This is a genomic window from Ihubacter massiliensis, assembly GCF_024125305.1.
Taxonomy (GTDB): domain Bacteria; phylum Bacillota; class Clostridia; order Peptostreptococcales; family Anaerovoracaceae; genus Hominibacterium; species Hominibacterium faecale.
Window position 1 is genome coordinate 2,587,662 of the sequence record NZ_JAMXVH010000001.1, and the last position, 115,343, is coordinate 2,703,004.

Consider the following 115,343-nt stretch of genomic DNA (forward strand, 5'->3'; position numbering starts at 1 on the left):
ACACTTCCTCATGACCACGGCAGCCACACTTTAGAACTGCTGGAACATAAGCCCACACTGGACACCTTTGAAAAAGTCTCTAATACTTTTCAACTAATCAGTGATACAACTCGGTTAAAGATCTTATGGCTTCTGTGTCACAGTGAAGAATGCGTAATCAACATTGCAGCCGCCATAGACATGAGTTCTCCGGCTGTTTCACACCATCTGCGAGTTTTGAAGCAGGCCGGGCTGCTGACGGTTCGCCGTGAAGGCAAGGAAGCTTATTATACGCTGGCAGATACGGAAGAAGCGGATCTCGTTCACAAAATCGTTGACAGTGTCTTTGATATGAACTGCAAACGATAAAAAAATTTAACCATTAATTAAACAATTGCTTAATCATTTAATTTTAGGAGGAATCAACCATGAAAAAGTCATTTAAATTATCTGAACTGGACTGTGCAAACTGCGCCGCAAAGATGGAAGCTGCCATCAACAAGCTGGACTCCGTGGACAGCGCGACCATCAATTTTATGTCGCAGAGATTAATACTGGAAGCTGACGACGATAAGTTCAACGAAGCCGTTGATCTGGCCCAAAAGGCCATTACGAAAGTGGAGCGCGGCTGCAAAATCGTCCGCTAGATTGATCGGCACGACACATATCTGCAATCGAAAGGGGTAATTCTATATGAAACGCAAGCAGAAGATACAGTTGGGACGGGCAGCCGTCTCGGGCATACTATTAGTTATGGGAGCGCTGCTGCCCCTCCCTGAACTGGCAGCTTTTATCATCCTCATAGCCTCGTATCTAATCGCCGGCTATGATACGCTACTGACCGCTATTCGCAATATTTGCCACGGTCAGGTATTCGACGAAAACTTTCTCATGGCCATCGCGACCATCGGTGCCATCGGGTTAAAGGACTATAAAGAGGCTGTTTTCGTTATGCTTTTTTATCTGGTGGGGACCATATTTGAAGAATATGCGGTTAACAAGTCCCGCGGTTCCATCAGTGAACTCATGGATATCCGTCCCGATTACGCAAACTTGCTGAAGGACGGCCATGAAGAGAAGGTTGACCCTTATGAGGTCGCCATCGGAGATATTATCCTGGTAAAACCCGGCGAGCGAGTGCCTTTAGACGGAGTCGTTCTGGAAGGTCATTCTTCTCTGGACACTTCTGCTCTGACCGGCGAATCACTGCCCCAGGATGTGACAGCTGAACAGCCCATTACCAGCGGCTGCATTAATCTGACCGGCATTCTTAAAATAAAAGTCAGCAGCGAATTTGACCAATCTACTGTCGCCAAAATTCTGGATATGGTGGAAAACGCCGGCAGTAAGAAAGCAAAAGTAGAAAAATTTATAACCAAATTTGCCCGTTATTACACGCCGATCGTGGTCATTGCAGCGGCTCTGATGGCTGTCATTCCGCCGCTTGCCATTCCCGGCCAGACTTTCAGCGATTGGATATCCAGGGCGCTGATCTTCTTGGTTATCTCCTGTCCGTGCGCATTGGTCATTTCCGTGCCCCTTGCCTTCTTCGGCGGCGTGGGCGGCGCTTCGCGCTGCGGAATTCTGGTCAAAGGGAGCAATTATCTGGAGGCCCTTGCCAGCGTAGATACGGTAATCTTTGATAAAACTGGCACACTCACTACGGGTACCTTTTCCGTAACCGACGTGCATAGTTTGAAGCTTGACCGGGATCAATTCCTGGAGCTGGCCGCTTATGCGGAGAGTTACTCCGACCATCCGATTTCTCTGTCCATCAAAGAGGCCTTCGGAAAACCAATCGATAAAAGCCGGGTATCCGACGCTGAAGAAATCTCCGGCAAGGGAGTTAAATCGATTATCGATGGCAAAGCAATCTATGCGGGCAACAGTAAGCTGATGCGCTCTTTAGGTATCGATGAGTTCCCAGAAACGGAAAGCGCTACTCTGGTACACTTGGCGGACGAAAAGGAATATTTGGGCTACATCTCCATCTCTGACACCATCAAAAAGGATGCAGCTGCTGCTATACAGGGCCTGAAGGATGCCGGTGTGCGTTCTGCGGTTATGCTGACCGGTGACCGGCTGGCGGTTGCCCAAAAAGTTGCAGACACGATTAATCTGGATGCTTTTCATGCAGAACTTTTGCCTGGAGATAAGGTCGAATTGGCAGAAGAGATCATTGAGACAAAAAAAGCAAAGGGAAATGTGATTTTTGTCGGAGACGGGATCAACGATGCACCGGTTCTGGCTCGTGCGGATATTGGAGTAGCTATGGGTGGACTCGGTTCGGAGGCAGCAATTGAAGCCGCTGATATAGTAATTATGGATGATCAGCCTTCAAAACTCTCCGTCGTTATAAAAATTGCTAGAAAAACCCTGACCATTGCTAAGCAAAACGTAGTTTTCGCATTAGCGGTCAAGGCTCTCGTTCTAGTGCTGGGAGCTTTGGGGCTAGCTTCCATGTGGGCTGCCGTGTTTGCGGATGTAGGAGTGGCTGTAATCGCGATCCTTAATTCCATGCGAGCGCTGCGGACAAAAAATTTATAAAGCTGGCAGGTTTCTTTATTCAAGCCTCTTTGAAGGAATACTCCGGCGACACCTGGCAAAGTCAGCATTTTCCACGTCATAAAAATTGGGCTGCCCCATGAAGTAAATCATTTTTCTTCATGGAGCCGCCCTTTTATGCTAAAGGATTAGCTTTAGCTCATCCTTTTATTTTCACGTTATACGTTGCTTCTGACATTGGTGGCTTCTCCTAAGCGAGTAATGGTCAAAGCCAGGTCACTAAACGTAAATCCATCCTGCGCAACTACAACTTCCACTGTGGAAGGGGCTGCATCCACCAGGAACGGTACATTAAAGGACAAGGTCGCAGCTTCATTGGTCGAAGCAAAGGTGTGACGTGTAATTGCACCGCTTACAGGGGCTCCGTTTAAATAAAGCTGTGCAGTAACAGTTGCCGGAATAGCAGTTCCTGGATTGACTGCTGCAGTGCTGTGGAAAGCTGCCTGATAAACGCCGTTCTGGTGAATTTCCACCTGTGCAGATCCTGCCTGGTGAGTGATTGCTGATCCGGAGATCAGCGGCGTTTCACTGAAGGTCAATGGTGCTCCAGCAGTTGATGTCTGATTAGTCGTATCTATCGTCGCCAGCACTTCAGGTATCCCGGCGCCTCCCGGTTCTCCGCGGGGAATGATAAAATCAAAGATGGCATCATTCTCATTTCCGGTATTGATTACTTCAGCAGCCGTACCCGGATCTCCAGTTATTACATTTCCAATACGGATGGTTGCGGCAGGACCTGGTTCTCCCGTATCGCCCTGTGGTCCGGTGGCTCCTACTGCGCCCGCAGGACCCGTGGCTCCGGTTGGGCCTGTTGGGCCTGTTGGACCAGTTGCTCCAGTGGCGCCTAATTGTCCTGGCTGTCCCTGAGGGCCCTGTGGACCTTCCGGTCCCTCCGGACCCTGTTCACCTCTTGGACCTTGATCTCCTCTTTGGCCCTGAATACCTTGCAGGCCCGTGGCTCCAGTGGCTCCTGTCTGGCCTGTCGGACCGGTTGGGCCCGTGGCTCCTGTGTGGCCTCTTGGAATGATGAACTCGAGAACATGGTCCGGCGATCCGGCTACGTCAACGACTTGCGCATCTGTTCCAGGCTCACCGGTAGTTGTGTTCTGTATTTGAATGGTTTCTGCTGTTCCAGGAGTTCCATCATCTCCCCTGGGACCAGTCGGACCGGTCGGGCCTGTTGGACCGGTCGGGCCTGTGGCTCCTCTTGCTCCTGTGGGCCCTGTTGCTCCACTCGGACCGCTCGGGCCTGTTGGACCGGTCGGGCCTGCATTACCAGTTACTCCCTGCAGCCCAGTCGGCCCCTGCGGACCGGTTGCACCGCTCGGGCCTGTTGGACCGGTCGGGCCTGCATTACCAGTTACTCCCTGCAGCCCAGTCGGCCCCTGCGGACCGGTTGCACCGCTCGGGCCTGTTGGACCGGTCGGGCCTGCATTACCAGTTGCTCCCTGCAGCCCAGTCGGCCCCTGCGGACCGGTTGCACCGCTCGGGCCAGTTGCACCAGTCGGGCCTGCATTACCAGTTGCTCCCTGCAGCCCAGTCGGCCCCTGCGGACCGGTTGCGCCTGTGGCTCCAGTCACTCCAGCAAACCCCTGGGGCCCGGTTGCCCCGGTAGCTCCTGCAGGGCCAGCTGGTCCCTGCGGACCGGTTGCTCCATTTGGACCTGTTGCACCGGTCGGGCCTGGTCTTCCTTCTGGTCCCTGCGGACCCACTGGTCCCTGCGGGCCGGTCGGCCCTTGTATAACTCCGGTGTTTTTCCATCTGCAGGTATCCGGATCCCACACATATAGCTCACCATTTACAATATACGCATCACCTATGCAGCCTACTGGATGAGCAGCAACCAATTCTTCATACGAATTGTAATGTCCTAAAATAGTAATGCCTGCCCCTGCAGGGCCGGTTGGTCCCGTTGGGCCGGTCGGTCCTGTACAGCATACCGGAGGTTTTGGAGGCGTCGGTGGACATCCGCACCCGCAGTCTCCGCTCTGGCCGCATCCACAGCCGCAGTTTCCCCCCGACTGCCCGCCGCAGCCGCACTGGCTGTCAGTCGAATTATTACAGTCGCAGGAATTTCCTAGGTTTGCTCCATGGGCTTGATTTACAAACCCGGTAAAATTTGTTTTATAACTCATTAAAAGTCTCCCCTTTAATTGCTTTTAATTTGTTTTCAAAATAGATTCGATTGTAGCTTACCGCATCCGAATCCGGTTTGAAAACAGCAGCTTGTTCATTGCAGCGACTTGCCATTTCCCATTGCCCCATTTTGTCATAGCAGACAGCCAATTGCAGATTAGGAATATAGCCGTAGCACTCAGGCTGTACAAATCCTCCCGATCTCAGATCCGGCTCTCTTGTACGCGCTGTCTCAAACCAAAATGCCGCTTGTTTCAGCTGGTTTCGATCTAAAAAATATTCCCCCAGCTGACAGCAGATTTCTGCCCGAGGTTCATCCAGCTCCAAACTTTTCAATAAAGCTCTCAAGGCAAGGATTTCCTTATCAATTTTCAGATAACAGTCCGACAGCAATTTGCAAGCTTCTAATTTATTTTCGATCCACCCTCCGTCTTCCTCTATAAATTCTTTCAAGACCAGGACCGTTTCTTCATACCTCTTATGAAAATACAATTCCTGCCCATAGTAAAATTTTTGACGCGGTGGAAGCGTTATCCCTGATTGTCTTTTCTTCTCAAGGATTCGAAGATTCCGATCCGGATCACCCGGCTTCATCTTCTTATGAGTCACAGAAGCCTCTCTATAAAGGATTTTTCCAGTTGGCGTTATCGCCTCGTGTACTTCTCCTTCCCAGAAAAAGCGGCCGCAGTTCTTAATCAGCCGTTCCCGGTTATAAGTGAAGGTTGGGCAGCCGGTTATATCGAAAGCCGCATGATAGGGCAGCATGACGATATCTTCACTTCCGTCCATTTCTTCCTTTAATTCAAGAAATTTCTTTTGATCCTCTTGTAAAATTACATCGTCGGCATCCAGCCACATGCAGTAATCCATGCTAGCTTTCGAAAAGGAATAGTTCCTCGCATCTGCAAAATCATCTTTCCAGGTATACTCATAAAGTTTATCTGTAAACCGAAGAGCAATGCTTTTCGTTCTGTCAGCAGAACCGGTATCGACGATTATGATTTCATCAACCAGCTCTTTGGCAGACAGTAAACATCGTTCCAAAACATCCTCTTCATTTTTTACGATCATGCACAGACTTATCGTTACCATGCCGCACCTCCGCCTTTCTTCCATGACTTCTCTTTATGGTATGCGGCAGTGGTGAAAAAGGCTACATGGGCCAGGTGCGGGGGAAAAATGATTTTCATCCTGCGGAAAACATTTAAGTTAAGTTGTTGAATGGGCCTTAATACGATATAATGAAGAAAATGGCCCTTGCGAAAATCGCACTGGCAGCAACTGAGAGATTGTAGAGGAGGTTATTATGACTGACTACAAAGAATTGTTTGAACCAGCACAGATCGGGACATGCAAAATCAAGAACAAAACATCCATGGCGCCCATGGGGCCTGTTGGCTACGCCGATGCCTTCGGCGGATTCAACCAGCGGCTTCAGGACTATTATGTGGAACGGGCAAAGTACGGCGTTGGACTGATCTTTACGGGGATCTGCAGCGTGGACACCAATATCGAAGGGCTTCCTTCCATGGGTCTTCCCTGCCCGACCACCCAGCCGCTGGCATTCATTCACAGCACCTATCAGATGAACGAGCGGGTACACGCCTATGGTACGAAAATCTTTCTTCAGTTGACCGGCGGCCTGGGCAGGAGCGCGCTTCCCGGATTTGTATCCAAGCAAATCGCCCCTTCTGAGCAGGGAAACCGGTTTGATCCCAATGCGATCCATCGGGAAATGACCAAGGAAGAAATCATGAATTTGATCCAAAAATTCATCGCTTCCGCGGTTGTTGCAAAAAAAGCCGGATTTGACGGCGTGGAGATTCACGCGGTCCACGAAGGATACCTGCTGGATCAATTTGCCATTGAAATTTTCAACCACCGTGACGACGAATTCGGCGGCAGTCTGGAAAACAGATTGCGGGTTTCCACAGAAATCGTTAAGGGCATCAAGAAATTCTGCGGACCGGATTTCCCTGTCAGCCTGCGTTACAGTCTCAAAAGCTGTATGAAGGCTCTCCGCCAGGGCGGACTGCCTGGGGAAGAGTATGAAGAAGCGGGCAAGGACATTGAGGAAGGAATCGCAGCAGCCAAAATTCTGGTGGATGCCGGTTATGACGCGCTCAATGTGGATGCGGGAACCTACGACTCCTGGTATTGGAACCACCCGCCTATGTATTTTGAGGACGGCTGTTACCGTGAGTTCGGAGAGATACTGAAAAAAGAAGTGGACGTTCCCATTATACTGGCTGGTAAAATGGAGGATCCCAAGATGGCGTTAGAAGCCCTTGGAACCTGCTGCGATATTGTCAGCTACGGCAGACAGCTCTTGACCGATGCTGAATATATTGAAAAACTGCGGACCGGAAGGCTGGACGAAGTAAGACCGTGTCTGGGCTGTCACGAGGGCTGTTTGGGCCGGATCGGCAATGCTCCTGTAAGCTGCGCGGTAAACCCGGCCTGCGGCCGTGAAACCATCTACGGCATCGTGCCTGCGGCTAAGAAAAAACGTGTGCTGGTCATCGGCGGCGGCGTGGCCGGTCTGGAAGCAGCCAGAGTTGCGGCGGAATCGGGACATGAGGTCATCCTCTGCGAAAAATCCGACGCTTTGGGCGGTAACCTGATCCCCGGCGGCGTACCCCATTTCAAGCGAAACGATCACAAATTAATCCAATATTACAAACGTCAGCTGGAGCTGTTGGGCGTAGACGTTCATTATCAGACAGAAGTAACCCCAGAGTCCGTATCTCAATACAAGCCGGATGTTTTGGTGGCGGCAACAGGCTCTCATGCGAAAACCATCACCCTGCCCGGATCGGGAAAACCGGTGAACGCGGAAGATATCCTGCTGGAGAAGTCGTCGTGCGGCAGCAAGGTCCTGGTAGTAGGCGGCGGCCTGGTAGGATGCGAAACCGCTCTTTGGTTGGCTCAGCAGGGCAAGGAAGTGAACGTGGTCGAAGTGCTGCCGGAGATTTTAGGCGGACATGGAGCGCTGCCCCATATGAACGAATTCATGCTCCGCGATCTGCTGAAATATCATAAGATCGGAATCCACACCAATGCCAAAGTCCTGGATACAAACGCAGATACGGCGACCATCCAGGAAGGAGATCAGAGCTATGAGCTCCCAGCGGAAACAATCGTCCTTTCTGTGGGCTATGAATCCAATGACAAGCTTTACGATGAACTGAAGGATCTGGATATCCCTGTATATAATGTAGGGGATTCCAGCAAAGTACATAATATCATGTATTCCATCTGGAACGCTTACGAGGTTGCCCGCAATCTTTAATAGTTGGCTGTGCATCTGAGGATCAGCAATGGAGTTACAAAGTTAATTTTGCCCCTGGCAGTACCTCTCCCGCAATAAGGGAAGTAGCGAACCCAGGGGTGTTTTTTTAGAAAGGAACCTACACAATGTCAAAATCGCAATATTGGTTGATGGGGGATTCTATAGGCGTCGAGCGCAATTCCTCTATGATGAAAAAGCCCCAACGAAAAGACTTGATGAGTTGATTACATATTGTAGATGCCTTAAAAGGACGACGGAAAGTGGCTCTACGTCTTGGGTCACTTGCAGATGCACAAGCATGTTATACGTTACGCCCTGATGCTGTTAAAAAGATTTGCCACGGCACTTTGCAGTTAACTGATTTAGAGGAAAAACACTTTACCCTCGACGTTAAGCAAAAAGGCGTTGATATGAAAATCGGTATCGATATAGCTTCTCTTGCCTATAAAAAACAGGTGGATAAAATTGTTTTAATATCTGGTGATAGCGATTTTGTCCCTGCTGCTAAACTCGCACGAAGAGAAGGGATAGATTTCGTATTGGATCCAATGTGGGTTGATATAAAGCCAGAGTTATTTGAACACATAGACGGATTACGCACTTTTGCACCAAATCCACTAAAAACAAAGAAAAGGTGAGCAGGAACAATGAGAGAGGAAAAACATATGGTATTTAAAAGTTTGTATTAGCGCTGATTCCAAAGGAAAATGGTTTGCCCTATATTACTTTGCACGGTTTCCGGCACCCTTATGTCAAGGCTACGACAAAAATTTCAGCTTATTTAATAAAGTCCACCTTCACTAAATGATGGTGGACTTTATTTGGATTTTTATATAATTTACCTACCAAACAAGTCGGAATGTGTTCCAGTGCGTGAAGCTGTTAAAACCAGTTTGTCTTGCTTTATTGCATAAATGAGCAGCCAATCCGGTAAAATATGACACTCACGGAATCCTGTATAGTTTCCAGTTAGGGAATGATCACGGTACTTCTCTGCAAGTAACTTTTCTTCTAAAAGTGTTTGGATTACATCTTCCAGCAGATTCATATCATATCCTCTCTTTTTTACTCGCTTATAATCTTTCCGAAATTGTCCGGTTGTTTTTAATTGTAACATCATTCATCGCCCATTTCTGTGTCAAGCTCTGTAAACAGCTCACGGGCAGAGGAATAGGTTTTTGTGGAAACATTACCATTCATAATATCTCTTGCTTCCTGCATGGCGGCCTCTGTCTCGGCATTATACCGGGGCTGCTTCATTTCAAAAGGCAATCCGCCTTCCATGATAGATTTGCGTAAAAAGATATTAATTGCATCAGTAACCGTTATACCAAAACTGGCAAAAAGTTTTTCCGCTCCGGCTTTTGTTTCTGGATCAATACGAATGTTGATATTAGCCGTCTTAGCCATTATGCTCACCTCCTTAAAGCCTTGCTTATATCTTATAGTATATCTTCTTGTATCAACAATATCAATACATTGTAAAACATTTTTATATAATAAATTTTTGTGATAAATTGTCGAATCTTGTCGTCACCACCTCCGTCACACGCATACATCTTCCCTTGCCTATATGCAGACAGACACCGTGGAAATCAAATTGCAGACGATTTATCCAGTTTTACGTCAAATTTACGTCAAGGCTCTAACAAATAGAAAAGACCGTTGATCTCTCAACGGTCCATTTTTGGTCGAGGCAGCAGGATTCGAACCTGTGGCCTTTGCGTCCCGAACGCAACGCTCTACCAAGCTGAGCTATGCCTCGCCCTGCCTTATCTATTATACACGTTTGAGAAAAAAATGAAAGAGTTTTTTTCAAACATCTTCAACTTTTTTTCTTATTCCTGTTCCTTCAGCTTTTCCGCTATTTGTTTATACACAGTTCGCGCATCATCCACATGGGGATTATAGTGTTCTTCCGTTCTCTGAGCATGCATGGAGATGCAGACGTATTCCCATCCGTCGATCTTTGCGATGGATGCCAGGCAGAGCTGGGCCTGCGTCGTATTTCCCAGCTTGCCGCCGAAAACACCGGCCCGGTCATTTCCAAAACGGCGGACAGCCGCGTTGCGAATGGTCCGCGTCTCATCGCACTTATTGGTCGGCTTGATCTCATAGGTATAGCTGGTAAAGATTTGGCGGAAGTGTTCATTTTTCAAAGCATACCTTGTCAGCCTCATCCAGTCGCGGGCCGTGGTATAGCAGGCCGGATTGTCCAGCCCGATGCAGTTGCCGAAGGTGGTGTTTTTCATTCCCAGCTCAGAGGCCTTTTCGTTCATCATCTTCACAAATGCAGCTTCGGAACCGGCCGTATGCCGCGCCAGGGTCAGGCAGCACTCCGCTCCCGAGTTGAACAGCATGCCGTAGAGCAAGTCCTCCACTGTAAGCCGCTCGCCGTCCTCAAACCCTGCCACCGCGATCCCGGAACCGTTCAAATAGGTATAGATGTCATGGGGTATTTTTAAGCGTTCATCAAAGTCCTCCGTATGCTCAATGACCACCAGGGCCGTCATCATTTTGGCCAAAGAAGCGGGGCGGGTCTTTTCATCGGCCGCTTTTTTAAAGAGGACCTTGTTGTGGGTCAGATCCATAACAATCATCTGATCGCTGAAAACATCCGCTTCGATGGATTTGAGAGGAGTCCTTTCCGCAGGTTGAGACTGAGTGGAATCAGAAGCGCCGCCCTTTCCCACAAGGGTCCGTATGATAAACCATCCGTTGATCACCAGCACCACGGCCATCAGGCAGCTGATCACAGCCAGCACCTTTTTTCTCCTTGCCCGCTTCCGTTTATCCAAATCCGTTCTCATGGCTCAATTCCTCCTGATTCAACCGATCAAATCCGGTCGATGGTTTCCATCTGACCGTTGCCCAATTTATCCCAGGGTTCCGCGATATCCTTTCCCCGCAAGTTATTGCTGACAGCCCGCAGCACACCGCTGTGGGCCACCAGAATTAAATCTCTGTTTTGATCCTCTTTCAGGATTTTGATCAACGTTTTCACCACCCGATATTGGAGATCAAAAAAGTTCTCGCTGCCATTGCCCATTTTATAGGTCATGAGATCCCTGCCCCGCCTTTGGTATTCCTCAGGGTACTCCTGCTTGATCTGGCTGATGAATTTCCCGTCCCAAGGACCCAGGTTCATTTCCCGAAGGCCCGGCTCCATAATCAGCTTCTTTTCTCCGATATGCTGTGCAATGATCTGCGCGCTTTCCGATGCCCGCAGCAAATCGCTGGCATAAATCCGATCCGTCTGGAGCGGGATGGATGCCAGCTTTTCCGCAGCAGCAGCTGCCTGCTGCCTGCCTTCCCCGCTCAAAGGAACATCGGTCTGACCTAAGAAGATCTTCTCTTTATGCTGGCGGATCTGCCCGTGCCGGATGAGGAAAAACCGCCTGCCCGCAGCCAGCGCTGTCAGGCTTTCCGACCGGCATCCCCGGGAAAGATATGCCTTGATCTCCTCATAGGCCTGGGGCGTGTCCATATCCATGACCACGCCCTCATCATCGACTTCAATCCGCTTCATCTTTTCCGGATCCCGGTCCGTGATGGCCTTCAGCCCATTTGTTCCATCGTGGCAGATAATTTCCTCCCGATAGGTAATGGGGACCAGCAGCGGGTGGCCCTTCTTGCCCCGATAGCAGGGAACGCAGAACCGATCCTCCTCAAACTGGCCTATAAGCCCTTCCAAAACAGCGCCGGTCATCAGAGGACAATCCACCGGCATGATGAAAAAACCATCCAGGTCAGAAGGCATTGCCGCCGCCCCCGCCTGGATGGAAGTGAACATCCCCTTCTCAAAATCCGGGTTAAAAGCCTCGCGGGCGCCCTGCCGGCGGATGATCGGCACCAAAGCCTCTTTCTTATACCCGGTCACCACCACGATATCTTTGATTCCGACAGACTTTGACACCTTTAGAACCCTTTCAATCACTAATTCATCGCCTAATGACAATAAAGGTTTAAACTTGCCCATTCTTGACGAAAAACCTGCTGCCAAAATCAAGGCGCCAAACCGTTTATCAGTCATTGTTCGCCCTTACCTGAATCATTTCCGCAGCAATACTGATGGCGATCTCCTCTGGAGTCTCCGCCTGGATCGAAAGGCCGATGGGCGCATGGACTCTGGCGATATCGTCCTCCGAATAACCTTCCTTACGAAGCATGTCAAAGAGCATGGAGTTCTTCTTTCTGCTGCCGATCATGCCAACGTAAGCGCTCTTCTGCTTCAGCGCATCCTTCAAAACATCGTAATCGCCCATATGTCCCCGGGTAACGATGATAATATAGCTGTCCTCGTCCGTCTCGATGTCTTCGAAGGCATGCTTGAAATCCTGGATTACCTTCACATCGGCCGCCTGGGGGAAACGCTCCCGGTTGGCGTATTCTTCCCGGTCATCGATGGCCACCGTTTTAAAGTTGATGTAGCGCAGCACCGGTTCCAGCGCCAGCCCAACGTGTCCGGCTCCGAAAATATAGGCGGTGGTTTCCAAATGAAACTCTTCCACAAACTCCTCCGGATGGGAAGCATCGATATATTCGATCAGCACGTCCGCATCGCCGCCGCAGCCCATATCCAGAGCATCCCTCTCCTCCGTGTTCAGCTTGAAATGGTGAAGCTTGCTCTTCTCCCTGGTCTTGAAGGTCTCTTTGCACAGCTTTTCCGTCTCCGCTTCCAGTCTGCCGCCGCCCACGGTTCCAGCAGTTGTTCCGTCCTGCTTCATCAGCAGCCAGGCACCCTTTTTCCTGGGCGTGGAGCCATGTGTGTCCACCACTTTGGCAATTACAAAATCCTCGCCCTTTTCCAATAAATCTCTTGCAAAATATATGATCTTGTCCGACATGTTGTCCTCCTTACGTTCGTTTCTCAATTATGTCCCCAGTTTATCACAGGGCTTTTCCTTTTTCAACGCTCAGTTCCCAGGAACGGGCATCGGCCTCCAATGCACTGCTCATTGCGGGGCGAAAACATACAGGCAATCGCGTCGCCGCTGCCCTCCATCTCCACATTCAGATGACGTCTTGTAAATTCAATGGCAGAAAGGATGCTCAAAAAAGAATCCCTTTTACAGCACCTGGGGCCGTCATAAGCTGCGATATTTTCCAGGGCCAGGGCTGTGAGTCTTTGTGATAAGGACCATGCTTTATCGCTTAAAGGGGTCGCTTCTGTTACAATACTGGCGTAAATGCCGCAGCTTACCGCAGCGCCGCAGCATCCCCAAAGGCCGCAAAAGCCTCCCGGTACCTGGCTCCCTCTTTTAATCATTTCTTCCAAACAGCTTTTCAGGTCGATTTTGCCGCCGGCATTGCGATAGGCGGCTAAGAGGGATGCTCCCACCAGAATGTGGTGCTCTGGCCCATGCATGTAGATATATGGGTCCTCCATGATCGCCTGAGCAATTTGAATGGGTTTTTTCGACTCTGTTTTCAGGCATGTGCTAAGAATGGTCTCCAGGCCCTTTTCCTGGTGACAGCTGTCGCAGACAAAATGTCCCTCTTCACACTGGGCGTTGCTCCAAAAAACATTGCCGCAGATGGCGCAGGTCATCTCTTTCTGGTCTTTCAGATAGCGGAGCGGTTTCCCGCAGATCAAGCAGTTTTCCGTATTCATGTCCTTTTCCTCCTTATCGCGTTATAATCCGCCGAAGAGCCATGCCACCAGGTCAAAACGGATAATGATCAGCACCACCAGGCCGGTCAGCGGCAGCACCCGCAGTTTCTGATCCTTTGATCTGGGCATCATCACATACAGAGCCGCCGCCATGACCAGCGCCGCCATATCTTTGAAATCGTAGGTGTAAAAAACCGGATAACCTTCTGTAATCAGATAGCCGATGGGGATTGCCGCGCAAAGCGCCGGAGGCCACCCCTTTTTGCCCGCATACCAGACCGTATACCCGGCCAGCGCCGAACAGCCGGCAAAGACTGCCCAGCGAATCACCTGCTCTGCCGGCAGCACGCCGAACAAGATTGCCGTATAGATGTAGTAGCTGATGAGCAGCCCTGCAAAAAACAACAAAGTATGTATGGCCGCCGCATTGGCTGTTCTGCTGTAATAGGCGATGACGCACCCGGCGAACACCCAGAAGGGCAGTTCGGACAACAGCTGTCCGGCCGTCTCCATCAAATCATGGACAGGCGTTCCGTCTCCGGGAACCGTATCCAGATACTTGGAAAGGACCCCTGCCAGACAGCCGGCCGCAAAGACAAAAATGCAGAATAGGATTCGTTTCGTCTTACCGCTCATTAACTTTCCACGCTCCCTTCCTGACGCCCCGGTCGCCGACCCGGCTGATCCGCTTGAGCACGCTGCCGCAGCCGCAGGGCTGGGTCAAAAAGCTGCTCCAATCGCCGGTTCGATAACGGATGAAGGGCATTCCCTTCCTGGTGAGGGTGGTAAAAACCACTTCGCCTTCTTCCCCATCTGGCACCACTTGTCCGGTCACAGGGTCAATGATCTCCAGATACAAATCCGATTCTCGAATGTGGCAGCCGCAAAGCTGCGGGCAGCTGACTGCGCATCCCAGACCCATTTCCGTCATCCCATAATGTTCAAAGATGCGGCATCCCCAGGCCTTTTCAATGATTCTCCGGCTCTCCGGGGATACATATTCCGCAGACAGGAGTACTGTTCCCATGGGGATCCTGCGGCCCCCGGCTTTTTCTGCCAGCGCGGCAAGCTGAGTCGGCAGGGCCACCGCGCAGGTCACCTGCTCCTGCTCCATCATCGCCAATATGAGATTATCGTCCGAGCCATCCGGAAGTCCGTAGGGGATCACCCGCACATGAAACCGCTCCAGCCCTTTTTTCAGCAGATCGCCGATTGATCCCGGCCTGCGGCAGGGCATCAGGATCATCACCGTATCGGAGGAATCCACCATCAGCTGCATGCCATTATGAAAAAAATCGGTGGTCAGCTCCTGATCTTCCTCAGTAAAATAAATCCGCTTTGGCCGCCCCGTTGTTCCGCTGGTGTCCATGGTAACGATTCTGCTGATCTGGCTTTGCGCCACGCAAACCATATCCATGCCCCGCTCATACACATCCGCAGGCGAAGTGAAAGGAAGGCGCCGGAAGTCCTCCCAGGTTTCTACGGTAACCCCGCGATACAGTTCACCATAAAAAGGGCTGTTCTTCGCAGCCCAATTGATGGTTTCTTTTATTTTTTCCAGCTGATAGTTCTCTATGGCATCCCTCGTGAGAGTATTTACCCCCAATTTGCGGGCTGTCCAAATATCCAAATACCGCTCCACTAGTCCCACTCCAACAGTTCTTCCACCTTCTGGAACGTGGCTTCCAGCATCATCGGGCATTTTTCCACTTTATTCAGAGGATTGTCCTCCATTAGATCGTGACAGTCCGTAAAGCCGAAGGCATCCTCAAACCATTCCGTCAGCTCTGCTGTCAGGCCCTGGCTGGCTTCTTTGGGATCAGCCAGATACAGCAGGCAGATTGCCGCGGACAAAATACCGCAGACTCTGCCGGACCACATGCCGTCGCACAGACCGGCCATGGCCGCCACCAGATCCTGGTTTTCCTTCTCCATCCTGCGCAGACCCATTTCCATAATCATCTGACTGCAGCAATACCCCTTTAATTTCAGATCCAAAATCTCCTGATTCATCCTCTTTCCTCCCCAACTTTCTTATTTTGCCGGTTTTTCCGCTACCAGCATGAAGTATCCGATCCCCTTCTTCCCTTTTGCGCAGGTGACGCAATTATCCAGCGATCCCTCCTGCAGGATCGTTTCCGCCACGTATGTATCCAAATCATCCGAGCGGTCCTCAAAAGCGACTACTTGATATCCCACTTCCTCCAGATATGCGATCATGGGCTCTTTGATAAAGGCCCCTTCAAAGCGGAAGTCCACAAAACGCATCTGTCCTTCGCCGCAGTCCTCCTCTTTATGGGGAATCTTTGCCTGGCGCTCGGCTTCGATCTTGATGGCCTGTACCTGCTTGGGATCGGGATTCTTCATATATAGATCGCTGATAAACAGCTTTCCTCCCTTTTTAAGAACGCAGTAGGCTTCATGGAGCGCTTCATCCGGCAGGTTGATCAGGGACAATGTGCATTCCATCATCACGCAGTCAAAAGAATAGGATGGGAATTCGTCCAAGAACTCTCCGTCGCCCATGCGCAGATCCAGTTTGCCGTTTCGCTCTTTTCCTTCGCTGATCTTTGCCAGATTAAGATCGATCCCCGTCACCTGGTACCCGTATTTGTCCTGCAGGTACTCGGCCGCTGTTCCGTCTCCGCAGCCCACATCCAGCACCTTGGCTCCTTTGTCAAGCTGGCAAAGCTCCATAGCCTTGTCCGTAATCTCAAATTTACCTGGTCTTACTAAACTCATTTTCTTCTCCTTAAAACTAAGATTTTCGATAAATACTGTTATATCCGCAGAAAGGCACCAGCCGGTTGTCCGCGGAAAGCACCTGCACCCGGCACCGCTTCAATCGCTCTGCATCCAGGTTGGTGCTGTCCTGGAAGGCCATGCCGGTCACCGTAAAGGTGTTCTGCTTATAATAGGTAAGGAACTGATCCAAATCCATGATCTCTTCCTCCTGCTCCGCCTGACAGCAGGGTTCCTCTCCGGCCGCGGCCGTATCGGCCGGATCGCAGCAGGAGCAGCAGTCTACCTCGCTTGTTTCCTGCTCCTGGGGCAAGTCCCATTTGTTGAGCACAAAGTCCCGGTCCTTTTTTATGATTTCCAGAGGATCCGGCTCGCAGCAGCAGGAGTCCTGCTGTGTATCGCAGCAGCTGATGCCCGCCTCTTTTTCCTTTTTGCTGACCATACATGTTATACCGTCTTTTTCCTTTAAATAAGTACTGTAAAAGCAGCACAGGGTATGGCCGGTGGCGATGGGACAGAAATCCTCATAATGAAAGCCCGGACACTGGTTTTCAATTTCATGGAGCACATCGAACATGGTCACCCGGTTTTCATGGTCCGGGTCGGGATGCCTGCCGAAAAAGCTCACCGGTTGGAAATGGATCCCTTTGACAACGGCTATGTTCTCCAGCAGAAACTCCATCATTGCCCCGATGTTGTCCAAGTTGACGTTTCTGGCGACCGTCGGTACCAGCGTCACCGGCAGACCGGCTTTCCTGCAGTTTTCGATGGCTTGTTTCTTTTCTTTAAATAAAGGCTCTCCCCGCATCTGCATGTAAATCTCATCGGTGGTTCCATCAAACTGCATGAAAATCACCGATGCTCCCGCCTCTTTGAGCGCCGCGGCATACCCGGCCTCGCGGGCGATTCGCCTGCCGTTGCTGTTAATCTGTATGTATTCAAATCCTTTGGACCTGGCCATGCGGATGATCTGGGGCAGATCGTCGCGGACAGTGGGCTCCCCTCCTGACAGCTGAATGTTGAAAGGCCGTTCTTCCCCCAGCTCCACCAGCAGATCGAATTTTGCTTCCAGTTCTTTTAAGCTGGGATCGCCCGGTTCCTCCGAATCCATTTCCGCCCTTGCAAAGCAGAAGGGACAATGCTGATTGCACCGCTTGGTAATATCGATCAGCACGCAGCAGGCGGTCTGCAAATGGTTTTCGCAGGTGCCGCAGTGAAGGGGGCATTCATCCTGCCCGCTGCCCTTGGTCATCGCCGTTTTGGGCGGAATATTGACAACCGGATTTTTGATCCAATCCAGATAATCATCTGTGCGGTTTGAAACCAGTGCGCGAAATTCGCCATGTTCTTCACATGTTTTTTCAAAGAATACTTTGCCCTCCCGCTCTGTATAAAAAGCTTTGATCGGCTTTTCACAGACTGGGCATATGCTTTGAACTTCCGATAATCGTTTCATGTTTCTTCTCCTGTTCCTACTCTCCCCCAAACCGGTTGGGGGGACAAAGTATCTGTTTTTCATTCTATTATAAATTCCCAAAATGGGCAAGGGGCGACCGAAAATGTTTTGCAGGACCGGGCCGTAAGGCCGCCGGGGAGGTTCGCCGCCGGATCGAAAAGAGGCCGTTTTTACGGCAAATTGTAACAAATTTTTTACAAATTTAAGACAATTCAAATAATAGCTACTTAGTACTGGGCTTGACCGCAAGATTGTACTGAAATCAGGGTTTCCGCGGTTGACAGGCCCCTGAACGAACTGATAAAATGAAAACCGTAGTAACAATTCAATACACAATCCGATTTCCGAGCTCCTACGGCTTTTGAAAAAATGCTATGGAGGCGGAAACGTTGGGTTTATGTGGAAACATATGAGCCTCCCGCGTTTGGAAAGGTTCGTGTACCATTTCGAAACGCACGAAAAGGCCTTTGTTATTGGATGTGAAACGTTAAAGTATGTTCAATTGAAAAATTAATTGGAGGCAAATTATTATGAAATTGAGAAAAATGACGTTAAACATCAATGGTGCCGATCGAATGTTCATCTGTGATCCTGAAAAGGATACTCTGGCTGATGTTGTCAGACGTTTAGGGCTCACAGGTACAAAAGTTGGCTGCGGATCCGGCGTATGCGGTTCTTGTACCGTAATGCTGGACGGCAAACTAGTTCGTTCCTGTACGAAAAAGATCGCTAAGGTCGAAGAGTACAGCGAAGTAGTAACGATTGAAGGAATTGGAGCTCCCAGATATCTCCATCCGATTCAGGTAGCATTTATGCATGCCGGAGCCGTACAATGCGGATTCTGTACTCCAGGATTCATTGTATCGGCCTACGCGCTGCTTCAGGCTAACCCTGATCCGACCAGAGAAGAGGTAAGAGACTGGTTCCAGAAAAACAGAAACATCTGCCGCTGCACAGGCTATAAGCAGATCGTAGATGCTGTCATGAACGCTGCAAAGGTTATGAGAGGCGAATGCGCTCTGGAAGACATTATGGTAAAACTTCCGGAGAACAAAGAATATTACGGCCAGCCGCTGGTTCGTCCCGCTGCTCTGGCAAAGGTATGCGGACTTGCTGATTACGGCGACGACATTGAACTGAAGATGCCGGAGAACACGCTGCATGCCGTACTGGTACAGCCGAAAGTCGCCTTCCACGCAAAACTGAAAGCTATACATAAAGAAGAAGCAGAAAAAATGCCCGGCGTTTACAAGGTTGTTACAGCGGCCGATATCAAAGGCCCCAACAGACTTGGATTCATGCCGTTCACACCGAGAACTCTGGCTACCGGCCAGTCCCACCCAATCCTTGTTGAAGACAAGATCTTTAACTACGGTGATGTTGTAGCTCTGGTTGTAGCCGATACAAAGGCTCATGCCCAGGAAGCGGCAAAGAAAGTTACCATCGATTGGGAACAGCTGCCTGAATACAAGACTTATCTGGAAGCAGCTATGCCGGATGCCATGAGAATACATGACGATCATCCCAACGTATGGTCCGAACAGCCCAACGTTAAGGGCGCAGGACACGATACGCCGGAACTGATCGACGAGGCGCCTTATGTAGTAGAAGGTTCCTTCTATTCATCCAGAGAGCCCCATATGCCGATCGAAGGCGATACAGTACAGGCTTACTGGGGCGATGACGGCCTGCTGACCGTTCATTGCAAAGCGATGCAGATTTACTCCAACATCGGTGATATCGCAGAGGCGACCGGCCTTCCTGCAGAGAAGATCAGAGTCATCGAAAACCCGACAGGCGCTACCTTCGGCTGGGGTATCGCGGCAGCTACATATGCGATGGCAGCGATTGCCTGCATGGCATGCGACGATATGCCGGTAGCATTATCCATTACTTATCCTGAGTTCATGGCTCTGTCCGGAAAGCGCGCTCCGTCCTACACCAACGGAAGATTGGCCTGCGACAAGGACGGCAAGATCGTCGGAGCAGAATGGGATTGCGGTATGGACCACGGTTCCTACAACGAACTGGGCGACGACTTGATCACAAGACCGGCCAAGTTCATGTTCTTCCCATACAACATTCCCAACTGTCTGGGACTGACAAGAGTTGCCTGCACCAACCACAACTACGGAACTGCGTACAGAGGCTACGGATCACCACAGGCATACACAGCATCCGAGGCGCTGGTTGATATGATGGCTAAGAAGATTGGCATGGATCCGTTCGAATTCAGATATAAGAACATCGCAAGACCTGGAGATACCAACATCAACCAGTATCCTTTCCGTGAATACCCGATGGAAAAGATGATGGATATCTTAAAACCGATTTATGAGGAAGTAAAAGAAAGAGTTGCCAAAGAATCTACTCCTGAAAAGAAGAGAGGCGTAGGTATCGCATGGGGCGGATACAACGTAACAGAAGGTATCTTCGACCAGTGTACCGTTGCTCTGGAATTACTGCCCAACGGCAAATTTGCCAAATACGACACCTGGCAGGATCAGGGACAGGGCGGCGATGTAGGCGCTCTGGTTACCACTTTGGAAGCTCTCAAGCCTCTGGGTGTAACCCCTGACGACATCGTGCTGATTCAGAATGACTCCAAATTCTGTCCTGACTCCGGTGCTACCGCATCATCAAGACAGCATTACATGAACAGTAAAGCCGTTGTCATGGCTGCTGATGAACTGATGAACGCTATGAGAAAGCCGGACGGCACTTACAGAACCTATGATGAAATGGTTGCGGAAGGCATTCCGACCAAATATGAAACGCAGTACCAGAATCCGGAAGATATGACGCTGAAATATCTGGATCCGAATACAGGCGTAGGAAATCCGACTCCTGCCTTTACCTATGCTCTGCATATGGCAGAAGTTGAAGTTGACACCAAGACAGGCAAGGCTACTTGTATCGGTTACTGGTGTGTAGACGACGTTGGCGTTATCGGAAACATTGCTGCGGTTAACGGTCAGGCTTACGGCGGATTGTCCCACTGCATAGGCTTCGCTCTGACGGAAAATTATGAAGATGTCAAGAAGCACAGCAACATCGCCGGCGCAGGGATCCCGACTATCAAGGATATCCCGGACAACTTCAACCTGATCCATCACTGTACGCCGAGAAATACCAACCCGTTTGGTTCCTCCGGCGCATCCGAAGCATTCCAGTCCGCTGGACACATGGCTGTTATAAACGCCATCGACAATGCTTGCGGCGTAAGAATTTACGAAATCCCGGCTTACCCGGAAAAGATCAAGGAAGGTCTCGACAAGATCGCCAAGGGCGAAGAGGTTCTGCCTCCTAAGAAATACTTCCTGGGCTCGGATTTCTACGAAGAAATGGAATACATCAAGAACAATCCGATGGTTGACCTGTTCGAAGACATGTTCCCAGAGGATAAGAAGGAAGATTACGAGTCCATCACCAATATTCCAGACTAAACCACTTGATAAAAACAGCAAAACAATGATACAATCTTATCGGCTTAGGGGTAACCTTAAGCCGATACTTGTATGGAGAGATGATACTTATGAAGAGATATCTTAAAAACTTTGAAGACTGTATGGAAAAAGAAATTCCTTATTGCGTGGGCGACTGCCCCTTTGATATGGATATTCTAAATTTTATAGAAAAAACACGGCGGGGCGCTTTTAAAGCTGCCTTTAAGGTCTATCGCAACGCCACCGGCTTTCCCCGGATCGCCAATGCTCTTTGCGATGAACCCTGTAAAAAAGCCTGCCCGCGGAAAGACTGCGGGGGCGCCATTGAGCTGTCGCTTCTGGAAAAGGCAGCCATAGAATTTGCAAAAGACACCTCGGCTACCGACTATAACATCCCGATGAAAAAAGAGCGGGTCGCCATCGTCGGCGCCGGACTTGCGGGAATGGCAGCGCTTCTTCGCCTTTCTACGAAGAAGTATACGCTGGAGGTCTTTGAAAAGAGCGGCCGCATTGGCGGTCATCTGCACAATACCATGGATCCGAAAATTTTCATGAAGGATTTCAACGAGCAACTGGCTCATCAGGACTATGACATACATTTCAACACAGAGATCCAGGATCTTAGTGATCTGAAGGACGGAAACTTCGACGCTGTTTTTATCGCCACTGGAAAAAACGGCCCAGATTTTGGACTATTGAATGCCCGCAGTGCTTCCGGCGACCCCTTCTGTATGGAGCAGGGCGGAACCGGATATTTTGCAGGCGGCGAATTGATCGGCGATTCTCCCCTCCACGCTCTGTCCGGCGGCCTGGCTATGGGAACGGTCATTGACAATTACCTAAAAACCGGCAGCCTGTACTACCCCAGGGAAAGTAAGCGGACCCGCATGTGCCAGGGGCTGGTTCAAATTGAAGGCACATCGGAGGCTGTGGCTGCAGCCGATGGTCATTATACAAAGGAAGAGGCCATGGAGGAAGCAGCGCGCTGCGTGGAATGTCAGTGCCGGGCCTGCAAAGACCACTGCGATCTGTTGGAATTTTCCAGTAAGGGGCCGGTTCGTGTCAAGGATGAAATCATTGCCACCACTCTGGAGGGGAAGAGCGAACTGAAGGCCACTCCCGCCAGGAGGCTCATGTCCATGTGCAATCAATGTGGAATCTGTAAAGAAATCTGTCCGGAGGATATCGATCTGGACGGCCTTTTCCTGGCCGGGCGGCAGAAAATGCACAATCAGGGAAAAATGCCCTGGCCTTACCACGATTTCTGGCTTCGGGATATGGCGCAGGCTGACAGCGAAGAATCCAGTCTGGTCCGTCCACCCAAAGGCAGCAGCAAATGCGGGTATGCCCTATTCCCCGGTTGTCAGCTGGGCGCGTCGGAGCCGGAGCTGATCGTTAAAATTTACGATTCTCTGCTCAACCAGCATCCGGATACGGCCATGTTCCTCCGCTGCTGCGGAGTTCCCCAGCTTTGGGCCGGCGACCGGGCCAAATTCGACCTGGGCCTTGAGGAAATCAGAGACCAGTGGCGAAGTCTGGGAGAGCCGACCATGATTATGGGCTGTATGACCTGCCTGAAGCATTTTAAAGAATATCTTCCGGAAATACCGGTCATTTCTCTGTTTGAGATTTTGCAGGAATGGGAGATCAGCGGCGGCTGCTGCGAACAAACCTTTTGCGTCTTTGATCCCTGCTCCGCCCGCGGCGAAGCAGATGTCCGCCAGTCTGTACGGGATCTGGCCCAAGACATCGGCGTAACGCTGGAGCCTTTGCCGGACAACAATCAATACTACACTTGCTGCGGCTATGGCGGCCACGGAGCCATCGCCAATCCGGAGTATGCGGATTTTGTAGCCAAAAAGCGAATTGCTGAAAGCAAGACGCCTTACATCACCTATTGTATCAACTGCCGGGATATTTTCCTCAAGCAGGGCAAACCGGCCCATCATATTCTGGAGCTGCTCTTTGGCGAAGGCGACGGTCAGCAGCATCTGCCGACGGTGACCGAGCGTCAGGAAAACAGAAGGGTCCTCAAAAAGACACTTTTGGAATTTTTCTGGGAGGAAGAAATGGAAATCAAACAAACCGAGTACCCGATTACGGTGGAGATGTCCGAGGAAGTGAAGGCCAAACTGGATCAGGAACGGATCCTGGAAGAGCAGGTCCTCCACACCATCGATTTCTGCCAGCGTCATAACCGGACCATTTTCAACGAAGAAACCGGTACCTTGTCCGGCTACTGCGTGATCGGCTATATGACCTATTGGGTGGAGTACAAAGTGCTCAATGAGGCGGACGGCCGGTTCGAGCTGGTCAACGCGTACGCGCACAGAACAAAGATAGAATTGGAGGCGGTCTGGAATGGCATCAAACAAGACACTGATCTGCAATAAATGCAAATGCGGCCTTGCGGAAATCGATACCCAGTTTACTTATCTGGATAAAAAGTTCCGTCACAAGGTGCTGCGGTGCCCTCAGTGCGGCCAGGTCTTTATTCCTGAAGATTTGGCCAAGGGCAAAATGGCACAGCTGGAAAAGTCTTTGGAAGAAAAATAAAGCGGTTCCCTCACAAACGTTATACGTGCTTCACGCTCATCTTCACAAGGTGAAGTCTTTCGAAGTATTGGAAATGCCAAGTATTCGATATTTTCTATACGATAGCAAAAGCTGCCTCGTCCGATTGACCGGATCCGCCAGGCAGCTTTTTAATGCACTCAAAAAACAAATTTTGTTTGACAAAAGCAGTGCTTTGTTATTATAATAGTTAGGTACCTAATTAAATGGATTGTAAGTCGAAACAAGAAACGAGGGATTATTTTTGAAACCAAATGATAAGGAAATTATCGAGCTCTTTTTTTATGTGGCAAAACTAAGCAAACATATTACTGACAATGACCATCGTTACTATATTGGACAATGGCGCTGCATGCTGCTTTTAGATTATATTGGAACAATCAATCAAAAGAAGCTGTCGGATGCTTTAAAAATCCGACCCGCTTCCTTAAGTGAACTGCTCTCCAAATTGGAAAAAAAAGGGTATATCGCCCGAATACCCTCTCAGGAAGATAAACGGAGCTTTCTCATTTCATTGACTGAATCCGGTAACAAACAAATAGCGTACTATCGCAAAAAACGAGAAGAGTCGCTAAACAGCATGTTAACGGTTCTGTCTGAGGAAGAAAAAAATCAATTTTATAAAATTCTGCTGAAATTGCAAGACTATTATAACCGAGGGAATGGTCATGAGTAATCATACAATCCTTACAAACAAAAAACGCACGCTGATTTTTGTGGATATTTTAATAACATGCATTGCCTCTTCTATGCTTGCTACGGCCCTAACAACCGCCCTTCCTCCGATTATGGCCGACTTTCACATCAGTGTAACTACAGGCCAGTGGCTGACAAGCGGATACTCCTTGGCTATGGGAATTATGATGCCTTTGACAGCCTTTCTGATTACCAGATTTCCGACGAAAAGACTGTATTTACTGGGGATACTATTCTTTATTGCCGGTTTGACTTGTTGTGTGATTGCCCGCTGGTTTCCTATTATGATGTTGGGGAGGGTCCTCCAAGCCTGCGGAAACGGGATACTTCTGTCTATGTCACAGGTAATCCTTCTGACCATTTATCCGCCGGAGAAAAGGGGTACTATCATGGGCTTATATGGCCTGTCGATCGGTGCCGCACCAGTAATTTCACCTACGTTGGCGGGAATTTTAGTTGATTCTTTCGGATGGAGAATGATCTTTTACATCTCAATCGGTATTATGCTGATCTCTCTGATTTTTGCAATCGGCGTTTTTGATAATGTTCTTGCTACTATGAAGCGAAAATTTGATGGATTCTCCTTTGTTCTCAGCGCTTTGGCTTTTGGAGGCATTACTCTGGGGATTGGCAATATAGGCAGCCGCAGCCCTACAGCCGCGCAAACCTACATGCCGCTGGTCATTGGGATCATTTCCGCAGCCTTTTTTGTTTACCGGCAGCTTCATATAAAAGAGCCTTTTTTAGAGCTGAGGATTTTAAAACAGAAACAATATGCCTTAAGTGTATTGGGAAGTATGTTGCTCTATCTGGTAATGATGGGATCATCGATTATTATTCCCCTTTATGTGCAGTCGATTATGGGTTATTCCGTGACGACCTCCGGCCTAGTAACTCTGCCCGGTTCTCTAGTAATGGCTGCGATCAGTCCTTTTGCCGGCATCATTTATGACCGGATCGGCATGAAAAAGTTATTTGTGGCAGGAGCGTTTTGTATGCTGCTCAGCAATATTGGGATGTTCTTTATTACAAAGGAAATGTCTATTTGGATCGCATCTTTTTATAATATGATGCGATGCGCCGCAATCGGCTGTTTGATGATGCCTCTGGTTACTTGGGGGATCAGCGGTATTCAGCCGGAGCTGACAGCCCACGGGACAGCATTAGTAAACTCTTTGCGGACAATTTCCGGAGCCATCGGAACTGCTGTTTTTGTAGGAATAATGACCATGGTAACCAATCATTCGATCGATCGCTATGGAGAAAATGCCGCTATACATGGACTAAATATGACCTTTTTGGCAATGTCTGCGGCAACTCTTATTTTAGTTTTCATCGCTGCATTTTTAGTAAAAGGAGGCAGAGCCCACACGGAAATCATCTCATAAATGGGATCGATTCGTGTATAATGGATGAACTATCCGTCATAATGCGTCCAATCTTGTCAATATAAAATTTTACAGTAAACAGACAAACGGATTGGCATGCGCATATTGTCTGTATTATAATACAGACAATATTTCAGGGGAGCTTGTATAAGCAGGCTGAGAGGAAGTAATCGAACTTCGACCCTTCAAACCTGATTTGGGTAATGCCAACGTAGGAAGAAGCAAGATTATGTTTTCATTACGGAGAATACCAAAGTCAGGATTCTCCGTTAGAGTGGCTGGATATTGCCCGTATGCACGCAGAGGACGGCGTTGATTTTCTGACCATTCACTGCGGCATCAACAAAGAAACCGCGCATAAATTCAAACGCAATAAGAGGCTGACCAATATCGTGTCCCGAGGCGGCTCCATCATCTTTGCCTGGATGGAAATGACCGGCAAGGAGAATCCCTTTTATGAACGTTTTGATGAGCTTTTGGGCATTTGCAGGGAGTACGACATCACCCTGAGTCTGGGAGATGCCTGCAGACCCGGCTGCCTGGCAGACGGTGCCGATGCCAGCCAGATCGAGGAACTGATTGCCTTGGGCGAGCTGACCCTGCGTGACTGGGAAAAGGATGTGCAGAGATGTCCGAGGAAGTGAAGGCCAAGGGCAAAATTGCACAGCTGGAAAAGTCTTTGGAAGAAAAATAAGGCAGCGGGGCTGGGGCCCGCGCCTTTCACAAAATGGATCAAAACAAGGCACACCGCGCATGCGATGTGCCCTTTTTATGAATTTAACCTTTTTTCAAACGTTTTATCCCCTTTCCTGCTTCCACCTGTAAAATAGACAGCAGCGACAATCCAACGACTGCCAGCCACTGATCCCCGGTCAGCAGTGTGAGTTTGAAGGCATTTTGCAATACCGGAACAAAGAGAATCGCCAGCATAAAGGCCAAGGATACAGCGAAAGAAACGACCAGCCATGGATTGAGGCCTTCCGCCCTTACCCAGATAGGCTCGGTATTGGAACGCTGATTAAAGGCCCTCAGCATCTGAGAAAAGGCCAGCACGCAGAACGCCATTGTCTGGCCGGCCGTATGGCCGCCGCTATTTGCGCCGATCCAATAAGCAATCAGCGTCATCCCGGCCACAAAGATTCCCTGAATCACCACTCTGCGTACCAGATCCTTTTCAAACAATGTACCCGATTTCACCGGCTGGTGCTCCATGATATGTTTGCTGGCCGGATCCACGCCCAGAGCTAGAGCCGGAAGGGTCGCCGTAGCCAGATTTACCCAAAGGATATGGAGAGCCAGCAGCGGCGAATTCCAGTTGAACACGGTTGCTATGAAAAGCGCCAGAATCTCTGCGATATTTCCTACCAGCAAAAATTGAATGACCTTCTGGATATTCCGATATACGCGTCGTCCCTCCTTGATGGCATAAGCGATGGTAGTAAAGCTGTCGTCCAGAAGGATCATGTCCGATGCGTCCTTCGCCGCGTCGGTACCGGTCATTCCCATGGCTACGCCTATATCGGCCGCTTTCAGAGCCGGAGAATCGTTGACTCCATCGCCAGTCATAGCAGCAATTTCCCCGTTACGCTTCAGGGATTGGATGATACGCAGTTTATCTGCAGGTGATACACGGGCAAAGACGGAGGTGTTTTTTACTGCCTCATCCAGATCTTTATCTGTCATGGAATTGAGCTCTTCTCCGGAGAGAACCAGATCTCCGCTCCGGTAAATATCCAGCTCCCTGGCAATGGCCATGGCCGTCACCTTATGGTCACCGGTGATCATAATTGTTCGGATTCCCGCGCTGCGGCAGGTACGAACGGATTCCCTGACTTCCTGTCTCGGCGGGTCGATCATTCCTACGGCTCCCAGAAAGATCATATCAAATTCCAAGTCTTGGTCATCCTGCTCCGGGACATCATCAAGGGGCTTCTTGGCAAATCCCAGAACCCGTAGAGCTTTCTCCGACATGGATAAACAGAGTCCAGATACCTTTCTTCGATCCTCCTGGGTCATGGGGCGAACGCCCTGATCCGTCATGATGTGCGTACACAGGGGAAGCAGTTCATCCACCGCTCCTTTTGTATATGCGATTGTCTGACCTTCAATCCTATGCACGGTCGTCATACGTTTTCGATGAGAGTCAAAGGGCTGCTCATATAGCCGCGGGTATTGATCCTCCAGCGCTTCATGGCAGATGCCGAAGTCCTTAGCCAGATGGATCAACGCTCCCTCGGTCGGATCGCCGATAATGGCGCCTTCCCTGTCCGGGTCAATGCTGGCGTCATTGCAGAGGGCAGCCGCATAGACGATGTCCTTGTAAACCCTTGGATGCTGGTCAGCGGCGTCCTCCGCCAGCGTTGCAGCGCCCGTTTCAAAATCGCCGTTGGCAGCAATCTGTGTCACGGTCATTTTATTTAAAGTCAAAGTCCCCGTTTTATCGCTGCAAATCACACTTGCGCTTCCCAGCGTCTCAACGGCCGGAAGTTTTCGGACCAATGCGTTTTGCTTTGCCATTCTCTGAACACCCAGCGCCATTACAATGGTCGCCGTAGCAGGCAGGCCTTCCGGTATAATTGAGATCGCCAAAGAGACGGCCACCAGAAATTGAGGAATCAGGGGCCGGTGATAGATGGCACCGATGGCGAAAATCAGCACGCACACAATCAGTCCGATGATGGTCAGGGTTTTTCCCACCTTATTCAATTTTTGTTTCAGCGGCGTATCCAGTTCATCCTGATTTTCCAGCATTCGGGCAATCTGGCCCACTTCCGTGTCCATTCCCGCAGCCACGACTACTCCGGTTCCTCGTCCGTAGGTAACCATCGCCGAGGTATACACCATATTGGCGCGATCGCCCAGCGGACAATCCTCCGGCAGAACAGCATCCTCATCTTTTTCCGATGACAGGGACTCGCCGGTGAGGGCGGCTTCCTGGGCCTTGAGATTGGCTGAATCAATCAGTCTCATATCAGCCGGTACCAGATCGCCGTCGCTGAGAAAAACCACATCGCCTGTTACCAGCTCGGCAGCTGGAACAATACTTTCCTCGCCCTGGCGCAGTACCCGGGCAGTAGGCGAGCTCATGTTTCGCAGGGCCTCCAGCGACGACTGGGCTTTTTTCTCCTGTACGATACCAATCAATGCGTTGATCACGACGATGGAAAAAATGACGATGGCTTCGGTCCACTGCTCAAGAATCGCAGAAAATATGGCCGCACCGATGAGAATCAAAATCATCGGATCGACAATCTGCGCTTTCAGCATCTGACCAAAGCTTTTCGGGGGATTTGCGCGCAATTCATTGCGCCCGTTTTTGTTTAATCTCTGTAACGCCTCAGCATCGCTCAGACCTTCCTGTGAAGTATCGAACGTTTCAAATACCTGACAGATAGTTTGCGCGTGCCAAGGCTTCTGTTTGTGATGATCCATAAGGAAATATCACTCCTTTCATTAATAAAAAATAATTTATCTGATACGCCGTCCGGCGTTGATCAGCAGAAACACAAAAAGACACAGCCTGAACCGCCGTAAAACAGGCGCAGGTTATGCCTTTCTTTTCATATGAATGATTTTATTATTTTAGAAATGTAACATCGGTCAGCGTCGCTGCTATCGGTGTCGTCCATGGTGGTTCCTTTCTTCAAAATAGTTGAGCTTCATTATATGAAAAACGGCTACCTGCGTCAAGGCCCTTCTTGGAAAATTCACAATAGATTCACAATTCTTTTTTATTAATTAAAAAGCAGCGGCAAATGGATTGACAGCCCTCCTTTCTTATAATATAATACAGGAAATATTTCAGGGGAGCTTGTATAAGCAGGCTGAGAGGAAGTAATCGAACTTCGACCCTTCAAACCTGATTTGGGTAATGCCAACGTAGGAAGAAGCAAGATTATGTTTTCATTACGGAGAATACCAAAGTCAGGGTTCTCCGTTTTTTCTTGCCCTGAAAGGAAAGGAAGTTAATATGAAACATTACACGACGCAAATGGATGCCGCACGCAAGGGCATTCTCACCAGAGAAATGGAAATTGTCGCTGAAAAGGAGGGCATTCCCGCCGAGCAGCTGATGAAGCTGATGAGTGAGGGCAAGGCCATTATCCCCTGCAACAAGCGCCATAAAGCCATATCTCCCAGCGGATTGGGTTCTTCTCTGAAAACGAAGATTAATGTCAATCTGGGAACATCCCGGGATATGACCGACCTGGACATGGAATTAGCCAAAGTACAGAGCGCGGTGGACATGGGCGCAGAAGCGATCATGGACCTGAGTTCCTATGGGGATACCCGTAAGTTCCGCCGCCGCTTGACGGAAACGTGCCCGGCTATGATTGGAACGGTTCCCATTTACGATGCCGTGGTCTATTATCATAAGCCTCTCATTGAGATCACTACTGAAGAGTGGCTGGATATTGCCCGTATGCACGCAGAAGACGGCGTAGATTTTCTGACCATTCACTGCGGCATCAACAAAGAAACCGCGCATAAATTCAAGCGCAATAAGAGGCTGACCAATATCGTGTCCCGGGGCGGCTCCATCATCTTTGCCTGGATGGAAATGACCGGCAAGGAGAATCCCTTTTATGAACGTTTTGATGAGCTTTTGGACATTTGCAGGGAGTACGACATCACCCTAAGTCTGGGAGATGCCTGCAGGCCCGGCTGCCTGGCAGACGGTACTGATGCCAGCCAGATCGAGGAGCTGATTGCCTTGGGTGAGCTGACCCTGCGGGCCTGGGAAAAGGATGTACAGATCATGATCGAGGGACCCGGACACATGCCCCTGAACCAAATCGCGGCCAATATGGAAATCCAAAAAACATTGTGCCATGGCGCGCCCTTCTATGTGCTTGGGCCCATTGTCACCGACGTCGCTCCCGGCTATGACCACATCACTTCTGCCATCGGAGGCGCGCTGGCAGCTGCCAGCGGCGCGGCTTTCCTCTGTTACGTCACTCCTGCGGAGCACCTGCGGCTGCCCACCCTGGAGGATGTGAAAGAAGGAATCATTGCCGCCAGGATCGCCGCCCATTCTGCGGACATTGCCAAAGGGATCCCCGGGGCTATGGATTGGGACAACCAAATGAGCCAGGCGAGAAAAGATCTGGATTGGGACAAGATGTTCGACCTGGCCATCGATCCTGTCAAGGCCAAAGAATACCGGGCTTCCTCCTCTCCTGAAAAGGAGGACACCTGCACCATGTGCGGAAACTTCTGCGCAGTGAAAAATATGAACCGTATCCTGGATGGCGAACTTGTTTCCATCTTTGATGAATAGGAAAGGGGCTGCTTTATGCTAAAGGAACAATTGGAAAATGTACGCAGCCAAGCGCCGCTTGTACATAATATTACCAACTATGTAACCGTTAACGACTGCGCCAATATCCTGCTGGCCTGCGGCGGTTCGCCCATTATGGCCGACGATCCGGCGGAAGCCGCTGATATTACCTCCATCTGCGGCGGATTGAACATCAATATCGGAACCTTGAACCAATCCACCATTCCGGCTATGCTGGCAGCAGGCAAGAAAGCCAATCAATGCGGCCGCCCGGTGCTGCTGGATCCGGTGGGCGCGGGGGCTTCACCTCTGCGGACCCAAACGGCCGGACAGCTGCTGGATCAAGTCTCGTTTACTGCCATTCGCGGCAATGTATCTGAGATCAAAGCTCTGTCTCTGGGTTCTGCCACTACCAGGGGAGTTGACGCCGATTTGGCCGATGCCATCACCGAGGACAACCTGGATGAGTCTATCCGTTTTGCTCAGGATTTTTCTGCCCGGACCGGCGCTGTTATCGCCATCACCGGGGTCATTGATTTGGTCTGCGACCGGCAGCAAGCTTTCATTATCAGAAACGGTCATCCCATGTTGAGCCGGATCACCGGCAGCGGCTGTATGCTCTCTGCCATGATGGCGGCTTACCTGACCGCCAATCGGGATACGCCTCTTGCGGCGGCAGCGGCGGCCGTCTGCGCCATGGGTCTGTGCGGCGAAATCGCCTATTCCCATCTGAAAGAAGGAGAAGGCAGCGGTACATTTCGCAGCCGTCTCATCGATGCGGTATACTGCCTGAGCGGCGATGAGTTAGAAAGGGGTGCCAACTATGAAGTGCGATAAAAAAACCATGCTCCTGTATGCGGTAACCGACCGCTCCTGGACCGGCCGCCAAACGCTCTATGAGCAGGTGGAGGCGGCTCTCAAAGGCGGCGTCACTTGTGTGCAGCTGCGGGAAAAGGATCTGCCGGAGGATGCTTTTTTGGATGAAGCGGTAAAAATAAAAACCTTGTGCCATCAGTATCACGTTCCCTTTATTATCAACGATAATGCGCCGCTTGCCGTCAAATGCGGCGCTGACGGCGTTCATGTGGGTCAGCATGATATGCAGGCCGGCGCAGTTCGGGAATTGATCGGAGATGACCGGATCCTGGGCGTTTCCGCTCAGACTGTGGAGCAGGCCGTTCTGGCGGAAAAAAACGGCGCCGACTATCTGGGCGTGGGAGCTGTCTTTGATACTTCTACAAAAAAAGATGCCAATCCGGTCAGCCATGATACAGTAAAAGCTATTCGCCAGGCAGTTTCCATTCCCATCTGTGCCATCGGCGGCATCACCAGGGAAAATATTCGCAGGCTCTCGGGAACGGGAATCGACGGCGTGGCTGTGGTTTCGGCTATTTTTGCCAGCTCGGATATTAAACAGACTTGCAGAGATCTTCGCAGGCTGTCGCAGGAGATGATCGCAAAATGAAAAAAGTATTGACCATAGCCGGCTCCGATTGCAGCGGAGGAGCCGGTATTCAGGCAGATATTAAAACCATTACTGCTCACAAGATGTATGCCATGAGCGCGATCACATCGCTGACTGCACAAAATACCACCGGTGTCTACGGGATCATGGACGCTGACCCGCAGTTTGTCCGTCAGCAGCTGGATGCGATTTTTACCGATATCCTTCCCGACGCCGTAAAAATCGGCATGGTTTCCGCCGCCGGGATCATTGAGGCTATCAGCGAAAAGCTGGAAGAATATCAGGCGCAAAACATCGTTATTGACCCGGTCATGATCTCCACCAGCGGCAGCCGCCTTCTCTCAGAGGATGCGGTGGAAGTTCTGATCGCAAAGCTCCTTCCCCTTGGAACGCTGGTAACGCCCAACATTCCCGAAGCAGAGGTACTCTGTGGGTTTTCCATCGCAGGAAAACCGGATATGCTGAAGGCAGCGGCGCGCATTGCTGATGATCTGCATATGGCAGTTCTGATCAAAGGCGGCCACTTGCCGGGGACTGCCGCCGATCTCCTTTATGCAGAAGGAACAGCTTTCTGGTATGAAGAGGATCGGATCGACAATCCCAACACCCACGGCACCGGCTGTACTCTGTCTTCGGCTATCGCCTGTAATATGGCTGCCGGCCATTCTTTGAACAAAAGTGTGGAGCAGGCGAAAGCTTATCTTTCAGGCGCGCTGCGTGACGGCCTGGATCTGGGAAAAGGACCTGGTCCTCTCAATCACGTATATAAGCTGTAAAGGCTGCCAGGGGCAGCTTATTATGACAGTAGCGCCGCCATTTTGGTTTACCATAATGAAGCGTCCTGTTCTCGGAGGCTCGGGGTTCGGGGAAAGGGGCCGGGAGTCGAGGTCGGGTGCAAATCATCGCGATCTGTGTCTGGCAGCCTTCCCAGCGATGATTTTAGGCCTTTTTCGCTGCTAATCCACCTAAAAAGAGCAAGAAATTATCGCTTTTCTAGCTTTTTTTCTTTTCCCACGATGAAAATTCATCGCAAACTTAGACCAAAACAAGCTGGAGCGATCATTTTACTTTTCACCTTCTATTAATCCGGGCCCGAAGGGCCCGTTCCTTCAGCTCCAGAATGGCAGAGCAGCGCCTCCCCGAATGTTTCGTGTTTCCAATCGTTCACAAAATGGATCGAAAAAAAGGCTGTCGCACCAATGCGGCAGCCCCATTATTATCTACCGTATCTATTAAGAATTCTTCCGCCTTCTGCTGGTGATGAGTACGATTCCCATTGCAGTGAGCGCGATCAACATCCCCAGGATCAGCAGCGTCATGTTGCTGTCATCTCCGGTCTGAGTCGCTGTGCCTTTGGGGTTATCCGCATCATCACCATTTTTTGTTACATATTCTTCGGTCATCTGATTCTCCAGCTCGATCTCAGCCGCATCCACATCCAGCTTGATTTCTTCATCCAGCACATTGGTGAAGCCCAATTCCGCAGCTTCCAAATCCGTCAGAGCATTGCCGCTTTGATCGGTTTCGGCCAGATAGTAGATTCCATAAGCCAGATTTTCAAAGCTGACTTTAGCGGCAGTCTTGCCGTTCATCTCCAGGGCCTTGACATCAGTCACTCGTTCTTTGTGGGCCTGATCTGCAAAAAGCGCCACATAGAACACTTCGTTTGTCTCATATGCCTTTCCCTTGAAGGTGGTCGTCTTATTGATTGTAATCTGTCCACCGTAATAGAACTGTTCTTCATCGTGGAAGTCATTGGTGATCACCGCTTTTCCTTCCGTATTCGCTTCGGTCAGAGTAAAGGTGTTTTGATCGATGCTCATCTTGCAGCCCAGCTGCTCCTGGGCATTGGTAATCACCTTTCCCTCAGCATCGGTTTCCGCTACATAATAGGTTTGATTGATGCTCAAATCGGAGAAGGTCACTGTGGTACTGGATTTCCCATTCATAACCAGTGGTTTGATATCACCCACCTGCTGTGTGCAGTCCTCATCGGTATAAAGGCCTGCATAGAAAATGCTGTTGGTCTCAAAGTCCTTGCCATCCAGGGTCACCCGTTTTGTAACATCGATGGATCCCGCCCAGTAATACTGTGAGTAAAAGCTGTTGGTAATCTTGCTTTCAGCGGTCAGGTTGGCCGGGTCTAAAGTTACGACCTGGTTGTCATAGGCGATTGCCCATTGATCGCTGTTATCCTGGTCTGAATAGGCCGTTCCATCTTTGTCGGTTTCGGCAACGTAATAGGTTTCATTTACTTTTAAATTGTCGAAGGTTGCCGTGGAAGATTGGTTGCCGTTCATCTCCAGGGCCTTCACTTGGCTGACCCGATCCTTCAGATCGCTGTCGCTGAATAAAGCCGTATAGAAGGTTTCATAGCTGTTCACGCCAACACCGTCTTCTTTTACTTCCTTGGTTACCCGGATGCTGCCGGCCAGTGTATTGGTAATTTCATAAGTTCGATCCTGGCTGTTTACCGCTTCGCCGTCGATGGCCGCATCGCCGTTTCGTTCAATTTCAACTTTGTAGACCTTGCCTGAATCATAATATCCCTTGGGGACCTTGGTTTCTTTCAGATAATAGGTGCCCGGCTTCAGCCCCTTAAAGGTGAATATTCCATCCTTATTGCCGGTGACTGTCGTGCCGTCGCCTTTACACTCCTTGTCTGTGTAAAGGGTGAATTCCGCACCAGACAAAGCATTGCCTGTTTCACTCGCGATTTTCTTTAAATTAAAATTATACTTATCATTAAAGCGGTCGATGGTGGCGCCCATATTATAAGGATCGATTTTTTCCGGATCAAGCAGTGCCGTTCCTTTATCGCGGATCTGGAACACGGTCTCGCTGGAATCCAATGCATACCCATCTGGCGCAGCACTTTCTTTAAGGATATATTTTACCCCTGCTTCCAAATAGTAATCCTTGCCCTCACTGGTGAGGTTGGTCTTTCCGTTTGTATCCTGCCCAAAGACAGCAATTCCGTCTGCGCCTGTTACTTCTGTTCCCAAAAGATTTTTCTCGGATACTTGGTCTTTATAAAGCTGGAACTCCGCGCCCTGCAACGATTTTAACGAATTCGCACGATCGCGCTTATGCACATTGATGTTCAGCAAGCTTCCGCTGGCTCCAGCATCTGATGCCTGCTCCTTGATAAGCACCTTATCTGAAACATCACCTTCATCGATCTCTTTATTGACTGTTAGTTTTGCAGTGTTGGAGTATTCTATGGTTTCGCCAATTTCTCCCTGTATCGCTGCATTGTATTTAATCGTATACTTGTGTCCGTCCGCCTTTGGAATCCTAATCTCCAGCTTATTTTCTTTTCCGCTGGTATCGATTGCTACTGTATACTCGTCATTTTTCAGTTTCTCTGCGTCGTCTCGGATAATACTAATGGAATCCAAATCGATTGCCATTGTTTTACTATAGGTGTCCGCAATTACATAATCTTCTGGCTCCGCAGCCGAGTTGGAGTTGAGTAAAGCACCATTTGGATTTACCTGAATCGTAAATCCGGCTTTATACTGGTTTTTGCGCTCCGGCTGCGTTGTAATTTTCTTGGAAACAATATCATTGTTCACATCAAAGGAATTCTTTACCTCGAGCTTTTCTTCCCCATCAATCGATATCCATGCCGTATTTTTAAAGGTCTTGATCCCTGATGCTGTGAAAACGTCGCTTTTCACCTTGGTCTGGTACTTCAGGACATATTGTTTATTGTTATCCAGTTTTCCCAGGTTGAACCGGTAGGTGCAATTTTTCTTGTCGCTGGTATCTTTTGTTACTTTGATCGTTCGATTCATCGACGTGCCGTTCTCTGTCAGAACCACAGTATAATTGTCATCGAATTCTTGGTTATCGGAAAAAGTATCTTTTACAATTACATCCCCTTCCTCCATGGAAGCGTAATGGCCGTTAAATTTAACGTTCCAGAGAATTTTCCCATCCGCAAACTGTGCTTTAGCTTTAGAGCCGGTCATTTTCATATTGATGGAATAGTCTTCATAGTCAAAATCGCTCGCAGTTCCGGATGTGATGCGGGCATTGTTTCGACGAGCCCCGTTTTCCGTTCCAATCACCTTTGTATAGCCGGTAATGCGCACATCATACGCCTTGCCGGCTGCCGGAAGGAAAGATTTGCTCTTATCCGCTATATTTGTGTTAAAGTACAGGGTAAAGCCGTCTTTTATGCCTTCTTTGGAATGTTTCCCTTTTGTTGCATCGGACACTCCAGATGCCAGCTTAATATCTACACCAGAAAGATTTACTCCACTCGTTGCCTCTACATTGATCGTATTGTAAGCATCGCCTGTGGATGGTGTTTTCTTCACAACCTGCAGTCCTGTCGGAAACTCATGCTGCGGTCCAGTTTTATTCAAAATATAATCTTCAAAGATAAAATTCTTCAGGCCGGTGCTTGGTACACGAATCACACTGGTCCAGCGGATGTAAACGTTGCCTTCCGAATCTATCTTAAGATTGGAGCCTTTATCAGCCCCATACACAGTGCGGAACTTATGCTTGTAGAAACGATTTCCGGTCTTCTGATAAGCTTTGTCACCTGTATAAATGATATCTGAAGACATTCTCAGTGCTACTTTATTTTTAAAGCTCTCAGTAGCACCGTTCTGCGCTATTCCTGTCACTTCCGGAATATTCGTCTTGTAGGTAAAGGTATAGGTATTCTTTCCTGCATCTTTCGGGAAGGTGTAAGACCACTGGCTGTCGAGGCTGGAAACGTCTTTCCAGTCAAGTTTTGTCGCAGCCTCCTCGTTTTTCGCAATGGTGATGTTCGAGGATTTATCCAGAACCAATCCGCTCTCCATCGTGTCGGTAACTGTAACTCCACCCAGATCCAGATACTTGTCGGCGTTAATGACCACCGTCCAGGTCAGTTTCCCGTTCTGTTCGCTGTAGGTCTTATCAATTCTCTGAAAACGAATAGACGGCTGGTTATTAGCGGTCACTTTATCTGCATTATCCGCCTCTGCGGTCACAGTGTTTTTCGGGTTGAGATTATAGGAAGCATTCCGGTCCGCTGCAATACCAGCAAATGCCTTGTCTGTCACTTTTGCCGTATAGGCGATTGTATATACTTCTCCCGCTGCCATATCACCCACATTGATTTTCCAAGTAGCATCGCCGGCATCCAGAATGCTGTATGGAACAGCATTTCCTTTACTGTCTTTCACCGTCAGCGGTTTCCCCTGTGTGCCTCCTGTCATAGCCAATAATTCGCTCATGGTATCCGTCACGGTTACATTTTTTGCACCGTATTCGGCTTTTACCTTGATTGTGTAGCCCAGAGTGTTCTCTTCGTAATTATAACTGCCGCTTTCTTTGCTGATTTCAAGTTTTGTTTTCTCTTCCAGCTTAACTGTAATGGATACGCTGTCGCTGAAATTAATTTCCGCAGTAGAGCCGCCTTCCTGGACTTTTTGGCTGAAAGAGCCTTCAAAAGTCAGGTAGGCCTCTATGTTTCTATAGCGTTGAACATATTCATCATTAAGATCAACCATAATCAAGCCGCTCGCATTGATGCTGTAAGTACCGATTTTGTTTCCTGACGCAATCTCTTTGATTGGAAGATCTTTTACGGCCTCAAAGCCAGTTATCACATCTGTCGGAATCTGGTAGGTCATCACTCCATCATCCGGAAACTGCCGGGCATTCTTACCACTGGATATTTCGGAGAACATCAGCTTAACAGAAAAAGAATCGCTCGGTTTCATGCTATTTTCCGGATTATAAGCTTCTCCGCTCCCTGTCAGAATCTGACTGTCATATAAATAATCCTCTATTTTAGAAGAAACCTGTGCTTTGGAGGCGCTTTCTGCATCCCCGCTTTCAGCAAATACTGCCGCACTGCCGAACAATACGGAATTAATCATTGCAATGCATAATAATACAGCAACTGCAATCCTGCTTTTCCCTCTCTTCATCCTTTTCTCCTTCCATTTATGAATATCGTTCGTACGCATACTTTCTTAATATTTTTTTATTATATGCTTCGTCAGTTACCTTTCGGTTACATTTTAACTTTTCCACTAAAAAAATCAGGTTTTTACTCAAACCTGATTTTTTTAGTATATTTATTCTTAATCCTAAAACATCTTAATCGCATCAATAATATGCTTTACCCCAGTCAGCCGCATGCCCTTAAGATCCAATTCTGACAGCCTGTCTGCATTTTTCTTAGGAAGGATGATGCGTTCAAAACCCATTCTCGCTGCTTCGCGGACGATTTTCTCGCTGTTCTGCACGGACCGGAGGTCGCCGGTCAGCCCGATTTCTCCCAAAGCAATGGTTTTCCCCGAGCAGGGCTTTCCTCTTACCGTGGAATAAATAGCCAGCGCCACGGCCAGATCAATGGAAGTCCCTTCCGGCTTGAGCCCACCCACCACATTGACGTAAATGTCCTGGTTGATCAAATTAAGACCGGCCTTTCGTTCCAGTACCGCCAGAATCATATTGAGGCGGGAAAGCTCGACGCCGATGGAAGACCGTCTGGCAAATCCCACGTTGGTTGGGGCCGCCAGCGCCTGAACTTCCAGCAGCAGAGGTCTGGTCCCCTCATAGACCGCGGCGGCCATGGATCCCTCCGCTCCATCCTCCATACCCTCGAGGAAGCTTTTGGATAGGTTTTCAATCTCAATTAATCCTTCTTCGGCCATCTCAAAGGCGCCGATTTCGCTCGTAGTTCCGAAGCGGTTTTTAAAAGCCCGCAGAATTCTCAGCTCCTGATACCGCTCGCCATTGAAATGCAGTACGCAGTCCACCAGATGTTCTACGATTTTCGGGCCGGCCAATTCGCCGCTCTTGGTAACATGGGCCACAATGAAAATGGGGATGTTATAGGTTTTTCCTACCCGCATCAATTCGTTTCCGCAGGCCCGTACCTGGGATACGCTGCCGGGGGCTGAGTCCAGATCGCTGCTGTACATGGTCTGAATGGAATCGATAATCACAAATTCCGGCTTCAATTCTTCTGCGATGGCAGAAATGTTCTCCATGTTGGTCTCAGCCAGGATGAACAGGTTGTCCGTCAATTCTTTGCAGACCCGGTCTGCCCGCATCTTGATCTGGTCTTCTGATTCCTCTCCGGAAACGTATAAAACCCGTCCGTATTTCTTGGCGATGTTGGCCGCTGCTTGTATGATAATGGTCGATTTTCCAATGCCCGGCTCGCCGGATATTAGTGTGAGAGAGCCTTTTACCATGCCGCCGCCCAGAACTCGATTCAATTCACCGATGCCCGTGTCCATGCGGGTATAGCTGCCGGACTCAACCTGGGATAATTTTGACGGCCGGTTTTTTATTTTCCCGGCTTGTCCGCTTTCGGCAGCACCCTTTATCGTTCCCGTCCGCCGCCGCTTGTCCTGCGCGTCAGAAGCAGGCAGCACCTTTTCTTCTACCATGGAGTTCCAAGCGCCGCAGATGCATTGTCCCTGCCATTTGGCGCTTTCATAGCCGCACTCCTGGCAGACGAACACGGTCTTTGCTTTTTTTGCCATAATCATTCGCCCCCTTTTGCAAACATATGTTTTATTATATCCTCCTGCCTGCGCCCCGTCAATATATGGTGAAGGATATCTCAAGTTCCGGACACTGGGCTAGAGCCTGGCTGTCCTGCGCCCGGAAAGAAGCACGGATATGAGAATGCTCAGGGCCAATACAATTGCGATAACGGCAATGGACTCGGGGATGGGAATGTACCATCCGATTGCCAGCCCGGCCAGCTTCATGCCTGTAAACACCAGGATAATGGAAATTCCATATTTCACATAGGCAAACCGTTCATGAAGATGTTCCAAAACAAAGTAGAATTGCCGAAGTCCCAGTATGGCAAAGATATTAGAAGTGTACACGATGAAAAGATCGGTGGATACAGAAAATACGGCCGGCACAGAATCCATGGCAAAAAGAATGTCGGAACACTCGATGAGGCAGACCACCGCAAACAGCGGCGTAAAAAGCCGTTTTCCATCCCGTCCCCGCACCAAAAAACGGTCGCCTGACAGGCTGCGGGTCATGGGCAGAATTTTGGACACGATTTTGATAACCAGGCTGTCGTGGGGATCCTTGCCAGTATCATCTTTCAGCATTTTGAGTCCGTTGATAATGAGAATTCCGCCGAACAGATACAGAATCCATTCAAAACGGCTGACCAGATGAACGCCGAAGAAGATAAAGAAGAACCGCAGAATGATCGCGCCTGCGATGCCGTAGCCCAATACCCGATGCTGGGCATGTTCCCGAATGCGGAAACTGGCGAAGATTGTTACAAAAACAAAGAGATTATCCATGCTGAGACTCAGCTCGATGAGATAACCTCCCATAAATTCCAGCGCTTTCTGGTGTCCGAGGAAATAATAGATGCCGCCGCAGAAGGTCATCGCCAGCATCATCCAGAACAGCAGCCATTTGATTGATTTAAAAATATTTTTCATTTCATCACCCCTGCATAACACTTTATGCAGGGGTTTTCGCATTATACGTAAAAGCCTCCTACTTGAGACAATCGTTGATCCATTTGATAAAGTTTTCGCTGCTGTTTCCACTGCGTTCTGCAGAGGTATGTCCCTGGCCCCATACTGTTTCGAAATCCACGTCTTTAACACTTTCATTCTGCTTCAAGGCTAAGGCAAGATTGGTTTCTGTTGTAAGTGCCGTATCATTCTGTTCTATACCGCTTCGTATCCTCCAGTAAGGAGCTACTGTAGAAGTGTTTTCTCCTTTGTAATAACTGGAGAGATCGTACATCGGATTATACATATTCTGCCGTGTCTGTAAATCAGTGCCCAGCTTATCCACTTCACCAAGATCGTTTTTATAATCTTCCACGATCGAAGACTCCCAGTCATCAAAGTTCTCATATTTGTTTTGGTTTTTCTCCAGCAGATTTGCCAGCTGTGAGTCAAAATGCAATGCGTCGTTGTCATCGTTTCCAAAGAGTTTATTCTCTGCTTGACTGCGGTTTGTATCGTCGAAGGCGCCCACTGCTTTTCCAGCCTGTTTGCAATGCTTTACAAATCCCTCCATGCTGATAACGGTGGCTTTTCCTGTCTTTGCATCGTATTCCACCCATTTTCCATCCCCATTGAGATCATCGATATACTCCTGTGGGGAGGCATATGTGCGTTCTTCCTCTTTTTCGTTTCCTGCCTGCTCCATTTTCTGATTATCGGGTATTTCCTGCTCAGGCGGTTTTCCTGCCTGCGGTTTCCCATCAGGAGCGCTGCCATCATCAGGCTTTCCCTCAGATCCGGGCGCCCCACCGCCAAAACCTCCGCCTGATTTTTCCTGGTCAGAAGTCTTTGCATACGGAAATTCCGTATCATTGAGAAAATGGTTGAGCGAGGTTTCTATAACGGAAAGCAGATAATTATAGTAGGAACCGGACGTGTAAATCCCATCGGCAGATTTCTCCAGCTTCAAAATCTCTCCCTCTTCATCGGCAAGCTGCAGGTCATTGATATACGCAGCATAGCTTTCCGCCAAATCTTGTGAAAGGGCCGAAGTCCAGGTGTTTTCCGCGCGAGTGCCTTCCGTCGAATATTGGCCCATATTCCATTCATAGGCAGCGTCTGCATAATCCAGACTGGTGATTGGGCACCAGCACATTGCTCCGCATATGGCGTCGCTGAGGGAATTTCCATCCTCATCAAACATTGCTGCTCCAATGGAGACTAAATATTCATTGTATAGCTCGCTGTCCCCAGTGGCTCCCATCAATGCGCTTTGGGCTCCGCCGCCGCTATGTCCAAAAGTAAAAATCCGGTCGGTATCGCCAGGCAGGCTGTCATTATTATAGCGATAATAGCGGACTGCCGCTTTTAAGTCGGTAACGCCCCATGGCGCGCCGCCGCTGTAAGTCAAGCTGCCGCTGCTGTCATAACCGTTGTCCCTTCCTCTCATGCCTGCATGTACATAGATAAAGCCGGCCTGCAGATATTCAGAAACGGATTCATAGTTATAATCCTCTGGCGCCGCCTGGGCCGAGTAGCCTGCCGTATTAATCGGAAAAACGATAGGCGCCGTATCTCCGGTATAGCCTTTTATCTTTGTTTCATGGTTAACGGTACAAGTGTAGGTGCCATCGGAATTCTTTTCGCCCTTGAAGTAAGCTCCGGGAACATAGATACCCATTGTTTCATAATCCGTCGTCTCCGGCTCTGAGCAGTAGCTTACTTTCACCTGCCAGTATACATCGTTATCTGCATCGTAATTCCACTTGCTGTTGTCAAAGGCAAGCGCTTGGTTATTTTGTTCATAGCCTTCCAATGATGCGGACTTCTCCTCGGTTCCACAGGCGCAAACCGCGATTGTCACTAAAACCAGCATCAACGCGCACACCCAATTCTTCCATCTTCTCATTTCATCCTCCTTGTCAGCGTAAATTTACATTCGCATCATATCGCTATCAGGTGAATGAAACATGGGCATGTCATGGATTAATCGTGTCGTTATCATGGAAAAATGAGATCAAAAATTAAAGGGAAAAATAGGCGGGGCCGTCACACAATTTGGCAGCCCCTCTGTTCATACAGTAAAATCCTCTGATTTGAAATTGCTGTAGTAGCGCCCGTCCTCTGCTGTGAATTTGAGCACGCAGTAATCCGGATCGGTAACGCCCAGCGGGTAATACATGGTATCCCCCTCCTGCCAGATCATTTCCTTGCTCTCAGCATCTTCAAGGACTTCCATCGTTCCCCGCAGCATGACGCCCCGGAAGAAACGCCGGTCGCAAAAATAGATGCAGGCTTTAGGGTTCTCCCGATATTGAGCCGCTCTCATGGAAGAAGTATTGGAAGTGAAATAAAAGACCTGGATTCCCTCCCTCTTTCGCGGCGCCAGCATGGCCTTGGTATTGGGGTAACCGTCCTTGTCAATGGAGCTGATGTAGGCGGTTTTCTGCTTGTCAATCAAATTTCCGATCGTCTTTACTGGATCTCGCATCATTGCCTTGTCCTTCCTTTCTTATTGATCACTTGCGGTCGCTCCTCAGTTCTTCAATATTAGCATAAATGGATGTGCGGAACAACGGATTGGCCTTGGTGGAGTCAAGTTCCATCGCTTCGCATACTCGTTTAAAAACAGCGGTATTTTCCAGACTTTCATCTTCTTCTAAAGCCTTGCCGACAGTTTTGTTGATCCCCGCCAGCAGGTCTTTGGCTTCTGCGACCCGCTTCCTGCCTTCCCCGGCCTGCCAAACATCTGCCCACGCTGAGCAATAGAGTTGAACCTGATCCATCTCCTCGATCCGGTCCAGGCTTTCCAGGCTCTGCTGGTAATTCACATAAATGGGCGTTTCATCGGCGACCGGTACCGCATCTCCGGTAAAGAGGATCCCTTCTTCTTCGAAAAAATACGAGAGCGAACCTGCAGAATGCCCCGGCGTTGCCAGAGCCCGGATGGTAACGCGCGGCTCCAGGCAAAGCACCTCGCCGCCTTCCAGACTTTCATCTACAGAAACGCTGTCTTCCAGCAGCTTGTAAAAATTGGGGATTGGGCGCGCCGCAAACTGGCGGCCGATGTCTTCAATCCAAGGTTTTTCGACTGCACTGGCATAAACTTTGGCGCCAGTTCGTTTCTTAATGCGGCATGCGGCTCCCATATGATCGGGGTGGGAGTGGGTAAGAAAGATGCTCTTTAGTTGAGACGGCTGCCTCTCATGCCTCAGCAGAGATTTTTTTATCAGCTTTTCCGCGCCTGCCACTCCGGTATCGATCAAATGACATCCTTCCTTCCCCTCAATCAGATAGACATTGACAAATCGTTCAATCTCTTCTGTAACATGAAAGTAAATCCTAATCTGGTGAACCTGCTTCGAAATCTTCATTTTTCTTTCCTTTCCCCTTCTCCTGTTTTTTCCCTTTTGAAACCAAGATGGATACTATGATGCTGATAACTAACACCCCTGCGATTACCCCGATGGAAACCGGAATGGATATATGCAGGCCGAACATGAGGCCGGCCAGTTTAACGCCTGTAAACATCAGGATTGTCGCCACGCCATATTTCACATATGCAAATCGTTCGTGGAGGTGTTCCAGCACAAAATAGAGCTGGCGCAACCCCAGAATGGCAAAAATATTTGACGTATAGACGATTAAAAGATCGGTTGAAACCGAAAAGACTGCAGGCACAGAGTCGATGGCAAAGAGAATATCTGAGCATTCGATCAGGCAAAGCACCGCGAAAAGCGGCGTAAACAATCGTTTGCCATTTTCCCGGACCATAAATTTCTCCCCGGAAAACTCCTTTGTCATGGGCAGGACTTTTGCAATGGCCCTGACAATGGGACTGTCGTGAGGGTCCTTTTCTTTCTCCTTTTGAAACATCTTCACACCATTGATGATCAAAACAGCACCGAATATGTACAATACCCATTCAAACATGTTGACGATTTTAACGCCGAAGAAGATAAAGATAAACCGCAGGATGACGGCACCGGCGATACCGTATCCCAAAACTCTGTGCTGTGCATGCTCTTTGATACCATAGCTCATAAAAATGGTAATAAAGACAAATAAATTATCCACGCTGAGGCTCAGCTCAATTAAATACCCGCCTAAAAATTCCAGCGCTTTTTGCTCGCCCATAAAATACCATATTCCCAAATTGAACAGAATTGCCAATCCCATCCAAAACAGTACCCATTTCAACGATTTCAATATATGTCTCAACCGATCCTCCTTCTCTTCTTCAGACACTGCCTTCTCCTGATGAAAAAAGACCCTAATGTCCCCTTTAACAGGTGAACATTAAGGTCTTGCTATCCTTTCGGAGAATGGGACCAGGCTGTGCTTCAGCCGGCTGTTGATCCCATTACTTGTAAGCTACTCCCCTTTAATGATTGGTTCAAGCTTGGTTTTTACTTATCTTCGGAATTATAGGCATCGATGATCTTCTGTGCGATCTGAGCCGGAACCTCTTCATACCGTTCAAACTTCATGGCAAAGGTTCCTCTTGCCTGAGTCATGGCTCTCAGTGTAATCGCGTAGTCGAAAAGTTCTGCCTGGGGAGCTTCTGCCATCAGCTTCTGGCTTCCGTCCGCCTGTGGTTCCATACCGAGGATTTTCCCTCTTCTTTTATTCATGTCGCCCATTACATCGCCCATGTATTCGTCCGGAACCATAATATCCAGATGCATAACAGGTTCCAGCAGAACCGGCTTGGCTTCTTTAATTCCTTTTTTAAAGGCTAAAGAAGCGGCGATCTTGAAGGCCATTTCATTGGAGTCTACATCGTGATAGGAACCATCATACAGATCCGCTTTCACGTTTACAACTTTACATCCGGCGAGAGGTCCCTTTTCGGTAGATTCGATCAGACCCTTTTCAACTGCCGGCACATAGTTCTTGGGAATTGCTCCGCCGAACAAGGATTCGGTAAACTCGAACTCTTCCTGAGACGGCGAGAACTTGATATGCACGTCACCATACTGGCCGGCGCCTCCGGATTGCTTCTTATGTTTGCCCTGAACGTCTGAAGTACCCTTGATCGTCTCTCTATAAGCAATCTTCTGGGGAAGGGTTTTTACTTCTACTCCAAAGCGGTCTTTCAGCTTGGCCATGATGATGTTCAGCTGCATTTCGCCTTGACCGCCCAGCAGTGTCTGATGGGTTTCGTTGTTCCTTTCAACTACGAAGGACGGGTCCTCTTCTTTTAACCTGGAAAGGCCAGAGAACACTTTATCTTCGTCTTTCTTGTCGGCAGCTTCAATTGCTACAAACAGAGACGGTGCCGGGAAGTCCAGCGGCAGGTAACGAATAATATCGTTTTTATCGCAAAGGGTATCACCGGAAAGGGTATTCTGCAGCTTGGTTACCGCTACAATATCGCCTGCTTCCGCATAATTTAATTCCTGCTGTTCCTTGCCCCTGAGGAAGAACAGCTTACCCAGCTTTTCAGTTTTGCCTGCTCTCTCGTTGAGGATTTCCATACCGGAGGTGAGTTTGCCTGTAACCACTTTCATCACGGAAATCTTTCCTACGAACGGGTCAACGATGGTTTTAAATACGAACGCTGATGGAGATGCGTCTACTACGCACAGCCGCTCAACCGGTTCGTTCTTATCGTTAAAGCCTTTGTAAGGGCCATGCTGCAGCGGTGTTGGTACATATGTAACCAACAGATCCAGCAGCCCTTCGATTCCATGTCCCAAAGAGAATGCCGATGAGCATACCGGAACGATTCCGCCGTCCGCGATTCCTTTTACCAGACCTTTTTTAATCTCTTCATCGGTAAAAGCATCGCCGTTAAAATACTTTTCCATCAGCTCATCGTCTGTCATGGCGATGGCTTCCTTAAGGTCTTCGTCGATCTCAGCTGACAGAGGCCAGCTGAACGGGATAAGCGTTTCTCCAAATTTCGCCTTCAGTTCATCGAAGGTCTTATAGAAGTCAAATTCGTCCTTGTCCCTTTTATTTATAACAATGAATCTAGGCATCTTGTATCGTTCGCAGGCTTTCCACGCATGCTCAGTTCCCACCTGAATACCTGCTCCGGCATCCACCAGGATTACTGCAGCTTCGGAAGCTCTCAGTGCTGCGTTAACTTCTCCGATGAAATCAAAATATCCCGGAGTGTCGATGAAATTGATCTTACTGTCCTTCCATTCAACCGGAACGATCGAAGTGTTGATGGAAAAGCCTTTTTCAACCTCCATTTTATCGTAGTCAGAAACCGTATTTCCATCTTCTACTTTACCTAATCTGCCGATTACGCCCGTTTCGAGAAGTGCAGATTCCAGAAAAGTAGTTTTACCACATCCGCCATGCCCGACAAGTGCAACATTTCTGATAGTTTCGCTCGTATAGCCTTTCATATTAAGACCTCCTAAATCTCTTTTTTCACTAATGCCCATATTATATCATCGATGCAGATTGATAGCAATATAACAGGCTCATGTTTTCTGAATTTTAAGTAAAGTGGAGACAAAATCTTCCGCTAATTCAGGCCGTTTCCCAGGTATCGCTTTACAAACTCCTCCAAAGGCTCTGCTTTCCCGTAGAAATACCCTTGATAAATGTCGCAGCCCAGCTCCCGCAGCAGATCCCGCTGCTGCTTCGTTTCCACATATTCGGCGACCACGCGGAAATCCAAATCCTCTGATAGCTTGATAATTCCGGAAATAATATCCTTGGACCTTCTGTTGTCCAGCATTTGTGTTACCAGCTTCCCATCCAGCTTCACTTCATCAAAGGCCATGTTCTGGAGATAGAGCATGGACCCATGACCCATGCCAAAATCATCGATGCTCACCTTATAGCCCTTTTCACGCAGCCGGTTGATCCGCTGCTGCATCTGGGGCGAGCTGTTGAGCAGTACCCGCTCTGTGATCTCAAAGACCAACTGGGCATCCCCCAAATCATATCCATCAATCATCTGAAGGGCCTTTTCCAAATGGGCATCATCCTCCATCTGGTAAGGAGACAGATTGATGGAGACGTTCAGTTTCTTGAAGTAAATCTGGTTCATATGCTGCACATCCTGACAAACCTTTTCTATGATATAGAGCCCCAGCTTCGGCAGAAACCCGCCTTCATAGGCAATATCAATGAGCAGCGGCGGCGAGATGTTTCCTGCCACCGGATGTTCCCATCGCAAAAGCGCCTCCGCACCATGTATGGTTTTATCCCTGTTGATCTGTATCTGATAATGAAGCTGCACCTGCCCCCTGTCAATTGCGTTTTCCATATCCAAAGCCAGCGCTTTGGCCGCATACTCAAAGGGGCTGGTTCCAGTCATCAATTCAGGGGCTTTTCCCGCTGTCTCGCATTGAAACATCGCCTTCTCCATATCCTTCACAGAAGTGCGGAAAGCGGCAGTCTGCTTTCGTTCGCTGATCTTTATAAAAGGGATATAGATGCAGGTCCCTACGGCCACATTGAACAGCTGAAGCAAACTGCCGGCCATAGAGCCGGTGGCCTGATATCCGCTGAACAAAACGGGAGCCGTCCATTCCACCGAATTGCTCACCATCGGCACCAGCCCCAGCGCCATAGCCCCGCTGCTGATCAGGGTCAGCACGATCGGTGCGGCGATGAAGGGAATGATCATAGCTGAGTTAAAGATTACAGGAAAACCAAAAATAACAATTTCGCTGATATTGAAAAACACAAAAGGACTGGCCACCTGAGCCAATTTGCGATTGTTGCTTTTCCTTGAGGCAATAAAAAGCGCCAGCACCAAGCAGAACGCAGCTCCGCATCCTCCAATAAAGGCAAAGGTATCGAGAAAGGTTTTCGAAAAAATCTCTGTCGGCGCCTGTCCTGCACTGATAAGAGCCTGGTTTATTTCCACACCTTCCTCAAAAAATTGTTTTGCTACTGCCTCCAGCGTATTGGTTCCATGGATCCCAAAGAACCAAAGCAGGTGGGAGAAAAACACATACAAAAGAATGCCCAGAAGATTTTTTCCGATTTCATTGAAAAGTTTTAAGAACAGATAAGAACCGAAGTTGGTAATATTTCCTGTATCTGTCACCGAACGCAGCGCAAGTCCCAAAATCCCGAAAAAAACGCAAATAACGGCAATAGGAACCAGTCCTTTGATGGAAAGATTGAACATAAAGTCAGCCCCAATGGTATGCAGCTTTTTGACGCGATGGATCAAACCCATGAGTTTTCTCAGCAGACCGCTGGAAATCAGAGCAATGCACATGGCGGAAAAAACCCAGTCCGCTCCAAACACATATACGCTCTGCCCCTGCAGGCCGCCGCAAAAGGCCAGATACGCGCACACGGCCGCCACCGGATAGAGGGGAGCCTCATCCTTCTGCACCATCTGTCCAAAAGAGATACTGATGGTGATAAGTAGAATCAGCGCCAGCGATCCCAAGGTAACCGTATATAAAAATCCCAAAAGCTTGCTGACAGTCCCCCCTGCCATGGTGCTCAAAAAAGCCTGATATCCTTCATGGGGAAAGCTGTTTAATAACAACGCAAGCGACCCCACAATCAAAAATGGGGTCGCCAATGCCAGTCCTCGTTTTATTGATAATCCATATGGCGTTTTATACAGCTCTAAAATTCGTTTCATCTCTCTGCTGCTTGGGCCCTCCAGGCCCGACATCTCTAAAATTCCGCCGTCTTTGGCGTCCTCGGGAACGGCAGAACGTCACGAATATTGCCCATACCGGTCAGATACATGATAATCCGTTCCAGACCCAGTCCGTAGCCCGCATGCTTGACGCCGCCGTATCTGCGGAGATCCATGTACCACCAATAGTCTTTTTCGTCCAAACCCAGTTCATCCATTCTGGCTTTCAGAACATCATAACGCTCTTCCCTCTGGCTGCCGCCGATGATTTCGCCCACACCGGGCACCAGCAGGTCGCAGGCCGCTACTGTCTTGTTATCATCATTGAGGCGCATGTAGAAGGCCTTGATCTCCTTGGGATAATCGGTTACAAAAACTGGTTTTTTATAGATTTCTTCGGTCAAATAGCGTTCATGCTCTGTCTGCAGATCAATCCCCCATTCAACCGGATATTCAAATTTTTTGCCGGACTTTTTCAGAAGCTCCACAGCCTCCGTATAGGTGACGCGGGCAAACTCCGCGTTTACCAGCGCAGTCAGTCGATCCAGCAGTCCTTTATCCATGAATTTATTAAAGAATTCCATTTCTTCCGGCGCATGCTCCAAGACATACTGAATGATATACTTGATCATTGCTTCTGCTAAATCCATATTATCGGAAAGATCAGCAAAGGCCACCTCCGGCTCAATCATCCAGAATTCGGATGCATGTCTTGCCGTGTTGGAGTTCTCCGCCCGGAAGGTGGGCCCAAAGGTATAAACGTTGCGGAATGCCAGAGCAAAGGTTTCCGCTTCCAGCTGCCCGCTTACCGTAAGACTGGTTTCCTTGCCGAAAAAGTCCTGGCTGTAATCAATGGAATCGTTTTCCATTCTTGGCGGGTTGTCCATATCCAACGTGGTGATGCGGAACATTTCGCCGGCCCCCTCGCAGTCGCTGCCGGTTACGATTGGCGTATGCACATATACAAAATCGTTTTCTTGAAAAAATTTATGAATGGCGTAAGACACTAAAGACCGTATCCGGAACACGGCAGAAAAGGTGTTGCTCCTTGGTCTTAAATGAGCGATTTCCCGCAAAAACTCCATACTATGGCGTTTTTTCTGCAGCGGGTAATCCGACGCCGAATCGGCCTCGACCACCACTTCTTTCGCTTTAATTTCGAAAGGCTGCTTGGCATTTGGAGTCAGCACAAAGTCGCCTTTTACTTTCAAGGCTGCCGCCACCGGAACCTTGGCAATCTCTTCAAAATTATCAATAAATTCCGCTTCATAGACAACCTGCACGGATTTAAAAAACGTGCCGTCGTTCAGTTCAATGAACCCGAATTTGTTGGAGCCGCGGTTGGTTCTTACCCAGCCGTGAACCACGATTTCTTGATCCGCATATTTCTCTGTCTCCCTGAAAAGGGTTCTCAGTTGTATGTCCTTCATTATTCAGTTCTCCTTTTTTATCATTGTGATCCCCTGCCATCACAAATTTTTTATTTGAAAAAAGCCGGAAACCAAAGGATTCCGGCCGTATCTTCCTATTTCTCCAGCGGTTTCATTGTCGGGAAGAGAATAATATCCCGAATGCTCGGCGCATCAGTAATCAGCATGATCACTCGGTCGATACCGATACCCAGCCCTCCTGTCGGCGGCAGTCCTACTTCCAATGCATTTACAAAGTCTTCATCCATTGGATGGGCTTCATCGTCCGTGCCGTCGTCCAGCTGTGCCTGCTGCTCTTTAAATCGCTCATACTGGTCGATGGGGTCGTTGAGCTCCGAGAACGCGTTGGCGATCTCCCAGCCATTGATATAGGCTTCAAACCTTCTGGTAATTCTCGGGTCTTCCGGGTCCCTCTTGGAGAGAGGCGAAATTTCCACCGGATGGCCGGTGACGAATACCGGACCGTCCAGATATCCCGGAACGTCTTCACAATATTCCTCGAACATTTCCGCAAGAATCTTTCCTCTGGTCATATCCTTGACTTCATCTTTATCCATGCCCTGGCCGATCGCCGCTTTTCTGGCTTCTTCATCTGTGGTGATCTGATCAAAGTCCACGCCGGTGATCTCTTTGATCGCATCGCTCATCTTCAGCCTTCTCCATGGCGGAGTCAGGTCAAAGGATTTTCCCTGATAATTGATAACCATGCTTCCGGTGGCCTTCAGCGCAGCCTTAGATACAACCTGCTCTGTCACTTCCATCGTTGTTTCCATGTTGCCGTAGGCCATGTAACATTCCATGGATGTGAATTCCGGGTTATGGTTTCTATCCATGCCTTCATTTCTGAACATCTTGCCCATTTCATAAACCCGGTCCAGGCCGCCTACTACCAATCTTTTGAGGTAGAGTTCGTTGGAAATACGCATTTTCATATCCAGATCCAGCGTATTGTGGTGGGTCTCAAAGGGACGCGCATTGGCGCCGCCGGCAATGGTGGTGAGGATCGGAGTATCCACTTCCAGATATCCGTAATCTTCTTCCAATACCCGCTTGATCTCCTTGATGATCGCAGCACGCTTAATGAACATTTCCTTTACGTCCTGGTTCATGATCAGATCCACATAGCGCTGTCTGTAGCGAATGTCCGTATCTTTCAGACCATGCCATTTGTTGGGCAGTACCTGCAGGGATTTAGAGAGCAGCACCATGCTGGATACCTCGATGGTGATCTCGCCCCTCTGGGTTTTGAATACTTTTCCCACGATCCCGTAAATATCTCCGATATCGGAAGTTTTAAACCATTTATATTCTTCATCCCCCAGGATGTCTTTTTTCACGTGGCACTGGATCCGGCCTTTATAGTCCTGAATATCGATGAAAGAAGCTTTGCCCATGCCTCTCTTGGCCATCATTCTTCCGGCAATGGATACTTCTTTTCCGTCCATTTGTTCAAAGCTGTCCTTAATATCCTGACTGTAAGCATTCACATCCCATTTTTCCACCAAAAACGGATTTCTGCCTGCTTCCTGCAGATTTTTCAGCTTATCCCTTCGTATTTTCCTCTGCTCGTTTAATCCTTCTTCAGTCAGTTCCTCTGTTTCCGGATTCACATTCTGCGTTTTCTTTTGTTCGCTCATTTTGTACTACCTCTAACTTTATTTTTTTATGATGTCTAATATTTTATACGTAATGATTCCATCCGGAACTTCGACTGTTACTTCCTGTCCAGCCTTGTTGCCCAGCAGTGCCCTGCCCACCAGGGATTCATTGGAGATCTTTCCTTCAAACGGGTCTGCCTCTGTTGAGCCTACTATGGTAAACATCTCTTCTTCTTTTGTATCTAAATCCTGTACTTTTACAGTCAGCCCTACGGTCACCTGGTCTCCAGCGAGTTCACTGTCATCGATGATCTTTGCTTTTCGAATCATATTCTCCAGCTTGTTGATCTTCTCCTCCAGCTCAGCCTGTTCGTTCTTAGCAGCATCATAGTCCGCATTTTCGGATATATCCCCTTGTGCAATGGCATCTTTGAGTTTTTCTGCCACTTCCGCTCTTTTTACTGCGACAAGCTCCTCATGCTCCCTTACGATTTTATCGTATCCTTCTTTGGTTAACAGTATTTCTTCTGTCATTCGTTAATCTCCTTTCGACCCATGTCATATCGTAATATTATAATGCGCAGAGCTTAAAATGTCAATGATTTGAGGGGACTTTACCGCGCTCATACAGGACCATCTCTTCTAATTCTTCTTTATTCGATAATTTGTTCGATTCAGATCAAATTGGCGGGCGCTTTTTTAGGGAAAATATGGTTGAGAAAGATGTTTCGCTTAAGGTTATTGTGGCCGGTTGGCTGAGACAGTTCTGGCAACAGGGAAAGCCGTCCAATGTAATCAGACCCGCTTAGGGCGCATTGACTCAAATCGGGAAAATTTTATTGAAAGGTTTTATTTTTTACGCAAAGTTGTGGGTTTGCGAGGTCTGATCTGGGCAACTTGCGGCCTGCACAGCCTCAAGGCGAATCTGAAAGCGCCTGGCCGTTGAAACCTGCGTAAATATTGAAATCTTTTTTTACTTTTTTCCCAAAGCTCCCCACAGGGTCTCCACATCCTCTCTTCAAGCCGCAGCCGCTTCGCATCCCGGTAAACTTCTGTAATGTAAACTCACTTTCTTTTTAAACCGACCTTGTCTATCCGATGGTCAGAATAGCATACAATTTGACCGCAATTTCACCATTCTACAAAACATGTGCTTTTATGCCCTAGTTTTTTCCAATCTAGGTTCTTGTAACACAACTCATTTTAAGGTAGAATAAAAAAGCATAAAGCATCTACAGCACCAAAAGGGAGGTCTTCAATGTCACAAGACAAAATTATGGTTGTGGATAATGAAATGGAAATTATTCAGCTAATGAAGCTGTATCTTTCAAGAGAAGGCTACGATGTGATCTGGACGACAGACAGCACGAAAGCGGCTGCGATGGCTCAGGAACAAAATCCGGATTTGATTTTGCTGGATGTGGTGATGCCCGGGCTTTCCGGGATTGAATTGTGCGGGAAAATCCGCGAATACAGCGATGTACCGATCCTCTTCGTCAGCTGCAAAGGCCAGGATATGGACAAAGTTCTGGGGCTGTCCATAGGCGGAGACGATTACATCACCAAGCCGTTCAGCCCAACCGAGCTGGTGGCGCGTGTCAAGGCCCATTTACGAAGAAGACATTTAAGTAATTCCTCCGGCGGCATATCTGAGGAGCAGCGGAACATTCTTTCCGTAGGCCGTCTGGAGATCGATTTGTCCGCTCATACGGTAACGGTGGACGGTACGCCAGTTCATCTGACAGCCAAGGAATTCGAGCTCCTAGTGCTCTTATCCAAATATCCCAACCGTGTCTTTACTGGCAGACAGATTTTTGACAATCTCTGGGACACCTATGGAATTGACGACGATGTCCGTACAGTCATGGTACATATCAGCAATCTTCGAAAAAAAATTGAGCCCAATCCGGAGAAACCTCAATATATTTTAACGGTTCGGGGAGTCGGGTATAAATTGGTATCTCAATGATGTCTACGATCGAAAAGTCACAAAGAAAGCTGCCCGCAGGCAGCCCTCTTTGTGAGTGTTTTAAAAATGTCTTTAATATTTCACAGGAACCTGTACGCCCATTGATTTGAGCCCTTCTTCGAGGCAAACGAAGAAATCGTCAACATCCTTTGGTACGATGGTGCCCAGTGCACACAGTCTGAATGTCGGCAGGTCGGAAACCTTGCCCGGATAAATCGTGAACCCTCTCTCATATACATAGTCATGGATCGTGGTGAAGTCAAAGTTCGGGTCGTTTGGATACAGTACGGATACGACCAGTTTGGACTGCATCTCTCTTGGAATGATCGTCTGGAATCCCAATCTGTCGAGGCCCTTATAAATTGCTTCCCATAAGGACTGATGTCTTTCCCACTTGGCCTGTTCGCCAACTTCCCAGTATTCCTTGATCGCCTGCCGGGTCGCATAGATGGTCTGTACCGGAGGTGTGAAGTGCATTTCGCCCTTATTTTTGATGAAGTCATACTGCATATACAAATTGGTGTAGTAGGATCTGGTCGGATAGTCTTTTGACTCTTCCAATTTCGCCGTATTTCCGATTACATAGGACAAACCTGTCATGGACATGAGGCCCTTCTGAGCGGATGCCATGATAAAGTCCAGATTGTCTTTATCCATGTCGATCGGTATCATTGCGTAAGTAGAAGTGGTATCAACGACCATGGTCTTATCATATTTATGGGCTACAGCGCCGATTTCCCGAATTGGATTCAGGATACCGGTACCTGTCTCGTGGTGACAGCAGTATACAACTGCGATGTCCGGATCAGCTTTGATGGCTTCTTCCGCTTTTGCCACGTCGATGGGTTCTGTGATCGGAAGCTTCAGGTTGATATGGTCCATATGATAGTATTGGGCAACTTCCGCGCCTCTTGCAGAGTATGCGCCGTTGTTGAGGATTAAAATCTTTTTCCCTGCAGGAACCAAGGAGCTGACGCAAGCGTCGATGTTGATAGTTCCGGAACCTGTAAATAATACGGCAGTGTATTTATTCAGATCACCATGAACAATTTTAACCAGGTCTTCACCCATTTCCTTCATGATCTGACCGAATTCTTTTTCCCTAGGGCAGATATCAGGAACTACCTGTGCATACTTGACCGTATCAGTTGTCGTAGCAGGACCAGGGTTCAACAGTACATTTCTTTTTACTTTTGGATAATCCATTTTTCTTCCTCCTTTATACTTAAGTTCTAACAAACCAGTTACCTTAACGATGATTATACTGTTTTTTCTGTATTCTTTTTATTCAGGCCCCATCCGGCAGCGATGGAAATTACGATGATCGCGATGCATACGCCGGCGATAGCTGTGAATACCAAATTCCAGTTGCCGCTGCTTGTGAGCATACTTCCAAAGTAAATTGCCTGAACAGACGCCCCCAGATATGCAAAACAGTCCAGTATACCTGCTGCGGTTCCAGCAAAGGCTCTTCCGCCTACGTCTGTAGCATAGGCCCAAACCAGACCATTAATCGCATAGATGAAAAATCCTGCGATGAACAGCAGTGCGCCTGCCAGAACACCTGGTTCAACAGTTCTGAAAAAGAATACGGTTGCGCCTGAAACTGCTGCACAGATAATTACCATAGGAAGCCTATTGTCAGAGAAAAATTTATCTGACAGCCATGGAATAACAAATGTTCCAAAAGCCATTCCCAGCGGCAGCAGAACGGTACCTAATGCGCCGTCTTCAATGTCCACGCCGAAATTTTCTACATAATATGTAGGAACCCAGTTCAAAAGGCCATATCTTGCTATGCTGGCCCCAGCTATAATCAGCAGCCAGCAATCGAATCTCCACATCTTGAAAAGATGAGCATAAGGATAAAGTTTGCCTTTTTCCTTAACCAATTGCATTAATTCCTCATCCTGCTGGTTCCTCTTGGCATTGCTGTCCACATATTCTTTCAGCCCAATCTTAGATGGGCTATCTTTACAAATGAATTTGTAAGCGATGCCGGCAATTACCATGAATACCACCGGCAGAATGAATCCGGCTTTCCATCCGAACCCCGGCATGATGATAAATGCAAGGGATACGGTAAGAGCGGCCAGTACTTGCCCGAATCCGGAAAATGCGTTTGCAAATCCTGTGGCAAACCCGCGCTTGTTGCCGGGCCACCATTTGGAAAGAAGCGCCATTCCAGGCGACCACAGCATAGACTGGGCGTATCCATTTATACCCCAGAGAATAGCGATGATCACAAGGCTGGATTGGAATCCAATCAGCAAATTGGCCGCAGCGGACATAAACATCCCGACAACAATGAATCTGTTTACACCGAAAATTTCTCCAAGTCTTCCATTAAATAAATGTCCGATACCATAGGTCCAGAACAGTACTGACGATAAAATCCCCAAATCCAACTTTGTCCAGCCCTCTTCCTCTATCATCGCAGGCATTACATACGAGAGGTTCTGCCGGCCGCAGTAGAGGATACAGTACAAAACTGAGAAGGCCAATAACACGATCCAAGAATTTTTATTAAAAAGTTTATACTCTTCCGGAGTATAGCCTAATGTATCCACAACTTTTTTCTCTTTGTTTTCCATTAGCAATCCTCCTACTTTCTACCTTAAAAATCAATCAATAATTCCACTTTACATGAAAGCGAGGCACTCCCTCATGCGACTGGAGTGCGGGAGTGCCTCGTTGGTAAGCTAAACTTAAATTGTCTCGATGATGCCCTGTCCCGGTCTTTCGCCTCTTCTAAGTCTCGGTTCGATCTGTCCGAAGATGATTTCTGGAACATATCCTACGTGCGGTACGAGGAAGTCAGGCTTTGAAGCCGCTAACTCGTCATATGTATTTGAGCCGGATGCATAAAGACCAATGGTCCATGCGCCTGCGTTGTTACCGCATTTCATACCAGCTGCCGTATCATCAATTTTTACTACTGCTTCGCAAGGAATAGCCTTCTTCGTGATCTCATAAGCCTGCAGCATGCAGTCATATACCATGAACGGAGCCGGTCTGCCCGGAACCTTTTCAGCGTTGGTTACTACGTCAAACTTCATGCCGAATTTTTCTTCCAGCATCTTGTTCAGTGCGATGGAGTCTTCCTGATAGTATCCGGTATCACAACCGATCAGGATTCCAGCTTCACGCAGTTTGTCGATACATTCAACAGCTCCTGGGATTGGTTTTGCTAAATCTTCGTCAACAATGTATTTGCTCATCAGTGGACGGAACGCTGCAAGTACGTTATCAAAGTCATCTTCGTTCCAAGGACGTCCGTATTTTTCTTCCCACTGTGCGGAAACTTCCGGCAGGCTCAGCAGCATTCTCAGGTGAGTTGGTTTGAAGTTACCCATCGGCTTTCTGATTGTAGCCCAGTCACATTCGATGCCGAACTGCTGTAATGCTTCGTAGAAAGGTACAACCGGTGCTTTACATCCTCTCAGGTCATCCAGTGCCCATCTGTTTCTCAGGTCTCCAGGGCCATCGCAAAATGTTCCTGCTGTGTCCAGTACGGCTAATTCGATCTTTCCTGTGTAACGTCTGTTATACATGTTTGTTCCTCCTTTAAAATAATGGTGATTTCCATTTCATTAACTTTGTTTTTGTTTATGTCTATACTATAACCGACCCGTTTAAAGTCCCCATCAAGATAACCTTTAGCTTTGTATAAGGAATTCTAAAGATTCGTTAAAGAGTGAATAGTCTGAAATTATTTGCTTACAAAGAAAAACGCTCCAAGGGGCAAGTTTCCTCGCTTCCTGAAGCGTTCAAGCGTCTTTTCCGGCATAATCCCTACAACCTAAATCCATCCAAGGTTTTTACATATCGGCTGCATAATGCCTTAATTTGGTCTTCATTAATACCTTCACTTTGATCATAAACACCTACTACATAATACCCGGCAGCGGCAGCAGTCTTTACAGCATGCAGCGCGTCCTCAAAAATAACGGTACTGTCCCTGCTGGTCCCCATCAGCTCCGCGGCTCGATCGTACACCAGAGGGTGATCTTTGCCACGGCCCACATCGCCGCAGGTAACAACATGGGAAAAGTAGCCGGAAACGCTCAGCCGGTCTAAAACCATAGTCACAATATCGCGGGGCGACGAACTGGCCACAGATAGGACAAGTTCCTCCTCCTTCAACCGCTTCAGTAAATCTCTAACTCCGGGTTTTAAGGTTACGTTTGTTCGATATTCCTCCTCTACGATCCTGTTAAAGCCTTGGAGTATTTCATCGATCTGTTGGGTTATGCCGTATTCTTCTTGAAACAATTCCGCCGCCTGTACCAGGCTGAGAGGCCGAAGCCGCTTCTTGAGATCGGGCTTGGGGACCTTTCCCTGCTGCTTTAAGTAGGTAATGCCAGTTGTATCCCAAATATACATGGAGTCGGTCAGCGTGCCGTCCATGTCAAAAATGGCGCCTTTAAAACGTTTCATCGGTGGAGTCTCCTTTTTTCTTAGTAGATGCCTTTATTATAGCCTGCATATCGCGATGCAGCAAGTTTGAGCGATAGGACGGGAGCTTCTTCTTGAGGCGGGTGGGAGCGGGCTTTGGCGGGCTGCCTTGGCGGACCAGATTTGGACGGACTGGTTGGGTGAGGCAGGTTTCGGCGGACCGGCAGCGATGCCGGCTATCAGATAAAACTTTTTTCAGGGCGGATTTTGATAGTTTTCCGCTTATTTCGAGTTGACTTTTGACACTCTGCCAAGGAGCACTCCGATTTTGGCAATCCGACCGGAGCCGCCCGCAAATATAAGCGCATTCATCAAAGCAAAAACCGCCCAAAAAGCGGCGGCTTTTGCTCTGATAAAAGGGTGTCCTCGGACTGACATTCCGATGACCAGTATTGTGAAAAGGGGCAAATTATTGAGTTTAGCTGCATTAATAATTAGGATCTTTTTAAAACGCGGAACCTGCTCCAGTGATGACCATTTTTGTCCCCATGTAGACCTTGGGTTCATTCTCCTTGGTTTCAACCATGATATCCGACGGTTTTTCTTCAATGGACCAAGTATTACAGCCGGCATCCATTAGCTGATGCTCGATATATTTGCGGCCTTCATGTATGGCATAGAACATGGCTTCGTCTTTGCTTCCATATATGAAACGCTCCCATGGGGTATTGAGGATATACTGATCTTCGTCCAGGCTGATCAAAAGCTCCACAGTAGCAGTTACTTTTCCCACCGCCGCCCCGTATGCATTTGCCACATCCGCATCTTGCGGAACAATCACCTTTGCATTTAACAGCTTGCCGGCATCATAGGTCCATGCGCATGCCGGAGCCCCGATCGCTACGATCGGCTTGCTAAGGTGAAACCTGGGACTTAACAGAACACCCCGGTCTTTGCGCAGTGCCGCTTCAATCAGGAACATAGCTTCCGGACTTTCAGTAAAGGTAAAATCCTCTCCCTCAAAATCAGCAGCGCTCTGGATACAGGTCATGGCTAGTTTGGTGTGGATTGCGTTTTCGACCATCTTTACGAATTTGCCTACTGGCATTTCTTTTCTTCTGGCCAAAATTTCCACACCCGCCTGGGACAAGTCCCGGTTCCATTGGTTGTACTTGCCCTGGACGTGGAGAATATCCGTTGGTGTAACAGATATTCTCGCCAGGATCCCGGATTCAACCAATGGAGTTAAATCTATCGTTTCAGGGTCCTCCCCAATGGCCCTCGCCAAATACGTCAGGCTATGAGGCCCGCCCTGAAGCTTTTCCAAGATCTTTTTTTCATGAGCCGGCGCATCCTTCGCCAGCTGTCCGCCTACATACATAAAACAATCGGCTTCCTGCTGGGAATAGGTTTTTAATTCGCCGACCCGTTTGAAACTTTGCAGCTCATGTACCAGCTGCGGATACTCCATGCCGATCACACACAGCGGCCATACTTTCTGCGGTCCGATCTGAACATTTCCCTTTTTGTCCAGATAAATCCGGCTGTCGCCGCCCAGACCGAAGGTTGAAATTTCTACAGCCTTAACTCTCGTCCGCCAGCCGCCTACTCTGGCGCCATCCTTCTTTATTTTTACCGAACCTTCCGATACGTTGGCGATATCAGTCGTGGTTCCGCCCATATCCAGAACAAGGCCATCTCGTTTCCCTGTGAGTGCCAGTCCCCCGATCACGCTGGCTGCCGGGCCTGAGAGAATCGTATCGATGGGCCGTTCCTTTGCCATGGCTTCGGTCATCAAGGTGCCGTCGCCTTTTACGATCATAATCGCTGCATAAATGTTCTTTTCATGCAGTACCTTTTTTGTGGATTTAAGAAGTCCATCGATGATGGGAATCAATCTGCCGTTGAGTACAGCGGTTATGGTCCTGTGATAAAATCCCAGCGCCGATGTCAGCTGATGAGCGCAGACAACCGGAACGCCCAAAACCTCGTCTGCAATCCGTTTTATTTCCTTTTCGTGCTTCGGGTTGCGCACGCTGGCATACCCGGATACAGCCAAGGCGTCCACACGGCCTTTCATTTTTGACAAGGCTTCCCGTACCTCCTTGGGGTCCGGGTCTTCCTGCAGGCGGCCCATAATATCGAATCTGCCTTTCACTTTGGCTGCGATTTCCGCAGGAACGTCTTCATCCAGTTCCGTTCCCATGTAAATCAATCCCACAGAAGCGCCCCGTCCTTCCACAATGGCATTGGTAGCCAGCGTCGTCGAAAGAGACACCAGACTAATGTCTTCCATTTTGTCAAAATCCAGATTGTCGATGCAGTTTTTAATGCCAATGGTTAAATCTTCTTTTGTGGTCAGCGCTTTTGCCTTGCAGACAATTTTACGCTCCGAAGAATTTACGATGACTCCGTCGGTATAGGTTCCACCCGTATCCATTCCCAATATAAAAGACATAATCGGCTCCTTCCATGATCTTTGATGGGTTTATGTTAATCCGGTTATGTCTATTTTTCAATATAAAATCAGAATTCTTTAAATAATCTTATACTTTTGTTCTCTATTCCCGCACTTCCGGTATGACCACCGTGTTTTTCTTGCTGACGACCATCCCGCATATGACCATACCGATGCACAAGCCTTCCATTATAACAAACACCGCCATTTTGTCGTCAAAAAAGCCCATGACAGCTGGGAATAAAACGCCCTCTGCACATGCTCCCAAATAAGCAAATCCATTCAGGATTCCGGCCGCGCTTCCTGGAAAAACTCGGCAGCCCTGATCAATAGCGTGAAGCCATAGGATACCATTGATCCCATAGAGCGCAAACCCCGTAAAAAAGATACCTACCAAAACAGCCCTGGTATCCTCAATCATGGGAAAAATCACCACTAAAGTTCCGCAGACCGCTGCCATGGCAGTAACAATAATACCTTTATTATTAAAAAGTTTCGTCCCTGCGATCCAAGTGATAATCAATGTTCCAAAGGCCATACCAATGGGCAGCGTTAGATTTGAAAAGGTACTGCTGAGAATCTGTCCTCCTCGCTCCTCTTCATAATAAAGCGGAATCCAGTTAAGCAGCCCATATCTACAGATACTAGACAGCATCGCGATCCCGCACCACCACCAAAATTTCTTCTGACTGAAAAAATATCGCCATGGTCCTTGTTTTCTATTGGAAATTCGCAGCAAAGCCTGCTCTCTAGCCTGATGCCTGTGATTTTTTATCTCATAGTCCAGGAGTCCCCTCTCTTCAGGTTTTTCCACAGCCGCCACACCGAAAAGATAGAGAAATGCCAGCAGAATGAGCATCGGCAGGATGAAATTTACCCGCCAATCCATGTCCGGCCAGGCAGCCATCAGCGCAGCCGGAATTAAATAAGCTGTAGCATGGGACATTCCAGAAAAGAAATTGGCGATGCCGATGCCTTTGCCCCGTTCTCCTTGTGTCCACCAATTTGCCAGCAGCGCGATCCCCCCGACCCAAATCATACTTTGAAAATATCCGTTGGCCAGCCAGATCATCAGTACAGCCGCCCAATTGTTTTGAAAAGCCACTGCCATATTGAGAAATACCGACATTACGCCGCCGATAATTATCACTTTTTTTGCTCCAATGCGGTCAGCCAGGTATCCATTAATAAAACTTCCCAGCGCATAGCTGATAAACACACTCATGGCGATCATTTCTTCTCTGACAGCAGTAATATCTAAATCCCGAGACATGATGTCCAGCATATTATTCACGTTGAATCGGCCTAAATATACCAAATTGTACATCAATGCAAAGGTTAGCAGGCTGATCCATTTACATTGGCTAAATTTTTTATCCACTGGAGACTCCTTAAACCGCTATTTACAATTTACTGTCTTTAATTTATCATAAAAGTGTAAAGGATTCAAATTTATTCCTCAGATAAGGAGTACATCTCATGTATTTAATTCCCAGCTATTCGATGCTGTCCGCCACTGCAACCACATTGGTATTGAGTATTATATTTTTGATTTTATCCCACCAGAGCGGCAAAACTTACATGCGTCTTTGGGGAATTTCCTGGCTGATCTATTCCGCAATGTTTTTGGTGGATTTTTTAAATCTCCAGCTTCAAGCGTTCGCCATCTATTATATTATGCTTCGGCAGATGGCAGCGCTGGCCGGCTCCCATCTGTTTATTCTGGGCACCCATCATTTCTTCCAGCGAAAACCATGGAAGGGCCTTCTTTGGACCACTCTGCTGTCTGCGCTCCTGATTCTGCTGTATCCGGCTTCTGCGTTCCTGCAAACCCTGGTAATTATCCCCAATATCATTTACTGTTCCGGGATGCTGATCATTTCCGGCTGCATGTTTATTTCCTACTCCTGGACACAAAATCTGCCGGAAAAGATACTGGCCAGCTTTTTTATTATCGTCTGGGGAATTTTTATCAATCATTTCGGATTCACTCTAAAACACACAGCCCTTGCAATCTCCACGTATTTTATCGGTTTATTCACAGTTAACGTGCTGATTTTATTCCTGATTATTATTTACTTTAAAAAAACCCGCTTTCTCGACACGCGGCAGGCTTCTCGTTTTCGTCTTCTTGTGGAAAATTCTTCGGATTCCATGTTCCTATATGATTATAAAAAGCAGGAATTTGAATATGTCAGCCCCGCCATATCCGAACTGATCGGCGTTACCGATAAGCAGCTGTATGAAATGCCGGACCGATTTTTTGATTATGTCAACACGGTAAAAAAATCCAAGGATGTTGTAGGAATATTTTCCAGACCAATTGCAAAGCCTGGAAAAGGTGTCCTATGTCTTTATAAAAACGGGATTATTAAAAAATGGACGGAAATACACTATCTCCCAATCCGCGATAATACCGGCACTGTATCTGCCATTGAAGGAATTTTGCGTGACATTACAGAGCGAAAAAAAATGGAGGAAAATCTCAAGGCAGCTCAAAAAGCGAAAAAAGAATTTTTAGAAGATATCTCCCATGAAATTAAAACTCCGGTGACTTTAATCCAGGGTTACACGGAAAGTCTGCTGGACAAGGTGGTGCCAGTGGAATCCACGGATACTTATTTGAAAATGATTAATTCCAAAGCCATGATGCTGACGACCTTAGTGGATGATTTGGCACAGAGTTCCGATTTTACTTCTCAGAGCCTGGAATACCGATTTTATGAACAATCTGCAAAAGAAGTCTTCGATGAGCTATTGAACCAATGTGAGTTCCAAATATCCCAATCAGGCCGTAAAGCGATTATCGAATCCGCTGTTTCCTCTGATGCTATTCTCATTATTGATCCCTACCGGATTCAGCAGGTGGTATCCAATCTGATCAGCAATTCTATCCGTCACACGCCGATTGGAAAAGAAATCCAAGTGTCATGCCGTACTTATCTCAACGAGGACCTGCTTCATAGCGTTCCCGATGACGATGATTGTACAATTCCAGAAGGTGAAGTTGTCTTTACTGTAAGCGATCGAGGAGACGGCATCCCGGAAAAAGATTTGGCCAGAGTCTTTGAGCGCAATTTCAGCGGCGGACGCAGGATCGCTTCGGGCGCCAACCGCCATCCGGAAAATATTCAGGGATTCGCTTCCGGCCCTTCCAATTCCGGCCTGGGATTGTTCATATCTAAGGAAATCGTAATTCAGCACTCGGGACGAATGGGAGCAAAGAATAACCAGTACGGGGGCGCGGAAATTTTCTTTGTTATTCCTTATTATATTTAGCTTGCTTGTTAATGGGCGCACCAAAGTCAGAGTCCAAGGCGGGTGCGGCTTCCGGTGGCCCAAGGCTCCAGGCCGGCAAAAGGCCGCCCAGGCAGCGATTACGCTTTCCCGGGCGGCCTTCTTTATATGGGATTATCCTTCTTTCTTTAAAGCTCGTTGATTTCTTCGTGAATGTATATTTCCCGCTTTTCCAATTCGTCGAATACGTCCTTTGGATCAAAGGCATACTCCGGAATCAAAAGCCCGGTATCCTTGACTTTTCCTTTTGCGATCAGCTGAACAGCCACAGACATGGGGATTCCCACGTTCCTGGTATAAGCTCTCAACTTTTCCCAGCCCGGCACAGAGCCGTCGGATTTGGGATGGGTATGCGTCAGGATATGCTGCACTTTTTTGCCGTTTTTCGTGCCCACTACTTCGATATGTAGTGCATACCCGTATAGCTCTGTCTCCGTCCCTTCTTTGCTGTTGAGCAGATATTCCGCCACGCAGTCCATAACACCGATCTCTTTGCCGTTGATGGTGATCGGGTCATTGCGCAAAATACCCCAATCATAGAGAGCCCGGACCAGCTGCATATTCTTCTGCGGCCAGGTACCTCTTGTCTCAATCAGCCTGACGCCTTTATCTTTCAACGCTTCGGCCAGTGTCACGGTTTCCGAATGGGGAATAATGTACTGGGGATGAGTTCCATATGGCTCCGGAAGCGCGATATCCCTTGGTCTTGCAAAAGGAGGCACCTGAATGAATTTTCCATCCTCAAAGACGGTCCTGGTCGGCAGATTGGGGTCGTATTCATAAGTTGTTGTAGCCGTTATGGCCTTGGAAAAGGCGAACGGACGATAAGCCCCGTGACTAACGCGGACAATTTCCACCGTGTCCAGCTGGTTGGCGCCGTACATGGCCATCATCTGGGTGGTGCCCGGCGTCATGCCAAACCCTGGAACACAAGCTCTCCCATTCTTCTTAAAGATCTCTGCGTATTGATTTTCTTCGCCGAATCCATTGAGGTTAACTCCATGGCAGCCCGCCTCTGCAATACACGCCGTCGTTTTTCCATTGAGGGCAATGGTGGTTCCATCCATTACTATGTCATAGCCTTTCATTTGTTTTACTGTAGCATCATGGTCATTGACATCCACTTTTACAAAATCCACTCTCGGATCATCGAGCCATTTGACAACTTCCTTACCGGCCTTCTCGTCATAGTCACCAACTGTAATCTGCTCGAAATCGGAAAACTGCACCAAATCTAAAGTTGACTCTCTGCAAATTCTCCCCGCTCCGCCTAAACAAAATACCTTCATACCTGTACCTCCTGACAAACCTTTCAATTGACTACTTTATTACCAACTCTTGAGTATAAGTTACCATATTATTATCAGTTTGTAAATAGTTTTTTACAAATTTTTATTAAGTTGGTAAAAATATTGTCAAAATTAGGTCATTTATGCTATAATAATCATACATTTAAAAGGTTCTGTTTAATCGGAACCAACTTTCGAAGGAGGATAACGCTATGCTGCCTCAGGAACGCTACAGTCAATTAATCCAATTTCTGCAAGAACATGAAATTATCAAGGTCGATCAAATGATGAAACGCTTTGATATTTCTATTGAAACGGCCAGAAGGGATCTTAATCATTTGGAAAGAGAGGGGATTATAAAAAAGATTTACGGCGGGGCCACCCTGATGAAAAAAGAGGACAAAGAGCCTGCCACCTCGGACAGAATGACGCGAAATCTATCGGAAAAAACCGCCATCGGAAAAAAATGCGCCGAGTTCATCAGTGACGGTGATTCCATATTGATCGAAGTGGGCACGACCACTTTGCAGGTAGCGAAAGCGCTCAGAAGCAAAAAGAACCTGATGATCATCACTAACTCCATTCATGTTGTCAATGAATTGATGGATACGGACTTTGAAATCTATGTGGTGGGAGGAAAAATCCGCCATGGAGAAGGTTCCATCTCAGGGGCAGTGTCTATGTTTGAGCTGGAAAACTTTCATATAGGCAAAGCGATTATCAGTGCAGGAGGCGTCACCTTGGAAAGGGGGCTCTCTGACTATAATATTGAGGAAGCGCTGGTAAGAAAAAAGGTTGTTGAACAGTCTCAGGAAACGATTCTGGTAGCAGATAACAGCAAGTTTGGACATAACGTGCTGGCCCACGTCTGTCCGATCAGCGCCGTAGACCTGGTCATTACCGGCGCCATGCTCAATCCTGAGCTGATCACACGTTTTGAAGATGCCAATGTAAAACTGGTGCTGGCTGATCAGTAAAAGCCATGCTGCGCCTTTCCCTCATACAAGCAATAAGTCTTGTGGATCGCTCTCAGAATAAATACATCGGCTAGCATTCCCAATATTATCTCCGCCGTCAGCGTTCCCAGAAAGAGAAATAGGTTTTTTACAAGAATTTGTGGAAATGCCATAAGGATAAAGCTTATTACTACCGAAGCAATGATGCAGGTCAGGTATAGCGGCCATGCTCTGCGGCAGCGGTCACTCAGATCATAATCTTGTTCAGCATGGCCAATCATTTGGCAGCCCTGGAGCAGATCGTAAACATACTTGAGCATGAGAATGGCGGAAATCGTTTGCATACGGGTGATCGATCGGGTCATCATTATGCCGGATTCAGCTGCCGCCATATTGCCCAGCGCTGCGAGAATCTGCAGAATCTCCAGAATCACCAGCAGTATCATCATTTTCTTTGCTTCTTGAAAGTATCCATTGCAGCTGCTCATGCCGATTGTACCGATAAAAATTGCAACATAAATTGCCAGCCAGATCAAAACAAACAGAAATTGCAACAGAAGGATTTCTCCCAGAAACGCCCCAATTCCTGTCATGATCAGCTGAGTAGTAATGGCTGCAAAAATAATTTTTAGTCCTCTCAGGTCATAAATCCTCTCTTTTGGCATTGTCATATAATTCTCCTTGTTCTCTGATTTCCCACTCCTGTGATGCGGCATCTTGCACAGGCACGGCCCCACACCCATCCGGGCAGAACATTGTATGAAAATCTTACCATATTTCTTGACAAAAACCTACAGGAAAGTGTATTGTTAATGAGCAGTGTATTTTAGTAGGAGGAGCAACATGAGACTTAGAAAAGAATCCGACACCATTCAGGACGAAGAAGTCCTGCTAATAGCAAAAGTATCCGACGCACTCGCCCATCCGGCTCGAATCAATATTTACCGCTTTATCATGCAATGCAATCGGCAAAGAGAAAACGTCTGCAATAAAGATGTTGTCGCTGCTTTTGACTATTCCCAGGCAACGGTTTCCCAGCATATAAAAAAGCTGGTCGATTCCAGCTTAATTGAAGTAAAAAAGGTTGATAAATATTCTTATTATTATGCCAATATGGGCGCTTTGGCTCGTTATCTGGCAGCGACCAAGAAATTCGGACAGATCTAAAGCGCACCGAAAACCGGTCGCTTGTCAAATGGACAGCATGACCGGTTTTTCCAGCCCCTTTAATGTTTCCTTCATCAGACCGCTATTGCTCGAGCCCCACATCCATCGTGATTTCCCTTGTACTATCCAAACCGGACAGAATCTGCCCTTTGAAATGGTTTTCCGCCGATCAGATGGGTCTTACCAGCATACTTTTTAAAGCGATCCTCTTTTTCGAACTCTCAAACGAATCAAGACAGCTCCTGCTCCTACAACAACAATGATCCCTGCTGCTGCCACCGCTTTCAGAAGCGGCGAAACCGATTTATTTTTAGACCATTTATCAATGATCTGCCCTTCTTCATCATAGGATTCCAAGGTCAGCTTATCCTCACTCACTTTGATGATTTGATAATTGCTGTCTGTCGCATTGATCGCTTCCACGTATTCAGGAACATTTTCTCCATTAAAATACGTGCTCCTTCTCTTTCCTGAGTTTCCCATCACATAAGTGATATTGCCGATCTCTTTGGTACGCATATATAGATGCTGATGACCGCATAGGACCAAATCCACCTCACCCTGTTCAAAGACCGGTTCCCATTCCTCCCGAATAGCATCGTAGATGGGATCTCCGTCTGAAATCCCATAAGCAGGATGGTGCATGACGACCACCTTCCATCTGGCACCGCTCTCTGTCAAGTCTTGCTCCAGCCAGCTGCTGATGGCAGTCAGCTGCTGCTCCCATTCTTCCTCCATAGCGGCTTTTCGATTGTCCAGAAAAAAACTGGTATTAACAACTGCAAAATGGCAGTTCCCATAATCAAAGGAATAAAACTCTTCGGACACCCCTTTGGGACCATTCTGGGGCAGCGCCAGCATCTTCAGGTACATATCCGCTTTGACAGTCGTTTCGTGATTACCAATAGCTGTCATCATGGGAATCCCTGCAAAAACCGATGTAGCCTGTGATAAAAACAGATTCCAATCATTCATATTTCGGGGCGAATTAACCATATCCCCGCCCATAAGGGCGAAGGCAATACCAGGATTTCTCTGTCTGATATCTTCAACCATCCTACCCCAAGTTTTATAATCCTGACTCCGTTTTTTATATTGAATATCTCCCAAATATAAAAATTCAAAAGATTGGGCATCGTCAGTGGTAGTAATCCTAGAAGTTTCCCAAGTAGGCGCCGTCGAAAAGGTGTGCACTTTGCTCCAGCTGGTACCGTCCCCGACTCGATATTCATAAGTTGTCTTTTGACTCAAACCCCTGATCGTGGCCTCGTACCGATAGTACTGATCCTCTTTGACCTCGATGATCTTGGCCTTCACCTGATGCTGCGGAGAAAGCTGCATGCCCTCCCGATTGTATTGGACATATCCATCTTTCTTAGATGCACTGTGCCAAGTAATAGTTTGGGTATGAGCGCTGTCATCAGTCCACGATAAAATAATCTGATCGCTGTCGTACTCCGCCGCAAAGACCGGGGCGGAAAGTAAAAAAAGTAAAATGATACTCATGAGCGCTGCAATGCAAAAACGTTTCATAATCCTTCCTCCTGGAAGTATTATTATATGTCAAACAGGAAATTCATATGCGGATCGCCTCGCTGACCGCTTCGTACCGGTTCCATGAAAAATGGGACTATCGCATGGCTTTATGCAGCAGTCCCGTTTTCCTGGGCAAATTATTATTAATGTTTTGAAGAAAAGTCATGGTTTGTACCACAGTTCATACTATATCACAGCTCCCCCTTTAATGTCGTTGGCATGCCAACATTTTATAAAATTTTTTCTAAAAGTTTAAATTCATCCTTTTTAAACTCAATCAGACCGTCCCGTTTCATCTGGTTCAGCTCGTAGGACAAGGCGCTCCGGTTGACGCACAGATATTGGGCGAACTGCTCCCGGTCCATATGTATTGAAAAGGTATCCGATCCGGACTTTCTGCCCATGATCCGCAGGTAGGTCATAATACGGTCTCGCAGACCTCTCTTGGAGAGAGCCTCGAGCTTATATAATTTTTTAATGTTATCGTCGGCAAGAATATGAAGCAGCGCCAGCATCAGCTCTTTGGAATAATCGCTGCGAAGAATATCGGAAAAATCAGCAAAGAGTACAACAGCAGCTTCATTGGCCACATAAGTCAGAGGTGATGTTCGCCGCCTGGAAACGGTGGCTTCAGCGCCGAAGATTTCTCCTCGCTGATACATGTACATCAGATCTACGCTGCCTTCAAGATGGAATTTCTCACCTCTTACGGTTCCCGAATGGAGGATGGCAATTCTATGAATCAACTCTTCTTCAGAAAAGATAATCTCTTCCTCTGCATATTCTTTTACTTTGATTTTCATCCCGTTGACTGCCATGAGATGAAGCTTTTGGGGAACCTCCCTCAAAATGCCGCAGGCTTCAATGGTTGTCATCTGTTCCGTATCTGCTGGTTTTGATGGTTTCATGTTTGTATCCCTCATTTCCTTCGGCTGTTTTTTGTAACTTTTGTGTCGCATCAAGCAAGTTTCACTTATGCTGTCATCTGCGACTGCCGGGACCGGATTCTACCGGTATCAAATTCCGGAAAATATTGATAATTTTCATTTCGCCCGCGGCAAAGAAAGCTATACCTCTCTCCCCAGCAGCTTTTCCAGGCGCAACTTCTGTTCTTCCCTGGCGAATCCGTATCCGTACTGATAGAAGTCCAGCACGTCGGCATCTTTCACAATCTCCTCCAACGGATTTCCGATCTCTGCTTTTTTGCTGTGGTTTTTCACAGCGATTCCAATCTGCTGAATTTCATCCTCTTCAAAGAGGCCCGTTCCTCTCAGGAATTCCATGGCCGGCTCGTACCCTGCTTCCGCATGGTTCTCCTGCTTGCCGGTGATGATCCTGCCGTAATCGTGTACCGCGCAGGCCGCGGCAGCCAGAATCGGATCCACGCCCCGCTCTTCGGCAAAGAGATAGCCCAGCTTGGCGCAGCTGACAATGTGCACCCGTTCCCAGTCGATGAAATGGGAACGCTCTGTTACCAGCTTTTCATACTTATCGATTTCTTTCAGCAGAGCGCTCTGCAGTCTCAAGATCTTTTTCATATTAACCTCCTGCCCTACTTATGATAGGGTTCATTTTTCAATATTTTAAAGCTTCTGTACACCTGCTCCAGCAGGATGATCCGCATCATCTGATGGGGAAACGTCATTTGCGAAAAGGACAGCTTGAAATCCGCCCGCTTTGACACCTCATGGGAAAGGCCCAGCGAGCCGCCGATGACAAAGACCACCCGACCCCAGCCTTCTGCGGAAAGCTGCCCGAGCTTCTGCGACAATTTCTCTGAAGTGAGCGGCTTTCCATCAATCTCCAGGGTGATCACATAATCGTTCTTCTTAATCCTGCTCAGGATGGACTGGCCTTCTTCCAGCTTTACCGCCTGCTCCTCCGCCGAAGAAGCACGATCCGGCAGCCTGGCCTCTTTCAGCTCCTCAATGGTCATTTTGCAGTATTTCCCCAAACGCTTGCAGTACTCAGCAGCCGCCTCGGTCCAATATCGTTCTTTTAATTTTCCTATACAGATTATGGTTATATTCAAGACTTACACCTCATATACCGCGCTGACATGATCCCGCAGCATCACATCCATTTTCAGTCTGTCGCCCACATAAATATCTTCCTCCTGAAGAATATTGGTAATGGTCATTTTCGCCAGCTCTGGCTCATTGTTCTGATGGCTCAAATGTCCCAGCAGAACTCTGCGCGCTTTGTCTTTCACTTCCATCAGCTTGCAGATACATTTGCCCGCCGTCACATTGGAAAGATGTCCATGGTCTCCCAGGATTCTGCGCTTTGTCTGATAAGGATAGCTGCACATTTTCAGCACCTCTACTTCATGGTTGGCCTCCAGAACCAGCAGATCCGCATCCACGATTTCCTCGAAAATCTCTTTTGTGATGCAGCCGGCATCGGTCAGAATACTGATCTGCCTGCCATCCGCATAAAAAGAAAAGCCCACCGGCTCCGCCGCATCATGGGGGATGGCAAAGGGCCTGATTAAAATATCGTTTATGTAAAAATCTTCGCCTGTGGTAAAGAACGCCTTTTTCTCTTCTGCGACCTTTCGTTCAATGTTGTCCCAGGTGGCCTGGTTGGCGTACGCTTTTGCGTTGCAGGCTTTTTTTGTAACAATAGGCAGGCTTTTCACATGGTCGATATGTTCATGGGTAATCAAGACGGCCTGTATCTGTTCCAGCTCAGCCCCGGCCTTTTCCAGCCCTTCAAAAATCCGTTTTCCGCTGATTCCCACATCAACCAGCACCACCGTCCCGCCGCTTCTGACCATATAGCAGTTTCCACTGCTGCCGCTGGCAAAAGAGCAAAAATTTAATGCCATATTTTGTCCTCGCTTCTCGTCGTTTTCTATTTTTATAGGATACTCCACTTGTGCGGGCCTGTCAATCTATCGTATAATACGAAAGATGAAAGATAGAGGTAATGTTTATGAGAAATGACAATGTTTTAAGAATCTATACCGACGGAGGATGTTCGGGAAATCAGAGTGAAAAGAATTTCGGCGGCTGGGGCGCTGTGATGGAGTTTGCCGGACACCAAAAGGAGCTTTACGGCGGCGAAGCCGACACCACCAACAACCGCATGGAAATGACTGCTCTGCTGGAAGCTTTCCGCGCCATAAAAAAAGAAGGCCAGACGATTGAAGTGTTTTCCGATAGTTCCTATCTGATGGATTGTTTTCGGAAAAAATGGTATAAAAACTGGCTGAAAAACGGCTGGAAAACCGCTGCCAAAAAACCGGTGGAAAACCGGGACCTCTGGGAAGCGCTGCTGCCGTTTTTGGATCAGCATCAGATCACCTTTTACCGGGTGAAAGGCCACGTAAATCTTGCCAGCGCTTCGACCAATTTTCATAAGCTCTACGATAAGTTCGTAGAATGGAACGGCAGCCGCTTTTCCTTTGAGGATTTTCAGTACGTGACCGAAAAAAACAACCGGGCCGACGAGCTGGCCAATGTGGGCATCAACCAAATTCGGGGCTGAAAATCAGCCCCCAGTTTATCCTTTTGAAATGGCATACACCGCATCGGCAGCTGCTTTCATTTCTTTTCCATTGTTATAGATTCCCATGCTCATCCGCACTGCGCCGCAATCCCATGTTCCGATGGCCTTATGGGCCAATCCGGCGCAATGATAGCCGCCCCGCACTGCAATTCCATAATCATCGTTTAATAGCGATGCAACATCTTCACAATTGTATCCATTAATATTAAATGTGACAATTCCCACCTTTTTCTTACAGTCAGAAGGACCATAAACCGTCACATTTTTCATATTCCGCAGGCTGCTGTCGAGAATCCGAGTCAGCTCCAGCTGGTGCTGGCGGATGATATCGACGCCGATTTTATTCACAAGCCCGGCCGAATATCCCAGGCCGATAATGCCCGGCGCATTGATGGTGCCGGTTTCAAAGCCTTCCGGCAGCTCTGCAGGCTGTTTGATGTCCCTGGAAACGGTGCCGGTTCCCCCTTCCATCAAAGGGCGAAGCGATACGCCTTCCCGTACATAAAGCATGCCGGTTCCCAAAGGCCCCAAAAGACCTTTGTGGCCCGGCACCGCCAGCAGATCGATGTTTTTCACATCCATAGGCATATGGCCGGCTCCCTGGGCTCCATCTACCATAAAGAGGATGCCTTTCTTTTTGCACAAAATTCCCAAGTCCTGCACCGGCATAATGGTTCCGGTCACATTGGACGCCTGCGTGCAGATGATCAGCCGGGTATTTTCTCTGATCGCTTGCTCAACGTTGGTAAGATCCAAGCTTCCGTCGCTCCCACACTGAACCAGAGTATATTCCACCCCCTGATCCTTCAGCGCCCGCAGCGGACGCAGCACAGAGTTGTGCTCCATCACCGTGGTGATCACATGGTCGCCTTCCTTGAGAACGCCTTTGATGCCCATATTCAGGGCCTGGGTCGTATTATTTGTAAAAACGATCCGGTCCGGCTTTTCGATTTTAAAAAAACGGGCCAGCATTTTTCTTGCTTGATAGACTTCTTCCCCGGTCCGGCGGGACAGATCGTGCCCCGAGCGCCCCGGGTTGCCGCAATAGGATGACATGCACGAGTCCATTGCCTCGATCATACCTTTTGGCTTAGGGAAAGATGTTGCTCCATTGTCTAAATAAATCATTGGGTTTCCCTCCTAAAGTATAGGATATGCGGGAAAATAGCAGAAAGTGTTTTCTTACTTTCGTTTGAGCCCTTTGAGCCGCTCCTTATCCTCTTTGGAAACCCGGTAGGATTCTCGAATTTTCTGTATGGTTTTGTTGTGTGTAAAATCGTCCATCCGATTGTTTTTTATCAGCGCTTCCGTTTCCTGCGGAAAAGCGACATAGCACATGGACAGCGCCCAGGCGACGGCCATTTTCACATAATAGCCCTCGTGGTGAATCCCCGCCAGGATTTTTAATATAGAATCAATATGACTTACATCTATATAGTGATCCATAATCATGACCACGCCGAACCGGAGAAAATATTCCCGGTCGTCGGAAAGATAGCTCTGGAGAAACTCCCAGACCCTCCGGCGGTTTTCCTCTCTATCCGCGAATTTCAAATCACCGCAAAAGGTATCGCAGACAGCCCAGTTATCGATGCGGGGAACGAAACGGGCAATATACGCCAGCCGCGTTTCCCGTTCCATCTTGGCAGCCGCGATGATCATCCCCTGCAGCATGACCTCTTCGTAGAAGAGTTCCGTTCCGCCGATACCGCCGGGAGCCAGTTTGCAGTTTTCCAGCTCCTCCAGGTATCTCTCCCAGCCGCCTTTTACAATCTCTTTCGCCAGCTTTCGGAGGGCGGGAACGCGGACGCCCAGCGTCCGCTCCTTATTGATGCCTGGTATCAGTTTGCAGTTGAACGCCTTGTATTCTTCATCGGCCATTTGCCGCAGCTGTTTCAGTCTTTCTTCTCTCATTCTTTTCCCTTACAATTTCCAATTTCGGTCAGCGATCCTGGCCAGCCTGGTGGTCTTTACATCAATGGCCTTCTCCGGACACATTTCCTGACAGCAGTAGCATTTGATACATTTCCGATAGCGGTAGGCGGGTTTTCCCTTTTTCATATAGATTGCTTTTTCGTCCAGCGGGCAGGCCTGCACGCAGATGCCGCAGCCCACGCAGTTGGCCTTTTTTATGTAAGGCTTCCGGTCCAAAAGGGGCTGTAAAAATCCGATGCTTTTCAGCTGGCCGTGGAAACCCGGATCCCGCTCCACGTTAAAGTCCGGGTTTCCCCAGCGGGAAAAAGCTTCCTCCATGGATAAAACGCCCTCTTCTGTGATCAGCTCGATTTCTTCCATTTTGCAGGTGCCGATGCCGTACTCTTTCCCGTAGACATTGGTTGCTACCAGCTCCGGATTTAAGTTGACGAGACGGCAGAATACGCTGTCCAAGGCCACCGGATCGGCAGACGCCAGAATGACGTACATCGGCGTCGGATCGCCGGACTGGGGGCCGTTTCCCTCCATGGCCATGATCCCGTCCATAATATGAAGCCTGGGGCGAACTAATAAATTCAGGTCGCCGATCATTTTGCCGAAAGCGTCCGCATTGGGAAACCGCGCGTGGCTGGCGCCTTTGTTAAAGCCATAGACGCAGCCGAAGGTATTTTTCATGGCACCGGTAATCCGTTCCAGCTGGTGGGTTTTCATCTTACACAGGTTGATAATCGCATCTTTTTCCAAAACGCCTTTGCAGAGGACAAAGTGGTCAGCGGCGTGGCCCTGGGGAAAAGGCACCTGCTCCCCTTCCGAAAAGTTGGCGGCCTCGATCTGAAGCGCCTCCGCTTCCTGGCGAATTCCGCATCCTTCGGCGGTCTGTTCCACGCCGATCAGGTGGTTGCCCGGCGAATCCCCGTAATACAGATTTTGAAATCCCGCTTGTTTTAAAAGGCGGCCCACAGCCCCAAACACCCGGGGATGGGTGGTGCAGGCAGTTTCCGGTTCCGTCCTGGCAAGAAGGTTGGGCTTGAGGATAATGCTCTCATCCGGGCTCACGAATTCCTGCCAGCCGCCCAAAAGTTCTACGGCTGCTCCAACCGCATGGTCCACCAGCTCGCTTTTATATTTTCTGCAATCAACGATTGCCACTTTACTCTTCATCTGGCACCTCCCTCAGTTCTTCTATAGTATACCTTGCCAGACACGCCTGCGCAAGATTCAACGCCGCAAGACGCTGATCAATCGGCCCCAGCCAAATCCTAATCCTGACTTTTAATCCCGCTGCCGCTGATGGGAATGGCGTCCCCCAGATATGTAGGTTCCGGTCTTACCATCCATTTCACAAAATCCTTATCTCTGGCCGCGATCTCCCGCAAGTCACGCATTTTCTGTCCCCGGTAGGTCGTCTGATCCGCAGCCGCACCCCAGGCATCGATCCCCATTTTCTCACACCCGTATAAGGCCCTGTACTGGTGGTAGCCCTGGGTCACAACGATCATCTTTTCCACCTGGAACACCGCCTTTGCCCGATAGATGGAATCATAGGTAGAGAACCCGGCATGGTCGAGAAAAATGTCTTTCTTGGGCACACCCTGCTCCAGAGCATACTCTTTCATAACGTTGACTTCATCGTAGCGGACTTGTCCATGATCTCCCGACAACAAAAGTTTGGGAGCCGCTCCCGCCTTGTATAGTTTGATCCCCACATCCAGCCGGTCCTGCAGCATGTAGCTGGGGCTCCCGTCCTTGCGCACAAGGGCGCCCAGCACCAAAATGCAATCCGCATCCTTTTGCGCAAGCCGATCCAGATCTGTCTTGGATATGGTATTGGCTTTATCGGAAACCGTGCAGAGAACCTCTCCCTGGGCTGAGCTTACCACGTACTGGTTGATGCCCAGCAACGCCGCAGCCAAGATCACAACCAAAACTGCCAGCTGAAGCAGAACCTTTTTCCAAATTTTCATCTTCTTTTTTTCCATTTCATACACACTTTCTGTTACAATAGACATGTTAACGGCTATTGTTATTATAACAGGTCAGCAAATCGGATGAAAGCATGCGGCCCCTTTTGCATTTTTGTTATTTTTTCTAAATATTGTGGAGTTAAATTGTTGACAACACACAAATCAAGCGCTATGATAAAGCTGTTAACAAAGAGATACAGATAAATATAGAAGGAGAACGGTAAAATGAAATATGATTTTCCAGTAACAAAGACTACAAATCCTAAGGCGAAACCGGACCCGGATACCCTCAGGTTCGGCGTTGACTTTACAGACCACATGTTTATCATGGACTATGAAGAGGGCAAGGGCTGGCACGATGGCAGAATCGTCCCTTATGCACCTCTCTCTCTGGATCCTGCTGCTGTTGTTTTCCACTATGCGCAGGAAATGTTCGAAGGGCTGAAAGCGTACAAAACCAAAGAAGGAAAAGTACAGTTATTCCGTCCGGACATGAACGCCAAGAGAACCAACCGCACCAACGACAGGCTTTGTATTCCTCAGATCGATGAAACCTTGTATGTGGAAGCGATCAAAGCTCTGGTACACGTGGATGCTGACTGGATACCGGAAAAAGAAGGCACGTCCCTTTACATCCGCCCGTTCATTATTGCCGACGAGCCGTTCCTCGGCGTAAGACGCTCCAATCATTATAAATTTATCATCATCCTCAGCCCGGTAGGTCCTTACTATGTGGGCGGGCTGACGCCGACAAAGATTTACGTGGAAGATAAATATGTCCGCGCCACCGACGGCGGTACCGGTGAAGCCAAGTGCGGAGGCAACTATGCAGCCAGCCTGAAAGCGCAGGAAGAAGCCCACGCAAAGGGGTATGAACAGATTTTGTGGCTGGACGGCGTAGAACGGAAATACGTGGAAGAGATCGGAACATCCAATGCTTTTTTCGTAATCGATAATGAAGTCATCACCGCGCCTTTGGATGGCACCATCCTGCCGGGTATTACCAGAGACTCGGTTATCGCTCTGCTGAAAAAAGAAGGAATCCAGATTACAGAAAGAAGACTTTCCATCGATGAAGTGGCCCAGGCTTATAAAGACGGTAAATTCCAGGAGATGTTCGCTTCCGGAACTGCGGCTGTCATCTCACCGGTGGGTGAGCTCTGCTATAAGGGCGAAAAAATGATCATCAACAATGGCCAGATCGGCGCTATCGCGCAGAAGCTTTACGACACCCTGTACGGCATTCAGACTGGAGCTGTCGTTGATACCATGGGCTGGACAGTAGAAGTAAAATAAGCGTTTTTCAAAGAAGAATCAAACAGCCGGAAAGCGGGAGCAGCGCAAGACTTTCTCCTTCCGGCTGTTTTTTAATGGTTTAAACTCGTTCGTTGACCAGCTGGAATCCTTCTTCTTCTAACTGACGCTTGATCAATTCTGCCTGTGCGCTGTCTCTGGTTTCCATAACCACCTTCAAGAAGCAGCTGTTGATCGCCATATTGGGATCGCCGTTATCGTGATGTACCGCAACCACATTGCCGCCGCAGCGGCTGATCACCGTGCTTACGCCCACCAGCTGGCCCGGTTTATCCATCAGTGCGATGGTCAGGGTGTTTCTCCTGCCGCTCATGATCAAACCTCGGGTAATGACCCGATTGAGAATGTTTACATCAATATTTCCCCCGCTGACCACACAGACAATCTTCTTCTTTTTCAGCGGGATTTTATCGAACATCACCGCTGCCACCGATACGGCGCCGGCACCCTCGGCTACCAGCTTCTGTTTTTCCATCAATGTCAAAATGGCTGTGGCAATTTCGTCCTCAGTAACCGTAATCATTTCATCCACATATTTGTTTACCAGCTCGTAAGTCTCATTGCCCGGCACTTTGACTGCGATTCCGTCGGCAAAGGTGTCCACCGTTTCCAAAGTCTTCTTTTCATGGGCCTTGACAGATTCGTACATGCTGGGTGCACCCGCCGCCTGGACGCCATAGATCTTGCATTCCGGCTTGAGCTGCTTGATCGCATAGGCCACGCCGCTGATCAGCCCGCCGCCGCCCACCGGCACCACGACCGCGTCCACATCATCCAGCTGATCCAGAATCTCCAGCCCGATGGTCCCCTGGCCGGCGATCACATCCACGTCATCAAAAGGATGGATAAAGGTGTAACCCTTTTCTTTCTGCAGCTCGATGGCCTTGTTGTAAGCGTCGTCATATGTATCGCTGACCAGGTACACTTCCGCGCCAAAGCTCTTGGTGGCCTCCACTTTGCTGATGGGCGCGCCGTCCGGCATGCAGATCAGGGAAGGGATCTGGTTCTTTTTCGCCGCCATAGCCACTCCTTGGGCGTGATTGCCCGCGCTGCAGGCAATGATTCCTTTGGCTTTTTCCTCGTCGCTGAGTCGGCTGATTTTATAATAAGCGCCCCGCACTTTAAAGCTGCCTGTCATCTGCAGGTTTTCGGTTTTCAGATAAATTTGATTTTTGGCGCTGAGTGCTGGAGCTAAGATTAAATCGGTCTTTCTCACAGCATCTTTCAAGGTAAATGCGGCATGATAAATTTTGTCAAGCGTTAGCATGATCTGCCCTCCTTTTTTCAATAACGGGCCTTGTCTTGTCGGCCCTCGCTTCGCTTCGTCTCCTGTTCCTTTCGGAGACCTGCTTCGGGTCATGTATCTATTGTAATCCTTTTATTGGGATTTGCAAGGGCTTTCGATTTGCATTCCCATCATTTTTTCATTATAATAAGAGCAAATCATTTAAGAACCGAGGAACGTTACATGAAGAAAAAACTTGCCGAATTAAATTTGAAATTAAACTCACTGGTGATCTTTCGCGATCTGCTCACAGATCCGGTGATCGCCAATTTTCAAATAATGGCCGATGCCATTGAAGAGAAGGAGTCGAGAAAGCAGGTCGAAGCTTACTGCCAGTTCACTTCTTGTCTTTATCAGGCAAACGCCAATCTGAGCGTCTACATCAATAATGTGCTGCTGAATGACGATAATTTTTATGTCAAAGAAAAGGCCTGCGGAAGCCTGGTCTCTCAGGCTGTGGAGGCCTGCTTGTTTTCTGAACTGGATATCCTGCAGGAGCTGTCCCAAATCACTTCTCAGTCCATCCGGGATCTGATCAATTACAAAGGCTTCCTCCCTGACTGGGAAACAACGATCTTTGATTTTCGCTACGATTATCAAGAGCGCATCCACAAGCTTCCATATACGGGCTACGGCATCTATTCCAAGTATTCGGTCTTTCGCCTGAAAAGCGACAGAATCGTTCCGGTAAAGCATCCCGATGGGCAGAAGCTGGAAGAATTATTCGGGTATGAACGGGAACAGGCTTTGATTATTAAAAACACCCAGGCGCTTCTGTCCGGGGAAGGTGCCAGCAATATGCTCCTGTACGGCGATGCTGGCACCGGAAAAAGTTCAACCATCAAAGCAGTCTGCAATCATTACGCCGACCAAGGGCTGCGCCTCTTGGAAGTAAAGAAAAATGAAATTTACCGGATCCCTTACGTGATCGAAGAGCTTTCCAATAATCCGCTGAAATTCGTAGTATTCATCGATGATCTGAGCTTTACCAGCAATGACGACAATTTTTCCGCCTTGAAAGCGATCCTGGAAGGCAGCGTCTCAGCCTGCGGAAAAAACATTGCCATTTACGCTACCAGCAACCGCCGCCACCTGGTCAAAGAAACCATGGGCGACCGGGCCGGCGATGAGCTTCATATCAACGATACGCTTCAGGAGACCATGAGTCTGGCGGCCCGCTTCGGCCTCACCATCACTTACCAGCGGCCGGATAAAGAAGAATACCTGAACATCGTGGAAAACCTGGCCAAAGATTATGGGGTCGATATGCCTAAAGACGAGCTTTTCCGCAAAGCTGAGGCTCACGCTCTCCGCTGCAACGGCAGAAGTCCGCGGGTAGCCAAGCAGTTCATTGAACTTGTGAAGATTGGAATTTAATATACTGGCCTGTGATATAGGGGCTGTCACGTCAACGAAAGATGTTGCTGCGGCAGCCCCTCACAATTCCCCCAGAACACAAATTTTCGTTAATCCTATTCGAAACTGGCCTTTTGGCAGTCAATGTCCATATAAAATGTCGTAATATCGGGCATTCTCCCACATCAGGTCAACTGTTATGTGTCGCTAACCACATATAAATCTCTCATACGCATCAACACACCGCAAATCAATCTCTCCACTCAGCCTCACTTGCTGCGAAACTAGCAAAATCTCCTGTTTTTATATGGACTTTACATCCACAATAGGCCATTTCGAATAGAAACCAGCAAAAAAAGTTTTTTACCTGTTTGGCCGGCCTGCGCGAAGCCTAATGCAGCCACCCTTTTTTGGGAGTAAAAATTTCCGGCTTTTCAGAAGTTTACCGCAATCCGGATAATAACACCTTTCTTTCTCACAGTTTCCACCAGAATATCACATTGTTCCGTTAAAATAGTCTTATCATCAACGAAACAAGGAGGTCACGATGGGGAAATTAAAGATAGCCATTGCAGTTTTTTCTGCCATTCTCCTGCTGACGGCAATGACGGCCTGCACCAGCAAAGATGATGAAGTCTATGGAAAAATAACGAAGATTAATGATACAAAAATAACCGTAGAAACGGGAGCATATGAAGAGCCTCCCAAATTGGAAAAGAACAGCTCCACCCAATCTGAAACCGGCTCCCAGACCGATAGCACATCCAAGGCTGACAATAAAGCGGCGGACAGCAATGAGCCCCCACAAATATCCGATGGCGGACAGCCATCAGACAGCAGCGGTCAAGACCGTTCAAACGGAAGATTTCCTGAGGGTATAAACGGCTTCACTGCTGATGGTGGGTCAGCCACTTATATTCTTTCAGATAATATCGATATCACCGGTTTGGAAGAAGGAATCCTTGTCAAATTGACACTTGATGACGATACGGTAACAGCAATCGAAATCATCCACCAGCCAGGCAATGCTCCGGGCGGCAGCGCCGGTTCAGAGACTGGCGCTACAAAAACCAGCGCTACTTTCACAGTAAGCGGCGGAAAGCAGACATCCGCCAACAAGGATTATGAATCAGAAGAAGCAAATGTCAGTGCTGTCCTGGTAGAGAATAAAGGCAGCCTTGCGATCAGCGGCGGTTCTCTCATAAAGTCGGGAGACACCACCGATGATACCGAAAGTAATTTTTACGGACTGAACGCAATTCTATCTGCATCAGGAGGCAGTAAAATAACGTTGGACGGGACGACGCTCACATCCAGTTCCGACGGATCAAACGCCATCTTTGCCACCGGAAAAGGTTCCAAAATCGTTGCAAAAAACTTCTCCATATACACGACAGGAGACTCGGCTCGTGGTTTGGATGCCACTTATAAAGGTACAATTATCGCAACAGGAGGCGATATCTCCACCAAAGGTTCGCACTGCGCGCCCATTGCCACCGACCGGGGCGAAGGTACTATTCAGGTCAGCGATACGTCTGTCAGCGCTGAAGGAGACGGAAGCCCCTGTATTTATTCAACGGGAATTATCACAGCCGCAAATGTTACCGGATATGCAACTGGCAGCCAAATCGCTGTGGTAGAAGGAAAGAATAGTATTTCTTTGGATCACTGCGTTTTGCAGGGTGCAGGTAAAAACGGCATTATGCTCTATCAGAGCACTTCCGGTGATGCGGCAGAAGGAGAAGCAAGTTTTAATGCCGCTGACTCAACGCTGACGACCACCTCTAAAGGCCCAATGTTTTATGTGACCAATACGGAGGCTTCGGCAACGCTTAAAAATACAAAGCTCTATTATAGCAGCGGCATTCTTATAAATGCAGCCGGAAACAAAACCAACAACTGGGGAAAGGCGGGAGAAAACGGAGGGAACTTTACCCTGACCGGAATCTCTCAGAATTTGGAAGGAAATGTGAAATGTGATCAAATCAGTACGGTCACTCTTAATTTAACTGAGAAATCAGCCTTTAAGGGAAGTATTAACGCTGGAAATTCCGCCAAGTCTGCGACCATTCACTTAGACAAGTCCAGTACCTGGACCATGACGGGCGACAGCTATGTATCAGCAATCACAAATAAGGATACCGCCTGCTCCAACATTAAATCCAATGGCTTTACGCTTTATTACGATAAGTCCAACGCAGCCAACAAGTGGCTGGATGGAAAAACGCTCTCTCTTTCAGGCGGCGGGAAGCTTACGCCGGCTGGCTGATCTATCCAAAAGGGGACTGTCACAAGACAGCCCCCCTTTTTTCATTTAACCCACAAACGGTATCACATAAATCAAAATCGCAATCACCACCACGATGGCCACGACGGTGCGCCAAATCTTGAACTCCTTATCCATCTTAGCTTTTTCCTCTGCCGGCGGCTCTTGATGGGCCACGATCTGGGCCTTTAAGTCCTCATCGCCCGATTTTCCGTACTTAGCCTGACAGATGAAGAAGATCACCAGACCCACCGCGCACCAGATGACGCCCGTCCAGAAAGCCTCCCGATCCAGCTGTGTCATCATGATGATATAAATGATAGCGCTGACCGGAACGCCCACCTGCCAGAGTGGAGCCTTATAGGGCCGCTCCAGATCGGGCTGGCGTTTTCTCAGCATCCCGCAGGCAATGATCCCGATCACATAGTAGAACAAATCGGCGAACAGGCTCAAGGACGCGATATAAATCATAGAATTGGTCGCAATCAGCAGCACCGTCAAAACGCCCAGGACCAGAATCGCCACGTAAGGCGTCTTATATTTGGGATGAACTTTGGCAAAGAACTTGGGCATCGCACCGTCACGGGCCATGGTGAACAGGTATCTGGGCGGTACGGAAATGCTGGAGTTGAGCGTTGAAAAATCGCCGCCAAAGGCAATGCCCGCAGCCAGCATAATCAGCGGAAATCCCAGAATTCCGGCAATGGTCATAGCTTCCGCATAAGGAGCCGAAGCATCGGCGATAGCCGGAAGCTGATCCGTAGGAACAATTCCCACCAGGAACCATTGGAAGAAAGCGTTTACGGCAAAGACGATAAACGGTGCCAAAAACAGCGCTCTTGGGATATTGATGTGGGGATATTTGATTTCTTCTCCCATAGCACAGCAGGTTTCAAACCCGGCAAAGCACCACCAAATTAAGGCTACCGATCCAATAAAACCGCCTGCGGAAAAATCCACATATTCCGGCAGCTGAACAAAATTGGACAGACCCACGTTGGGGATCATGATCAGGAACCAGATAATCGCCACGCCCCAGAAGAAAAACATAAATCCGTTTTGAAGCCTGCCTGTGATTTCCACGCCGCCCACACTGCAGACCATGAATACCACAACTGCAATGCAGGCAATGATGATATCGCTGGTGCCGCCGCCGGGTATCTCCAGGCCCAGTGCTCCCAAGAAGGTTTTGAAGTAAAAGCTGAAGGCAAGGGCTTCGCCGCTGGTAACCGCCACCAGAGAAATAATAAAGTTCCAGCCTGCCAGCATACCAAAAGGCTTTCCAATCCCCAGGGACGCATATTTGTATGTACCTCCCGCATAAGGCAGCGCAGCACCCATTTCCGCATACAGCAGCGCCGGATAGATGCTGATGAGCATTGCCACAAAAGTAGCGATAATCACCGCGGATCCCAGCATACCTACCACGTTGGCGCCGGTGGTAAACAGCCCCACGCCTACGACTGTACCTACGGTAATGGTAACAGCCTCTTTCATGCCAAAGGTTCGTTTGAGCATACGACTTTCATTTTCCATGTTTTCGTTCTCCTCTCTTTATTTTTCCTTCTCCATCCGGATTTCCGCAGCCCTGGCATGGCCGGTCAGCCCTTCGCCTCTCGCCAGGTTGGAAACCAGGGGAGCAATATCCAGCATCGCTTGTTTGGACATACTCTGATACGTGCACGTCTTCAGGAACGTGCCCACCCAAACGCCTCCTGTGTATCTGGCCGCTCCCAGGGTTGGCAGCGTATGGTTGGTGCCGGATGCATAGTCGCCGAACACTTCAGCCGTATTGCCGCCGATAAACAGGGACCCGTAATTGCGCAGCGCGGCCACGACCCCATCGATCTTTTCTTCTGCCACATTGACTTCCAAGTGCTCCGGCGCATAATCATTGGCGTAATTTACCGCTTCGGACAAATCATCGGCAATGAGAATTTCACCGTAATCATTCCATGAGCTTCTTGCGATTTCCTCCGTATCCAGCGCAGGCAGCTGACGGTTCACTGCCTGGAGAATGGCCTTTCCCAGATTCTCATCTGTGGTCACCACCAGTCCCTTGGCCGCCTTATCGTGCTCCGACTGGGCCAGCAGATCGGCTGCGATCACTTCCGGGTCCGCCGTCTGATCGGCGATGACTAGAACCTCGCTGGGGCCCGCCACAAAATCGATGCCCACTTTTCCGTAGCACTGCCGTTTGGCTTCTGTCACAAAATGATTGCCAGGCCCTACGATCATATTGACCGGCTTGATCTGATCCGTTCCATAGGAAAAAGCGGCAATGGCCTGCGCGCCGCCCAGCGCGTAAATTTCATTGATGCCGGCCACATCCATGGCAACCAGCGTCTTGGGATGAATCGTCGTTGTCCCTTTGATCACCGGGGAACAGGCGGTAATTCGTTCAACGCCCGCTACTCTGGCCGGAATCCCCAGCATCAGCGCTGTGGAGTAAAGGGGATAGCCGCCTCCAGGAACATAGCAGCAGCAGGACTGGACCGGAATTACCCGATGCCCCAGCTTGATCCCCGGCGAAGGGGAAAAATCTTTCAAACTTCCTACTGTTTCCTTCTGCGCGTTGGCAAAGGCCTCGATATTGGCAGCCGCCTTTTTGATATCCGACAGTTCTTCATCCGATACCTGCTGGTAAGCTTCCTCGATTTCCTGTTTGGAGATTCGCAGGGCCTGCCTATCGCACTGGTCAAACTGTTTATTATATTCCTGCAGAGCCGCGTCTCCATCTTTTATCACACGATCGATGATATCCCCCACTACCTGTCTGAGGGCCGTACGATCGGCTTCTGTTCTTTTTTTGGAGCTCTTTAATTCTTTCACGCTTTTCATCTCCTCTCATTTACTACTTTACTATAATACAGCATCGAGCCAGCTAATTGTCAAGGGCGTTATTTGGAGAATTCCGGCCAAACCTTGAGTGCACTCCAGATTTGTGATACCATATAGGCAGAAAAACCTTGGAGGTGAGCGGTTTGAGAATAGGTCAGGTTTCTAAAAAATATCAAATATCCGTAGACAATCTATATTACTACATCAATTACGGCCTTCTTGTGCCCCCCAGGCCCGGCGGCCAGTATGTATTCGACAGCCAGACCCTGAAGGATCTGGAGCTTGTTCTGGAATTGAAAGAAATGAATTTTTCTTTGAAAGAGATCCACCGGATCCTGTCTCTTTATCGAATTTCCGGCCTTGCGGTCAACCAGGATGTGGAGGATCTGCGCAGAATCTATACCGACAAACTCCACGATCTGCGCAGCGAGAAGCTGCGGACCGAAAAAAACATTGAAAACCTGGAAAGAAAAATCGCGGATTTGAGCGCTCTGCTTCCTGACAATCGCCCCGACATCGGACTTCCGGTCCGCATGCTGGATCACTTGTGCTGTCCGGCCTGCGGCGGCAGCTTTTCACTGGATAATGTACGAATGGATCTCAAATATATTTTCAGCGGCAGCCTGCGATGCTCCTGCGGCTACACCGCCTCCATTGAGGACGGCATCCTGCTGACACCCAACAAAAATAAGGATTTATACGACACCCCTGATCTGGACCGCAAGCTGTACCGGGACCTCCCCCCTGCCCTCATCAGCTTGTTTCAGCGATCCTTTAACTGGATGGTGGAAAAGCTGGAGCATATGGATTTATCCGGCAAGGTGGTACTGGAAACCTATATCAACGCCTGGTTCTTTCTCCATAACCACCAGCAGTATCTGGACCCGCAAGGTCAATATATCGTTGTCGATAAGTATCCGGAAATGCTGCGCATGTATAAAACCCTCATGGAAAAACAAGGCTATGGGCTGGACATCCTGTTCATCGCCGACAGCAGCACCCGTCTGCCTTTAAAGCCCGGCTGCATCGATTTGAACATCGATTATTTCGCAGTCAATGAACATAATTTTTACCATAACACCTTCCTCTATGACGAGCTGATGCCTTATTTCAGCTCTGAGGCCCGGCTGCTAGGCACCTATTTTTACTTTGACCACGGAAAAAAATCCATGGAAAACCTGCTGCGGGAATACCCCACATCTTCCACGGATAATTTCAATCTGGACTATTTTCTCCGCCATATGGCAGATACGATCGTGCAGCAGGAGGACTGCGGCTTCACCACCAGCTCAGGCGCCAACATCGGGTTCAGCTTCCACCATGAGGGTGAAAAAATGTACCTTCGCTCCTATTTGGCCAGGCTTTGATTCAAGGGGATTTTACATCAGAAAAGCCATTCCCTGCTCCACCACAAACACGGTTATGCAGGCGCCCAAAGCTACCAGCAGCAGCCCCTTTTCCCGAAGCGCCATGAAAACCGCCACTGCGAAACCTGCGATGGCAGCCGCCATCTGCGTGGTGGAAAAGAGGATCGCCGGAAAGGTCATGGATGCCAGTGCCGCATAAGGCACATAGTACAAAAAGGACTTTATGAACGTGTTTTTAATTTCCCGGTCCACCAGCACCAGCGGGATCATGCGGATCAAATAGGTTACAACCGCCATCACCAGAACGTATAAATAAAAGTTCATGAATACAGCTCCTCCTCTTTGATGGGATGGATGACCGCCCCTGCCGCGGAAGCGATCATAGTACAAATGATGATGGCAAATCCCGGCGAAATCTGATCCAGTACCGGTACCCAGCGGAGTACCGAGCTCAAAATCACGGCGATCAGAATCACAGCGGTAATGGATTTTTCCCGCTTAGCCGGCGGAATGATAATGGCCAGAAACATGCCGTAGATGGCAATGCCCAGGGCGCTGCTGACCGCTTCAGGCAGGGCAGAGCTGGCGACAGCTCCAAAAAAGGTTCCCGATGTCCAGGATGCGATACACACTGACATGATTCCATATATGTAGTGTTTTCCAACCCGCCCGTCTTGGGTGCTGACCAAGGCAAAGGCTTCATCCGTTATACTGAAGGCAATGATGCACCGTTCCACTCTGGTTATGGAGGGTTCCAGTTTTTGTGATAATGACAGCGACATAAGGGCGTACCTGAGATTGATGACCAGCTGGGTCAGCGCCATTTCAAAATACGGCGCTGCGGCCGCAATCACAGTGAGTCCGGCAAACTGGCCCGCCGAAGTCAGGTTGGTAAAGGAAATCAGGGCCGCGCCGCCGGCAGTGGCTCCGGTTGCTACAGCCGCCATTCCAAACGTAAACCCCACCGCCAGATATCCTGCGCAGATTGGGATCGCATCTTTCATACCTCTTGCAATTTCGTTTCTCATCACTTACTCCTAAATTTCTACTCATACTTTGTTATTTTAACATAGAATCCCTTTCTTCCCAAGGTTGAATTTGGGACAAAATTGTGGTATCGTTTCCTCACAGACATTGGAGGTGAACTATGAATATTACGCAAGCGATTGACATTCGAAAATCCCGCAGAACCTACCTGAGCACGCCCATCGAGCCCGCAAAGACAGCGCTGCTCAAAAGTCGTATCGAGGAATACAACCAGAAATCTAATTTAACCATCCGCTTTATGGAGAACGGAAGCGCGGCTTTTTCCGGCATCCGCAAAAGTTACGGTTTATTTAAAGGCGTCCGCTCCCTCTTCATCATGAAAGGCCCTGCAAAGGATCCTTATCTTAAGGAAAAGATCGGTTACTACGGCGAGCTTTTGATCCTGGAGGCAACTGCTCTGGGGCTTGGAACCTGCTGGGTCGGCGGAACCTTTGATGCTTCCGGCATCCGCAAAGCTCCAGACGAGGATCTGATCTGTGTGATCACAGTGGGCAATGTGCCGGAGGAAGAAACACTTCGGGAACGGATGATTTACAAAGCAATCCATCGTAAAACAAAATCCATCGGTGAGATGTCCGAGGTGGTGGGTGAACCGCCGCTCTGGCTGAAAAAAGGGATGAAGGCTGTGCAGAAGGCTCCGTCTACCCGCAATACGCAAAAGGTTTTGTTTCTCTATAAGGCCGGGGTTCTCCGCGCTTCTGTACCGGATACGGATCGATTTGATTATGTGGATTTGGGGATCGCCAAGGCTCATTTTGAGCTGGCCGCCGGCGGCAAATTTGAACTGGGCAACAGCGCCAAATATGTTTCCATGGAGGAGGAGTGATTGAATGTCCGATAAGAAAGAGAGGACGCCTGTCTTTTACGGCAGTCTGGTTATACTGCAATGCCTGATCTGGGGGATCGGTAATCCGATCACCAAGATCAGTGTGGAAACAATACCGCCTTTTTCTTGTATGGGCATTCGCTTTACGTTAGCGTTTGCTTTATTCATGCTGGCTTTCGGCAGGCAGATCATCCCCCAGTTTAAAAAGGAATATCTTGCAAACTGTATTGTGATCGGTCTTTTTACTGCCGCTTCCTTTATTTTTTCCACCTTTGCCCTGCATTTGGCGGATGCTACCGTTGTGGGGTTTTTACTGGCGTTTTCGGTGGTCTTCACCCCCATTCTCTCTTTTTTTATCCTCCGGCAAACCATCAGCCGCCGCTTCGCTTTGATTATTTTCATGGTAGTGGTCGGTCTTTATTTTCTGTGTGCCAACGGGGGCAAATTTACCTTCGGCGCGGGAGAACTGCTGGCTCTGCTCAGCGCTTTATCCGGCGCCGGCATGTTAATCTACAGTTCAAAACACGTCACAGCCATTGGCCCCCTTGCCCTTTCGGCTGCCCAAGCCGCGATTACGGCCATCGTGTCGTTTCTCTTCGCTGTTGTCTTTGAGGATATCAAAGATCTGGGCCAGGCCTCGCCGGAAGGGTGGGCCTCCGTCGTGTATCTTGCGGTGGCGTGCACCTGCATTGCCTATATCCTGCAGAACATTGCCCTGCGTAAAGTCTCGGCCACCTTTGTCTCGCTGGCTTTTTGCACAGAGCCGGTCTTTACTGCAATCGCTTCCTTTTTTATCCTCGGCGAGCGCCTGTCGCTGGCGGGATTGGCGGGAGCAGTCCTCATCGCGATCGGAATCACCTTGGCCTCTGTGATGCCGTCCTCGGAGGAGTGAGCCCTCCAGGGCGAACGGTGCCCTTTTTCACTTTTTTTGCCGATTTCTATTCGATATCCCCAAAAGGCCATATTTCTATGGACATTGCTTGCGAAATGCCCCATTTCGAATATAAATGGAGAGAATTTTTATTTTATGACAATTTGATTGCTGCCCCCAGTGATTGGAATGTTACAACTTCACGTGTCTGAATTCTCCAGGACCCCTGCTTTGATAGCCCTTTTAAAAGGCACGAAAAAAGCACCACTTTCGCAAAATCGCAAAAATGGTGCCGCTGCAAGCGCTGGACGCCGCACACTGTAGAACTCATTCTTTATGCGGCAGCCCTTTTCCCTCTTCTCTAATCCTCTTTTTTAAATTTTTGAGCAAGCCGCAGACTGATCGCCGCAATTCCTGCCAGGAGAACGGTGGTGACCGCCAATCCTCCCAGAAGGCCTTTTGTCTTTGGCTCCCGATCTCTTGTGATATCTTCCTTTGGTGCTCCGTGTCTCTTCGCTGCGAATCCCTGTTTCATAATCATATTCCTCCCTTTTGTAACCTATAACGTTCCGGCGCGCCTAAAGCTTTTCAGCCCACTCCGCTTCCTTGAACCCCGTCAGAACAACATCATCGTTGATGATCAAAGGACGCTTCACCAGCATTCCGTCCGTAGCCAGCAAATCCAGTTGCTCGTCTTCGGACATGTCCGCCAGCTTGTCTTTCAAGTGCAGCTCTTTATATTTAAGCCCGCTGGTATTAAAAAACTTTTTCAAAGGAAGTCCGCTTTTTTCATAAGCATCTTTCAGGACCTCCCTGGATGGGTTATGTTCTTTTATGTCGATCTCCTCATATGCTTTCCCCTGCTCATCCAGCCATTTGAGCGCTTTCTTGCAGGTTGTGCATTTTGGATAGCAATAAACTTTCATCTCTTGTACCTCTCTTTCTCTTTTATCATAAACCAGTTGACCGGTTATTGCAACTGTTATCCCCGCAGGATTCTTCGGCCCATGTCATGCCTGCGTTCCCCAAATCTGCCATCTGGCAAGCTTTGATGGGACCCTTTGTCCTGCGCACGTTCTTTATTATATGCGTGAATCGGATTTTCTTTACAAAAAAACTGGCATCAAAAAGATACCAGCTCCCTTTTGCACGTCATTTTTCCTCGTCCTCTTGCACAGGGGTAGTTCTTGCCTTTGCGATTATTTCTTCAAGAGCAGCGCTTAGTTCATCTCCCGACCGCTCGATGAGATCGGTCATTTCCTGCTGGGACTGCTCCTCCATCTCTTTTATCGTCAGCTGCATCTGCGCCTTCATTTCTTCCAGCTCAGATTCCATCTCTTTTGTCAGCGGTACGACTTTTTTTTGAGGAATGTCCTCAGACGACTCGCTTTCCGTTCCGCCTTCAATATCCGCCAGTTCATCCTGAAGTTCTTTTCGCAGATCATCAGTTTGTGTTTTCAAGGCTTTTCTTAATTCGCAGAGTTCAGCCTTCATAACCGCCCGCAGACTGTCTTTTTCCATCTCCAGTTCTTGATCCATGTTGGACAACTGCGTATTCAATTCCCCCTTGAGACCATCGGCCTCATTTTTTATATCTGTATTACTGGCCCGTATCTTATCATACGCCATGGCCAGTCTCAAGCCCATTTCTTCGATGTCCATATTTCCTTCCTTCTCTCCTATAGCCCTTATATCCTACCATATTCATGAAGGATTCTCAAGATAGTTTTCAAATATTTTCCATAGAAAAAGCAGGCATCCTAAAATTTTGCACTGCCTGCTTCAACTACTTATTTTTTCAAAATCACAGCCAAACATTGATCCCCTGGCTTTTCTACTCCATAACGGCCCCTTTATCTGCAGAAGTCACGTTTCTTTGATATCTTGCAAGCCATCCTGACTTTGCTCCAAAATCAGGCGCTTTATACGCTGCCATTCTCTTCTGGAATTCCTCATCGCTGATCTTGGCATTGATCGTCGAAGCAGGGATATCAATTTCAATCAAGTCGCCTTCCTGCAAGTAAGCAATGTTTCCTCCGGCAGCCGCTTCAGGAGCAACGTGTCCGATCGAGGCGCCTCTGCTGGCGCCGCTGAACCGTCCATCCGTAATCAAAGCGACCGTCTTATCCAGCTTCATACCGGCCAAAGCGCTGGTTGGGTTGAGCATTTCCCGCATGCCCGGGCCGCCCTTTGGTCCCTCATAGCGAATCACAACCACATCTCCGTCCACGATCTTGCCGCCGTAGATGGCTTCGATGGCCTCCTCTTCGCTGTTGAACACGCGGGCAGGTCCGCTGTGAACCAGCATTTCAGGCGCTACCGCGCTTCTCTTTACGACGCATCCGTTCTGTGCAATATTTCCCCAAAGTATGGCAATGCCGCCGGTTTCACTGTAAGGGTCGCTCACCGGACGAATGATCTCATAGTCCTTTACTGAGGCGCCTTCCATATTCTCACCAACCGTCTTGCCGGTGGCCGTAATCAGGCTCTTATCGATCAAGCCTTTCTTATCCAGTTCACTAAAGACAGCCATCAAGCCGCCGGCCCTGTTGAGATCGTGCATATGGGTGCCGCCTGCAGGTGCCAGGTGGCACAGATTGGGAACCTTGCCGCTGAATTGGTTAAAGATATCCAGGTTCAACTCGATTCCCGCTTCATTGGCGATGGCCAGCAAATGGAGAACGCTGTTGGATGAACAGCCCAGCGCCATATCACAGGCCAGGGCATTCTTAATCGACTTTTCGTTAATAATATCTCTGGCAGTAATATCCTTCTCCACCAGCTCCATAATCGCCATACCCGCATGTTTTGCCAAACGAATTCGGCCGCTCTCCACAGCTGGAATCGTTCCATTTCCAGGCAGGGCGATGCCGATGGCTTCACACAGGCAGTTCATGCTGTTGGCCGTGTACATACCTGAGCAGGATCCGCATCCCGGGCAGGTGTTCTGTTCAAATTCTTCTAGCTTGTCGTCATCGATTAGATTTGCTTTTCTCGCTCCTACTGCTTCAAACATCTTGGACAAGCTGGTTTCCTCGCCGTTTACAAGTCCGGACATCATCGGCCCTCCGGAGCAAACGACAGCCGGAATGTCCATTCGCACAGCCGCCATCACCATGCCCGGAACAATCTTGTCGCAATTGGGAACCAGCACAACTCCGTCTAAGGCATGACCCATGACCATCGTCTCCACACTGTCGGCAATCAGTTCCCGGCTGGCCAGGCTGTACTTCATTCCGATATGACCCATGGCAATGCCATCGCACACACCAATGGACGGAATTTCAATCGGAGTTCCGCCAGCCATTCTCACACCGGCTTTTACAGCTTCCGCTACTTTATCCAGGTGCATATGTCCCGGCACAATTTCACTTTTCGCTGAAACAACGCCGATCAGCGGCCGATCCAGCTCTTCCTTCGTATATCCCATGGCATAGAACAAACTCCTCATGGGAGCCTTTTCCACACCTTGGGTAACTTTCGCACTTCTCAGTGTCATAGGTTATTCTTCCTTTCTACACCAATGGGGCTGTCGCATAAAAGCGATTTTGCTCCATGCGGCCGCCCGATATTAAAGATTGCACCAATTTTGCAGAAAACAATCTATTTTCATTATGGTAAACCAAAAACAGATGCGGCCGCGGGGCAATTCCAGCGCCCCAGGCGCCCAGACGAGCTCGGGGGGCGCCCTTCCGGCCGCAAATTATCGCTCCGGCCAGAAAATCAACCATTCCACGATAAATACAGGGCCATTTTGCGGTCCACCGGCCCTAAAATGGAGAAAAACCATCGCTGATCAGCCCATATTGTGCAATCAGCGATAAGAAATCATCGTGGAGCAGAGCAAATGGGGAGTTTTACGATAATCAACCCGATTTTGCCCCAACTCCCCGCCAAGGAAAACGTTCTTGCGCAAGCAAACTCCGCAGGCGCAGCCGAGGACAACGCGGGCCAAGGGCCCGCTCCTCCGCTCCCGCCGGTCGCTTCGCTGTCCGTTTTCCCAGCGGCGCTAAAGCCCCGGGGAAAAAGGCCTTGCCGGAGCAAAACGTTTTCCTCCTCTATTTCTTCAACCAGCTCATCATCTTTCTCAGCTCAGCGCCGACCTTGCACAGCAGATGTTCGGACTCCTTCTTTCTTGTTGCCAAGAATCTCGCTCTTCCGCCTGCCTTGAACTCCTGAATGAACTCGCTGGCAAAGGTTCCATCCTGAATTTCGGACAAGACTTTCTTCATTTCCTTACGAGTATCCTCTGTGATCAGTCTTGTTCCGGTTCTGTAATCACCGTATTCCGCTGTATTGGAGATGGAATATCTCATCTTATCGAAACCGCCTTCATTGATCAGGTCAACGATCAGCTTCATTTCGTGGATACATTCGAAGTATGCCATTTCCGGCTCATATCCGGCTTCTACCAGTGTATCAAATCCAGCCTTCATCAGCTCGGTTACGCCGCCGCACAGTACAGCCTGCTCACCGAAGAGGTCTGTTTCTGTCTCTTCTTTAAAGGTTGTTTCCAGGATTCCCGCACGGCCAGCGCCGATACCGGAAGCATATGCCAGAGCATAGTCCTTGGCTTTGCCGGATGCGTCCTGATAAACTGCGATCAGGCTTGGTACGCCCTTGCCTTCTACATACTGAGATCTTACTGTATGACCAGGTCCTTTCGGAGCAATCATGATAACGTCTACGTTGGCAGCGGGCGCGATCTGATTGAAGTGGATGTTAAAGCCGTGAGCAAATGCCAGAATGTTGCCTTCCTTCATGTGCTGCTGAACCTGTTCCTTATAAATATCGGCAGCCAGTTCGTCCGGCACCAGCATCATTACGATATCTCCTGCTTCAGCTGCCTCTTCAATGCCTACAACTTTCAGTCCTGCTGCTTCTGCTTTTGCAGCGTGGGCGGATCCGGGTCTCAGACCTACTACTACATTAACGCCGCTTTCATTGAGATTCATCGCATGAGCATGGCCCTGGCTTCCAAATCCGATGATCGCTACGGTTTTTCCGTCTAATAATCCTAAATTACAATCCTGATCATAATACTTCTTAATCATTTTAAAAAATCTCCTTTACATATTTAATTGAAATAAACTTTAGTTGTTAAACATTAATTTTTCTCGATGTTATGTTCCCGTATCCCTCTTTCAATACCTGTGATACCGGTTCTGCACACCTCAGCAATATCGTAGCAATTCATCATATCCATAAAGCCGTCCAGCTTTTCCGGCGCTCCGGTGAGCTCTACGATCATACTGTCTTTGGACAAGTCGATAATTTTTCCTCTATAGATTTCAATAATCTCCCGGATGGCCGTCCGGTCGTTTTTATCGCATTTAATCTTAACCAGCAGCAGCTCTCTGTAAAGACTGTTTCCCGCATCCAGCGTGAAAATATCACGCACCACTTCTAGTTTTTCTGTCTGAGTAAGAATCTGGTGCAGGGCCTGCTCTGTTCCTGTAAACACAATGGTAATCCTGGAAATCTCCGGGGTATTGGTCGCGGAAACAGTCAGCGAATCGATGTTGAATCCCCTTCTGCCGAAAAGGCTGACTACCCGAGTCAAAACGTTGGACTGGTTATCGACTAAAATGCTGATTACTTCTTTTTTCAGTGTTTTATCCATTGCCTTCTCCTTCCTATCCGATAATCATATCTTCAACCGTACCGCCGCCTGGAATCATAGGCAGTACTCGTTCTTCCCTTGCAATGGCACAGTCGATCCATACCGGGCCCTTTTCTTTCAAGGCTTTTTTGAACACATCTTCAAACTCCGTAGGTGTTGAGGCGGAATAACCCTTTGCACCAAAGGCTTCAGCCAATTTGGGGAAATCGGTTTTTCGTTCCGGCGTTGTGGCCGAATAGCGGCGTCCATAAAAGCTGGTCTGCCACTGATAAACCATCCCCAGCACCCGGTTATTCATAATGATGGTTATAATAGGAAGTTCTTCACTGACAGCGGTGCATGCCTCGTTGAGGTTCATATGGAAGGAACCGTCTCCTGTGAAGTGGATGACCCGTTTTTCCGGACATCCCACCTGAGCGCCGATGGCCGCTCCATAGCCGAAGCCCATGGTTCCCAGTCCGCCGCTGGTGATGAAATCTTTTGTTTTGTCATGCTTGAGATATTGAGCAGCCCACATTTGGTGCTGTCCTACATCCGTCACATAAATCGTTTCTTTATCCGTCAAGTCGCATACCGCTGTTACAACTTCGCTTGGATGCAGCTCCGCATCCTGGCACTTAACATCGCCGGTCTTTTTCTTCCATTCGGTGGATTGGGCCACCCATTCTCCATGGTCTCGTTTTTCGATCATGGGCAGCAGTTTTTGCAGAAAATCCTTAACATCGCTGATAACGCTTTTATCTACAATTACATTTTTATTGATTTCGCTCTTATCGATGTCCACCTGAACTTTTTTCGCCCGCTTGGCAAATTTCTTCGGGTTGAGCGCTACACGGTCGCTGAACCTGCATCCCAGAGCCACCAGAAGGTCAGCCCGGTCTACCGCCCGGTTGGCGGCAATGCTGCCGTGCATGCCGATCAGCCCCAGGTTTCTTTTGTTTTCGTATCCCAGAATTCCGGCGGCCATCAACGTATATGTAGCTGGGATATCGGCCTTTTCGATCAATTGATTGAGCTCATCTCCCGCGTCCGAAGCCGGTACGCCGCCTCCGAAATAGATGACCGGCCGTTCCGCCTGATTGATCATGGCTGCGATTTCCGCCACCTCATCGTCGTCAGCCAAAGGATGGGGCTGAAGCTCAAGTGGTTTTCCTTTTTTATAGTCAATGGTGTCGGCTGTAACGTCTTTAGTAATATCGATCAGCACCGGACCTTTTCTGCCGCTGTTTGCAATGCGGAAGGATTCCCGTATGGCATGCTCCAAATCCTCGATTCTATTTACAAAGAAGCTGTGTTTCGTAATGGGCAAGGTCACACCAGTAATGCATATTTCCTGAAAAGCATCACGTCCGATCAAACTGTCCGGTACGTTGGCCGTTATGGCAATCATGGGAACACTGTCCATGAAAGCCGTCGCGATGCCTGTGACCAGATTGGTTGCTCCCGGCCCGCTGGTGGCAAAGACAACGCCTGTTTTTCCAGTAGCTCTGTAATAGCCGTCCGCTGCATGGGCAGCGCCCTGCTCATGGGCTGTAAGGACGTGCTTAATTTTGTCTCTGTACTCGTACAGCACATCGTATAGATTCAAGGCTGTTCCGCCCGGGTATCCGAATACCGTATCCACACCATGCTCCAACAAAATTTCCGCTACTAACTGTGATCCTGTTAACTTCATTTCGCATTCTTCCTTTACTTTCAAATTTTTCGTATTTGTCCTTCTTAATAATGGATGTTATTTACACTTATACACCATTTTTTGCTCTAGCACAACCTATTATAGAGCTTTTTTTAATAAAGTCAATGCGTTTTTGTGTTTTTTCACAATATTTTTTTATTTTTATAGTTTATAATCACAAATTCAACTTTTTAAAACTTTAATTACTCGAAAATCCGGCTTTGCATATCAGGTCGTGGAAATTTCATTATACCCCTGTACAAGGGGAAAGCTGTGATCCGAAAAATAAATGCTCCTCTATCAAAATCTTTTAAACGCCTTTCATTTTAGACAGTTTTTGGCCTGTGATACGCCTGTCCAGGGCCATCCAAAAGAGAAAGATAAAACAGCGGATACCAGTCCAATGGCCTGGACCGATACCCGCGCTTTTTAATCAAATTCAGTTGAACTTGTTCATGCCTGCATCCACTTTTCATCCCCTGATAAACCATCATATCCCGGATGATTATCAAAGCGTACAATGCCTACCGGATATGCCCCATTGGCGGCTTTTACCACTTGGCCATGTCCCAGCACTCCGAAGCCTCCGCACAGTTCCAGAGAAACGACTCCCTCTTCGGCCAGTTTCCCCGCTTGCTCTACCGCCTGTTCATAGCTTCCGACACCGATCAAAATCAATTCGCCCTTTTCCCCGGTTTTCATGACGGCTCTCTGCGCTTCTTTCAAATCACCATTAATAAACATAAAAGCGACTTTTCTTTTCATAGTCCGCGCCTCCTTTTTAACCTTTATTTTCTATATTTACTCATTTCCGCCGCATTGGCATCCAGCGCCGGCTTTAGCTTTGGATCTAAGAGCACTTCATATGGCCTGCCTCCCTGACGCTGCCTCAGCTCCTCTTTCGCCTCTTCGATCAGCTGGGGATTTTCCACCAGTTCCACTGCTGTACAGGCCAATGTTTTAGCTGCGGTCATGACCGCCTGTCTGCCGGCATCGCGGCCCGCAAGGGCTGTAACGACCCAGTTGTGGAGAGGCAGTCCCTCAGGTACCATTTCAATCAGCAGAATATCCATCGGCGCAAACCAGCTGTATTCCGACGAGTCATTGACCGGCATGCTGCTGCATTCAAAAGGCAGCGGCGGACGTCCCATAGGTGTGACTTCAACGCCGGCCTCTTCCTGTATCTTTGCAATAAACCGGCAGTCCTCTTGGGAAAATTTCGGCATACCCACCAGTTCCAGATTGCGGCTCATGACTTGAGAAATGGTCTTGTTGGGCAGTTTTTCATGGGTCATGGTAATGATCTCTTTTTCTACGGTTGTCCCGGTAGCCAGGGCAATACCGTTGGCGCAGTCATCCACCCTTGCCGCCAGTTGCCGCATGGATTCCGAGTCTCCCATCCTGCCCACGCACCATAGCGTGGCCCGGTCTGGCACCACATTGGGACCCCCGCCGATATCTGCGAACGTATAATTCAATGTGGTCTCACCGCCAGGCTTTCCAGGCTGGGCATGTTCCCGCAAAAACTCCAGAGCATTGCCCATGAGCACGGCCGCGTCCAGCGCACTTCTTCCAAGCCACGGAGAATTTCCGTGGGTGGTTCTTCCTTTAAAATGATACTGGAAGTTGAAAAAGGCTACGCATTCTGTGAAGCCGGCCTTGGTATAAGGCATTACATGCCAATCCAATACACAGTCCAGCCCTTTAAAATATCCTTCTCTTGCAAAGAATGGTTTTGCCAGGCACATTTCTTCGGCCGGAGTCCCAAATATCTTGATTCTGGCTTTCAGTTTTTTTGCATCAATCAGCGACTTTAGGGCAGTGGCGGCCGTAACTCCTCCGATTGCCATTAGATTATGTCCGCACCCGTGTCCCGGAGCTCCTTTCTGCAAGCTTTCCGGGTAAGCGCAATTCTTGTCCTGGGACAACCCCGGCAGGGCGTCATACTCGCAGTTAAATCCGATTACCGGCCCCTCATCACCATATTCCGCAACAAAGGCCGTGGGCATTCCCGCCGCTCCTTTCTCAACCTGATATCCTTCTTTGTCCAAGTAATCCGTAAGCAAGGACGATGCGTAATACTCCTGCATGCTTAACTCTGGATTTTCCCATATCTTCCATGATATGTCCATCAGCTTATCCTGATTGTCCTCGATCCAGGAAATTGCTTGTGTTTTTAATGTTTTCATACTTCATAACCTCCCGCACTAATATGTATATTTTTTTCTCAATCTGAAACAGATCAATCTTAGAATAACAACGATCGCCATGGAACCGGCCGCCATGCACCAGAATGCCACATAGCTGCCTGTCACATCGAAGATGACAGCTGCCAGGGTTCCTCCGAAGGTGCCCCCAAAGTTGGTCGCCATATTCATTCCCGCTGCAATATTGCCGTAATCCTTCTCACCAAAGAGCGCGTTTACAAGCAGCGGCGGGCAGACGGTAATTCCTCCGCCTCCGATTCCGTAACAAATGACTGCGCCAAAGACAAACACCACTGGATTTATGGTCATCAGAGCCAAACATACAAACTGCAGTCCAAAGATCACAGCCGAAAAAATGGATCCGAACTTTGTTCCAAACTTATCGCACAGAAAACCGATCAAAATTTTTCCGATGGCGATCATGCCCAAATTGAAGGATGCGATCAGGGCAGCCTTTTCCACGGAAAACCCGCAATCGATGAAAAAGGGCGCCGAGTTGAAAAGAATGGCCGTAGAACCAAAAGTCGTCAAGGTCGCAGATGCCGCGATCATCCAAAACATAGGCGTTTTCAGAGCTTCTCTTACAACCATGCCTTTTGCTTCGCCAGTACTTTCTTTTTGAGTTTCCGCAAGGGTCTCTCCCATTCTTACAAAGCCTCTTTGCTCTGGTGTTTTCACAAGAAAAATCAATGCCATGGCCGCTACCACTCCGAAGAGAACAGCCAGAACCAAGTATCCCGTTCTCCAGCCCGAACTGGAAATAACTGAGTTGAGCAGCGGCAGAATAACCAGCCCGCCGACGCCGCTTCCTACAAAGCAGAATCCCATTGCTGTTCCCCTTACTTTGCCGCCGAACCAGTTGTTAAGGATGATGGACAAAGGCAGAACTGTACAATTGGAAAATCCCACACCGAGAAAAATCGCGCCGAAGTAAAACATGTACAAGGATTTTGCCATTGCAAAAATAACGTAACCGGCAGCCGCAACCAGTGCGGAAATCACAACGATTCGTTTGACATTGCCCTTTGCCATACGCTTTCCATAATAAGCCGTCACTCCAATTGACACCAACAGAAGAATGGTTTGGTACAAAAGGAAGGATCCTCGATCGACCCCGAAAGCTTCCGTAACCGGTATTACAAATACACTTGTGATGGAAATACATCCCGTGTAGGCGATTGACATCATGAGAAATCCCACAATCATCAGCACCCAGCCATAATAAAACCTTCCATTTTGTCTTAACCCTACTTTGTTCATAAACGATACCTCCCTGCGTTCCGAATGAAATATTTATTCTGTTTATGGATAAATGCAATTACTGTGCCACCCTTTTTTCTCGTTAAAACCATTAAAGCCCGTTATTTTTCATAAAATTCAGCCGATTTCCCTTAGACCGCTTTCCGATCCATGCAAAAATTCATACCTTTTCTTGTCCATCTTCGTTGAAGTTTCTTTTGTTTTCAAGAAATGTATGATAAAATTCATAGTGTATGTAATTTTGCATACATTTCCTCCCATTACTTCCAAGAGGACATAAAAATGATTGAAAAAATTACGGATTTAAACTTATTGCGGTTTATTGTCAACAATGCCGCCTGCGCCATTATTTTAATCGACAAGAACGAAAACGTGATCATGACCAATCTGGAATATGAAAAATTGACAGGCTACACGGACCGCTATCTGACCGGCATGACGGTGGGTGACATGATTGAAAAAAAGATCATCCACGATTCCGTTTCGCGAAAAGTCATGAGGCAGAAACAAACCGTCGTTCTGGAACAGCTATCGGCAGGCAGCTCCGGTTCTGAGTATTTAGTCATGGTAAAGGGGATTCCCTATTGGGGCCAATCCAAAGAAATCGAGTATGTCATCTGCTGCCTCTTTGATATTAGCGATAAGCGCCGCATAATCGAGGATTTGACGGCCAGCAATCTGAAATACAGCATGGAACTGCTGCAGCTGAAAAAAGACGCGGCAGCCAACGCCGGCATTGTCTATCGAAGCCCCCTGATGCAAACGATCATTGATAAGGCGGAAATCATTGCTAAGACGGATTCCACTGCTCTAATTCTCGGCGAATCCGGAACGGGAAAAAGCATGATCGCCAGATTTCTTCACGATAACAGCCAGCGGGCGGACAACACATTTCTTACCATCAACTGCGGCGCTGTCCCCGAATCTCTGATCGAGTCGGAGCTCTTCGGCTATGAAAAGGGAGCCTTCACCGGTGCCCAGCCCTCTGGGAAACAGGGCCTTGTAGAACTGGCCGACAACGGGACTCTGTTTCTAGACGAAATCGGCGACATGCCATATGATCTCCAGGTAAAGCTGCTGCGTCTCTTGCAGGAAAAAGAATTTTTTCGAATCGGTGGAACCCGTCCTTTAAAAGTAAATACCCGGATCATCGCTGCCACCAATCAAAATCTGAAAGAGCAGATTGAAAAGAAGCGTTTCCGGGAAGATTTGTACTATCGGCTCAATGTCCTCAACCTGCAAATCCCCCCTTTGCGGGAGCGGGCTGAAGACATTCCCATTTTAGCGGAAACCTTCCGCCTTAAATTCAATGAACGTTATCAGCTGCAAAAAGTTTTGAGCCACGAGCTCATCAATCATCTGTCCCAGCTCCAGCTCCGCGGCAATGTCAGAGAATTGGAAAACCTCATTGAAAGGCTGGTCCTGTTTTCCACTGAAAAGGTGCTTACGGTGAATCATCTGCCAGGAATTCTCGAGCCGGAAGATCCTGCGGCTCTCTCTTGCACCATGGATGTGGAGCATTCAACGTATCAGCAGCTGAGGGACCATTTTGAACGAACTCTGCTGACAGAAGCAAAGATACGATATCAGACAACCGCTGAAATCGGCCGTCAGCTCAAAGTGGACCAGTCCACGATCTCCAGAAAACTAAAAAAATATAAAATTGATTGACAAACGCCTCCACGAACGGTTATACTGATTAGTAACTTTTGAAATTTCATATTGTTGCGTTGAAGGGAATAAATCAGACCTCAAACATCTTACAGAGAGCAGCCGGCGGGTGGAAAGGCTGCAGATCATAGGGCTGGTGTCTCACCCCGGAGCAAAATCTTAAAAGATGCGCCTTATGCCGGGCATCTTTCAGCATTCAGCCGATCGGCTTGAATGCCCAGAGTGGGCCCCTGGTGATAGCCGGGACCAATAAGAGTGGTACCGCGGAAGTTTGAAATCAAACCTTCGTCTCTTATGCAGCGATCTGCATAAAAGGCGGAGGTATTTTTTTAGAACAAAGCCGGCTTTGCCGATTCCCAGGAATATGCTTACGATTTAGAAGAAAGGAAGGAACAGACTGGAAATGAAAAATTACGACAAGTATCAGGTGGGGTATTTTCCGCCGCCGCAGACAGAAATGGAATGGATCAAAAAAGATCACGTTGAAAAGGCACCGATTTGGTGCAGCGTGGACCTGCGAGATGGAAATCAGGCTCTGATCGTTCCCATGAGTCTGGAGGAAAAGCTGGAGTTTTTCCAGTTCCTTGTCAAACTGGGTTTCAAAGAAATCGAAGTAGGCTTTCCCGCTGCATCGGAAACTGAATATGAATTTCTGCGGAGACTGATCGATGACGATCTGATCCCGGAAGATGTCACCATTCAGGTGCTGACCCAGTCCAGAAAACATATTATCAAGAAAACCTTCGAGTCTCTGGTGGGCGCCAAGAAAGCAATCGTACATTTATATAATTCCACTTCCCTGGCCCAGAGAGAACAGGTTTTTAAAGCGGAAAAAGATGAGATCATCGATATCGCGGCCAGCGGCGCCAAACTGATCAAAAAATACGCCGCCAAGTATCCGGAAACGGAATTTCAATTTGAGTATTCCCCGGAAAGCTTTACCGGCACAGAAATGGATTTTGCCCGGGACATCTGCAATGCCGTGATCGATATCTGGGAACCGACTCCGGAAAATAAGGTTATCATCAACCTGCCGGCAACGGTATCCATGTCCATGCCCCACGTTTATGCAAATCAGATCGAGTACATGTGCAAAACGCTCCACAACCGGGAGAACATCCTGATTTCCCTCCATCCCCACAATGACCGGGGCACTGGAGTTGCCGATGCGGAATTGGGTCTTTTGGCAGGCGGCGACCGAATCGAAGGAACCCTGTTTGGAAATGGAGAGCGGACCGGAAACGTGGATGTGGTCACTCTGGCAATGAATCTCTTCTCCCACGGCGTGGATCCAAAGCTGGACTTTTCCAACATGCCGGAAGTGGTGGAAATGTATGAAAAGTTCACTGACATCAAGGTTCATCCTCGTCAGCCCTACGGCGGACAGCTGGTGTTTGCCGCATTCTCCGGTTCCCACCAGGACGCCATTGCCAAGGGCATGAAGTGGAGAAAACACAAAAAGCTTCACCAATGGACCGTCCCCTATCTGCCCATCGATCCCAAGGATGTGGGCCGGGAATACGAAGGGGATGTCATTCGGATCAACAGCCAGTCGGGAAAAGGCGGAATCGCCTACATTCTCGAACGGGATTATGGTTTCGACCTGCCCAAACAGATGCGGGAAGAAGTGGGCTATATGATGAAGGATATTTCCGACCGCTCCCACAAAGAGCTGTCCTCGGAGGAAATTTTTAAAGTTTTCAGTGAGGAATATATCAATTACTTCGATCCCATCGACATCACGGATGCCACCTTTAAAAAGATGTCCACCTACAAAGCGGATGACGGCATGATCGTCGATATGCGGGTTGACATCGGCGGCGATGTTTTCGAGATTACTGCCGAAGGAAACGGGCGTCTCAACGCAATCAACAACGCTTTGAAAAAGACACCGTATCACTTCGATTACACCCTGGTCACTTACTCGGAGCATGCGTTGGAATCAAGCTCCAGTTCAAGAGCCGCAGCCTACATCTGCATTGCGGACAGCGAAGGCGGAGAGTACTGGGGCGTAGGAACCCACGAGGATATCATTCTGGCCTCTGTCAACGCATTGGTCAGTGCCCTCAATCGGGAAAACAAGATAAGAAAGTTTGTAAAATAAAAGGAGGAAACAGACATGGGAATGACAATGACACAAAAAATCCTGGCAGCCCACGCCGGTCTGGATCACGTTGTACCCGGCCAATTGATCCGGGCCAACCTGGATATGGTTCTGGCCAACGATATCACCGGTCCCGTTGCCATCAATGAATTTGAAAAAGCCCAGTTCGGAGAAGTCTTTGATAAAAGCAAGGTTTCTCTGATTATGGACCATTTTACACCTAATAAGGACATCAAATCGGCGGAGCAGTGCAAACAGTGCCGGACCTTTGCCAAACGGTTTGACATCGACCATTTTTATGATGTGGGGAACATGGGCATTGAACATGCCCTTCTCCCTGAAAAGGGGTTGGTCGCGGCAGGCGACGCTATCATCGGAGCCGACTCCCACACTTGCACATACGGCGCGCTGGGCGCTTTTTCCACAGGCGTTGGGAGCACCGATCTGGCGGCGGGTATCGCAACAGGTCAGGCATGGTTTAAAATCCCGACAGCTCTGAAATTCCAACTGACCGGTGCTCTGCCTGAAAACGTCAGCGGCAAGGATGTCATTCTTCACATCATCGGCATGATCGGCGTTGACGGCGCTCTCTACAAATCCATGGAATTTACCGGAGAAGGCGTAGCCAGCCTGTCCATGGACGACCGTCTGTGCATTGCCAACATGGCCATCGAAGCTGGAGCCAAGAATGGAATTTTCCCGGTGGATGAAGTTACCGAAGCTTATATGGACGGCCGGGTAAACCGGGAATGGACGAAGTACGAGGCGGACGCCGACGCCCAATACGACGAAACTTACGTGATCGACTTATCGTCCCTCAAGCCTACGGTTTCTTTCCCCCACCTTCCTGAAAACACCAGGACCATTGATCAGGTGGGCGATGTTCCTATTCAGCAGGTTGTGATCGGCTCTTGTACCAACGGAAGGCTGAGCGACATGCGCATCGCGGCTGAAATCTTAAAAGGCCAGCACATTCATCCCGATGTAAGGGCGATCATCATCCCCGCCACCCAGCAGATTTATAAGGACTGCATCAAGCTGGGATATCTGGACATCTTCATCGATGCCGGATGCGTTGTTTCCACCCCAACCTGCGGACCCTGCCTGGGCGGACACATGGGAATTCTGGCGGCAGGCGAGCGGTGCGTCGCCACCACCAACCGCAACTTTGTGGGAAGAATGGGACACACGGAAAGCGAAGTATATCTGGCCAGTCCCGCAGTAGCGGCAGCATCGGCCATCGCCGGAAAGATCAGCGGACCGAAAGGAGGCAAATAGGATGGATGCAAAAGGCAGAGTACATAAATATGGAAATAATGTAGATACAGACGTTATCATTCCCGCAAGACATTTAAACACTCAGGATCACAAAGAACTGGCGTCTCACTGCATGGAAGATATCGACAAGGAGTTCGTCGCCAAAGTAAAGGACGGCGATATCATGGTCGCCGGAGACAACTTCGGCTGCGGCTCTTCCAGAGAGCATGCGCCGATCGCCATTAAGGCCAGCGGCATCAGCTGTGTAATCGCCAACACCTTTGCCCGTATTTTCTACCGCAACGCCATCAATATCGGACTGCCGATCCTGGAATGCGCGGAAGCGAGCAAAAAAATAGAGGATGGGGATGAAGTCAGTGTGGATTTCAACACCGGACTCATCACCAACCTGACAAAGAACGAAACCTACCAGGCCCTGCCATTCCCTGATTTTATCAAGGACATTATGGCAAAAGGCGGCCTGATGAACAGTTTGAAGTGAGAAACAAAAAAGGAATAACGGCTCAGCTTTATGCTTTGCCGTTATTTTTTATTAGGGGAATAGGTTTCTGGGATTGCGGAAAAGAATCAAAAAAATTTCAAGTTTTTACGCTATTTTCAACGGTTGCACCCTCTCGATATCAGCCAGAAGCAGCTAATCCCATCATTTCTCCGGATCCGGCCCCGCAAACCCATAACTTTGCGTAAAAAAGGAAAACTTTCAATATAATTTTCCACATTTAGCTTACGCCTCGAAGGTGTAATTTTTACAGGGCTTTCTTGCTTCAATGCTTCGCAAAACTCGTATAATAAAAAACGTGTGCATGGGAGGCGCAGCTTCCTATGCACACGTTTTATATTTAATCCTTCTACACACTTTAAGACGTTTCTTATGATTACACTGTGGTTTTCTTGACAGAAAACTTATTTTTCAGCGCCGCGATGCAAAATCCGATTCCGATGACTGTCACGGCCATGAGTCCTAACATAAGTTTCATATATGATCTCCTTTCATTGAATACTGAACACACTTTTTTCTTCTATGCTGACGGAATTTTATCCTTGATGGCAGCGCCGCAAAATCCGACGGCAATAATCGCTACTGCAATAGCCCCAACTATAAATTTTTTCATACACCCCATCCTCTCTTTCCTTGTATCACTTTATGATCTAAGTATAACTTCCAATTATTAACGAATCCATCGATTTATCTTACGAATTTCTTACATTTCTGTAAGGGTCGGTAACCGTTGCAAAAAAGGCCCTCACGGTTTATAATTAGGCATGTACATATAAAGATAGGAGATACGATTATGAATTACAAAATAGCAGTCGTCCCCGGAGACGGGATCGGCCCCGAAGTCACCACCCAGGCTCTGAGAGTCCTGGATCGGATCGGAGAAAAATATAACCACCACTTCGAATACACCAAGGTCCTGGCCGGAGGCGCGGCCATCGATGCCACCGGAGGATGCCTTCCTCGGGAAACCGTAGAAGTGTGCAAGGCCAGCGATGCCGTTATGCTGGGAGCTGTTGGAGGGTGGAAATGGGATACCCTTCCCGGAGATGAGCGCCCCGAGCGCGCCCTTTTGGGTCTTAGAAAAGAGCTGGGTCTTTTCGCCAATCTGCGGCCGGCAATTCTCTTCGATGAGCTCAGCCAAGCCTGCCCCCTCAAACCGGAAATCACGGCCGGGGGACTGGATATTGTCGTTGTCCGGGAGCTGACCGGCGGCATCTATTTTGGAGAAAAGGGCGTGAAGGATACGGATTTGGGTCCCGCCGCTTATGACGTGGAGCAGTATGCGGAAGAAGAAGTCCGCAGAATCGCCATCGTCGCCTTTGATATGGCCATGAAACGGAATAAAAAAGTCACCAGCGTGGATAAGGCCAATGTGCTGGAAAGCTCCCGCCTCTGGAGGAGAGTCGTCGCCGAAGTGGCTAAAGACTATCCGGATGTGGAGCTGAACAACTTGTATGTGGACAATGCCGCCATGCAGATGATCCTCAACCCCAAGCAGTTCGACGTCATCGTGACCAGCAATATTTTCGGAGATATTCTTTCTGATGAGGCGAGCCAGATCACCGGCTCCATCGGCATGCTCCCGTCAGCCAGCCTGGCAAAAGGCAACTTTGGCATGTACGAACCGGTACACGGCTCCGCTCCGGATATCGCCGGACAGGATAAAGCTAATCCCATGGCAACCATTCTATCGGCTGCGATGATGCTCCGCTACACCTTCGGCCTTTCCGATGAAGCAAACGATATCGAAGCTGCTGTCAAAAAAGTCCTGGCAGACGGTTATCGGACACCGGATCTGATGGCGAATGGAGGAAAGCAGATGGGTACGCAGGAAGCCGGAGATCGGATTCTGGCAGCCATCTAAGATGCGCCTTTTATAGAACGAAAAAACGAGCCTGCCGGCGGCAAAACGGAAGGCTTGTTTTTTTGTGTGCTTTCCTTTGACTTCCTGATTTTGGGGCTATATAATGGATGCTGTACAATCTGGAAATATTGAGAAAGGAGCTGGAAAATGGGAAATGCGCTCATACAGATGCTGGACCTGCAGGGCATGCTGTTTATTTTCATCATCATCGGCATGGTGACAGGCAAGAAAAAGCTGGTCACGCCGGAAGGCCGGCGATGTCTGACCAATCTGGTCCTTTATGTGATTTTGCCATGCAACATCGTAAAGTCCTTTATCATAGAATTTTCCTATCGGATGCTCCTCAACTTTGCGATTATCCTTTTGATCGCGGCCGGCGTTCAGATTTTTTGTCTGCTTCTCAGCCGCTTTCTGTTCAACCGGCTGGAGGAAGATGCCAAGCATATTTTCCAATATGCCACAGTCTGCTCCAACTCGGGATTCATGGGTTACCCCATGGCGGAAAGCATTTACGGCCTGACTGGTTTATCCTATGCCGCTATTTATCTGATTCCTTTGCGGATCGTCATGTGGTCGGCCGGACTCTCTTATTTTGCCAGAGCCAAAAACCGCCGGGCGATGATCCTCAAAGTGGGGCTCCACCCCTGTATGATCGCTGTCTATATCGGTCTTTTGATTATGTTCCTGCAGGTTCCCCTGCCCGTCCTCATCACGGACACACTGGACAAACTGGGCGGCTGCTGCACCGCCATGTCCATGCTGGTGGTAGGCATGCTGCTGATGGACGTGGAATGGAAAACCATGGTTTCCATTCCCAACCTGCTTTTCTGCGGCCTGCGGCTCGTTCTCATTCCCGGAGTTGTCTTTCTTGTGTGCAAAGGACTCCAGATCGATCCGCTGATCACCGGCGTTTCGGTCATACTATCGGGAATGCCGGCCGGCACGACCACCGCTCTTTTGGCCGCCCAATACCACGGGGATGCGGAGCTGGCTTCCAAGGTGGTTGTTTTATCAACGCTGTTATCATTGTTCACCATCACCGGATGGTGCTTTCTATTACAATAACGTTACGGAGGAAACATGGAAACGAAAAATGCGCAAAAAAAAGCGATGTTCCTCATGGCGCTGTGCGCATGCCTTTGGAGCATCAGTGGTATCTTTATTAAATGGATTTCCTGGAGTCCATTTCTCATCGCAGGCGGCCGGAGTTTGATATCTGCGATGGTCCTGGGCCTGTATATGTACATAGCCAAGATTCCTGTCAAGGTCTGCGGCTTTTCCGCAGGGGCGGGTGTCAGCCTGGCAATTTCTTTTATGTGCTTCGTATCGGCCAACAAGCTGACTACCGCTGCCAATGCCATCGTTTTACAATATACGGCACCCATCTTCATTTTGATCATTTCCGTGCTATTTCTGCACCAAAAAATCAAACGGCGGGAGATCGTAGTCGTGATCATTACTGCCGCCGGTATTGTGCTGTTCTTCCTGGACCAGCTTTCGCCGGGGAACATCGCCGGCAACATCCTGGGTATCCTGGCCGGCCTGTTTTTGTCGATCATGTTCGTACTGGTGGGACAGGGCGGCGATGACGATTCCATCCGCATGAGTGGAATTCTCTTCGCCCACATCCTCACCGCAGCCGCAGGCATTCCCGTCGGAGCATACTTTACTTCATCCATCGCTCCGTCTGAGATTTGGTTCGTGATAATTCTGGGAGTCTTTCAGCTGGGAATCCCCTATGTGCTGTATGCCATCGCTGCCAAGGACTGTTCGCCGCTGGCCTGCTCCCTCATCGGCATGCTGGAGCCGCTGCTGAATCCGGTTTGGGTCTTCCTTTTTGACGGAGAAAGGCCAGGATTCTTTGCGTTTATCGGCGGCATGATCGTCATTGCTGCGGTTACCATCTGGTGCATTGCTGAAAACAAAAGCCAGCAGGCAGAATCGGCCGCCGCGCCAGACGAAACAAGACACGGGTAGAAAACGGGCCGCCCTTCGCTTATACTCGATATTCCATATCAATATGAGGAATGCCGTCCTCCAGATAGCTCTCCGAAATGGGCAGAAAGCCCACGGACTCGTAAAATTTGGTCAGGTGCTGCTGAGCAGAGATTTTAACCTGCTTTTCGTATAGGTATTCGTTTATAAACAGCAAGGCTTTGTTCATCATATGCCTGGCCAATCCGATGCCGCGGTAATCTGGATCGACCGCCACTCTGCCGATGGCGATGGCATCGAAGGTCTGCCCCTTTTCCAGAATCCTCAGATACCCCACAATGTGATTGTTCTGTTCGACGAACAGGTGGTGGGCATGGCGGTCCTTGCCGTCACAGTCCGGATAAGCGCACTTCTGTTCTACCACAAATACATCGGAACGCAGCTTTAAAATCTGATAAAGTTCCTCCGTACTCAACTCATGAAACTTCTTGATTACGATTTTCATTCTTATTCCCCGATTATCTTAATCAACACTCGTTTATCCCGTTTGCCGTCAAATTCGAAATAAAAGATTTGTTCCCAGGTACCAAAATCCAGCTGGCCGTCGGTAACCGCCACCACGGTTTCTCTTCCCATAATGGTCCTCTTCAGATGGGCGTCAGCATTATCCTCATATCCGTTGTGCTGATACTGGCTGTACGGTTTTTCCGGCGCCAGACCTTCCAGCCAGGTCTCGTAGTCCTGATGCAGTCCGCTTTCATCATCGTTGATAAAAACAGATGCGGTAATGTTCATGGCATTGACCAGCACCAGTCCTTCCAGGATTCCGCTGTCATCAATGGCTTTCTGCACGTCTTTTGTAATATTCACCAAGCCTCTTCTGGAAGGCAAACGAAAATGCAGTACCTTTCTAAATGATTTCATCCTTATTCTCCTCTCCATTTTTTATATTATAAGCATCGGCGAAGCCGACTTTGTTCCATTATATATAGTCTGGGGAAAAATTTCCACCGTTAACTTGCCTGCCTGCTGCCGTGCTTTTCAATGAAGGTCATCATCGTGTCTTCATAAAGCTTTGGATCGTCCAAATAGATGTCCGTATGCTTGCTGTCATCCACGGTCAACAACTGTTTTTCATTCTTTTTCATTGCCTGATACAAAGAAACGCCCATATGATACGGGGTCACTTTATCCACCCGACTGTTGAAAATCAGCACCGGCACTGTGGTATTGCGCACGTAATCCCGCACGTCCCCTTCCTCATATCCATATCCCAATCGCAGCTGCGTTGCCAGGTCGCCCATATCCAGCTTGAATTCCATGGGCAGCCAAGTGGTTTGCCTTACGAGAAAGCCGATGATCTCCCGCATGTTGCTGACCGGGCAGTCGAGGACGGCGAAATCAAGCTTTTGTTCCGCATCACTCGTTCCCAGGTAAAACCCGATGGTGGCTCCTCCGATGGAGGACCCCCATCCGCCCACTTGAATTTCCGGGCCGGCCTGCGCTCTTACATAATCAACGCAGTCCTTAAAGTCTTTGCTTTCCCAGTAGCCGCAGGTCATGTACTGGGCCTGGTTTTCTCCCGAATCCCGTTGATCGTAGGTGAGGATGTTATAGCCGTGCTTCATGAGCATGGCCGCCACCGGATATCCGGTCAAGCGGTTGCCGTTGAGTCCATGGGCCATTACCACGGTCTTTCGCTCTTTTTTGCCGTCAATGGTCAAATAGTTGGCGGGAATGTGGTGGTCATCAAAGGTTGACGGGATCTCTACTTGTTCCACATGGCAGCCGGCTTCGAAACGATCCACGTCAAAGCCGTGCTTTTCCAGGGATTCTTTCTTGCACGCTAAAGGCCGCCTCTCCTGATTGACTGCGTGGACGGAGGCGTTATATACATAGATTCCGGTTGCCCCGCAAACGGAAACTGCCAGGACAACTGCGCAAATAATTACGATGCCTGTGATTTTTAAAGCTCTCTTGTTCTTCATACCTATATGGTATACGCCTTTTCTTCCGCTGTCAAATGGAGTGTATTGGTTTGCAATACTGAAAAAGAGGCTGCTGCCTTGAAACAACAACCTCTTCATTACTGATTTCTATCATTCAGCATAGACAATGGATCCATTCATAACGGTCATCAGCACCTTCATACGGAACATGGTTTCACACTCCTCCGCACAGTCGAACAGATTTTTGTCAATGATCGCCAGATCGGCCAGTTTGCCCTTTTCCAGCGTTCCCAGCTCTGTCTCGCGGCCAGCCGCATATGCGCCTCCATAGGTATAGGCCCTTAGCGCTTCGTGAATGGTCACTTTTTCCCATGGGTTCCAGCCGCCTTCCGGTTCAAGTTCATTGGTCAGACGTGTGACAGCTCTGAAGATTCCCCGGAAGGGTGAAATGTCGACCACCGGCGAATCTGTACCAAAAGCCAGCCTGCCGCCCGTTCTCCTTATGGATTCGAAAGGCCACGAATACTTCATCCGCTCCTCACCGAGGATCCTGTGAAACGGGTGCTCCGAAAATTTGTATTTGGGCATGTGCTCCGGCTGTACGGAAGCGATCACTCCCAGCCTTCCAAACCTGGGAATATCCTGTCTGGACATGGATTCCAGATGCTCGATGCAATGGCGCAGACCGTTGGGCCCGTTTTGCCTTCGCGCATCCTCAATCGCATCCAGACAAAGTCTTGCCCCCGCATCGCCGCAAGCGTGAACCCTGGTCTGGATTCCAGCGGCATCAAACTGGCATACCTGCCTCTTGAACAGGCTCGGTTCGATCATCGGTCCGCTTCGATTTCCCGGATCGTCCCAATAGTCCTCCAGCATGTATCCGGTATAGCCCTGCGGCGTCCCATCGATAAACGCTTTGACTCCACTGCATTGCAGCTTTCTACTGTTATATATCTTCTTTTTTTCCAGAATCGTCTCCACACCTTCATCGAAGGGAAGAGAAAAATGTATCCTGGCCGTAAGCAGACCCCTATCCTCCAGGAGTTTATAGGCAGTCTCCCGCATCGGCGCCCCGCCGGCCACATCTCCCAGGGAAGTGATGCCATATTGATTCGCCTTATCGATAAACGTTTTGCTGTAGGCGGCGACTTCCTCATCGCTTATGGATTGAAAGATTTTCTCCTGCATTTTAATAGCAGCCATTTCGTGAATATATCCGCTGGGCTCTCCATTTTCCAGACGGCCGTATTCTCCGTTCTCAGGGTCCGGCGTATCTCCGGTAATATGAAATCTTCTCAGGGCTTCCGAATTCACCCATGCTCCATGACATTCTTTATTCAGCAGAAACACTGGTCTGTCCGGGAAATAACGGTCTAAGGATTCTTTGGTCGGCAGTTTTTGTCCGGGCCACAGGAGGGGATCCCATGCCCCTCCCATAATCCAGCTTTTCTCTTTTCTGTCTTTATGCAGCTCCCACAGATAAGCGGCTGCCTCTTCCTCTGAGCTTGTGTAGCGCAAAATTCCGTCTTTTTCCAAAAGCCCTGAGTTTACAATGTGCACATGGTAATCGTTAAACCCGGGCATAAGGAAGTGTTCTGAAACATCGATCACTTTCGTGCTTCCGGACAGGAATGCTCCCGCCTCCTTCTCCGGTCCGACAAATTCTATTTTCTCATTTTCTATGATAACATAGCCATCGATCAGCTCAGGTGACACAGCAGTATATATGTGTTTGCACCGGAATGCTTTTCTATTCATAATTATACCTTGCCTTTTCTGCTACTTCTCCTCTTCCTCCACTTTGAAGACTCCGCGTTTTACTTCAACCAGATATAGGATCCCTGTGATCGGTCCGAACAGGACAGCCGCGCATCCTAAAAACACAGGCAGGATCTGATCGGAATAATTTGCAACCAGCGCTCCCACGATGCAGGTCACGATGACGGTCAACAAGGCCCATATGTAAGCCAGCTTTTGTTTTTTCTTATCGTCCATGATTTCTATCCTCCTCACTTATGCCGCTATTTTCTTGGCATCCTCTTTTTTGTACGTCAGCTTTGCAACGATTACATAAACCAGAGCGCTGAAAATGATGCAAGCCAGATTGGTTGGAACACCGCCCGGACATTCAAGAACAAACTGCCATACCGCGTACATTACGATTGTCAGCAAAAGGCTCCAGAATCCGGCGGCAGCAGTCTTACGTCTGTAGAACAGACCGAACATCAGCGGTACGATGAATGCCGCAACCTGGAAACCGCCGCAATAGTAGTAGGCTTTTGAAATTCCGTCCTGCCAGAAATAAGTCGCAATGATCATGGCAATGCCGACGCACCAGATTACGATACGGGTTCCTTTTACTTCCGCTTTGTCTCCCAGTTCCGGTTTGATGAATCCCTTGAATATATCGTGCACCACTACGGCTCCGCAGATCAGATAATCGGCGCTTACCGTAGACATGACCGCCGACAATACAGCTGCAACAAAGAGTCCCCGAAGTCCGATGGGCAGGGTCGTGAACACGATTCCCCAGAAAGCCTCCGAGGGAGAAGCTGCTGCAACCTCCGGATATTCTACTAGTGCCGCCATCCCTGCCAAAACCATGATTGTGCTGAAAAAAATTCCAAACAGCATAATGCAGGAATAGGACACCTTTATATCTCCCCCTGATTTGGAAGACCCGAATCTCTGGTATGACTGAGAGTTTGCATACATCGCCAATGCTCCGATGGCCCAGGACAAAATCTCCATCATATTGTTGCCTCCGGAGATGGTGATCAGGTTTGGATTGATGGCTCCCGCCTGTTCAAACAAAGTGGCGAACCCTCCGAAGTGGCTGTACATTCCCAGGCACAGCACGCCTGCCGCCACAGACATGACGATGAACTGCATCATATCTGTAACAGCCAGGCCCC

96 protein-coding genes, 1 tRNA gene, 1 pseudogene and 3 riboswitches (2 of these 101 cut by a window edge) are annotated in these 115,343 nt (G+C 48.7%); of the genes and pseudogenes, 33 read left to right on the forward strand and 65 right to left on the reverse strand.

Annotation, left to right across the window (positions count from 1 at the left end):
• The 3 genes in view from NIA71_RS12060 to NIA71_RS12070 are tightly spaced (at most 59 nt apart) and all read left to right on the forward strand, a layout consistent with a single transcriptional unit that may run on beyond the window.
• Positions 1–348: the 3' portion of an ArsR/SmtB family transcription factor gene (locus NIA71_RS12060; RefSeq protein WP_148398496.1), read on the forward strand. It extends 12 nt beyond the left edge of the window; the window shows 348 of its 360 coding nt (coding positions 13–360); its start codon lies beyond the left edge, outside the window; the stop codon is at positions 346–348.
• Between the two features lie 59 nt (positions 349–407).
• Positions 408–626, forward strand: coding sequence for a cation transporter (locus NIA71_RS12065; protein ID WP_148398494.1), 219 nt, complete (start codon positions 408–410; stop codon positions 624–626).
• A 46-nt stretch (positions 627–672) separates the two neighbouring features.
• Positions 673–2,526 carry a heavy metal translocating P-type ATPase gene (locus NIA71_RS12070; RefSeq protein ID WP_148398492.1) on the forward strand — a complete coding sequence of 618 codons (1,854 nt, stop codon included), beginning with the start codon at positions 673–675 and terminating at the stop codon, positions 2,524–2,526.
• 176 nt (positions 2,527–2,702) lie between these two features.
• Here the strand turns inward: NIA71_RS12070 and NIA71_RS19975 are convergent, their stop codons facing one another.
• Both NIA71_RS19975 and NIA71_RS12080 read right to left on the reverse strand, forming a co-directional pair.
• Complete coding sequence (locus tag NIA71_RS19975; protein WP_269477174.1) at positions 2,703–4,679, reverse strand: collagen-like protein; 1,977 nt, start codon at positions 4,677–4,679, stop codon at positions 2,703–2,705.
• Complete coding sequence (locus tag NIA71_RS12080) at positions 4,669–5,772, reverse strand: glycosyltransferase family 2 protein (protein ID WP_148398490.1); 1,104 nt, start codon at positions 5,770–5,772, stop codon at positions 4,669–4,671. The genes NIA71_RS19975 and NIA71_RS12080 overlap by 11 nt, the downstream gene beginning before the upstream one ends.
• A gap of 214 nt (positions 5,773–5,986) precedes the next feature.
• Here NIA71_RS12080 and NIA71_RS12085 point away from each other — a divergent pair, with 214 nt between their 5' ends.
• Positions 5,987–7,972, forward strand: coding sequence for an FAD-dependent oxidoreductase (locus tag NIA71_RS12085; protein WP_253020514.1), 1,986 nt, complete (start codon positions 5,987–5,989; stop codon positions 7,970–7,972).
• A 260-nt stretch (positions 7,973–8,232) separates the two neighbouring features.
• Positions 8,233–8,610 (forward strand): NYN domain-containing protein, encoded by a 378-nt coding sequence (locus NIA71_RS20095; RefSeq protein ID WP_253020515.1) that lies wholly within the window; start codon positions 8,233–8,235, stop codon positions 8,608–8,610.
• 200 nt (positions 8,611–8,810) lie between these two features.
• Here the strand turns inward: NIA71_RS20095 and NIA71_RS12095 are convergent, their stop codons facing one another.
• From NIA71_RS12095 to NIA71_RS12150, 12 genes are all read right to left on the reverse strand, one after another.
• Complete coding sequence (locus NIA71_RS12095; RefSeq protein ID WP_148398559.1) at positions 8,811–9,089, reverse strand: type II toxin-antitoxin system YafQ family toxin; 279 nt, start codon at positions 9,087–9,089, stop codon at positions 8,811–8,813.
• Positions 9,089–9,382, reverse strand: coding sequence for a type II toxin-antitoxin system RelB/DinJ family antitoxin (locus NIA71_RS12100; protein ID WP_148398486.1), 294 nt, complete (start codon positions 9,380–9,382; stop codon positions 9,089–9,091). Before NIA71_RS12100 ends, NIA71_RS12095 begins: the two co-directional genes overlap by 1 nt.
• Before the next feature lie 278 nt (positions 9,383–9,660).
• Positions 9,661–9,737: transfer RNA gene (locus tag NIA71_RS12105), tRNA-Pro, on the reverse strand.
• A gap of 73 nt (positions 9,738–9,810) precedes the next feature.
• Positions 9,811–10,782, reverse strand: a complete 972-nt coding sequence (locus NIA71_RS12110) for a D-alanyl-D-alanine carboxypeptidase family protein (RefSeq protein ID WP_253020516.1) — start codon at positions 10,780–10,782, stop codon at positions 9,811–9,813.
• A gap of 26 nt (positions 10,783–10,808) precedes the next feature.
• Positions 10,809–12,005, reverse strand: coding sequence for a histidine phosphatase family protein (locus tag NIA71_RS12115; RefSeq protein ID WP_148398482.1), 1,197 nt, complete (start codon positions 12,003–12,005; stop codon positions 10,809–10,811).
• A complete protein-coding gene (locus tag NIA71_RS12120; protein ID WP_148398481.1) occupies positions 11,998–12,819 on the reverse strand; it encodes an XdhC family protein in 822 nt (273 codons plus the stop codon). Before NIA71_RS12120 ends, NIA71_RS12115 begins: the two co-directional genes overlap by 8 nt.
• 62 nt (positions 12,820–12,881) lie before the next feature.
• Complete coding sequence (locus tag NIA71_RS12125; protein ID WP_148398479.1) at positions 12,882–13,586, reverse strand: DUF5714 domain-containing protein; 705 nt, start codon at positions 13,584–13,586, stop codon at positions 12,882–12,884.
• A gap of 21 nt (positions 13,587–13,607) precedes the next feature.
• Positions 13,608–14,222 (reverse strand): hypothetical protein, encoded by a 615-nt coding sequence (locus NIA71_RS12130; RefSeq protein ID WP_148398477.1) that lies wholly within the window; start codon positions 14,220–14,222, stop codon positions 13,608–13,610.
• Positions 14,212–15,216 carry a DVU_1553 family AMP-dependent CoA ligase gene (locus NIA71_RS12135; protein ID WP_253020517.1) on the reverse strand — a complete coding sequence of 335 codons (1,005 nt, stop codon included), beginning with the start codon at positions 15,214–15,216 and terminating at the stop codon, positions 14,212–14,214. The genes NIA71_RS12130 and NIA71_RS12135 overlap by 11 nt, the downstream gene beginning before the upstream one ends.
• An 11-nt stretch (positions 15,217–15,227) precedes the next feature.
• Positions 15,228–15,599, reverse strand: coding sequence for a C-GCAxxG-C-C family protein (locus NIA71_RS12140; RefSeq protein WP_148398473.1), 372 nt, complete (start codon positions 15,597–15,599; stop codon positions 15,228–15,230).
• A 21-nt stretch (positions 15,600–15,620) separates the two neighbouring features.
• Positions 15,621–16,328, reverse strand: a complete 708-nt coding sequence (trsM, locus tag NIA71_RS12145) for a DVU_1556 family methyltransferase (RefSeq protein ID WP_148398471.1) — start codon at positions 16,326–16,328, stop codon at positions 15,621–15,623.
• A 16-nt stretch (positions 16,329–16,344) separates the two neighbouring features.
• Positions 16,345–17,784, reverse strand: coding sequence for a radical SAM protein (locus NIA71_RS12150; RefSeq protein WP_148398469.1), 1,440 nt, complete (start codon positions 17,782–17,784; stop codon positions 16,345–16,347).
• Positions 17,785–18,107: 323 nt separating this feature from the next.
• Positions 18,108–18,235, forward strand: a riboswitch (molybdenum cofactor riboswitch).
• A 79-nt stretch (positions 18,236–18,314) separates the two neighbouring features.
• On the opposite strand from NIA71_RS12150, the gene NIA71_RS12155 reads away from it, so the two are divergent.
• From NIA71_RS12155 to NIA71_RS12180, 6 genes and pseudogenes are all read left to right on the forward strand, one after another.
• Positions 18,315–21,230: a molybdopterin-dependent oxidoreductase gene (locus tag NIA71_RS12155; RefSeq protein ID WP_253020518.1), complete on the forward strand. Its 2,916-nt coding sequence runs from the start codon at positions 18,315–18,317 to the stop codon at positions 21,228–21,230.
• 89 nt (positions 21,231–21,319) lie between these two features.
• On the forward strand, positions 21,320–23,623 hold the full coding sequence (locus tag NIA71_RS12160) for a pyridine nucleotide-disulfide oxidoreductase/dicluster-binding protein (RefSeq protein WP_253020519.1): 2,304 nt from the start codon (positions 21,320–21,322) through the stop codon (positions 23,621–23,623).
• Positions 23,592–23,786 carry a DVU_1557 family redox protein gene (locus NIA71_RS12165; RefSeq protein ID WP_148398463.1) on the forward strand — a complete coding sequence of 65 codons (195 nt, stop codon included), beginning with the start codon at positions 23,592–23,594 and terminating at the stop codon, positions 23,784–23,786. The genes NIA71_RS12160 and NIA71_RS12165 overlap by 32 nt, the downstream gene beginning before the upstream one ends.
• 262 nt (positions 23,787–24,048) lie before the next feature.
• A complete protein-coding gene (locus NIA71_RS12170) occupies positions 24,049–24,480 on the forward strand; it encodes a MarR family winged helix-turn-helix transcriptional regulator (RefSeq protein ID WP_253020520.1) in 432 nt (143 codons plus the stop codon).
• Positions 24,473–25,888, forward strand: coding sequence for an MDR family MFS transporter (locus NIA71_RS12175; RefSeq protein ID WP_148398461.1), 1,416 nt, complete (start codon positions 24,473–24,475; stop codon positions 25,886–25,888). Before NIA71_RS12170 ends, NIA71_RS12175 begins: the two co-directional genes overlap by 8 nt.
• Positions 25,889–26,013: 125 nt before the next feature.
• Positions 26,014–26,123: riboswitch (TPP riboswitch) on the forward strand.
• A gap of 37 nt (positions 26,124–26,160) precedes the next feature.
• A pseudogene (locus NIA71_RS12180) lies at positions 26,161–26,514 on the forward strand (phosphomethylpyrimidine synthase ThiC); the annotation flags it as partial.
• 151 nt (positions 26,515–26,665) lie between these two features.
• On the opposite strand, the gene NIA71_RS12185 reads toward NIA71_RS12180, so the two are convergent.
• Entirely contained in the window at positions 26,666–29,320 is a 2,655-nt protein-coding gene (locus tag NIA71_RS12185) for a cation-translocating P-type ATPase (RefSeq protein ID WP_253020521.1), read from the reverse strand.
• 361 nt (positions 29,321–29,681) lie between these two features.
• A riboswitch (TPP riboswitch) is annotated at positions 29,682–29,791 on the forward strand.
• A gap of 67 nt (positions 29,792–29,858) precedes the next feature.
• On the opposite strand from NIA71_RS12185, the gene thiC reads away from it, so the two are divergent.
• The 4 genes from thiC to thiD are packed head-to-tail and all read left to right on the forward strand — an operon-like array spanning position 29,859 to position 33,410.
• Entirely contained in the window at positions 29,859–31,169 is a 1,311-nt protein-coding gene (gene thiC / locus NIA71_RS12190; RefSeq protein ID WP_148398459.1) for a phosphomethylpyrimidine synthase ThiC, read from the forward strand.
• Positions 31,170–31,184: 15 nt separating this feature from the next.
• Complete coding sequence (gene thiM, locus NIA71_RS12195; protein ID WP_253020522.1) at positions 31,185–32,006, forward strand: hydroxyethylthiazole kinase; 822 nt, start codon at positions 31,185–31,187, stop codon at positions 32,004–32,006.
• Complete coding sequence (gene thiE, locus NIA71_RS12200; RefSeq protein ID WP_148398455.1) at positions 31,993–32,634, forward strand: thiamine phosphate synthase; 642 nt, start codon at positions 31,993–31,995, stop codon at positions 32,632–32,634. Before thiM ends, thiE begins: the two co-directional genes overlap by 14 nt.
• On the forward strand, positions 32,631–33,410 hold the full coding sequence (gene thiD / locus NIA71_RS12205; RefSeq protein WP_148398453.1) for a bifunctional hydroxymethylpyrimidine kinase/phosphomethylpyrimidine kinase: 780 nt from the start codon (positions 32,631–32,633) through the stop codon (positions 33,408–33,410). The genes thiE and thiD overlap by 4 nt, the downstream gene beginning before the upstream one ends.
• A 456-nt stretch (positions 33,411–33,866) precedes the next feature.
• Here the strand turns inward: thiD and NIA71_RS12210 are convergent, their stop codons facing one another.
• From NIA71_RS12210 to greA, 12 genes are all read right to left on the reverse strand, one after another.
• Positions 33,867–38,573, reverse strand: a complete 4,707-nt coding sequence (locus NIA71_RS12210; protein ID WP_253020523.1) for an LPXTG cell wall anchor domain-containing protein — start codon at positions 38,571–38,573, stop codon at positions 33,867–33,869.
• Positions 38,574–38,735: 162 nt separating this feature from the next.
• On the reverse strand, positions 38,736–40,145 hold the full coding sequence (gene radA, locus NIA71_RS12215; RefSeq protein WP_253020524.1) for a DNA repair protein RadA: 1,410 nt from the start codon (positions 40,143–40,145) through the stop codon (positions 38,736–38,738).
• Positions 40,146–40,244: 99 nt separating this feature from the next.
• Positions 40,245–41,081, reverse strand: coding sequence for a TerC/Alx family metal homeostasis membrane protein (locus tag NIA71_RS12220; RefSeq protein WP_148397807.1), 837 nt, complete (start codon positions 41,079–41,081; stop codon positions 40,245–40,247).
• 58 nt (positions 41,082–41,139) lie between these two features.
• A complete protein-coding gene (locus NIA71_RS12225) occupies positions 41,140–43,008 on the reverse strand; it encodes a subtype A tannase (RefSeq protein WP_253020525.1) in 1,869 nt (622 codons plus the stop codon).
• A gap of 165 nt (positions 43,009–43,173) precedes the next feature.
• The gene (locus tag NIA71_RS12230) at positions 43,174–43,590 is read right to left on the reverse strand and encodes a pyridoxamine 5'-phosphate oxidase family protein (RefSeq protein ID WP_148397957.1); all 417 of its coding nucleotides are present in this window, start codon (positions 43,588–43,590) and stop codon (positions 43,174–43,176) included.
• Between the two features lie 28 nt (positions 43,591–43,618).
• Positions 43,619–44,473 carry an MBL fold metallo-hydrolase gene (locus NIA71_RS12235; protein WP_253020527.1) on the reverse strand — a complete coding sequence of 285 codons (855 nt, stop codon included), beginning with the start codon at positions 44,471–44,473 and terminating at the stop codon, positions 43,619–43,621.
• On the reverse strand, positions 44,442–45,320 hold the full coding sequence (locus NIA71_RS12240) for a TerC/Alx family metal homeostasis membrane protein (protein ID WP_269477207.1): 879 nt from the start codon (positions 45,318–45,320) through the stop codon (positions 44,442–44,444). The genes NIA71_RS12235 and NIA71_RS12240 overlap by 32 nt, the downstream gene beginning before the upstream one ends.
• 188 nt (positions 45,321–45,508) lie before the next feature.
• Positions 45,509–47,464 carry an elongation factor G gene (locus NIA71_RS12245; RefSeq protein ID WP_148397812.1) on the reverse strand — a complete coding sequence of 652 codons (1,956 nt, stop codon included), beginning with the start codon at positions 47,462–47,464 and terminating at the stop codon, positions 45,509–45,511.
• 122 nt (positions 47,465–47,586) lie between these two features.
• Positions 47,587–49,680, reverse strand: coding sequence for an EAL domain-containing protein (locus tag NIA71_RS12250; RefSeq protein ID WP_253020528.1), 2,094 nt, complete (start codon positions 49,678–49,680; stop codon positions 47,587–47,589).
• Positions 49,681–49,715: 35 nt separating this feature from the next.
• On the reverse strand, positions 49,716–51,110 hold the full coding sequence (asnS, locus tag NIA71_RS12255; RefSeq protein ID WP_253020529.1) for an asparagine--tRNA ligase: 1,395 nt from the start codon (positions 51,108–51,110) through the stop codon (positions 49,716–49,718).
• A gap of 95 nt (positions 51,111–51,205) precedes the next feature.
• Positions 51,206–52,747 carry a lysine--tRNA ligase gene (lysS, locus tag NIA71_RS12260; RefSeq protein WP_148397816.1) on the reverse strand — a complete coding sequence of 514 codons (1,542 nt, stop codon included), beginning with the start codon at positions 52,745–52,747 and terminating at the stop codon, positions 51,206–51,208.
• Between the two features lie 18 nt (positions 52,748–52,765).
• Complete coding sequence (gene greA, locus NIA71_RS12265; protein ID WP_148397818.1) at positions 52,766–53,242, reverse strand: transcription elongation factor GreA; 477 nt, start codon at positions 53,240–53,242, stop codon at positions 52,766–52,768.
• Between the two features lie 724 nt (positions 53,243–53,966).
• Here greA and NIA71_RS12270 point away from each other — a divergent pair.
• Entirely contained in the window at positions 53,967–54,677 is a 711-nt protein-coding gene (locus tag NIA71_RS12270) for a response regulator transcription factor (RefSeq protein WP_148397820.1), read from the forward strand.
• A 72-nt stretch (positions 54,678–54,749) separates the two neighbouring features.
• Here the strand turns inward: NIA71_RS12270 and NIA71_RS12275 are convergent, their stop codons facing one another.
• The 6 genes from NIA71_RS12275 to NIA71_RS12300 form a co-directional block, all read right to left on the reverse strand.
• Positions 54,750–55,883, reverse strand: coding sequence for a 2-aminoethylphosphonate aminotransferase (locus NIA71_RS12275; protein ID WP_148397822.1), 1,134 nt, complete (start codon positions 55,881–55,883; stop codon positions 54,750–54,752).
• Positions 55,884–55,936: 53 nt separating this feature from the next.
• On the reverse strand, positions 55,937–57,271 hold the full coding sequence (locus NIA71_RS12280) for an MFS transporter (protein ID WP_148397824.1): 1,335 nt from the start codon (positions 57,269–57,271) through the stop codon (positions 55,937–55,939).
• A gap of 114 nt (positions 57,272–57,385) precedes the next feature.
• Positions 57,386–58,231 (reverse strand): HAD hydrolase-like protein, encoded by an 846-nt coding sequence (locus NIA71_RS12285; protein ID WP_148397826.1) that lies wholly within the window; start codon positions 58,229–58,231, stop codon positions 57,386–57,388.
• Between the two features lie 241 nt (positions 58,232–58,472).
• The gene (locus NIA71_RS12290) at positions 58,473–59,117 is read right to left on the reverse strand and encodes an HAD family hydrolase (protein WP_148397828.1); all 645 of its coding nucleotides are present in this window, start codon (positions 59,115–59,117) and stop codon (positions 58,473–58,475) included.
• Between the two features lie 463 nt (positions 59,118–59,580).
• Positions 59,581–61,533 carry a hydantoinase/oxoprolinase family protein gene (locus NIA71_RS12295; protein WP_253020530.1) on the reverse strand — a complete coding sequence of 651 codons (1,953 nt, stop codon included), beginning with the start codon at positions 61,531–61,533 and terminating at the stop codon, positions 59,581–59,583.
• Between the two features lie 103 nt (positions 61,534–61,636).
• Positions 61,637–62,914, reverse strand: coding sequence for an MFS transporter (locus NIA71_RS12300; RefSeq protein WP_148397834.1), 1,278 nt, complete (start codon positions 62,912–62,914; stop codon positions 61,637–61,639).
• A gap of 98 nt (positions 62,915–63,012) precedes the next feature.
• Between NIA71_RS12300 and NIA71_RS12305 the strand changes: the two genes are divergently transcribed.
• Positions 63,013–64,812: a sensor histidine kinase gene (locus tag NIA71_RS12305; protein WP_148397835.1), complete on the forward strand. Its 1,800-nt coding sequence runs from the start codon at positions 63,013–63,015 to the stop codon at positions 64,810–64,812.
• Positions 64,813–64,958: 146 nt separating this feature from the next.
• On the opposite strand, the gene NIA71_RS12310 is transcribed toward NIA71_RS12305, so the two are convergent.
• Positions 64,959–66,119 carry a saccharopine dehydrogenase family protein gene (locus tag NIA71_RS12310; protein ID WP_148397837.1) on the reverse strand — a complete coding sequence of 387 codons (1,161 nt, stop codon included), beginning with the start codon at positions 66,117–66,119 and terminating at the stop codon, positions 64,959–64,961.
• 212 nt (positions 66,120–66,331) lie between these two features.
• Between NIA71_RS12310 and NIA71_RS12315 the strand changes: the two genes are divergently transcribed.
• A complete protein-coding gene (locus tag NIA71_RS12315; RefSeq protein ID WP_253020531.1) occupies positions 66,332–67,096 on the forward strand; it encodes a DeoR/GlpR family DNA-binding transcription regulator in 765 nt (254 codons plus the stop codon).
• Here the strand turns inward: NIA71_RS12315 and NIA71_RS12320 are convergent.
• Positions 67,090–67,746 (reverse strand): hypothetical protein, encoded by a 657-nt coding sequence (locus tag NIA71_RS12320; RefSeq protein ID WP_253020532.1) that lies wholly within the window; start codon positions 67,744–67,746, stop codon positions 67,090–67,092. The two genes, NIA71_RS12315 and NIA71_RS12320, sit on opposite strands and share 7 nt — an antisense overlap.
• A 172-nt stretch (positions 67,747–67,918) precedes the next feature.
• On the opposite strand from NIA71_RS12320, the gene NIA71_RS12325 reads away from it, so the two are divergent.
• Positions 67,919–68,242: an ArsR/SmtB family transcription factor gene (locus NIA71_RS12325; protein WP_148397843.1), complete on the forward strand. Its 324-nt coding sequence runs from the start codon at positions 67,919–67,921 to the stop codon at positions 68,240–68,242.
• Between the two features lie 195 nt (positions 68,243–68,437).
• On the opposite strand, the gene NIA71_RS12330 is transcribed toward NIA71_RS12325, so the two are convergent.
• The 5 genes from NIA71_RS12330 to NIA71_RS12350 all read right to left on the reverse strand — a co-directional run bounded on the left by NIA71_RS12330 (position 68,438) and on the right by NIA71_RS12350 (position 72,608).
• The gene (locus NIA71_RS12330; RefSeq protein ID WP_253020533.1) at positions 68,438–69,775 is read right to left on the reverse strand and encodes a purple acid phosphatase family protein; all 1,338 of its coding nucleotides are present in this window, start codon (positions 69,773–69,775) and stop codon (positions 68,438–68,440) included.
• A 233-nt stretch (positions 69,776–70,008) separates the two neighbouring features.
• Entirely contained in the window at positions 70,009–70,686 is a 678-nt protein-coding gene (locus NIA71_RS12335) for a Crp/Fnr family transcriptional regulator (RefSeq protein ID WP_253020534.1), read from the reverse strand.
• 159 nt (positions 70,687–70,845) lie between these two features.
• Positions 70,846–71,316 carry an HD domain-containing protein gene (locus tag NIA71_RS12340; protein WP_227107626.1) on the reverse strand — a complete coding sequence of 157 codons (471 nt, stop codon included), beginning with the start codon at positions 71,314–71,316 and terminating at the stop codon, positions 70,846–70,848.
• A 14-nt stretch (positions 71,317–71,330) separates the two neighbouring features.
• A complete protein-coding gene (gene rlmH, locus NIA71_RS12345) occupies positions 71,331–71,810 on the reverse strand; it encodes a 23S rRNA (pseudouridine(1915)-N(3))-methyltransferase RlmH (RefSeq protein ID WP_253020535.1) in 480 nt (159 codons plus the stop codon).
• Between the two features lie 3 nt (positions 71,811–71,813).
• Positions 71,814–72,608, reverse strand: coding sequence for an MBL fold metallo-hydrolase (locus NIA71_RS12350; RefSeq protein WP_148397851.1), 795 nt, complete (start codon positions 72,606–72,608; stop codon positions 71,814–71,816).
• Positions 72,609–72,715: 107 nt separating this feature from the next.
• Between NIA71_RS12350 and NIA71_RS12355 the strand changes: the two genes are divergently transcribed.
• Positions 72,716–73,270 carry a ribonuclease H family protein gene (locus NIA71_RS12355; RefSeq protein ID WP_148397853.1) on the forward strand — a complete coding sequence of 185 codons (555 nt, stop codon included), beginning with the start codon at positions 72,716–72,718 and terminating at the stop codon, positions 73,268–73,270.
• Positions 73,271–73,285: 15 nt separating this feature from the next.
• Here the strand turns inward: NIA71_RS12355 and NIA71_RS12360 are convergent, their stop codons facing one another.
• The 4 genes from NIA71_RS12360 to NIA71_RS12375 all read right to left on the reverse strand — a co-directional run bounded on the left by NIA71_RS12360 (position 73,286) and on the right by NIA71_RS12375 (position 77,190).
• Positions 73,286–74,419 carry an aminotransferase class V-fold PLP-dependent enzyme gene (locus NIA71_RS12360; RefSeq protein WP_253020536.1) on the reverse strand — a complete coding sequence of 378 codons (1,134 nt, stop codon included), beginning with the start codon at positions 74,417–74,419 and terminating at the stop codon, positions 73,286–73,288.
• Between the two features lie 54 nt (positions 74,420–74,473).
• Complete coding sequence (locus NIA71_RS12365; RefSeq protein WP_148397856.1) at positions 74,474–75,205, reverse strand: DNA alkylation repair protein; 732 nt, start codon at positions 75,203–75,205, stop codon at positions 74,474–74,476.
• A gap of 9 nt (positions 75,206–75,214) precedes the next feature.
• Positions 75,215–76,387: a DUF362 domain-containing protein gene (locus NIA71_RS12370; protein WP_253020537.1), complete on the reverse strand. Its 1,173-nt coding sequence runs from the start codon at positions 76,385–76,387 to the stop codon at positions 75,215–75,217.
• Positions 76,388–76,485: 98 nt separating this feature from the next.
• Entirely contained in the window at positions 76,486–77,190 is a 705-nt protein-coding gene (locus NIA71_RS12375; RefSeq protein WP_253020538.1) for a SanA/YdcF family protein, read from the reverse strand.
• A gap of 225 nt (positions 77,191–77,415) precedes the next feature.
• On the opposite strand from NIA71_RS12375, the gene NIA71_RS12380 reads away from it, so the two are divergent.
• Positions 77,416–78,486, forward strand: a complete 1,071-nt coding sequence (locus tag NIA71_RS12380; RefSeq protein WP_253020540.1) for a branched-chain amino acid aminotransferase — start codon at positions 77,416–77,418, stop codon at positions 78,484–78,486.
• 79 nt (positions 78,487–78,565) lie between these two features.
• Here NIA71_RS12380 and ilvA read toward each other — a convergent pair whose 3' ends face one another.
• Positions 78,566–79,771 carry a threonine ammonia-lyase gene (ilvA, locus tag NIA71_RS12385; RefSeq protein ID WP_253020541.1) on the reverse strand — a complete coding sequence of 402 codons (1,206 nt, stop codon included), beginning with the start codon at positions 79,769–79,771 and terminating at the stop codon, positions 78,566–78,568.
• A 201-nt stretch (positions 79,772–79,972) separates the two neighbouring features.
• Here ilvA and NIA71_RS12390 point away from each other — a divergent pair, with 201 nt between their 5' ends.
• The gene (locus NIA71_RS12390) at positions 79,973–81,166 is read left to right on the forward strand and encodes an ATP-binding protein (protein WP_148397865.1); all 1,194 of its coding nucleotides are present in this window, start codon (positions 79,973–79,975) and stop codon (positions 81,164–81,166) included.
• Positions 81,167–81,692: 526 nt separating this feature from the next.
• Positions 81,693–83,414, forward strand: a complete 1,722-nt coding sequence (locus NIA71_RS12395; protein ID WP_253020542.1) for a hypothetical protein — start codon at positions 81,693–81,695, stop codon at positions 83,412–83,414.
• Between the two features lie 45 nt (positions 83,415–83,459).
• Here NIA71_RS12395 and NIA71_RS12400 read toward each other — a convergent pair whose 3' ends face one another.
• Positions 83,460–84,947 (reverse strand): APC family permease, encoded by a 1,488-nt coding sequence (locus tag NIA71_RS12400; protein ID WP_253020543.1) that lies wholly within the window; start codon positions 84,945–84,947, stop codon positions 83,460–83,462.
• An 18-nt stretch (positions 84,948–84,965) separates the two neighbouring features.
• Entirely contained in the window at positions 84,966–86,243 is a 1,278-nt protein-coding gene (gene hisD, locus NIA71_RS12405) for a histidinol dehydrogenase (protein WP_253020544.1), read from the reverse strand.
• Positions 86,244–86,395: 152 nt separating this feature from the next.
• Here hisD and NIA71_RS12410 point away from each other — a divergent pair, with 152 nt between their 5' ends.
• On the forward strand, positions 86,396–87,619 hold the full coding sequence (locus tag NIA71_RS12410; protein WP_253020545.1) for a MerR family transcriptional regulator: 1,224 nt from the start codon (positions 86,396–86,398) through the stop codon (positions 87,617–87,619).
• 12 nt (positions 87,620–87,631) lie between these two features.
• On the opposite strand, the gene NIA71_RS12415 is transcribed toward NIA71_RS12410, so the two are convergent.
• Positions 87,632–87,943, reverse strand: coding sequence for an AzlD domain-containing protein (locus tag NIA71_RS12415; protein ID WP_148397879.1), 312 nt, complete (start codon positions 87,941–87,943; stop codon positions 87,632–87,634).
• Positions 87,940–88,647, reverse strand: coding sequence for an AzlC family ABC transporter permease (locus NIA71_RS12420; RefSeq protein WP_253020546.1), 708 nt, complete (start codon positions 88,645–88,647; stop codon positions 87,940–87,942). The genes NIA71_RS12415 and NIA71_RS12420 overlap by 4 nt, the downstream gene beginning before the upstream one ends.
• 119 nt (positions 88,648–88,766) lie before the next feature.
• Between NIA71_RS12420 and NIA71_RS12425 the strand changes: the two genes are divergently transcribed.
• Together NIA71_RS12425 and NIA71_RS12430 are read left to right on the forward strand one after the other, a co-directional pair.
• A complete protein-coding gene (locus NIA71_RS12425) occupies positions 88,767–89,492 on the forward strand; it encodes a nitroreductase family protein (protein ID WP_148397881.1) in 726 nt (241 codons plus the stop codon).
• A gap of 4 nt (positions 89,493–89,496) precedes the next feature.
• Positions 89,497–90,384, forward strand: a complete 888-nt coding sequence (locus tag NIA71_RS12430) for a DMT family transporter (protein ID WP_253020547.1) — start codon at positions 89,497–89,499, stop codon at positions 90,382–90,384.
• A 340-nt stretch (positions 90,385–90,724) separates the two neighbouring features.
• Here the strand turns inward: NIA71_RS12430 and NIA71_RS12435 are convergent, their stop codons facing one another.
• The 10 genes from NIA71_RS12435 to NIA71_RS12480 all read right to left on the reverse strand — a co-directional run bounded on the left by NIA71_RS12435 (position 90,725) and on the right by NIA71_RS12480 (position 101,128).
• On the reverse strand, positions 90,725–90,898 hold the full coding sequence (locus NIA71_RS12435) for a hypothetical protein (RefSeq protein WP_253020548.1): 174 nt from the start codon (positions 90,896–90,898) through the stop codon (positions 90,725–90,727).
• A gap of 43 nt (positions 90,899–90,941) precedes the next feature.
• The gene (locus tag NIA71_RS12440) at positions 90,942–91,289 is read right to left on the reverse strand and encodes an arsenate reductase family protein (RefSeq protein ID WP_148397883.1); all 348 of its coding nucleotides are present in this window, start codon (positions 91,287–91,289) and stop codon (positions 90,942–90,944) included.
• A 226-nt stretch (positions 91,290–91,515) separates the two neighbouring features.
• Positions 91,516–92,025: a hypothetical protein gene (locus NIA71_RS12445; RefSeq protein WP_148397884.1), complete on the reverse strand. Its 510-nt coding sequence runs from the start codon at positions 92,023–92,025 to the stop codon at positions 91,516–91,518.
• 172 nt (positions 92,026–92,197) lie between these two features.
• The gene (ilvD, locus tag NIA71_RS12450; protein WP_253021309.1) at positions 92,198–93,856 is read right to left on the reverse strand and encodes a dihydroxy-acid dehydratase; all 1,659 of its coding nucleotides are present in this window, start codon (positions 93,854–93,856) and stop codon (positions 92,198–92,200) included.
• 565 nt (positions 93,857–94,421) lie between these two features.
• Positions 94,422–95,417 (reverse strand): ketol-acid reductoisomerase, encoded by a 996-nt coding sequence (gene ilvC, locus NIA71_RS12455; protein WP_148397886.1) that lies wholly within the window; start codon positions 95,415–95,417, stop codon positions 94,422–94,424.
• A gap of 53 nt (positions 95,418–95,470) precedes the next feature.
• Entirely contained in the window at positions 95,471–95,986 is a 516-nt protein-coding gene (ilvN, locus tag NIA71_RS12460; RefSeq protein WP_253020549.1) for an acetolactate synthase small subunit, read from the reverse strand.
• Positions 95,987–95,999: 13 nt separating this feature from the next.
• Positions 96,000–97,661: a biosynthetic-type acetolactate synthase large subunit gene (ilvB, locus tag NIA71_RS12465; RefSeq protein ID WP_253020550.1), complete on the reverse strand. Its 1,662-nt coding sequence runs from the start codon at positions 97,659–97,661 to the stop codon at positions 96,000–96,002.
• A gap of 453 nt (positions 97,662–98,114) precedes the next feature.
• The gene (locus NIA71_RS12470) at positions 98,115–98,426 is read right to left on the reverse strand and encodes a DUF6506 family protein (protein ID WP_253020551.1); all 312 of its coding nucleotides are present in this window, start codon (positions 98,424–98,426) and stop codon (positions 98,115–98,117) included.
• A 23-nt stretch (positions 98,427–98,449) separates the two neighbouring features.
• Entirely contained in the window at positions 98,450–99,850 is a 1,401-nt protein-coding gene (locus NIA71_RS12475; protein ID WP_253020552.1) for an amidohydrolase, read from the reverse strand.
• Between the two features lie 18 nt (positions 99,851–99,868).
• A complete protein-coding gene (locus NIA71_RS12480; RefSeq protein WP_253020553.1) occupies positions 99,869–101,128 on the reverse strand; it encodes an MFS transporter in 1,260 nt (419 codons plus the stop codon).
• 282 nt (positions 101,129–101,410) lie between these two features.
• On the opposite strand from NIA71_RS12480, the gene NIA71_RS12485 reads away from it, so the two are divergent.
• The 7 genes from NIA71_RS12485 (at position 101,411) to NIA71_RS12515 (ending at position 110,521) form a co-directional block, all read left to right on the forward strand.
• Complete coding sequence (locus NIA71_RS12485; RefSeq protein WP_253020554.1) at positions 101,411–102,799, forward strand: sigma-54 interaction domain-containing protein; 1,389 nt, start codon at positions 101,411–101,413, stop codon at positions 102,797–102,799.
• Between the two features lie 403 nt (positions 102,800–103,202).
• Positions 103,203–104,903: a 2-isopropylmalate synthase gene (leuA, locus tag NIA71_RS12490; protein WP_253020555.1), complete on the forward strand. Its 1,701-nt coding sequence runs from the start codon at positions 103,203–103,205 to the stop codon at positions 104,901–104,903.
• A 15-nt stretch (positions 104,904–104,918) separates the two neighbouring features.
• Positions 104,919–106,181, forward strand: coding sequence for a 3-isopropylmalate dehydratase large subunit (leuC, locus tag NIA71_RS12495; RefSeq protein WP_253020556.1), 1,263 nt, complete (start codon positions 104,919–104,921; stop codon positions 106,179–106,181).
• 1 nt (position 106,182) lies between these two features.
• Positions 106,183–106,662, forward strand: a complete 480-nt coding sequence (gene leuD / locus NIA71_RS12500) for a 3-isopropylmalate dehydratase small subunit (RefSeq protein WP_253020557.1) — start codon at positions 106,183–106,185, stop codon at positions 106,660–106,662.
• A gap of 808 nt (positions 106,663–107,470) precedes the next feature.
• Entirely contained in the window at positions 107,471–108,544 is a 1,074-nt protein-coding gene (gene leuB, locus NIA71_RS12505; protein ID WP_253021310.1) for a 3-isopropylmalate dehydrogenase, read from the forward strand.
• A gap of 147 nt (positions 108,545–108,691) precedes the next feature.
• Positions 108,692–109,609 carry an AEC family transporter gene (locus NIA71_RS12510; RefSeq protein WP_253020558.1) on the forward strand — a complete coding sequence of 306 codons (918 nt, stop codon included), beginning with the start codon at positions 108,692–108,694 and terminating at the stop codon, positions 109,607–109,609.
• Between the two features lie 15 nt (positions 109,610–109,624).
• Positions 109,625–110,521 carry a DMT family transporter gene (locus NIA71_RS12515; RefSeq protein WP_253020559.1) on the forward strand — a complete coding sequence of 299 codons (897 nt, stop codon included), beginning with the start codon at positions 109,625–109,627 and terminating at the stop codon, positions 110,519–110,521.
• Between the two features lie 19 nt (positions 110,522–110,540).
• Here the strand turns inward: NIA71_RS12515 and NIA71_RS12520 are convergent, their stop codons facing one another.
• The 6 genes from NIA71_RS12520 to NIA71_RS12545 all read right to left on the reverse strand — a co-directional run.
• Complete coding sequence (locus tag NIA71_RS12520) at positions 110,541–110,984, reverse strand: GNAT family N-acetyltransferase (protein WP_253020560.1); 444 nt, start codon at positions 110,982–110,984, stop codon at positions 110,541–110,543.
• A gap of 2 nt (positions 110,985–110,986) precedes the next feature.
• Positions 110,987–111,403 carry a secondary thiamine-phosphate synthase enzyme YjbQ gene (locus NIA71_RS12525; RefSeq protein WP_253020561.1) on the reverse strand — a complete coding sequence of 139 codons (417 nt, stop codon included), beginning with the start codon at positions 111,401–111,403 and terminating at the stop codon, positions 110,987–110,989.
• 89 nt (positions 111,404–111,492) lie between these two features.
• Positions 111,493–112,467: an alpha/beta hydrolase gene (locus NIA71_RS12530; RefSeq protein ID WP_253020562.1), complete on the reverse strand. Its 975-nt coding sequence runs from the start codon at positions 112,465–112,467 to the stop codon at positions 111,493–111,495.
• A 111-nt stretch (positions 112,468–112,578) separates the two neighbouring features.
• On the reverse strand, positions 112,579–114,186 hold the full coding sequence (locus tag NIA71_RS12535; RefSeq protein WP_253020563.1) for an amidohydrolase: 1,608 nt from the start codon (positions 114,184–114,186) through the stop codon (positions 112,579–112,581).
• A gap of 21 nt (positions 114,187–114,207) precedes the next feature.
• Positions 114,208–114,423, reverse strand: coding sequence for a hypothetical protein (locus NIA71_RS12540; RefSeq protein ID WP_148397905.1), 216 nt, complete (start codon positions 114,421–114,423; stop codon positions 114,208–114,210).
• Between the two features lie 18 nt (positions 114,424–114,441).
• A protein-coding gene (locus NIA71_RS12545; protein WP_253020564.1) for a sodium:solute symporter family protein crosses the window boundary here: on the reverse strand, positions 114,442–115,343 show its 3' portion. Its footprint extends 544 nt past the window's final position; 902 of the gene's 1,446 nt are visible here — the last part of the coding sequence; the start codon falls outside the window, past its right edge; the stop codon is at positions 114,442–114,444.

Excerpts from the sequence above, each read along its gene's own strand:
- NIA71_RS12065 (WP_148398494.1), top strand. The coding sequence starts at position 408 with ATGAAAAAGTCATTTAAATTATCTGAACTGGACTGTGCAAACTGCGCC.
- NIA71_RS12070 (WP_148398492.1), top strand. The coding sequence starts at position 673 with ATGAAACGCAAGCAGAAGATACAGTTGGGACGGGCAGCCGTCTCGGGC.
- NIA71_RS19975 (WP_269477174.1), bottom strand. The coding sequence starts at position 4,679 with ATGAGTTATAAAACAAATTTTACCGGGTTTGTAAATCAAGCCCATGGA.
- NIA71_RS12080 (WP_148398490.1), bottom strand. The coding sequence starts at position 5,772 with ATGGTAACGATAAGTCTGTGCATGATCGTAAAAAATGAAGAGGATGTT.
- NIA71_RS12085 (WP_253020514.1), top strand. The coding sequence starts at position 5,987 with ATGACTGACTACAAAGAATTGTTTGAACCAGCACAGATCGGGACATGC.
- NIA71_RS12095 (WP_148398559.1), bottom strand. The coding sequence starts at position 9,089 with ATGTTACAATTAAAAACAACCGGACAATTTCGGAAAGATTATAAGCGA.
- NIA71_RS12100 (WP_148398486.1), bottom strand. The coding sequence starts at position 9,382 with ATGGCTAAGACGGCTAATATCAACATTCGTATTGATCCAGAAACAAAA.
- NIA71_RS12110 (WP_253020516.1), bottom strand. The coding sequence starts at position 10,782 with ATGAGAACGGATTTGGATAAACGGAAGCGGGCAAGGAGAAAAAAGGTG.
- NIA71_RS12115 (WP_148398482.1), bottom strand. The coding sequence starts at position 12,005 with ATGACTGATAAACGGTTTGGCGCCTTGATTTTGGCAGCAGGTTTTTCG.
- NIA71_RS12120 (WP_148398481.1), bottom strand. The coding sequence starts at position 12,819 with ATGTCGGACAAGATCATATATTTTGCAAGAGATTTATTGGAAAAGGGC.
- NIA71_RS12125 (WP_148398479.1), bottom strand. The coding sequence starts at position 13,586 with ATGAATACGGAAAACTGCTTGATCTGCGGGAAACCGCTCCGCTATCTG.
- NIA71_RS12130 (WP_148398477.1), bottom strand. The coding sequence starts at position 14,222 with ATGAGCGGTAAGACGAAACGAATCCTATTCTGCATTTTTGTCTTTGCG.
- NIA71_RS12140 (WP_148398473.1), bottom strand. The coding sequence starts at position 15,599 with ATGAATCAGGAGATTTTGGATCTGAAATTAAAGGGGTATTGCTGCAGT.
- trsM (WP_148398471.1), bottom strand. The coding sequence starts at position 16,328 with ATGAGTTTAGTAAGACCAGGTAAATTTGAGATTACGGACAAGGCTATG.
- NIA71_RS12150 (WP_148398469.1), bottom strand. The coding sequence starts at position 17,784 with ATGAAACGATTATCGGAAGTTCAAAGCATATGCCCAGTCTGTGAAAAG.
- NIA71_RS12155 (WP_253020518.1), top strand. The coding sequence starts at position 18,315 with ATGAAATTGAGAAAAATGACGTTAAACATCAATGGTGCCGATCGAATG.
- NIA71_RS12160 (WP_253020519.1), top strand. The coding sequence starts at position 21,320 with ATGAAGAGATATCTTAAAAACTTTGAAGACTGTATGGAAAAAGAAATT.
- NIA71_RS12165 (WP_148398463.1), top strand. The coding sequence starts at position 23,592 with ATGGCATCAAACAAGACACTGATCTGCAATAAATGCAAATGCGGCCTT.
- NIA71_RS12175 (WP_148398461.1), top strand. The coding sequence starts at position 24,473 with ATGAGTAATCATACAATCCTTACAAACAAAAAACGCACGCTGATTTTT.
- NIA71_RS12185 (WP_253020521.1), bottom strand. The coding sequence starts at position 29,320 with ATGGATCATCACAAACAGAAGCCTTGGCACGCGCAAACTATCTGTCAG.
- thiC (WP_148398459.1), top strand. The coding sequence starts at position 29,859 with ATGAAACATTACACGACGCAAATGGATGCCGCACGCAAGGGCATTCTC.
- thiM (WP_253020522.1), top strand. The coding sequence starts at position 31,185 with ATGCTAAAGGAACAATTGGAAAATGTACGCAGCCAAGCGCCGCTTGTA.
- thiE (WP_148398455.1), top strand. The coding sequence starts at position 31,993 with ATGAAGTGCGATAAAAAAACCATGCTCCTGTATGCGGTAACCGACCGC.
- thiD (WP_148398453.1), top strand. The coding sequence starts at position 32,631 with ATGAAAAAAGTATTGACCATAGCCGGCTCCGATTGCAGCGGAGGAGCC.
- NIA71_RS12210 (WP_253020523.1), bottom strand. The coding sequence starts at position 38,573 with ATGAAGAGAGGGAAAAGCAGGATTGCAGTTGCTGTATTATTATGCATT.
- radA (WP_253020524.1), bottom strand. The coding sequence starts at position 40,145 with ATGGCAAAAAAAGCAAAGACCGTGTTCGTCTGCCAGGAGTGCGGCTAT.
- NIA71_RS12220 (WP_148397807.1), bottom strand. The coding sequence starts at position 41,081 with ATGAAAAATATTTTTAAATCAATCAAATGGCTGCTGTTCTGGATGATG.
- NIA71_RS12225 (WP_253020525.1), bottom strand. The coding sequence starts at position 43,008 with ATGAGAAGATGGAAGAATTGGGTGTGCGCGTTGATGCTGGTTTTAGTG.
- NIA71_RS12230 (WP_148397957.1), bottom strand. The coding sequence starts at position 43,590 with ATGCGAGATCCAGTAAAGACGATCGGAAATTTGATTGACAAGCAGAAA.
- NIA71_RS12235 (WP_253020527.1), bottom strand. The coding sequence starts at position 44,473 with ATGAAGATTTCGAAGCAGGTTCACCAGATTAGGATTTACTTTCATGTT.
- NIA71_RS12245 (WP_148397812.1), bottom strand. The coding sequence starts at position 47,464 with ATGAAAGGCTATACGAGCGAAACTATCAGAAATGTTGCACTTGTCGGG.
- NIA71_RS12250 (WP_253020528.1), bottom strand. The coding sequence starts at position 49,680 with ATGAAACGAATTTTAGAGCTGTATAAAACGCCATATGGATTATCAATA.
- asnS (WP_253020529.1), bottom strand. The coding sequence starts at position 51,110 with ATGAAGGACATACAACTGAGAACCCTTTTCAGGGAGACAGAGAAATAT.
- lysS (WP_148397816.1), bottom strand. The coding sequence starts at position 52,747 with ATGAGCGAACAAAAGAAAACGCAGAATGTGAATCCGGAAACAGAGGAA.
- greA (WP_148397818.1), bottom strand. The coding sequence starts at position 53,242 with ATGACAGAAGAAATACTGTTAACCAAAGAAGGATACGATAAAATCGTA.
- NIA71_RS12270 (WP_148397820.1), top strand. The coding sequence starts at position 53,967 with ATGTCACAAGACAAAATTATGGTTGTGGATAATGAAATGGAAATTATT.
- NIA71_RS12275 (WP_148397822.1), bottom strand. The coding sequence starts at position 55,883 with ATGGATTATCCAAAAGTAAAAAGAAATGTACTGTTGAACCCTGGTCCT.
- NIA71_RS12280 (WP_148397824.1), bottom strand. The coding sequence starts at position 57,271 with ATGGAAAACAAAGAGAAAAAAGTTGTGGATACATTAGGCTATACTCCG.
- NIA71_RS12285 (WP_148397826.1), bottom strand. The coding sequence starts at position 58,231 with ATGTATAACAGACGTTACACAGGAAAGATCGAATTAGCCGTACTGGAC.
- NIA71_RS12290 (WP_148397828.1), bottom strand. The coding sequence starts at position 59,117 with ATGAAACGTTTTAAAGGCGCCATTTTTGACATGGACGGCACGCTGACC.
- NIA71_RS12295 (WP_253020530.1), bottom strand. The coding sequence starts at position 61,533 with ATGTCTTTTATATTGGGAATGGATACGGGTGGAACCTATACCGACGGA.
- NIA71_RS12305 (WP_148397835.1), top strand. The coding sequence starts at position 63,013 with ATGTATTTAATTCCCAGCTATTCGATGCTGTCCGCCACTGCAACCACA.
- NIA71_RS12310 (WP_148397837.1), bottom strand. The coding sequence starts at position 66,119 with ATGAAGGTATTTTGTTTAGGCGGAGCGGGGAGAATTTGCAGAGAGTCA.
- NIA71_RS12315 (WP_253020531.1), top strand. The coding sequence starts at position 66,332 with ATGCTGCCTCAGGAACGCTACAGTCAATTAATCCAATTTCTGCAAGAA.
- NIA71_RS12320 (WP_253020532.1), bottom strand. The coding sequence starts at position 67,746 with ATGACAATGCCAAAAGAGAGGATTTATGACCTGAGAGGACTAAAAATT.
- NIA71_RS12325 (WP_148397843.1), top strand. The coding sequence starts at position 67,919 with ATGAGACTTAGAAAAGAATCCGACACCATTCAGGACGAAGAAGTCCTG.
- NIA71_RS12330 (WP_253020533.1), bottom strand. The coding sequence starts at position 69,775 with ATGAAACGTTTTTGCATTGCAGCGCTCATGAGTATCATTTTACTTTTT.
- NIA71_RS12335 (WP_253020534.1), bottom strand. The coding sequence starts at position 70,686 with ATGAAACCATCAAAACCAGCAGATACGGAACAGATGACAACCATTGAA.
- NIA71_RS12340 (WP_227107626.1), bottom strand. The coding sequence starts at position 71,316 with ATGAAAAAGATCTTGAGACTGCAGAGCGCTCTGCTGAAAGAAATCGAT.
- NIA71_RS12350 (WP_148397851.1), bottom strand. The coding sequence starts at position 72,608 with ATGGCATTAAATTTTTGCTCTTTTGCCAGCGGCAGCAGTGGAAACTGC.
- NIA71_RS12355 (WP_148397853.1), top strand. The coding sequence starts at position 72,716 with ATGAGAAATGACAATGTTTTAAGAATCTATACCGACGGAGGATGTTCG.
- NIA71_RS12360 (WP_253020536.1), bottom strand. The coding sequence starts at position 74,419 with ATGATTTATTTAGACAATGGAGCAACATCTTTCCCTAAGCCAAAAGGT.
- NIA71_RS12365 (WP_148397856.1), bottom strand. The coding sequence starts at position 75,205 with ATGAGAGAAGAAAGACTGAAACAGCTGCGGCAAATGGCCGATGAAGAA.
- NIA71_RS12370 (WP_253020537.1), bottom strand. The coding sequence starts at position 76,387 with ATGAAGAGTAAAGTGGCAATCGTTGATTGCAGAAAATATAAAAGCGAG.
- NIA71_RS12375 (WP_253020538.1), bottom strand. The coding sequence starts at position 77,190 with ATGAAAATTTGGAAAAAGGTTCTGCTTCAGCTGGCAGTTTTGGTTGTG.
- NIA71_RS12380 (WP_253020540.1), top strand. The coding sequence starts at position 77,416 with ATGAAATATGATTTTCCAGTAACAAAGACTACAAATCCTAAGGCGAAA.
- ilvA (WP_253020541.1), bottom strand. The coding sequence starts at position 79,771 with ATGCTAACGCTTGACAAAATTTATCATGCCGCATTTACCTTGAAAGAT.
- NIA71_RS12390 (WP_148397865.1), top strand. The coding sequence starts at position 79,973 with ATGAAGAAAAAACTTGCCGAATTAAATTTGAAATTAAACTCACTGGTG.
- NIA71_RS12395 (WP_253020542.1), top strand. The coding sequence starts at position 81,693 with ATGGGGAAATTAAAGATAGCCATTGCAGTTTTTTCTGCCATTCTCCTG.
- NIA71_RS12400 (WP_253020543.1), bottom strand. The coding sequence starts at position 84,947 with ATGGAAAATGAAAGTCGTATGCTCAAACGAACCTTTGGCATGAAAGAG.
- NIA71_RS12415 (WP_148397879.1), bottom strand. The coding sequence starts at position 87,943 with ATGAACTTTTATTTATACGTTCTGGTGATGGCGGTTGTAACCTATTTG.
- NIA71_RS12420 (WP_253020546.1), bottom strand. The coding sequence starts at position 88,647 with ATGAGAAACGAAATTGCAAGAGGTATGAAAGATGCGATCCCAATCTGC.
- NIA71_RS12425 (WP_148397881.1), top strand. The coding sequence starts at position 88,767 with ATGAATATTACGCAAGCGATTGACATTCGAAAATCCCGCAGAACCTAC.
- NIA71_RS12430 (WP_253020547.1), top strand. The coding sequence starts at position 89,497 with ATGTCCGATAAGAAAGAGAGGACGCCTGTCTTTTACGGCAGTCTGGTT.
- NIA71_RS12435 (WP_253020548.1), bottom strand. The coding sequence starts at position 90,898 with ATGAAACAGGGATTCGCAGCGAAGAGACACGGAGCACCAAAGGAAGAT.
- NIA71_RS12440 (WP_148397883.1), bottom strand. The coding sequence starts at position 91,289 with ATGAAAGTTTATTGCTATCCAAAATGCACAACCTGCAAGAAAGCGCTC.
- NIA71_RS12445 (WP_148397884.1), bottom strand. The coding sequence starts at position 92,025 with ATGGACATCGAAGAAATGGGCTTGAGACTGGCCATGGCGTATGATAAG.
- ilvC (WP_148397886.1), bottom strand. The coding sequence starts at position 95,417 with ATGATTAAGAAGTATTATGATCAGGATTGTAATTTAGGATTATTAGAC.
- ilvN (WP_253020549.1), bottom strand. The coding sequence starts at position 95,986 with ATGGATAAAACACTGAAAAAAGAAGTAATCAGCATTTTAGTCGATAAC.
- ilvB (WP_253020550.1), bottom strand. The coding sequence starts at position 97,661 with ATGAAGTTAACAGGATCACAGTTAGTAGCGGAAATTTTGTTGGAGCAT.
- NIA71_RS12470 (WP_253020551.1), bottom strand. The coding sequence starts at position 98,426 with ATGAAAAGAAAAGTCGCTTTTATGTTTATTAATGGTGATTTGAAAGAA.
- NIA71_RS12475 (WP_253020552.1), bottom strand. The coding sequence starts at position 99,850 with ATGAAAACATTAAAAACACAAGCAATTTCCTGGATCGAGGACAATCAG.
- NIA71_RS12480 (WP_253020553.1), bottom strand. The coding sequence starts at position 101,128 with ATGAACAAAGTAGGGTTAAGACAAAATGGAAGGTTTTATTATGGCTGG.
- NIA71_RS12485 (WP_253020554.1), top strand. The coding sequence starts at position 101,411 with ATGATTGAAAAAATTACGGATTTAAACTTATTGCGGTTTATTGTCAAC.
- leuA (WP_253020555.1), top strand. The coding sequence starts at position 103,203 with ATGAAAAATTACGACAAGTATCAGGTGGGGTATTTTCCGCCGCCGCAG.
- leuC (WP_253020556.1), top strand. The coding sequence starts at position 104,919 with ATGGGAATGACAATGACACAAAAAATCCTGGCAGCCCACGCCGGTCTG.
- leuD (WP_253020557.1), top strand. The coding sequence starts at position 106,183 with ATGGATGCAAAAGGCAGAGTACATAAATATGGAAATAATGTAGATACA.
- NIA71_RS12510 (WP_253020558.1), top strand. The coding sequence starts at position 108,692 with ATGGGAAATGCGCTCATACAGATGCTGGACCTGCAGGGCATGCTGTTT.
- NIA71_RS12515 (WP_253020559.1), top strand. The coding sequence starts at position 109,625 with ATGGAAACGAAAAATGCGCAAAAAAAAGCGATGTTCCTCATGGCGCTG.
- NIA71_RS12520 (WP_253020560.1), bottom strand. The coding sequence starts at position 110,984 with ATGAAAATCGTAATCAAGAAGTTTCATGAGTTGAGTACGGAGGAACTT.
- NIA71_RS12525 (WP_253020561.1), bottom strand. The coding sequence starts at position 111,403 with ATGAAATCATTTAGAAAGGTACTGCATTTTCGTTTGCCTTCCAGAAGA.
- NIA71_RS12530 (WP_253020562.1), bottom strand. The coding sequence starts at position 112,467 with ATGAAGAACAAGAGAGCTTTAAAAATCACAGGCATCGTAATTATTTGC.
- NIA71_RS12535 (WP_253020563.1), bottom strand. The coding sequence starts at position 114,186 with ATGAATAGAAAAGCATTCCGGTGCAAACACATATATACTGCTGTGTCA.
- NIA71_RS12540 (WP_148397905.1), bottom strand. The coding sequence starts at position 114,423 with ATGGACGATAAGAAAAAACAAAAGCTGGCTTACATATGGGCCTTGTTG.